Origin of the sequence: Halomonas korlensis (assembly GCF_900116705.1) — a bacterium.
GTDB lineage: Bacteria > Pseudomonadota > Gammaproteobacteria > Pseudomonadales > Halomonadaceae > Halomonas > Halomonas korlensis.
Window position 1 is genome coordinate 1 of sequence record NZ_FPBP01000007.1, and the last position, 114,762, is coordinate 114,762.

Genomic DNA, 114,762 nt, shown 5'->3' on the forward strand with positions numbered 1-114,762 from the left:
AGAATCGAGTAGGAGGGGGAATTGCTTCCCCCGTCCTCTCACACCACCGTACGTACGGTTCCGTATACGGCGGTTCATGAAGAACGAGTAAGCCCTCTCACCGTTTCGAGTACCGAGATCAGGCCCCACTGGTCAAACCACTTCCGCGGCAAGGCCTGATTCATGTGCGAGGCACCCGCATTCCACCAAGGGCCTCGCCCGTTTCCCGCTGACTTCCACGCACGGTGTGCCTCCAGACCTAGCGCCTGTAGTTTGCGGCGTCGGGTCCCCGGACGTTTCCACTGCCGCCAGAGCAGGCAGCGCAGCCGGCGGCGTATCCATCGATCCAGCACTTCCAGTGGGCGTTTCACATCGACGAGGGAGAAGTAGCTGGCCCAGCCCCTCAGGACCGGGGTCAGCGCTTCGATGACCCGTCGGAGGTGACGCCCCCTGCCGCGCCTCAGGATCTCGCGGACACGCTGCATCAGGCGCCGCAGACTGGTCTTGGCCAGGCTCAGCCGTGGCTGTTTGTGCCGGGTCAGCGTGTAGCCCAGATACCCTCGGTGCCAGGGGCGAGCCACTGCACTCTTGGCACGATTGACCGTGAGCCGAAGTGAGTTCTCGAGAAAAGCACTCAGGCTGGCCATGACGCGCTCGCCCGCCCGCCGACTCCTGACATACACCTGCACGTCATCGGCGTAGCGGCAGAAGCGGTGGCCCCGACGTTCCAGTTCCTTGTCCACGTCGTCCAGCAGGATATTCGCCAGTAGCGGACTCAGCGGTCCGCCCTGGGGCGTTCCCTGCCGGCGTGGCGCGGCCAGACCCTCCTGGAACATCCCGGCTTCCAGATAGCGGCGGATCAAGCGCAGCACCCGCTTGTCACGGACGCGGCACGCGACCCGCGCCATCAGCAGGTCATGGTTCACCCGGTCGAAGAAGGCTTTCAGGTCGAGGTCGACCACCCAGCGGTGGCCGGCGCCAACATGGGCCTTCATGGCCGAGACGGCCTGCTGGGCGCTGCGCTTCGGGCGGTAGCCATAGCTCGATTCGGAAAAGTCCGGATCGAAGATCGGCGTCAGCACCTGCAGCAGCGCCTGCTGGATCAGCCGGTCGGTGACCGTGGGAATGCCGAGCTGCCGCGTCCCGCCTTTTGGCTTGGGGATCGCGACGGCTCGGACCGGGCTGGGGTGGTACTCACCGGCCAACAGCCGCTCGCGCAGCGTCGGCCATTGCTGTTTCAGGTGGTCAGCCAACTGGTGCACCGTCATGCCGTCGGCACCCGGTGCACCTTTATTGGCGACCACCCGATGGTAAGCCCGCGCCATGTTGGCCTTCTCTACCACGGTCTCCATGAGCGGGGCGGGCTCCGCTTTCGTCCACGATGCCGACGCCGGGACCGTCTCGACGCCCACCGGCCGGGACTCGGGGTTCCGCCCCTGCCCCTCTGGGTGGGTGACGGTATCAGCGTCACTTGCTGTCTTCACGATCGATCCTCGAGACGTCATCGCCTACTCGCGGTTCTTCATGTTCGGCCCTTGGTGCCGCGGTGAACCGGCACTTACTATGGCCTCTGCTGACGTCTGGTGGCCCATCCCGTCGCCTCTCGACGTCGGTAGCACCATGGCAGACCACCAGACCTCCCAGGGTAAGACGCGCGACCTTCCCGCTTATGCCTGTCGGATTTACGTCACGACGTTCCGTGCAAGTATCGGGCTTTGGTGATCAATGCCACCTCGCCCCGCCATGCCGCCTCGTATCCGCTTCCTGTTCGTCAGGCCAGCGTTTTGCCTCGGGCTGCCTTCAGATTCCCCCTCGCGGGAGACACCCTTGCCGTCGGCTAGCACTTCCCCTTGCCGGGCGTGCAGGGGACTTTCACCCCCAAGTCATCCCGAGGCACCACCCTCGGGAACAGCGCCGTCAGGCGCCACGCGCCATGCCTGGCGCACACCGAAAAAAAACCCGCATCACTGCGGGTTTTCTCTGCGCTTGAAGCGGTTGCCGATATCAGGCGTCCTTGCTCGCGCTTTCCTCGTTGACCTGTGACCGAGCGGCGGCTTGCTTGACCAAGGTCTCGAGCTCGCCGTTCTCGTACATCTCGACCACGATATCGCAACCACCGACCAGCTCGCCTTCGACCCACAACTGCGGGAAGGTCGGCCAGTTACCGACCTTGGGCAGCTCGGCACGAATGTCGGGGTTGTCGAGGATGTTGACGAAGGCAAAACGCTCGCCACAGGACATCAAGGCCTGGACGGTCTGGGCCGAGAAGCCGCACTGGGGCAGCTGGGGCGTTCCCTTCATGTAGATCAGGATAGGATTCTCGCCGATCTGGCGCTGAATGTTCTCGACGGTAGTACTCATGACATCTCCCTTTGGTTTCGCTTGTGGCCTTTGATGCGATGTCAGGCCATTCGTTTCGCTGAGGCGTTGCACTCGTATCATTTCTCTCCACCCGGCGCGTACATGCTCGTATATGGATGCTGGCGGGTGACGCATCAGTCCCGAGAAATAACCAAGCGCGGTAGTCAACCTTGCCGATAACGCCATTCTACTGATGCCGGGCGCGTTGCGCATCCCCCGGCGGCTGGCTACGATGGTCGTTTTTCGTGGAGCACACCATGGCCACTCGCCATTTCCTGACCCTGCTTGATCTCAGTCCGGAAGAGCTGCGCTATCTGATCCAGCGCGCGATCTCGATCAAGAATGGCCTGAAGACCCACGGCCCGTCCTATACGCCCTTCAGCAATCGTACGCTGGCGATGATCTTCGAGAAGTCCTCGACGCGCACCCGCGTCTCCTTCGAGACCGCCATGGCGCAGTTCGGCGGCCATGCATTGTTCCTCTCGCCGCGCGATACCCAGCTGGGTCGGGGCGAGCCTATTGGTGACACCGCACGCGTGCTTTCGGAAATGGTCGATGCGGTCATGGTGCGCACCTTCTCGCATGCCGGTCTCGAAACCTTCGCCGCTGCCAGCTCGGTACCGGTGATCAATGCCCTGACCGACGATTACCATCCCTGTCAGCTACTCGCCGATGTCATGACCTGGACCGAGAAGCGCGGCAACATCCGGGGGCGGACCGCGGTCTGGATCGGCGATGGCAACAACATGTGTCACTCCTGGATCAACGCCGCTCGGCAGTTCGATTTCCAGCTGCGCGTGTGCTGCCCAAGGGGCTACGAGCCGCGTCAGGACATTTTCGACGCCGCAGGCGACCGGGTGAGCGTTCTTCATGACCCGATGGCCGCAGTGGAGGGCGTCGACCTGGTGACTACCGATGTCTGGGCCTCCATGGGACAGGAAGAGGAACAGGCGAAGCGCGAAGCGGACTTCGCCGGCTTCCAGGTCACCGAGGCCATGCTCGACCGGGCCAGGTCGGACGTGATCTTCCTGCACTGCCTGCCGGCGCACCGCGGCGAGGAGATCAGCACGACCCTGCTCGACGACCCGCGTGCCGTAGTCTGGCAGGAGGCGGGGAACCGTCTTCACGCCCAGAAGGCGCTTCTGGAATTCCTGTTGCTGGGGCGTGTGGAGAGCTGGCCGACCCAGCAGTAGACCTTGGTCTAACGCCACCTTCGTAGTATAATGCGTCGCAGCATATGTTATGCATGAGGAGCGGCGGCACATGACGATCACTAGCACCACCCGGACCGGTATGCAGCGCAGTCTCCGCCAATGTCTTTCCCGCATGGCGGCCCTGCTCTATCAGCACGGCCACGTGCTTGAAACGGTGACGATTTCCCATCGCGGTCTCGACCGCGCCACGATCGACGAGCTCGAAACGGCCTCTGCCGACTGGCACATCTGCCAGCGGATCCTCGAGCAGAGCGAATCCGCTTTCTTCAACGAGCATGATCGTTTCGTACTCACCGAGTTGGGCCGCGAGTTGCTCTTCGACATGTTCGGCGAAGGGGCTGCGGACTGCGCCTGAGCGGTACCCAACCAGTCCATTCGCCACATCGTACTGGTGACCGCGCAGTCTCGCGGATTGCCGGCAAGCCATCACGGCTCGGCACGCACCTCCCGCTCGCTTTCGATGTCCTGCCCGAGAAAGCCACCCGATTGGCGTCGCCAGAGAGCCGCGTAAAGTCCATTTCGCGACAGCAATTCGCGATGCGTGCCGCTTTCGACGATACGCCCCGCATCGATCACTACCAGACGGTCGAGCATGGCGATGGTCGAGAGGCGATGGGCGATGGCAATCACCGTCTTGCCTTCCATCAACGTGTAGAGCTGCTCCTGGATCGCCGCCTCCACCTCGGAATCCAGCGCCGAGGTCGCCTCGTCCAGTACCAGGATCGGCGCGTTCTTGAGCAGCACGCGGGCGATGGCGATACGTTGCCGCTGACCGCCGGAGAGCTTGACGCCACGCTCGCCGACATGGGCATCCAGTCCACGCCGCCCCTCGAGATCGACGAGCGACTCGATGAAGGTATCGGCATGGGCACGGCGCACCGCCTCGCGAATCGCCTCCTCGCTTGCATCGGGACTGCCGTAGCGAATGTTGTCGCGTACCGAGCGATGCAGCAGTGATGTATCCTGGGTCACCATGCCGATGTGGCGGCGCAGCGACTCCTGGGTGACCCCGGCGATGTCCTGGCCGTCGATCAGAATGCGCCCGCCCTGAAGATCGAAGAACCGCAGCAACAGATTGGCCAGGGTCGACTTGCCCGCCCCCGAGCGTCCGATCAACCCCACCTTCTCGCCGGGCGCGATGGTCAGGCTCAAGCCATCGAAGACATGCTCTACTTCGCCATCATGGTCTGCCTCGTCATCATGACCTCCCCTGTTATCATGATCCGCATAATGGAAACGCAGCGCCTCGAAGCGAATCTCACCCCGCGTCACGCGCAGCTTGCCGGCATCGGGGCTGTCCTGAACCGCCGGCGTCCGGGCAATAGTATTGATGCCATCCTGCACGGTGCCGATATTCTCGAACAGGCTCGCCACTTCCCAGAGGATCCAGTTGGACATGAAGCGGATGCGCATCACCAGCGCAATCGCCACCGCGATGATCCCGAGTGAGACCGCCTCCAGGTACCAGGCCCCGATGGCCATGCCCGCCACCGCGGCCAGCAACAAGGCGTTGAGTAGGGTCAAACTCACCGTCAGTTTCGTGGCCAGGCGCATCTGGCGGTGCACGGTGGTCATGAAGATTTCCATGGCATCGCGGGCATAGGCCTGCTCGCGCCGGGTGTCAGCAAACAGCTTGATGGTCTGGATATTGCTGTAGCTGTCGACGATCCGCCCGGTCATCATCGCCCGGGCGTCGGCCTGGGCCATGGACACCGCTCGCAGTCGCGGTACGAAATACCCCATGATGGCCGCGTAACCCGCCAGCCAAACCACCAGCGGCAGCATCAGCCAGGGCTCGGCCTGCCCCATCAGCAACATGGCGCCGGCGAAGTAGACGATCACATAGACCATCAGGTCCATGAGTTTCATCACCGTCTCGCGGATCGCCAGCGCCGTCTGCATCACCTTCTGGGAGACCCGGCCGGCGAATTCGTCCTGATAAAACGCCAGGCTCTGCCCGAGCATATGGCGATGCGCCAACCAGCGCCCGATCATTGGGTAATTGCCGAAGATGCTCTGATGCGTCACCAGCGACTGCAGTAACGTCAGAAGTGGCAGGCCGATTACCACCAGCGCCGCCATGCCTGCCAACCGCCAGCCGTATTCATCAACGAAGCCTTCGCGCTCGGCCCTCGATAGCCAGTCCACGAGCTCGCCCATGTAATGAAAGAACAGCACTTCGGCCGCCGATACCATGGCAGTGAACAGCGACATGGCGATCAACAGCGGCAACACGGGACGCGAGAAATGCAGAATGAAGGGCAAAAGCCCCCGCGGCGGCGTACCGGGCTCGCCCAGGGGATAGGGGTCCACCAGGGTCTCGAAGGCACGGAACAGCCGATCGGCCATGTTGTCCGCTTTCATCCCGACGACTCCACTTGAAAAGTCAGCTCGATGCTCGGAACGATAGCCGGTTTCTCCCTCATCCGTGTCCTGGCCTCGGCCCTGGCGGGCCGGGTTACGGAGCCTCGTAGGGCCGGGCCCGTATCCCGTCCGGCTCGTGTCGATTGAGGATCTCTTCCGCCTCCGGTTGCGATGTCTCGGGGACGATCACCTTGACCTCGTTGGTGTTCTTGTCGAGAAACAGCTTCTCCCGGGGAAAGCCCTCGGAGATCAGCTCATCGTAAGCGTTGGCGGCCTTGTCGATGCTGCCATAGGCAGCCGTAACGGTCTGTGTCATGACACTCTCCACAACAGGTTATGGACTCACCGATACCGGATGGTATCGGGACGAGACGAGAAGGACACCCCCTTCCCCTGCCTCCAGTGTAGTTATAACTGCTCCCCTGCCACCGTTTACCCGAGCAGCGGCGCGCGGACCCGATCAAGCCTTCACCATGCAAGACAGGCGCAAGCAGACCCGATGACTATGCTGGGGAGACATGCATTCATGAGGCTATGGCGTATGAAGCGACGCCGCAAGAGCCGCTCAAGATGACTGTGATAGCCTAACCACGCTAATCAACTCCCCTTTTTATCCTCTCCCCTACGCTCTTCCAGCTTTTCAAGGACAGTGTCATGACCAAGCGCATCGTCGCGTTCAGCCGTCTCAAGCAACCCCAGCTCGACCAGTTACGCCAGGAGTTTCATGTCGACTACTTCGAACATCTCGATTCGACCGAGGACGCCACCTTCCGCGAGGCTCTTGGGAAGGCTCATGGGCTGATCGGCTCGAGCCTGAAGATTCCCGCCTCGCTCCTCGATGCGGCCCCCCATCTGGAAGCCATCGCCACCATCTCGGTGGGTTATGACAATTATCCGGTCGAAGAAATGACACGCCGGGGCATCCTGCTGTGCAATACCCCCGACGTGCTCACCGAGACCACCGCCGATACCGGCTTTTTATTGATCATGGCCACGGCGCGGCGGGCGATCGAACTCGCCGAGTTCGTCAAGCGGGGTGACTGGCAGGCAGGCATCGGCGAGCCGCAATTCGGCAGCGATGTCCACGGCAAGACGCTTGGCATGGTCGGCATGGGGCGCATCGGGGCGGCCATCGCCAGGCGCGGCGCGCTGGGCTTCGACATGAAGGTACTGTATTCCAACGCCTCGCCCAAGCCGGCCCTGGAAAGTGCTCTCGGCGCCGAGCGACGCGAGCTCGATGCCCTGCTCGCCGAATCTGACTTCGTCTGCGTCACCGTACCGCTCACACCCGAGACCGAGCACCTGTTCGGCGCCCGGGAATTCGCCTTGATGAAACCCTCGGCGATCTTCGTCAACATCTCACGCGGCAAGGTCGTCGATGAGCCATCGCTGATCGCGGCGTTGGAAAAAGGCGAGATCCACGCCGCCGGCCTCGATGTCTTCGAGCAGGAGCCCCTGTCGCCGGAATCGCCGCTGCCACACATGGCCAACGTCGTGGCGCTGCCGCATATCGGCTCGGCGACCCACGAAACCCGACTGGCCATGGCCCAGCGAGCGGTTGACAACATTCGCCTGGTCCTGAAGGGCAAACGCCCGATCAGCCTGGTCAACGAGGCTGCCTGGAGCCGGAAATAACCCAGCGGCGGTGCCTGCTCTTGAAGCCGAGGCATCCGGCTGGATGCCCCTGACGACACAAGCCGTTCCGAGTGACCGTCTCGTAGGTCCGCCGCGTATGAGCAAAGGAGACCAACCATGAATCGCTTTTCGCTGGAGGGCCAGGTGGCCATGGTCACTGGCTGCAACAAGGGACTCGGCCAGGCGATGGCCGTGGCCCTGGCGGGCGCAGGGGCCGATATCGTCGGCGTGAACCGTCGCCCGGCGCCCGAGACACGCGCCGCCGTGGAGGCGCAGGGGCGACGCTTTTTCGATGTCGAGGCCGCGCTCGGCAAGGACTCGCCCGCCGCTATCGTCGCACGCGCCCTCGACCAGGCCGGACAGCTGGATATCCTGGTCAACAACGCCGGCACCATCCGACGGGCGCCGGCGCTGGAATTTTCCGAAGCCGACTGGGATGAGGTCGTCGACGTCAACCTCAAGGCGGCGTTCTTCCTCGCCCAGCAGGTCGGGCGCCACCTGGTCGAGCGGCAGGCAGCGGGGCGAATCGTCAATATCGCATCAATACTTTCCTTCCAGGGCGGTATCCGCGTGCCCTCGTATACCGCCAGCAAGAGCGGCCTGCTCGGCCTGACACGACTGTTGGCCAACGAGTGGGCGGCGTACGGGATCACCGTCAACGCCATCGCCCCTGGCTACATGGCCACGGACAACACCCAGGCCCTTCGCGACGATGAAACCCGCAGCGCGGAAATACTCGGGCGCATTCCCGCCGGGCGCTGGGGCACGCCGGACGACCTGGCCGGGGCCGTGGTCTTTCTCTGTTCCCCGGCGGCCGCCTACGTCAACGGCCACGCCCTGGCCGTGGACGGTGGCTGGCTGGCCCGCTGAGGGCTCAGTAGTTGATCCGCTGAGGGCTCAGTGGTTATCCCGCGGCGGGCTGCGGCGCGCCACGTCGCGGTACTTGGTGGCCAGCTCCAGCGTCATGCCGCGGTCCAGCGGCTCGACCAGGGTGCGCTGGATCTCCTGCCAGGGCGTCTGGTGCGCCGGGTAGCGATAGCCGCCGTTGGTGTCGAGCCGCTCGCGCCGCGCCTTGAGTTCGTCGTCGTCGATCTTAAGGCGAACCTCCCCGCGGCCGAGGTCGACGCGCAACCAGTCGCCGCTTTCCAGCAGCGCAAGCCCGCCACCGATGGCCGCCTCGGGTGAGGCGTTAAGGATCGAGGGCGAACCCGAGGTACCGGACTGCCGCCCATCGCCCAGGCACGGCAGCGATTCGACGCCCTGCTTGATGAGGGCTTCCGGCGGCTGCATGTTGACCACCTCGGCGCCGCCCGGGTGGCCCACCGGTCCGGCGCCGCGCATAACCAGAATGGTGCGCTCGTCGATGCCAAGCGCGGGATCGTCGATCCGCGCGTGGTAGTCCTCGGAGCCGTCGAAGACCACCACCTTGCCGTCGAAGGCATTGGGGTCGTCGGGGTCGGAGAGAAAGCGCCGGCGAAAGTCGGGCGAGATGACGCTGGTCTTCATCAATGCCGAATCGAAGAGATTGCCCTTGAGGTTGAGGAAGCCGGCGTGCTCGACCAGCGGATTGGCGTAGCGACGAATCACGTCCTCGTCACGCGTCTCGCGCCCTTTGACGTTATCGGCAAGCGTCTGGCCGTTGATGGTCATGACCTCCCCGTGCAGATGACCCGCGCCCATCAGCTCGGTCATCACCGCCGGTACCCCACCGGCACAATAGAACTCCTCGGAGAGATACACGCCGGCCGGCATGACATTAGCCAATAGCGGGATCTCGTGCCCCAGCCGCTGCCAGTCGTCGTTGTCGAGTTCGATCCCGGCGTGCCTTGCGATGGCATTGATGTGGACCGGCGCGTTGGATGACCCCCCCAGCGCCGAGCAGACCATGATGGCATTTTCGAAGGCCTCGCGGGTCAGGATGTCGCTGGGTCGCAGGTCATCCCAGACCATCTCGACGCTGCGCTCGCCGGTCTGGTAGGCGACCATCGCCCGCTCCTTGTACGGCGCCGGAATCATCGCCGAGCCAGGCAGGCTCATGCCCAGTGCCTCGGCCATGGAATTCATCGACGAGGCGGTACCCATGGTGTTGCAGTGGCCGATCGACGGCGCCGAGTCGGCACCGCGCGCCAGGAACTCGTCATAGTCGATATCGCCGGCTGCCAGGCGCTTGCGTAATTCCCAGATGATGGTACCCGAGCCGACACGCTCGCCTTCGCGCCAGCCGTTGAGCATCGGCCCCCCGGAAAGCACGATGGCCGGAATGTTCACCGTGGCGGCGGCCATCAGGCAGGCCGGCGTGGTCTTGTCGCAGCCGGTGGTGAGCACCACCCCGTCGAGCGGATAGCCATGCAGCACCTCGACCAGCCCCAGATAAGCGAGATTGCGATCCAGCGCCGCCGTAGGACGACGCACGTTCTCGTGGATCGGATGCATCGGAAACTCGAACGGCACGCCGCCTGCCGCGCGGATGCCGTCCTTGACCCGCTTGACCAGCTCGATGTGGTGACGATTGCACGGGGTCAGGTCCGACCCGGACTGGGCGATGCCGATGATCGGCTTGCCGCTGGTCAGCTCGCCCATGGTCATGCCGTAGTTCAAATAGCGCTCGATGCACAGCGCCGTGGTCCCGGGATGTTCGGGATTATCGAACCACCAGCGGGAGCGAAGCTGGTCGGGGGTTATCTTGCGCGCATTATCGGTCATGACGACTCCTGTCCAATCGAGGATTCAACAACGACGTTTCGACAAGCATAGTCGTCCTGAAACCGGCCCAATCTATCATCAGTGCGAGTGCCTGGGCACCTTGGTTTCACCGCAGCCAACGCTTGGCTCGCGCCCATTATTGGCAATGTTCATCAACTAGGCCATACTCGAGATTAGATGTCAGGCTGTTATCCTGTCATACCAGCAAACGAGGCCTGGCCACCGCGACGACATACGATAATAGCCGTTAAAAAACAGCAACAATCACGGAAACCTGCCATGCGATTGAAGAACAAGACGGCGCTCATTACCGGCGCCGGCCAAGGAATCGGCCGTGCCACGGCACTGCGCTTCGCCGAGGAAGGTGCCCGGGTCATCGCCACCGACATCAACGAGGCCGCCCTGGCCGAGCTGTCCGACACACCTAACATCGAGACCCGCCGACTGGACGTGCTGGATGCCGACGCCATCGCCGCCCTGTCCGGCGAACTGCCTCCACTCGATGTGCTGTTCAACTGTGCCGGCCATGTGGCGAGCGGCACTCTGCTCGATTGTCAGGAGGCCGACTGGGAACTCTCCATGGCGCTCAACGTCACCTCCATGGTGCGCCTGATTCGCGCCCTGCTGCCCGGCATGATTGAAGGCGGGGGCGGCAGCATCATCAACATGGCATCGGTGGCCTCGAGCCTCAAGGGCGTGCCCAACCGGTTCGCTTATGGCACGACCAAGGCGGCGGTCATCGGCCTGACCAAATCGGTGGCGGCCGACTATATCGGCCAGGGCATCCGCTGCAACGCTATCTGTCCCGGCACCGTGGACTCCCCATCGCTTCGCCAGCGTATTTGCGAGCAGGCCAGGCAGCAAGGGCGTGAGGAGGCCGATGTCTACGCCGACTTCATCGCTCGCCAGCCGCTGGGGCGGCTCGGCACACCGGAAGAAATCGCGGCCCTGGCGACCTACCTTGCTGCAGACGAATCCGCTTACACCACCGGCACTGCCCAGATCATCGATGGCGGCTGGCTGACCTGACAGGGCTTACCTGACAGGGCTTATCTGACACTATCTTCTGACAAGAACAGCGCCCACCCGACAGAGGAAAGAATCCCCATGAAATTATTGCGCTTCGGCCCCCCGGGCCGTGAAAAGCCCGGCCTGCTGGATGCCCAGGGCGTGATCCGCGACCTCTCGGCCCACCTGCCCGACCTCGACGGTCGCCACCTCGGCCACGACCGCCTGGCGACGCTGGCCGACCTGGACCCTGCCACCCTGCCGGAAGTCCCCGAGGGCATCCGCCTCGGCCCCTGCGTCAAAGGTGTCGGCAAGTTCCTGTGTATCGGGCTCAACTACTCGGATCACGCCGCCGAAACCGGTGCTCAGGTGCCCCCCGAGCCGGTGGTGTTCAACAAGTGGACGAGCGCCATCTGCGGCCCGAATGACAACGTCATGATCCCGCGCGACTCGCAGAAGACCGATTGGGAAGTCGAACTGGGCGTGGTGATCGGCGAAGGGGGCAAGTACATCGAGGAAGCCAATGCCATGAGGCATGTGGCGGGCTATTGCGTGGTCAACGATGTCTCGGAGCGCGAGTTTCAGCTCGAACGCAGCGGTACCTGGGACAAGGGCAAGGGCTGCGACACCTTCGGCCCATTAGGGCCCTGGCTGGTCACGTCCGATGAGGTCGCCGACCCGCACGAGCTCGCCATGTGGCTCGAGGTCGACGGCAAGCGCTACCAGGACGGCAGCACCCGCACCATGGTGTATCGGATTCCTTTCTTGATCAGTTATCTGAGCCGTTTCATGAGCCTACAGCCGGGCGACGTGATCTCGACCGGCACCCCGCCCGGCGTCGGCATGGGCCAGAAGCCGCCGGTATACCTCCGTCCCGGTCAGCGGATGCGTCTGGGCATCGAGGGGCTGGGCGAACAGAGCCAGCACGTGGTCGCCGACGAGCCCAACTGAGCCAAACGCGTCTGGACCAGGTCGTCAGCGCCGAACCAGACTGCATCGAGAGGAGCGCCGAGCCATGCGCAGCATCGTCTGTACCCGCCCCGGGCTGATGGAACCTAATGATCGGGAAGCGCCTGTTTGCGGTGCCGGCGAGGCCCTGCTGCGCGTCCGGCGCGTCGGCATCTGTGGCACCGATATCCACGCCTTCGGCGGCAACCAGCCCTACTTTGCCTATCCGCGCGTGCTGGGCCATGAACTGGCCGGCGAGATCGTGCAGGTGGGCGACAGTCAGCACCAGGCACTGGTGGGACAGAACGCCTCCGTCATTCCCTATCTGCACTGCGGTGAATGCCGCGCCTGCCAAAGAGGGCTTACCAACTGCTGCCAGCGGATCAAGGTCATCGGCGTGCATCGCGACGGCGGCATGTGCGACACGCTGGTCGTGCCCATCGATCACTTGATCCCCTCGACCACGCTGTCACTTGACCAGCTCGCGCTGATGGAATGCCTGGCCATCGGTGCCCACGCCGTGCGTCGCAGCGCGCTGGCGCCGGGGGAGCTAGCGGTCGTGGTAGGCGCCGGCCCGATCGGCATGGGTGTGGCGCAGTTCGCTCGTGAATGCGATGCCCGCGTCGTAGTGATCGACACCAACGAACAACGACTGGCCTTCTGCCGCGAGACGTTGAACATCGAGCACACTTTCAGTCCCTTGCAACACGATTCGCTAGCACAGCTGGATGCCCTGAGCGCCGGCGCGCTGGCGGACGTGGTGTTCGACGCCACCGGCAATGCCGAGGCCATGCAGCGGGGGTTCGACCTGGTCGGACAGGCGGGACGCTACGTGCTGGTCAGCATCGTCAAGGCGGACATCAGCTTTCACGACCCGGACTTTCACCGCAAGGAAATGACCCTGCTCAGCAGCCGCAATGCCACCCGGAAGGATTTCGATTGGGTCGCAACGCTGATGGAGGCCGGCAGGCTGCACGAGACGGCGATGATCACCCACCGCGACGAACTCGATGCGGTTCCCGAACGCATGGCGGCGTGGTGCGACCCGTCCAACGCCGTGATCAAGGCCATGATCCATCTCGACCGCTGAGCTATTGCCATCGCCATCGAACAGGAGCCTGCGATGAACCAGACCATTGCCAGTGACAGCGGACAGCTCGAGAGCCTGCGCGTGCATGCCGCCGATAACGTCCGCGTCGCTCTCAAGGACCTTCCCACCGGCAGCGAGATCGACGACGACGGGCGGCGCATCACGCTGGTCGAACCGATCCGCCACAAGCACAAGTTTGCGCTGGCGCCGCTGGCCCTCGGCGACACGGTGATCATGTATGGCGTCACCGTCGGCCGTGCCACCCAGTCCATCGCCGAGGGCGCCGCGATCACTACCGGCAATCTCGAACACAGCACCGATTCGGCCACAGCCCAGGCGCGTCGCGGCAGCTGGCAGGCACCGGACGTCTCCCGATTCGAGGGTGCGACCTTCGATGGCTACCATCGCCCCGACGGACGCGTCGGCACGGCCAATGTGTGGCTGGTCGTACCGCTGGTATTCTGCGAGAACCGCAATATCGAGGTGCTGCGCCAGTGCGTCGCCGACGCCTTGGGCGAGGACCCGTACCGCGACTACAAGCGGCTCGCCAGGGAACTGCTGCATGGCGCAGCCGGTGCCGAACCCGCCGCACCGCCCGCCGAGCGCCTGTTTCCCAACGTGGACGGGGTGCGCTTTCTCACCCATACCCTGGGCTGCGGGGGAACCGACGACGATGCCCAGGCGCTCTGCCGGCTGCTCGCCGGCTATATCTGTCACCCGAACGTGGCCGGTGCCACGGTGCTCAGCCTGGGCTGCCAGAAGGCCCAGATCGAGATGATCAAGCGCGCCGTCGCCGCACGCGACCCCCAGGGCCTGCGTCCCGTGCACTATCTCGAGCAGCAGGCCAGCATCAGCGAGGAAGCGCTGATTCGTGAGGCGCTGACCACCATCTTCGATGGGCTTGCCGAGGCCAACCGCGTCGAGCGTGCCCCGGCCTCGCTCACGGAACTCAGCGTCGGCGTGGAGTGTGGCGGCTCCGACGGTTTCTCGGGGCTCTCGGCCAATCCAGTGGTCGGCGCCCTGGTCGATCGCCTGGTGGCGATTGGCGGCAGTGGCATCCTGAGCGAATTCCCTGAACTCTGCGGCGTCGAGCACGAACTGATTGCTCGCTGCCGCGACGACGCCACTGCCGAGCGTTTCCGCTCGCTGATGGACGCCTATCAGCGCCATGCCGCCAGCGTAGGGGCCGACTTCTCGATGAACCCCTCGCCCGGCAACGTTCGCGACGGTTTGATCACCGACGCCATGAAATCCGCCGGCGCCGCCAAGAAAGGCGGCGACAGCCCGGTGGTCGATGTCCTCGACTACACCGAGCCGCAGACCCGCAAGGGGCTCAACCTGCTGTGCTCTCCTGGCAACGACGTGGAATCCACCACGGCCCTGGCCGGGTCCGGCGCCAACCTGATCCTCTTCACCACCGGGCTCGGCACCCCCACCGGCAACCCCGTCACGCCGGTGCTAAAGATCGCCAGCAACAGCGAATTGGCCAGGCGCATGTCCGATATCATCGACTTCGATGCCGGGCCGGTGATTCGCGGCGAGGCGACGATCGACGAGCTCGCCGACCAACTGCTGCAACTCTGCGTGGACGCGGCCTCCGGGCGCTATCGCTCCCGGGCCGTCAACCTGGCCCAGTACGATTTCATTCCCTGGAAACGCGGCGTCTCGCTATGAATGCCGTGCCGCGCACGCCCGACAGGAGCCGAGGATGACCCAGAACGCCGAGATCCTGCAGTTCGGAACCAGCCGTTTCTTGCTGGCCCACGTGGATTATTTCGTCAGCCAGTCGCTGGCCGCGAGCCACAGCGACAAGCGCATCGTCATCGTCCAGGGCTCCTCGCGGCCGGCCGGCCGGCAGAAGGCTCGCGACCTCGCCGCCCGGCTGCGCTATCCGGTGCGTTTTCGCGGCCAGCGCGACGGTCAGAGCGTCGATCACGAAGAGATAGTCGACAGTCTCGCGGCCTGCCTGATCGCCGACGAGGACTGGGCGGAGATCGAGCGGCGTTTCTGCGAGGACGTCACCCACGTCGTGTCCAACACCGGGGAGGACGGTTACGCCGTGCCGGTGGATGATTCGCCCCTGCATCCCCTGCCCGCTAGTTTCCCCACGCGATTGACGCGTTTATTGAATGCACGCTTTCACCACGGCGGCGCCGGGGTCACGCTGATGCCCTGCGAACTGGTGCATGCCAACGGCCAGCGCCTCAAGGCCATCGTGCAGGAGCAGGCACAGCGCGCCTACGGCGACGCTGATTTCTCCGCCTGGCTGGATCGCGAGTGCCTTTGGGTCGATACGCTGGTCGATCGCATCGTCTCCGCGACCATCGAACCGGTCGGCGCCGTCGCCGAACCCTACGGCCTCTGGGCCGTTCGCGATGCCCCGGGGCTTGAGCTGCCCTGCCGGCATCCCGACGTTCAGGTCGTCGACGATCTCGCTCCGTTCGAGCAGCGCAAGCTGCATATTCTCAACCTGTCGCATACCTGGCTGGTCCACCATTGGCGCGCCTCGGGGCTGACCACGACGCTTCGCTTCGTCCGCGAGGCCATGAACGCGCCGGCGCTGCGCCAGCCGCTGGAAACCATGCTCAGAGAGGAAGCCTTACCGGTGCTGGAGCGTCAGATGCCCGGCATGGCACTCGACATGGACCTCGAACAGTACCTTGCCACGACGCTCGAACGGTTCGACAATCCCTTCCTCGACCACCGTCTCGAGGATATCGCCCAGCACCACGCCGAAAAGCTCCGACGACGTCTGCTGCCGGTTCACGAGATGGGCAGGATTCAAGGCAGCCAGACTCCCCGGCTAGACGAGGTGCTGAAAGCCGAAAGTATGACCTGACGACCGAACAATGAAGCAAGCAGGCCTGAAGGGGATGGCGCGAGTGTTGCTTGCAGGCGGTCAAGGATTAGACGACAAGCGCTTCTTGAGCTGCATGTAGGTACCGTAGTGGCGGTCCAGGTGACGGCGCATGGCCGCCTCGGCGGCATCGGGATCGCGCGACTCGATGGCCTTGACGAGTTCGGTATGCGCTGCCGTCGCGGCCTTGTCCTCGTCCTGCTGCTGAAGCACCTGGGCGCGACGGTCGTCGAGCCACTCGGAGAGCGCGACATGAATGGCATCGAAGATCGGGTTGCGACCGATGCTGGCCAGGACGCCATGGAAAACGTTGTCGGAGCGCTTGAAGCGCGCCTCGTCACCGATCGCGTCGCGATTGTCCTGCAGGGCGTCGCGCAGTCGTTGAAGGTCCTCCTCACTGGCATTGACGGCGGCATAACGCGCCAGTGAGATTTCGAACATGGCGCGGGCTTCCTGAAAGTACTGCTGTCCAGCAGGCTTGGAGAGCAACTGACGGGTCACGCCGGACAGGCGAGCCATCACCGCCTCCGCCGTCGGCCGGATGACCCGCGCGCGCGTGCCACTGTTGATGGCGATCAGGCCCAGACGCTGCAGGTAGAACAAGGCCTCGCGCACTGCCGGACGACCGACACCGAACTGCTCCATCAGCTCCCTCTCCGAGGGTAGTTGAGCGTTCTCGCTCAGACGACCCTCGAGGATCTCGGCTTCCAGCTGTTCGGCAACCTGTTCGGACAGCGTCTTGCGCTCCACCTGGTATCGACTCATGCACGCCCTCTCCTGAGTGTCCGTAGTGAAGAAAGGCTGGCCTTCTCCACATCTCGCCATATTTTACCCCATCTTGGCGCCATTTCGGGGCAAATGCGGCACCTGTTTCAGGACAAGGGTGCCAGCGGCTCGACATCGAACTCCGTCGCCAGCGAGGCATAGGCTGCCTGGTTGGCACTGTCCAGCGGGATGCCTTCGGCATCTCGCCGGGAACGGCAACGCCATTCGCGATCGCCAGGTGCCAGCACCTCGGCGCCGTCGTTGGCGGGCTGGGCACGCAGGTCCGCCAAGTACTCGCGCAGGCAGGCATCGAAGGACGCGCGCTCGCTGAAGGCGCCGGGGTTCATGGCCAGGAAGAAATGCCCCACCCCGCGCGGGGTCTGCATGTCGGGCCCGCCCATCGGCAACAGGCGAAAGCCATTGAGCATGCCCGAGAGCGTCGAGCTCAATACCTCGACCATGCCGCCGAGTCCCGCACCCTTGAAGCCGAAATCGCTGCCGCCCAGCGGCAACAACGCGGCGACCTCGGCCGGGGTCCGGGTCACACGACCCGAGACATCGGCGGCCACCTGATCGGGCAGTTCACGGCCGATGGCGCCGTACTGCTGAACGCGGTTCCAGGGCACCGAGCTCGTCGCCATGTCGAGCAGGTAGGGGGTTTCCCCGCCCAGCGGCGCCGCGAAGGCGATCGGATTGGTCCCATGAAACGGCGTCTTGCCCTCATGAAGCAGCACGAAGGGGTCGGAATTGCAGAAGGCCATGCCGATCAACCCGCGCTCCGCCGCGGCCAGGGCGTAGCAGCCCGCGGCGCCGAAATGCGAGGAGTTGCCCACCGCGACGGCACCGAGCCCCATCGTTTCGGCCATCTCGGCGGCGTGCGCCATAGCCGTATAGCCCGCCAGATGGCCCAGGCCGTCGTCGGCATCCAGATATCCGGTGGCCGGCAGCCGCCGCGTAAAACGCATGTCGGGCCGGCCATTGAGGCGTCCTCCCTGCAGTGCCTTGATGTAATGCGGCAACAGCCTCAGCCCATGGCTATCCGTGCCCATGCGCGAGGCGGTGACCAGTGCACGCGTCGTGGCCTGCGCAGAGGCCGTACCGGCCCCCGCCCGGTGCAGGACCCGCTCCATGAAACGCTCCAGGTCGTTAACGGCAACGCGAAATTCCGGCGAATCGGGTGTCATTGGCAATCAGCTCCTTCGGACAGGCTCAGCGGTAGATCAGGGTCGGCAGCCACAGCGAGATCGCCGGAATGAAGGTCACCAGCAGCAGCGAAATCACTAGCGGAATCAGGAACGGAATGGTGCCACGCATGCAGTTCTCGAAGGATATGTTCGACACCCGCGACAGTACGTAAAGCACCATGCCCACGGGTGGCGTCAGCAGGCCGATCATCAGGTTGAGCACCATAATCACGCCGAAATGTACCGGGTCGACGCCCGCGCTTACGGCGACCGGCAGCAGTACCGGCACCAGAATGGTGATGGCGGCGATAGTTTCCATGAAGCAGCCGACCACGATCAGCACTAGGTTGATGATGATCAGCAGCGCGATGGGATTGTCGGCAAAAGGCCCCAGCAGCCCCATGACGTGCTGGGTCACCTGGTTGCTGGTCATGATCCAGGCAAATATCGAGGCGCCCGCGACGATCAGCAGGATCACGGCAGTGGTCTCGATGGTCTCCATGCTGACCTTCAACAGGCGCCGCCAGGTCAGAATGCGATACACCACGCCGCCTAAAAAGAGGGCATACACCACCGCCGCGATGGCCGCCTCGGTCGGTGTGAACATGCCCGAGATGATCCCGCCGACGATGATCACCGGCGCCAATAGCGACAGGAAGGCGCGACGAAACGTCAACCAGAGGACCGGGATCGAGAACTGGGCGTCGCGAGGATAGCCGCGGCGCTTGGCCATAATGGTGATCATCACCATTAGCGACACGCCCATCAGCAGGCCCGGGACCAGGCCGGCGACGAACAGTTGCCCCACCGACACCGAGGCCATTACGCCGTAGATAACCATCGGCAGGCTGGGTGGAATGATCGGGCCGATGGTCGATGACGCTGCCGTGATGCCCACCGAGAATTGCTGATCGTAGCCGGCATCGCGCATAGCCTTGATCTCGATGGTGCCCAGGCCGCCGGCATCGGCCACCGCCGCTCCTGACATGCCGGAAAAGACGATGCTGGCGCCAACGTTGACATGGCCCAGGCCACCGCGCATCCAGCCCATCAGCGCCTTGGCGAAATCGAAGATGCGATTGGTAATGCCGCCATTGTTCATCAGATTGCCGGCAAGAATGAAGAACGGGATCGCCAGCAGCGGAAAGCTGTCGACGCCATTGATCATGCGATGCACGACCACCACGTCTGGCACCCGCCCGGTGAGATAGACATAGAGCAGGCAAGAACCGGCCAGGCTGATGGCGATCGGCACGCCCAGCAATAGCAGGGTAAACAGGGCAGCAAACAGGAAAAGCAGATACTGGCCGTTGAAGACCAGCACGAGACAGCCAATGACCGCCAGCAGGGCAATCAGCGGAGAGATCAACGCACCCCGTCGGCTCACCGCCTGGATATGGGACATGGGAGGGACTCCGGCCTATGTTGTCGTTATGGGAGATGTGGTCGTTAGGGAACGTGAGGATGCTCGACGGTACGGTCGCGCCAGCGCAGAAACGCAATCTGGATCGAACGCGCCAACATCAAGAGGAAACCCACCAGCACTACGTAATAGAGAAAACTCTTGGGGATATCGACGGAGGCCATCAACGCGGTGGTCCGATCGGCGAGTTTCCAGGTAACCCAGGCACCAATGGCGAAGAAGGCGATGCTGACGAGGTCGACAAGGGTCACGAGCAGCCGACTCATCCATCCCGGCATGTAGCGATAGAAGAATTCGACGGAAATGTGCGTGCCCGTGCGTACGGCCATGGAGCCACCCATGAACCCCACGGCCACCAACAGGTAGCGCGCCATTTCCTCCGTCCAGGCGATCGAGTCTCCCAGTACGTATCGGCTGAAAAACTGCAGGAACACAACCAGCGCCAGCAACCAGAACACCGCCAGGGTGGCGCAATCCTCGATACCGTAGTCCCGCCACTCGAAGGTATCGTCTTCCTCGATCTGAAAACCGGACTCCCCGTCAGGCCATTTTTCGGTCGTCATAAGCTCACTCCGCAGATAACGCCACCCCGTTAATGGGGTGGCGTGTCGGCAACGAGAAGGAAGTTACTGACCGATCGCCTGCAGGCGGTCGTAGGTTTCCTGATCCCAGGTAGCATCTTCACCGGTATGGTACGGCACAGTCGCTTCGCGGAATGGCGTGATGTCGACTTCGTTGACGGTCACTCCTTGATCCTCGAACCAGGCGACGAGATCCTCCTCGGACTGGAGAATGTCTTCGGTGATCTTCTCGCCGGCTTCCATATAGACCTCACGGAAGATCTCGCGGTCCTCTTCGGACAGGCGATTCCACAGCGGCCCACCGGCAATGGTAATCAGCGAGTCGGTGATGTGGCCGGTCAGGTTGATGTAGTCCTGCACCTCGTAGAAGGCCTTGGCGCGGATGGTCGGTAGTGGGTTCTCCTGAGCATCCACGACTCCCTGCTGCAGGGCCAGATAGACCTCGGCGAAGGCGATGGGCGTCGGGTTGGCGCCCACGGCTTCGGGGAACATCATGTACATTGGCGCGTTGGGCGTGCGGATCTTGAGGCCTTCCATGTCCGCCGGCTCGTTGATCGCCTCGTTGGACGTCACGTGACGACGCCCGTAGTAGTTCATCGCTAACGGCACGTTGCCGGTCTCGTCCTGGTAGCCCTGGGCGATCTCGTCGAAAAGGTCGCTGTCGGCATAGGCGCGCCAGTGATCGAAGTCGCGGAACATGTAGGGCGCGCCGGCAATGCCGATGGGACCGTAGAAGCGCCCGGCGAACTGGTTACCGGTATAGATGAGATCCACGGTACCCAGTTGCAGGCCCTCGTTGATATCGGCTTCCTTGCCCAGCGACGAGGCGGCATGCACCTCGATCTCGTAGCGGCCGTCGGTGCGCTCCTCGATCTCCTCGGCCGCCCACAGCGCCCACTCGTGGTAGGGCTCGGAGGTTTCATAGACGTGGGCGAAATTAAGAGTTTCGGCGAAGGCGTGCCCACCGGCCGTCATGCCGGCCAGCAGGACGGTGCTGGTGGCGAGGCGATGGATGGTCTTGAGTCGAAAACTGGCGTTACCCATTTATTGTGCTCCTTGACGTTAAGGTTCGGGAGTTAGGATTGTCGGGTTAAGGGTGGAAATGAAAACGATGGCTTGGCTGTATACGTGTCATACCATCAAGCTCGAATCTAGTCGCCTATTCTGGGCAATGCAACCTCGCGTGGCGCCAGCGACCGATACAAGCGAACCAGCAGCGCCTCGTCGCCGAAGCCACCGGCCTTGGTCAGCAGCGACCGGTCGCGATTGCCCTGCGGGTATCCCAGCACGACGCCCGCCTTCCATTCACCCGCGACGTCCAGGTAGTGCGCGCCCAGTCTCGCCATCACCGCGCTGGCACAATCCCCGCCGGTGACCAGGCACAGGCGTTGAGCGGCCGCGGTCATGCCGGCGACCAAAGCATCTGCCAGCTCAGCGGCCACCTCGTCCGCCTCGCGGGGGCTCGCGTCGGCGTCGGGGCGCAGCAACAGGAAAGGCGCCTCGACCGGCACGTCGGTGGCACCCGTTACGACCGGCAGTTCCGGCACAGCGCGGCGCAGCGCGGCTACCTGTTGGGCGGCGCGCTCACTGCGCGAGCCCACGGCCAGCCAAAGACTCGAAAAGCGATGGCTTGAGGTACGAGCGTGGGGCTCGCCGAACAGGCTTCGGGCCAGGGCGCGGCTCAAACCAGCGGCGCCAACGGCCAACCACTTGCCCGGGTCATTGACGATCCCATCCGCCAGGACCTCGAGATCGGCATCCGTCTCGGCATCGGCCACGCTGTCAGCGCTCGGCAAGGGCTGGCCCGGCGCATGTCGCGCCAGGGGTAGCCCTTCGGCGTCGAACAGGACATCCAGACCACCACTGGGCGGGCGTGACCGTGCGTCATGGGCAAAGTCGGTCGACGCCAGGGGTTGGCCGTGGACGAGAATGCGCGCCTCGCGTGTCGTGCGGCCCTGGGCGGGTACGGCCGGGGCGAGCAGCAGCGTCCGTGCGCAGGCCCGGCGCATCGACAGGCTCTCGGCCACCACCTGACCGCGCAGTGTCGAGTCGATCTTCTTGAACCACACGTCTGGCGCCAGGCGGGCGAGCAACTGTGTAGCTCGAGCCACGCGCTCGGCGGCCACCGGCGCGCTCAAGTGACGCGATTCGGTCGTCACTGCGATCACCTCCGGCAGCGCCCCTTGCCACGCGTCCAGCAAGCCTTCCAGATGCTCCAGCGCTACCACCACACGCGTGGTCGCGCCCCGCTGGGCGAAGGGCGCGGCGGCATCCAGCGCGCCGGTCAGATCGTCGGCGACGATCGCCACCCGGCGCTGCTTATGCGCCCCGGCCCCGGCGCTGCTCATGCCCCCCGACCCCGACGTGGCTCATGCGTCCCGGCAACCAGGCGATGCGCGTAAGCGATGGCCGCGCCCATGTTGGTGGCATCCGCCCTGCCCTGCCAGGCAATGTCGAAGGCGGTGCCATGATCCACCGAGGTACGCCGGATCGGCAGCCCGAGACTGACGTTGACCGTGGTGTCGAAGGCAATCAGCTTGACCGGGATATGGCCCTGGTCGTGATACTGGGCCACCACCAGATCGAACTCGCCCTGCGAGGCGCGATAGAAGACGGTGTCGGCGGAAATCGGACCGCTGACATCGAACCCACGCGCCTTGAGGGCCTCGACGGCCGGCACGATACAGCGCGTGTCCTCGTCGCCGAAGATGCCGCCCTCACCGCAGTGCGGGTTGAGGCCGGCCACGGCGATGCGCGGATTGGCCATCCCCAGGGACACCAGATGCTCATGCCCGGCCTCGACGGTGGCGATGATCCGCTCGGGTGTTACCCGGTCGATGGCCTCGCGCAACGACACATGGGTCGACACGTGCAGAGTCGAGAGATGCTCGGAGGCCAGCAGCATGAACGACGACGGTGCGCCGGTCAGCGCGGCCAGCATGCCGGTATGGCCATCGTAATAATGACCGGCGGCATGCAACGCGGCCTTGTTCAACGGCGCCGTGACGATCACCCCGGCCCGGCCGCTCTGTACCAGTTCCACGGCCGTGGCGATGCAGCGAAAGGCCATGTCGCCGGCACCGGCACTGATCTCGCCGTCGGGGATCATGACATTACCGGCCGCCTCGACCACCGCCACGGCCACGCTACCGGCGGGGGCGTTGGGGGCATCCAGAGGGGCGAAATTCAGCTTGGCGTCAATCGTCTGCACAGCGCGGCGAAAGATCGCCGGGTCGCCGACCAGCAGCGTACCGGCTCGCGCCGACGGTGACATAGCGGCAACGGCCCGGCAGATGATCTCGGGGCCGATGCCCGCCGGGTCGCCCATGGTAATGGCGATGTCGTATTGTCTTGAAACACTGTGGCTGGACTCACTCATGGCATTAACTGCCCGCCGTTGACCTCGATGATCTGACCGGTGACGTAGCCGCTCAATGCATCGGTCGCCAGAAATAGATAGGCGCCCACGCAATCTTCCGCGCTGCCAAGCCGGCTTTGGGGAATCGTCGCGCATGCCGCGTCCATCTGGGCATCGTTGGAGTGGCGTACATGGAAATCGGTGGTGATCACGCCGGGCGCCACGGCGTTGACGCGGATATTGTCACCGGCAAGCTCCTTGGCCATGTTGCGGGTTAGGGTGGTGACGAAGCCCTTGGCCGAGGCGTAGAGACCGGCACCCGGCCCTCCGCCGTTGCGCGCGGCAATCGAACCGGTATGGATGATATTGCCGGCGCCGGCCTGGCGTAGGTAGGGCAGCGCCGCACGGCTGGCCATCACCACCGAGCGGGCGTTAAGGTCCATCACTCGGTCGTAATGCGCATCGTCCATCTCGTCCAGGCTGACACGGCCCAGCATGTCGCCGGCATTGTTGATCAGCAGGTCGAGCCCGCCCAGTTGCTCCGCCGCCTGGTCGACGATGGCGGTGGCCTCCCGGGAGCGGCTGACATCGCCCTGAACTAGAAAGGCCTGGCCTCCCGCCTGGCGGATGTCGTCGCATACCGCCTGGGCCGGCCCTTCGCTGCGGTGATAATGTACCGCCACATGAGCACCGAGCCCCCCGAGCCGCCTGGCCACCGCCGCGCCAATACCGCGGCTCGAACCGGTGACCAGTACCCGCTTGCCCTTCATCTCGTCGAACATGCTGCTCTCCTGCTTGGCGATCGTCTGGAAGTCATCCTGGGGTTGCTATACTGTTCTTGGCATACCTGTCATACATCACGACATCCTTTGCATCATAGGCCAAAGTCAGCCGGATGCCAGCCCGCTGGCCCAGTCATTCATATTAGCCATTCGCATAAACCACTCGGAGGTGTTATGTCCCCCCTTTCTCCGGCAGATTTCCTGCCTACCGATCTCTCCACGGCGCTATTGGTCGGACGCGCCTGGCGGGACACGCCGCACGCCGGGCCGGCGCTGGTCACGGTGCGCGATGGCGAGGTCATCGACATTACTCATGCCGGGCTGACGATGGCCGACCTGCTGGAGCGCGATGACCTCCTCGAGGTGGTTCGCCACGCTGAGGGCGACTCGCTGGGATCCGTAGAAGCGCTGTTCACCAACTCGCTCGAGGCGACGCCGAGGCCCCCCTACCTGCTCGCCCCCTGCGACGTCCAGGCCATCAAGGCCTGCGGCGTGACCTTCGCGGTCAGCCTGATGGAGCGGGTGATCGAGGAACAGGCCGTCGGCGATCCGGCACGCGCCGCCGAGCTGCGCAACGAGCTGCAGACGCTGATCGGCAAGGATCTATCGCGAATCGTACCCGGCTCCGAGGAAGCCATGGCCCTCAAGGAGGCCCTGCTATCGCGCGGCGCCTGGTCGCAGTACATGGAGGTGGGTATCGGGCCAGATGCCGAGGTGTTCACCAAGGCACAGCCACTCTCCTCGGTGGGCTTCGGCAGCCCCGTGGGCTTGCATCCCTCATCGCAGTGGAACAATCCCGAGCCGGAAATCGTGCTGGCCGTGGACGCCCAGGGGCGCGTCAAGGGCGCGAGTCTTGGCAATGACGTCAATCTGCGCGACGTGGAAGGCCGCAGCGCCCTGCTGCTCGGCAAGGCCAAGGACAACAATGCCTCCTGCGCCATCGGTCCCTTTATTCGCCTGTTCGACACGCATTTCGATATCGATACCGTCCGTCAGGCGCGAGTCTCGCTGCGCATCGAAGGCGAGGACGACGGCTTTCTGCTCGAAGGCGAGAGCGACATGCGCGAGATAAGCCGCGACCCGCTCGACCTGGTACGCCAGACCATCGGCGACCATCACCAGTACCCCGACGGATTCATGCTGTTTCTGGGCACCATGTTTTCGCCCATCGAGGATCGCGACGGGCAGGGCCAGGGCTTCACCCATCACCCGCGAGACCGCGTGACCATCGCAACACCCGCTCTGGGGGCACTGGTCAACGCGGTCGGGCGCAGCGACCAACTGCCGCCCTGGACCTTCGGCATCCGCCAGCTGATGCGCCACCTCGCCCAGCGCTGACGCTGCCCTTCACCACGCGCATCGCCACGACTCCAAGAGGACACCGCCATGACTACCATTACGCGTATCGACGTCCAGGACATCCGCTTCCCGACGTCGCGCTCGCTTGACGGCTCGGATGCCATGAACGCCGCGCCGGACTACTCCGCCACCTACGTGATCCTGCACACCGACGATGACAACGGCCCCCAGGGCCACGGCCTGACCTTCACCATCGGCCGTGGCAACGAGATCGTCGTCACCGCCGTGCGCTCGCTTATCCCGCTCCTCAAGGGCCGCTCGCTGGAGGCGATCACCGCCAACATGGGCGCCTTCTGGCGCGAAATTACCGGTGATAGCCAGCTGCGCTGGATCGGCCCCGACAAGGGCGCGATCCATCTGGCCACCGCCGCCCTGGTCAACGCCGTCTGGGACCTGTGGGCCAAGCGTGAAGGCAAGCCGGTATGGAAGCTGCTCGCCGACATGAGCCCCGAAGAGCTGGTGCGCTGCCTCGACTTCCGCTTCGTCACCGATGCGCTGACGCCGGAAGAGGCCATCGCGCTGCTTCGCCGGCAGCAGTCCGGCAAGGCCGAGCGCGAGGCCGAGATGCGCCGCGACGGCTTTCCGGGCTACACCACCTCGGCGGGCTGGCTCGGCTATTCCGACGACAAGGTCCGCCAGTTGGCCCGCGAGGCGCTTGCCGAGGGCTGGACCCACTTCAAGCAGAAGATCGGCGCCGATACCGAAGAGGACGCCCGCCGTGCCGCCCTGCTGCGCGAGGAGATCGGTTGGGACAACGTGCTGATGATGGATGCCAACCAGGTGTGGGAGGTCGACGAGACCGTCGCCAAGATGCGCCGGCTGGCTGAATTCGATCCGCTGTGGATCGAGGAGCCCACCAGCCCCGACGATATTCTCGGTCACGCCGAGATCCGCCATCGTGTCGCGCCGATCGGCGTGGCCACCGGCGAGCACTGCCACAACAAGGTGATGTTCAAGCAGTTCCTTCAGGCCGACGCTATCGACTACTGCCAGATCGACGCCGCGCGCCTTGGCGGGCTCAACGAGGTCATCCTGGTGGTGCTGATGGCTGCCAAGTTCGGCGTGCCGGTCTGCCCGCATGCCGGCGGCGTCGGGCTCTGCGAGTACGTCCAGCATATCTCGCTGTTCGACTACATTGCCGTCTCGGGCAGCCTCGACGGCCGGGTGCTGGAATACGTCGATCACCTGCACGAGCACTTCGTCGATCCGGTGGTAGTCAAGGGTGGCCGCTATCAGGTTCCGACTGCCGCCGGCTACAGCATCACCATGCACGACGACTCGCTGATACGGCACCGTTTCCCGGACGGCGCCGCCTGGCAGGAGGATAGCTGAATGGCCGATACCCCCGCGATTCTGGATCTTATCGAACATCAATTAGGCGAGCGCGCGGTACTGCGCCACCCTGCTGACCAGGCCCGCTATATCAGCGACTGGGCCGGCGACCGCCTGGGCATGCCGCTGGGGGTGGTGCGCCCATCCACTACCGCCGAGGTCGCCGAGATCGTGACGCTATGTCGTGAGCACGGCGTGCGCATGACGCCCCAGGGCGGCCACAGTGGCCTGGTCGCCGGCGCCCTGCCCGACCGTGACGGCGGCGAGCTGGTGATCAGCCTGGAGCGCCTGAACCGCATCCGCGACCTCGACCCGATCAACTTCACCATGACCGTCGATGCCGGCTGCATCCTCGAAACCCTCAAGCAGGCCGCCGCCGAGCATGACTGCGACTTCCCGCTCTCGCTGGGCGCCCAAGGTAGCTGCCAGATCGGCGGTAACGTCGCCACCAACGCCGGCGGTCTCAATGTGCTGCGCTACGGCATGATGCGCCAGCTGGTGCTGGGCCTCGAGGTCGTGATGCCCGATGGGCGGATCTGGAATGGCCTGCACGCCCTGCACAAGGACAATCGCGGCGTCGACCTGAAGCAGCTGTTCCTGGGCAGTGAAGGCACGCTGGGCATTGTCACCGGCGCCGTGCTCAAGCTGGTGCCGCGTCCCGAGCAGAGCCGCACGGCCCTGCTCGGCCTGCCCTCGGTCGAAGCGGTGGTTGCACTTTACGGCCTGGCGCGGCGCGACTGCAGCGACCTGCTCACCGCCTTCGAGCTGATTCCTCGGCGCTGCATCGAGCTCGCCATGGAGGCGACCCCGGCACTGCGCGATCCGCTGGACGAAGCGTATCCCTGGTACGTGCTGATGGAAGTCGCCGCCACCGGCCCGGTGGATCTCTCCGCCATGCTTGAGCACCTGCTGGAGCGGGGCATGGTGCGCGAGCTGATCGTCGACGGCGCGCTGGCCGGCAGCGAAGCCCAGGCGCAGCAGTTATGGCAGTTCCGCGAGAGCATGCTCGAGGGCCAGCGCCTGCGCGGCGAGCACCTGCGCACGGACATTTCGGTGCCGATCTCGGCCATTCCCGCCTTCGTTGAGCAAGCCACGCGAGAAGTGATGGACGCCTCGCCCGACTGCGAGATCATCGCCTACGGGCATATCGGCGATGGCAACCTGCATTTCAATATCCTGCCGCCGACCGCGCTCGACGATGCGGCCAAACGCCAGCACCTGCGTGAACTCGAGGATAAACTGTTCGCGGTACTCGATGGCTTCGGCGGCAGCATCAGCGCCGAGCACGGGATCGGCCGCACCAAGCAGGCGCCCTACCTGGCGCGGCTTTCGCCCCTGGAACACGAGATGGCCCGGGGCATCAAGGCGCTGTTCGATCCCGAGGGCCTGATGAACCCGGGACGCATCCTGCCCGTCGAGCGCTAACGTTCGCCCCGGAAGCGCCCGGCCAGACCGCGCATGGCGTTCATGAGCAGCAGGGTGTCGATGCCGACACCCACGAACGCGCAACCGGCGACCAGATAGCCATGGGCCTCGTCCTCGTCGACGGTGACGATGCCGGTGGGCTTGCCCGCCGAGCGGACACGGGAGATGGCGTCACCGATCGCCTGACGCACTTCGGGATGGCCCGGATTGCCCAGGTGACCCAGGGCCGCGGAGAGATCGGCCGGGCCGATGAAAACGCCATCCACCCCCGGCGTCGCGGCGATGGCGTCCAGGTTCTCGAGGCCGGCCATGGTTTCCACCTGCACCAGCAAGCACATCTGCTCATCGGCGCTGGCCAGGTAGTCGTCTACCTGGCCCCAGCGCGCGGCGCGGGCCAGCACATGGCCGACGCCGCGGATGCCATGCGGTGGGTAGCGCATGGCGGCCACCAGACCGGCGGCCTGCTCGGCGGTTTCCACCATCGGCACCAGCAGCGTCTGCACGCCAATGTCCAGATACTGCTTGATCAGCACCGGATCGCCGACGGGAGGGCGCACGATGGGATGAGACGCATAGGGCGCGATGGCCTGCAGCTGACCCAGCAGGCTCTTCAGGTCGTTGGGCGAATGCTCGCCGTCGAGCAGTAGCCAGTCGTAGCCCGCCGTCGCGGCCATCTCCGCGGAATAGGGGCTCGCCAGTCCCAGCCACAGACCAATCTGGCGCTCATCGGCGCGCAGGCGCTGCTTGAAGGTATTGATGAGAAGTTGCATCACGGCCTCGTCGAAGTTCTATGCGTTCCAGGCGCCGCTCGTAGAGCCCCTTGACGATCATGGTGGCAAGCACCAGGCCGCCGCCGGTGAAAGCGAGGGGTGTGGGCTGCTCACCGAGGATCCACCAGACCCACAGCGTCCCTACGACGACCTCGAGTAGTAACAGCAGCCCCACCTCGGCAGCCGGCAGGTACAGCGGTCCACGTTGCAGCAGGGTGACCCCCAGCGGCACGATGACCAGGCACAGCAGCATCACCAGCCACAACCTGTCCCACGGCGGCATGCTGAACTGCCCGCCGCTGGTCACCGCAAGCCCCGCACCGACACCGACGATCAAGCCGGCAAAGGTCAGCATCGGGCTCATGTCGACCCCGGGGCGCGTGCGGCACAGCGTGAAGTTGATCGCAAGCGTAGTCGCCGCCAGCAACGCAAAGCTGTTGCCTATCCATGAACCGACCCCCGCATCGTCGACCACGATGAGACCGATACCGACCATGCACAGCCCGATCGCCAGCCAGGTACGACGCGGCAGGCGTTCCTTCAGGAATATTCGCGAGAGTGCCGCGGCGATCAACGGCGCCCCCGCCAGGATCATCAGCACGTTGCCGCCGCGGGTGTATTGGTTACCCAGCACGAAGCCGCAGGTGGTCATGCTGAACAGCAGCGCCACCCCAATGCCGGTCCAACCGCAGCGCCGGTAGGCATGCAGCGTGCCGCGACCATGGCGGGCGACGACGATCAGCAGAAATCCCAGCGCCGACAGCAGGCCGCGCCACATCAGGATCTCGGCGTCGGGCAGCCCGGCCAGCTTGATCAGCAGCGCATCGGGCGACATGACCAGCGCCCCGCCGCCGGTGAGCAGCAGCCCCTGCTGGCGATAGGAAAGCGGCGGCGATGTCATCGTGACCGCTCTCCCTCGCCGATAGGGTTGCGCCGGATCAGGAGCCCTTCTCCTGAAGCACACGAATCACCTCGGGGACCGACACGCCCTGATCCTCGATCCCGGCGTAGAGGTCATGCACCGCGGCGGCGACCCCATCGGACACCCCGAGCTGCTCGGTCATGGCGTGGTAATAGCCGAGGTCCTTGCTGGCGTTGGCCACGCTGAAGCGAAAACCGGACGGGTCAGCGGAGGCAATGAACGGCCGCAGGCGCTCGAGTACCACGCCGCCACCGCCGCCCTTGCCCAGCACCTCGAGCAAGGCGGCGTCGTCGATGCCGGCCGCGCGCGACGCCACCGTCGCCTCCGCCAGCACCGCCGAAAACCCCAGCGACACGAAGTTGTGCAGCAGCTTCAGCGTATGGCCGGCGCTGACCGGGCCGGCATGCGCGATGTTTTCGGCGAAGCTCTCGAGCAGCGGGCGTACCTCGTCGAACAACGCCTCGGGCGCCCCGACGATCAGGTTGAGACGCCCCTCCTCGGCTTCCTTGGGCGTGCGGGTCATCGCCGCATCCATGAAGCGGCCGCCCGCCGCCTGCACGCGCGCAGCCACCTGTTGCGTCGAGCTGGGCAGCGCCGTGGAACAATCGATCACCACGCTGCCCGGGGCAAGGCCTTCCAGCACGCCGCCGGCCTCGAACAGCACGGCCTCGACCTGGGGCGAGCCGGTCACGCAGAGGATCACCACTTCGGCGGCCTCGGCCACTTCGCGCCCCGAGTGCTTGGCTATCGCCCCCTCAGCCAGCAGGTCGTCCACAGGCTGGTTGCCGGCATGGTCCAGAAAACACAGGCGATGGCCGGCGCCTAGAATATTGCGCGCGATGCCATGGCCCATCAGGCCCACCCCGATCAGCCCGACATTGATTGCCTGACGCATATTGCTCCCTCTCCTTGTAGTTTATGAGGATCGTTGTGTACGAGGCTTGTCGTGTTCGGGCTTGTCATGTCAACGAGTGGCAGTGTAGCCCCGAAAACGCCCTCAACCGTGACGAATGGCGACGGTCTTGAGCCGCGTATAACTCTTCAGGCCCTCGAAGCCTTTCTCGCGGCCGTGCCCGGAACGCCCCACGCCGCCGAAGGGCAACTCGATACCGCCGGCGGCGCCGTAGTTGTTAACGAATACCTGGCCGCTGCGAATGCCCTTGGCCAGGCGCAGCTGGCGCCCGCCATCGCACGTCCAGATCCCTGCGCACAACCCGAAATCGGTGGCGTTGGCCAGTTGCAGGGCCTCGGCCTCGTCGCCGAAGACCTGCACGGCCAGCACCGGGCCGAACAATTCCTCGCGAAGCACCTCATGACCGGCGGGAATATCGACCAGCAACTGCGGCACCACGAAGTGGCCGCTGGCCGGCGCCTGATCGGCCAGCCGACCCTGCGCCATCACCCTGACGCCATCGGCCTGGGCGGCGGCCAGCCTGGCCTCGAGCTTGGCCTTCTGGCGCGCATTGATCAACGGGCCGCAGTCGGCATCGGCTTCACCGGCATCGCAGCGCAAGGCGGAAAAGCGCTCGGCCAGTCGTCCCAGAACGACCTCGGCGACCTCCCGCTGCAGCAGCAGGCGGCTGCCCGCCGAGCAGGTCTGGCCGGCATTCTGGATGATACCGCGCACGACCGCCGCGAGCGCGGCGTCCACGTCGGCATCGGCGAAGACGAGTTGCGGCGACTTGCCCCCGAGCTCCATGGTGAGGGGCACATGCCGAACGGCAGCGGCCTTCGCCACCTCGGTTCCGGTCTCGGGCGAGCCGGTGAAGGAAAGATGATCGATGTCGGCATGCGCCGCCAGGGCAGCACCCGCCTCACGGCCCTGCCCCGGCACCACGTTCAGCGCGCCGGGCGGCAGCGCATGCTGTACCGCGAGCTCAGCCAGGCGCAGCACGCTCAGGCAGGCATCCTCGGCGGGCTTCAGGACCACGGTGTTGCCGGCGGCCAGCGCCGCGGCGACACAACGCCCGAAGATCTGCGCCGGGTAGTTCCAGGGAATGATCTGCGCACAGACCCCGTACGGCTCGCGCAGCGTCATCACCGCGAAGTCGCTCTCGAACGGGATGGTCTCGCCATGCAGCTTGTCGGCCGCCCCGCCGTAGAAGCGAAAGTAACGCGCACAGGCGGCGATGTCGCCACGCGCCTGGGTCATCGGCTTGCCGGTGTCGAGGCATTCCAGGGCCGCCAGGTGGTCGAGGTCGGCCTCGATGATCGCCGCGAAGGCCAGCAGCCATTCGCTGCGTCGGCGCGCCGTCCAGCTCGGCCAATCGCCGGTGCGTCCTTCGAACGCCTGCCGAGCGGCGCCAACGGCGGCGTCGACGTCCTCCGGCTGGCTGCGGGCGATGCGCGCGATCGACTCGGCATACGCCGGCGTCTCGACCATCAGCGTCTCGTGGGTGTCGGCCCACTCACCGCCTATGAGCGCCTGGCTTGGTGGCATCTCGGCGATCCCGGCCTTCTCGGCAATTGCAGCGAACGGCTGCATGGCAGCACTCCTTGTCTTGGTATCAATAGCCTTGGCATCGATAGTCTTGGAATCCATAGCGTTGGCATCCCTAGGGTCGGCGTTAATAGAGCAGATCGACCAGTCCCATGGAGATCCAAGGCATGTAGGTGATCGCCATCAGGCACACCAGCACCACCAGCACGAACCGCACCAGCCAGGGCAGCATCTGATCGATGGAGATCTTAGCCACCGCGCAGGCGGCGAAGAGGTTGACGCCCAGCGGAGGCGTGATCATCCCCAGCGCCAGATTGACCACCATGATCAACCCGAAATGCACCGGCTGGATGCCGAACTGGATCGCGATCGGCGTGAGGATAGGGGCCAGCACCAGAATCGCCGCCGTCGTCTCGATGAACATCCCCACCACCAGCAGCAGGCCATTCACGGCCAGCAGGAAGGCCCAGGGACTCTCGAATACCCGGTTGACCCAGTCGGCGATCTCGGCCGGCAGCCCCGAGCGGCTGATCAGGAAGCTGAACAGCGCCGCCGCAGCGATGATCAGCATCACCGCGGCCGTTGAGATCACGCTCTGCTTGAAGATTGCCCACATGTCTTGCAAGCGCAGCTCGCGATAGAGCAGCCCGCCCACCGCCAAGGCATAGAACACCGCCACCGCCGAGGCCTCGGTGGGCGTGAAGATGCCGCCATAGATGCCGCCGATCACCACCACCGGCATCAGGATCGCCGCCCAGGCGCGCTTAAAGGCGACGCTAAAGACGCTGCGATCCTCGCGATCCTGGAGGCCATAGCCGCGCAGCTTGCAGAAGACATACAGGAACAGCAGCAAGGCACCACCGATCAGCACCCCGGGGCCGATGCCGGCGATGAACAGCTGGCCGATCGAGGTATCGGTGCTGACACCGTAAAGAATCAGCGGTATCGACGGTGGAATCAGCACGCCAAGCTCCGCCGAGGAGGCCTGGATCGAGGCGGCCAGTGGCCGGGGATAACCGTGCCTGACCATCGCCGGGATCAGGATGGCGCCGATGGCGAAGGTGGTCGCCACGCTTGAGCCCGACACCGCGGCGAACATCATGCAGGTCAGCACGCAGCTCATCGCCAGGCCGCCCTGGACCCCGCCGACGATCGACTTGGCGAGATCGACGAGGCGGCTGGAAATGCCACCGGCCGCCATCAGGTTGCCGGCCAGGATGAAGAAGGGAATCGCCATTAGCGGGAAATGGTCGATGCCCACGAACATCTGCTGCGGCACCATCAACAGCGGCAAGCGCGAGAAGAATTCGATGCCGATGATCGAGGCCAGCAGGATCGACATGGCGATCGGCACGCCGACCGCAAACAGGATGACCAGCGACAGGCCGATGACCAGGTTCATGAGCGATCCCCTCCCTCGGCGGGTGGGGTCGGCTCGCTGGGCGCAAGGCTCGACCGGGCCTCCCTGACCGCGTCGTTTTCCGCTTCGGGCGCCACTTCGCTGTTTTCCGGGCCGAGTTTCTCCAGCCCCATCGATTGCGCCAACAGCCTGGCGATCACCGCGACCATGGCGAAGGCACTCCCGGTGGGAATCGCCGCATAGGCCCAGGCGATCGACATGCCCAGGCCGGAGAGCATCTGGCTGCGCACCCGCAGCGTCATCTGGACGCCATACACCATCAACACGCCCAGCACCAGCAGGCAGCAGGCGCCGATGGCCAGTTCCAGGGCCAGCAGGGTGCGGCGCGGCATCAGCTTGTAGATCAGCTCCACGGCCATCATGTAGCCACCGCGAAAGGTCGCGGCCGCGCCCATGAACACGCACCAGATCATGGCGGCACGCGCAATCACTTCCGACCAGGTGGAAGGCGCGTTGAAGATGAAGCGCGTCAGGACCTGAAAGAAACCCAGCGACACGGAGATGATCAGCATCACCACCGCGATCACCAGTGCCAGCCGGGTCAGCAGGCTTTCCAGGCGAAGAAACCAGGAGAGCATCGAGATCACCTTGTCAGCAAAAGGAAACCTCCGGCGACAGCGCCGGAGGTTGGGTGGGATCAGCAGTCGCTTTCGCGGATACGGTCCAGCATCTCGCTGCCGTACTCATCGGTATAGATCTCGTAGGCGGGTTCGACGGCCTCCTGGAACGGCGCCGGGTCGACATCGGTATTGACGGTCATGCCCTTCTCGCGCAGCAGCGCCACGCCTTCTTCCTCGAGGCGGCTGACTTCCTCGCGAGTGGCCTCAGCAGCCGCCTGCGCCGCCTGGTCGAACCACTCGCGCTCCTCGTCGCTCAGGCCGTCGAGCAGGATCGGCGAGCCTAGAATGGCGGCGGGCGAATAGACGTGTCCGGTGAGCGATAGATGATCCTGCACTTCCCAGAAATTGGTCGCCACGATGACGGTGATGGGGTTCTCCTGGCCATCCACGGTGCCCTGCTGCAGTGCCGTGAAGAGCTCGGGGAAGGCCATCGGGGTCGGGCTGGCACCCAACTGGCGGAAAGCCTCCTGATGCACCCGGTTCTCCATGGTGCGTACCTTCAGCCCTTCCGCGTCTTCTGGCGTATTGATCTCGCGCAGGCTGTTGGTCATGTGGCGAAAGCCGTTCTCCGACCAGGCCAGGCCGACCAGGTCGTGATCGCTCATCTTGGTCAACAGCTCATTGCCGATCTCGCCGTCCAGCACACAGCGCGCCTGGTCGTAGTCCTCGAACAGGAACGGCAGATCAAGCACATAGGTCTCGGGCACGAAGTTGCCCAGCGGGCCGGTGGAGGTGATGACCACGTCCACGGTACCGATCTGCAGGCCTTCGATCATCGCCCGCTCGCCGCCCAGCGAACCGGAAGTATGCTCGGTGACGGTGAATTCGCCGTCGGACAGCCGCTCCAGGGTCTCCTTGAAGGCATCGGCGCCCACCGAGTAGTGAGAGCTGTCCGATAGGGTATGCCCCAGATTCACCTCGGTGGCGGCCTGGGCGTGAAAGGCCATTGCCGTGGCGGCCAGGCTACCGATGGCGACGGTCAGCGTGCGGCGTGCAAGATGTCTGGTCATGATACTGCCCTCTTGTTCTTGATAACGCTTGGATTGTCGGGTCGCCTGCGTCAAGACAGACGCTCACCCTGGGTTGTCGCCTGCCCGATCAGCAGGCGACTTGCTCACGGACGTTCGTCAACGAACGCCTCGATGATCTCGCGAAAATTGCCGTCGCCTTCGAAACCCAGCCGTCGGGCCTTGGCGGTATCGAAACGCGCAGGCCAGCTCGAGACGATGGCGGTGACGCGCGCATCCGGCTCGTGGCGCACCCTGGCTACGGCGGCATCGCCCGCTACCTCACGCAGAGTCTCGAGCATTTCAGCCACGCTGACCGTGATGCCGGGCAGCATGAAGGCTCGGAAAGGCGCCCAGCGTTCGCCCGGCACCTCGGCGCCGTGGATCAGCGCCTCGACGACCTTGCCCGGCGACATCACGAACATCTCGAGGTCGGTCGGCACCGGGCAGACGGCGTCCTCGCCGTTCAGCGGCTCGCGCAGGATGCTGGAAGCGAAGCTCGAGGCCGCCGCGTTGGGACGCCCGGGGCGGATGACGATGGTCGGCAGCCGCAGCACGCGACCATCGACCAGCCCACGACGGCTGTAGTCGTTGATCAACAGCTCGCACATCGCCTTCTGCGCACCATAGGAATTCTGCGGCTGCAGGGCGGTCATGTCGTCGAGCACCTCGGGCAGCTCGCCGCCGTAGGCCGCCACCGAGCTGGCCATCAGCAGCCGCGTCGCGGCCAGCTCATGCTGCCGACAGCCCTCGATCAGCGCCCGGGTGGCGTCGAAATTGACCCGCATGCCGAGGTCCAGATCGGCTTCCGCCGCCGAGCTGACCACCGCCGCCAGGTGATAGATCACGTCCGGGCCCGAGGCGAGCACCTCATCGAGCGCGCCCGGCACCGTGACATCGAGTGCCTGCGCGACGATCTCGACGCCGTCGGCGTCGGGGACCGGCGCCTCGATCTGATCGAGCAGTGTCAGGCGACGGATCGTCTGGTCGTCAAGCCGGCCGCGTTCGAGCAGGCGTGTAACGAGTCGTTGGCCCAGGAAACCGGCAGCGCCGGTGATGACGATATGCATGGAAGTTCTCGCTTACGGTAAATGGTGGTGTCCGTCGTGAAGCCACATGACACGATCAGGGCTTGAGGCCGTAGACCTGCCCCCAGCCCAGCCCCTCGCGCGTCCCGGCGGCGGGACGATATTCGCAGCCGATCCAGCCTCGATAGCCGAGTCCCTCGAGACGCTCGAACAGCGCGGGATAATGAATCTCGCCGACATCCGGCTCATGGCGCTCGGGCACCCCGGCGATCTGCACGTGGGCGACACGCGCGAACTGGCGCTCCAGATGGCGAATCAGGTCACCCTCCATGATCTGGCAATGGTAGAGGTCGAACTGCAGCCGGAGGTTGTCGGCGCCGACCGCCTCCAGCACCGCCAAGGCGTGTGCCTGGCGCGAGAGAAAGAAGCGCGGCATGTCGCGGGTGTTGATCGGCTCGATCAACACCTCGCGGCCGACCTTGGCCGCCTCGCTTGCGGCAAAGCGCAGATTCTCCACGTAGGTCGTATGATGGGCGACGCGAGTGTCGGCATCGGCGTCCGGCGGTAACAGGCCCGCCATGGCATGGACCCGCGGACAGCCGAGTACCTCGGCGTAGCGCAGCGCCTCGACCACCGAGTCACGAAATTCCGCCTCGCGCCCGGGCAGGCTCGCGATACCGCGCTCGCCCGCTTCCCAGTCACCCGGAGGCAGATTAAACAGCACCTGTTCGAGGCCGGCGTCATCCAGTGCCGCTCGCAGCGGCTCGGGGGCGTAGGCGTAGGGAAACAGGTACTCCACGCCCCGAAAGCCGGCCTCGGCGGCGGCGGCAAAGCGATCGAGGAATCCATGTTCCGGGAACAGCATGCTGAGATTGGCGGCCAGTCGAATCATCGGGGCGTCCTTGGGGTCGGGGGCTGGCGGTCAGTCGCGTGGAAAGCGTGCCTCGAGCTCGGCGATCTGCTCAGGCGTCAAGGCGCGTGGGTTCCGGCCATGCAGCAGCAGGAACAGCTTGGCCGTCTCTTCCAACTCCTCGGTCGCATAAACGGCCGCCTCCAGCGACTTGCCGGCCACCACCGGGCCGTGGTTGGCCAGCAGTACGGCACTGTGCGCCCCGGCCAGGCCGCGCACGGCATCGCCTAGACTCGGGTCGCCGGGAAGGTGGTACGGGACCAGCGGCAGCTTGCCGACCCGCATCACGTAGTACGCCGTCAGCGGCGGAATGCAGTCGTCGGGGTCGATCTCGGGCAGGCAGGAGACGGCGACCGAGTGGGTCGAGTGCAGGTGCACGATGGCGCCGGATTGCGGGCGCTCGGCGTACATCGCCATGTGCAGGAAGCTTTCCTTGGTCGGCTTGTCGCCATCGAGCAGCCAGCCGTCCCGGTCCATCCGCGAGATGCGCGCCGGGTCCAGCCGGCCGAGGCAGGCGTTGGTGGGCGTCATCAACCAGCCGCCGTCATCCAGGCGCACGCTGATGTTGCCGCTGGAGCCCATGGTCAGCCCGCGGTCGAACAGCGACCGGCCCAGGGTGCTGATCTGTTCACGCAAGCGGGTTTCGTCGTGGGCGCTCATGGCTGTCTCTCCCCGCCGGACAACTCGTCCAGTACCGCGAAGGCGCGCGAGAAGAAATTCTCGCCACCGAAGTTGCCGGATTTCAGCGCCAGCGATAGCGGAGCGTCATTGTCCGACCTGCCCGGCAGCGGCGCCTGGGTCCAGGGCACGCCGGGGTCGATCTGCTCGCCGATGCGCATCATGGTCACCCCCAGCGCCGAGACCACGGCGCCCGAACTCTCGCCGCCGGCGACGACCAGCCGCCCCACGCCTTCGGCGACCAAGGTGCTGGCCAGCTGGCCGAGCGCCGCTTCGACCAGCTGGCCGGCGCGTTCGACACCCAGCGCCGCTTGAGCCGCCTTGACCTGATCGGGGTCGGCGGAGGCGTAGATCAACACCGGGCCGCCATCGGCCAGCTGCTCGCGCGCAAACGTCAGGGCCTCTTGGAGATGCGCGTCGCTTTCGGCCAGCCGCTCGGGGTCCAAGGCGAAGCCCGGCTGACGTTCAAGGAAATGATCGACCTGGCCGAGGGTGGCCCGCGAGCAGCTGCCCGAGAGTACCAGCGCACTGCCCGAGGCCGGGGCCAGCCGGCCGGGTGCTGGCCGCTCCGCCAGCCAACCCAGCCGGCGGTACTGCGCCGGCAGCGCCTGGCCGAGACCGGAGCCGCCAGTGACCAGCGGCATGTCGACCACCGCCTCGGCCAGCACCGCGAGATCGTCCTCGTCGAGGGTGTCGCAGATCACGTGGCGAATACCGCGCTCGGCGAGCTCGCCGAGATGGCGACGGGTCGCCTCGCCGCCCTGTGCCAGCGTCGGGCGTGCCGCCAGGCCCACCGGATGCGGCGTCTGTCGCGACAGCACCCGCACCAGATCGGCGTCACGCATGGGATTGAGCGGATGGTGTTGCATACCGCTGTCATTGAGCAGCCGGTCGCCGACGAACAGATGCCCCTGATAGACGGTACGGCCGTTGACCGGAAAGGCCGGCACCATCACCGTCTGGGCGTTCCCCAAGCGCTTTGTCTGTGTCGCCCGAAGCCGCTCCGTTTCTGTCGCCCGCAGCCGCTCCAATAAGGCATCGGCCACCGGACCGATATTGCCGGCATCGGTAGAGTCGAAGGTGGAGCAGTACTTGAAAAACAGCTGCCGTGCGCCCTGGACCTGCAACCACTCGAGCGCCGCCAACGAATCGGCGACCGCCTCGTCTGCCGGGCAGGTGCGTGACTTCAGCGCCACCACCACGGCATCGACGTCCTCGATGACCGTTGCGGGGTCGGGCACGCCGATCACCTGCACGCAGCGCATCCCCGCGCGCACCAGGTTGTTGGCGAGGTCAGTGGCGCCGGTGAAATCGTCGGCGATGGCGCCCAGCACGATGGCCATGTTCAGCCCTCCCCGGGATCGTTGGCGGCCTCGGGCAGCGTGATGCCCGACAGTCGCTGATAGACCTTGATCACCGCGGCGTCGTCCTCGCGGCCGAAACCGGCGCCCTTGGCCGCCGTGAACTGCTGCAGCGCACTCGACGCGACAGGCATCGACATGGCGAGCTCGCGCCCCGTCTCGTGCACGATGTTGAGGTCCTTGACGAAGATGTCCACGGCCGACAACGGCGTGTAGTCGCCCTTGAGGATATGCGGCACGCGGTTCTCGAACATCCACGAATTGCCGGCGGAATGGGTGATCACCTCGTAGACCGTGTCCGGGTCCAGCCCCATGCGAATGCCCAGCGCCATGGCCTCGGCGGCGGAGGCGATGTGCACGCCGGCCAGTAGCTGGTTGACCAGCTTCATGCTCGACCCGGTACCCGGCTCGCTGCCCAACCGATAGACCGTGGCGGCCATGGCGTCGAGGGCCGGCGCCGCCTTGTCGAAGGCCAGCGACGACCCGGACGCCATCACCGACAGCTGCCCGGTCCGCGCCTTGGTGGCGCCACCGCTGATCGGCGCATCGAGCATCTCGAGACCGGCATCCGCCAAGCGCTCGCCCAAACGCCGCGCGACGCTCGGCGCCACCGTCGCGCACTGCATCACCAGCCCGCCGCGCTCGAGCGAACCCACCACGCCCTGGTCGCCGAACAGTACCTGTTCGACCTGATCGGCGTTGACCACTACCAGCAACACGATATCGGACTGGGCAGCAAGCGCCGCCGGCGAACTGGCACTCTGGCCGCCGTGGGCTTCGAAGCTCGCGCAGGCCTGGGGAGAAATGTCGAAGCCGGTGACCGTCAAGCCCCGCTCCAGCAGCGCCGTCGCGGTGCCCATGCCCATGGCGCCCAGACCGATGACGCCCACCCTGGGAGTCATGGGAGTCCTTGTGGTTTCGTTGCTCACCTGGCGCTCTCCTGCGGTTCGAATGCCGAGACTGGCAGCGTTGCGATGTTAGCGCTAACATCGTTTTAGTCGATTGGAATCTCGGCAGCAAGCCCAACGGCCAAGGGTGCGACCAATGTCTAGCCGGAAAGAGCCTACGCGACAGCGTCGTGGCTCGGAACAGATCACGTTGAAGCAGGTCGCCGAGGCTGCCGGCGTCTCCGCCATCACGGCCTCGCGGGCACTCAACACGCCCGAGCGGGTCAACGACACCACACGCGAGCGAATTCTGGAGGCCGTCGAACGGCTGGGTTACGTGCCCAACCTGGTGGCCGGGAGCCTGGCGTCGTCGCGTTCGCGCTTTATCGCGGTGATCGTGCCTTCGCTCGCCAACGCGGTGTTCATCGAGGTGATCCATGGCCTGCAAGAGACCTTCGAAGCGCAGGGCTACCAGATATTGCTGGGCAATACCGACTACGACCTACAGCGGGAATACCAGCTGGTGCGCACCTTTCTCGGCTGGTCGTGCTCGGCCCTCGTCACCGCGGGACTGCGCCACAACGAGGCCTGCCTGGGCCTGCTGCGCCAGTGGGACAAGCCGGTCATGGAGGTCATGGAGCTTGGCGAAGGGCTCGACCTGAACGTGGGGCTGGACCATTACGGCGCCGGCCGCTGCATGGCCCATCATCTACTGGAACGGGGCTATCGTTCGATCGTTTATGTCGGCGCCTGCATGGACCGCGACTATCGCGCCGCCATGCGCTTCTCGGGCCATCGCGAGGTGCTGGAGGCCGCCGGCCTGCCGGCTCCGCTCGTCGAACTGCAGCGCCTGGGCAGCCTGGAGGCCGGTGCTGAAGGGCTCGACCGAGCGCTCGCCGAGCGGCCCGAGGTCGACGCCGTGCATTTCGACAACGATGACCTCGCGGTCGGCGCCTTGCTGCATGCGCAGCGCCGTGGGCTGCGAGTCCCCGAGGATATCGCCATCGCGGGCTTCAATGGCCTGCCGCTGGGCCAGCACGTCACGCCGCGCCTGACCACTGTCCTCTCGCCCCGGGAAACCATGGGCCGACTGGCCGCCGAGCAGGTGCTGAAGCGTCTCGAGAACGACCTTGATCGCGCCCTAGCACCTCAGCGCCAGCATGATGTCGGTTTCACGCTCCTCGTGGGCGAGAGCACCTGACACTCAGCGGGAGCATTTGAAACCAAGCAGAGGCCCCGGTCAGGGAAAGAAAATGGCTTGCGCCAAGCCGCGTGCTGAGGTTACCTGGAGACCCTGAGCCCGTAGCGCTTGAGCTTGCGCACCACGCTGGGCTGGCTGATGGCCAGGCGCTCGGCCATGGCGTAGGTCGTCGGCAGGTTCTCGCACAGATCGGCCAGTACCTGCCGTTCGGCGCGAGCCAGATAGCCCTTCAAGGTCTCGCCGTCCGACATGCCGAGCACCGCTCGCTCCTCCCCCGCCGCGTCCGTCGGGGTCGGCTCGCTGGGGGCATGGGACGCGCCCAATGAGGGCGCGTCGATCTGGTCCCCTGGCGTGGACAGCCAGGCCCGCTCCAGCCAGTTTTCCAACTCGCGCACGTTACCCGGCCAGTCGCTGCCCATCAGCTCGGGCCAGACGCGGGCATGCAGCAGTTTCTGGCGCCCATAGCGCCGGTTGAGCTGCGCCAGGCATGCCTCGACCAATGCCGGAATATCATCACGACGCTCACGCAGCGGCGGCAGGGTGATCGGTATCACGTTCAGTCGGTAATACAGGTCGAGTCTGAAACCGCCCTCCTCGACCCGGCGGGCCAGATCCTGATTGCTGGCCACCACCAGGCGAAAATCGACCCGACGCGGGCGCGTGTCGCCCAAGCGGGTGAGGCTCCCATCCTGGATGACCTTGAGCAGCTTGGTCTGCATCAGCAGCGGCAGCTCGCCGATTTCGTCGAGAAAGACGGTGCCACCTTCGGCCTGCTCGAGCAGCCCCGCCTTGCCCTGGCGCGCCGCGCCACTAAAGGCACCGGCCTGGTAACCGAACATCTCCGACTCGAAGAGGTTGTCGGGAATCGCCCCGCAGTTGACCTCGATGAAAGGCCCGTCGCCACGCCGGCTCCAGCGATGCAGCTGTCGGGCAAACGCCGTCTTACCAACGCCGGACTCGCCGAGCATCAGTACGGTGGCATCCGAGGGCGCCACCCGCTTGAGCAGCAAGGCAATCTCGCGCATGACGTCACTGCGTACGCGAAGCTCGCCCAGGGCATCGTTCAACGCCTGGTCGTCGGCATCGGGCAGCGCGTGGTGACGCTTGAGATGTTCACTGAAACGCTTCTGCAGCAGCGCGTATTCGTCCTGAAGCAGTTGTAGATCCGTGAGATCCCGCGAACGGCTGACGATCCGCTCGAGGCGCCCGTCGACAAACACCGGATGCGCCTCGGCGATCACTCGCCGTCCGGTGCCGGTCACCTGCATCAGCTGCGCCATCTTGCCGGTTCGCATGACCTCCAGGGTGATCGAAGGCTTCAATACTCCTCGCGCTTCCAACTCCTGCACCGTTGCGCTCTTGAGCTCCTGACGTGAGAGACCATAGACCGCGGCGGCGCCCGGGCTGACATCCAGCACCCGACCGTCGCCGGCAACGATGAAGAAGTGATCGCTGGCCGTCTCGACGATGGTTTGCAGCACGAACCGGTCGATATCGCTCACTGGGGCTCTCCGGTCTTTCAATATGATTCATTATCGTATCGATGATTCGATAATGAATCAATCTGACGCGCTTTCGATTCATTCGTACATCGCTCTCAGCAACTATGCCCCGCATGGCGCGGTTAGAGACTTGGCACGAAAACTGCTTATTGCTTGGTAGAGATTTATCGCGACGCATCGCGACATCCGGCCGGGCAGCTAGCCGACTCGATAACAATGCCTCGACAGGGCTTCGACAGGAGAGAGCATGAGCAATTTCAACCAGCCTATGGGCGGCAACGAGATGCCGCGTTTCGGTGGCCCCGCCACCATGATGCGTTTGCCCACGCAGGATACCGCCGAGGGCCTCGACGCCGCCTTCGTCGGCATACCCATGGACATTGGGACCTCAAACCGCCCCGGGACGCGTCTGGGCCCGCGACAAATTCGTGATGAATCGCGCATGCTGCGCCCCTACAACATGGCGACCCAGGCCGCGCCCTTCGATAGCCTGCAGGTGGCCGACCTCGGTGACGTGCCGATCAATACCTTTCACCTGCCCAAGAGCGTGGAAATCATCACCGCGTTCTACGACCGGCTGCTCAAGCACGACTGCATTCCCTTGACCCTGGGCGGCGAGCACACCATTACGCTGCCCATCCTGCGCGCTATTGCCAAGCGTCACGGCCCGGTGGGGCTGATTCATATTGACGCCCATGCCGATATCAACGATCACATGTTCGGCGAGCCGATCGCCCATGGCACGCCCTTCCGTCGCGCGCAGGAAGAAGGACTGCTCGATGCTCAACGTGTCGTCCAGATCGGCCTGCGCGGCACCGGCTATTCTGCCGATGACTTCGACTGGTGCCGTCAGCAGGGCTTTCGTGTCGTCCAGGCCGAGGCTTGCTGGTATCGCTCTCTCGCGCCGCTGATGGCCGAGGTACGCGAGCAGATGGGCGACGGCCCGGTCTATATCAGCTTCGACATCGATGGCCTCGACCCCTCGGTCGCCCCCGGCACTGGCACGGTGGAAATGGGCGGCCTGACCGCCTCCCAAGGGCTCGAGATCGTACGCGGTGCCGCGGGGCTGAACATCGTCGGCGGCGACCTGGTCGAGGTCTCACCACCCTACGACACCAGTGGCAATACCGCGCTGATGGGCGCCACCCTGCTCTACGAAATGCTCTGCATACTGCCCGGCGTTATGCGCCGCGATTAAGATTCTCGGCAAGACCGATACGACAACGACAATTCAACCTGAGGTGCCTTATGCCATCCTCCCTCGATACATCCGACGACATAGCGCTTGAGGGCGCCCCGCTTTCTCGGCACGGGCTGATCAAGTTCATCGTGCCATCGCTGATCGGCGTGCTGCTGTTCCTGGTGCCCTTCTCGATGGGCGATACGATCAACATCGGCATGGGGTTCGCCGCCGATGGGCTCAAGGCCCTGCTGGGGGATGCCCTGCCGGCCATTGCCATGGTAGTCCTATGCCTGTCCTTGCTTCTGACCTTGGTGGTCAAGTTCACCCATCCAGGCTGGGCGAGCGAGGGCATGCTGAAGGAGTTGTTCGACGTGGCGCCGCTGTGGGTTGTCATGCGAGCCCTTGGTGCGCTCTTCGCCGTGATGATCTACTTTCAGGCCGGCCCCGCGTTCGTCATCGCCTCCTTCACCGGCGGCGTAATGCTCAATGACCTGGCACCGGTGCTGCTGACCTTCTTCTTCTTCGCCGCTATCCTGCTGCCGTTTCTGGTCGACTTCGGCTTCATGGAATTTATCGGCAGTCTGCTCCGCACCCCCTTCCGCTGGATCTTCGGGCTGCCGGGCCGGAGCGCCATCGATGCCACAGCCTCCTGGATGGGCTCGGGGACCGTAGGGGTACTGATCACGACCCAGCAGTACGAGAAGGGCTTCTATAACTGCCGCGAGGCGGCGGCTATCGCCACCAACTTCTCCATCGTCTCGATTGCCTTCGCGATTCTGGTCACCACCTTCATCGGCATCAACCATCTCTTCGTGCCCTTCTACCTGACGGTGGTGGTCGCCGGCCTGGTGGCGGCGGTGATCGTGCCGCGGTTGCCACCGCTGTCGCTCAAGCCGAACACCTACTACGAGCCGGTCGGCTGTCAGCTTCAGGAGGAGCGCACCGGCAACCAGAGCCTGCTGCGCTACAGCCTGGGCATGGCCGTGGCCCGCGCAGAGAAGGCCCCCGGCCCGCAGCAGCTGGTGCGCATCGCCTTGTTCAACGTCGCCGATATCTTCTTTGGCCTGCTGCCGCTGGTCATCGCCATCGGCACCGTGGCGCTGATCCTGGCCGAGTTCACGCCGCTGTTCACCTGGCTGTCGATGCCCATGGTGCCAGTGCTGGAATGGATGGGCCTGCCCGAGGCCGAGGCCGCGGCCCCCGCTACCTTGGTGGGCTTCGCCGACATGTTCCTGCCGGCGGTCCTGGGCAGCAACATCGAGAGCGAGCTGACGCGCTTCGTGATCGCCTGCCTGTCGCTGACCCAACTGGTCTACATGTCGGAGATCGGCGCCCTGCTGTTGAAGTCCAAGATCCCGCTGAAGCTATGGGAACTGGTGGCGATCTTCCTGCTGCGTACCGCCATCACGTTGCCGATCATCGTCGTCATGGCCCATTGGCTGGTCGGTTGAGGAACCCTGAGATGACTTGTGCAGAACTGCTGATCCGATTGCTGCGCGACACCTACGGGGCGGATACCGTCTTCGGCATTCCCGGCGTGCACACCATCGAGCTCTACCGTGGCCTGGAAAACAGCGGCATGCGCCACGTCACCCCGCGCCACGAACAGGGCGCGGGCTTCATGGCCGATGGTTACGCACGCGCCACAGGACGCCCGGGGGTCTGCTTCATCATCACCGGGCCCGGAATGACTAATATCGCCACGGCGATGGGTCAGGCACTCGCCGATTCCATTCCCATGCTGGTGATCTCCAGCGTCAACCGTCGCGACACGCTGGGGCTGGGCCAGGGGCGCCTGCATGAGCTGCCCAGCCAGCAGCAAACGATCGCCGGCGTCGCGCGCTTCAGCCACACCCTGCTCGACCCCGGTCAGCTGCCCGAAGTGCTGGCCCGGGCCTTCACGGTGTTTCGCAGCGAGCGGCCCGGGCCCGTGCATATCGAAATTCCCATCGACCTGTTCGATGCACCGGTTGCGGCGCCGAGCCAGTGGCAACCGCCGATGCTGTATCGCCCGGCGCCGGACCCTCGTGGTCTCGATCTGGCCGTCGACTGGCTGACGGCGGCCGAACGCCCCCTGGTACTGCTGGGCGGCGGCTGCGTGGAAGCTCCCGAGGCGGCGCGCCGGCTGGTCGAACGATTCGACGCGCCGACGGTGACCACGATCAATGCCAAGGGGCTGCTGGGCCGACACCACCCGCTCGACCTCGGCGCCAACGCCGCCTTGCCCGCCGTGCGCGAACTGGCGGCGAAGGCTGACGTGATCCTGGCGGTGGGCACCGAGCTCGGCGAGACCGACTATGACGTGGTATTCGATGACGGCTTCACCCTGACCGGCCGGCTGATCCGCATCGATCTGGATGCCCGGCAACTGGTGCGCAACCAGCCGCTGGCGCTTGGCCTGGTGGGCGATGCCGGCCGCAGTCTCGAGCTGCTGGTCGAGCGTCTGCCGCACCCGATGCACAAAGGCGGGCAGGAACGCACGGCGCAGGCCCTTGCCACGCTGGACCTCACCAACGATCCCGCGTTCGCGCCCTTCGTCCCGCTTTATGCGGCCCTTGAAACCGCGCTCCCGGAAGCCATTCTGGTCGGCGACTCGACGGCCCCGGTCTATGCCGGCAACCACTTGGTCGCACAGCCGGCGCCACGGCGTTACTTCAACGCCTCCACCGGCTACGGCACCCTCGGCTACGGCCTGCCGGCCGCCCTCGGCGCCCAGCTCGGCCAGCCGGCACTGCCGGTGGTCGCCCTGGTGGGTGACGGCGGCGTGATGTTCACCCTATCGGAGCTCGCCACTGCAGTGGAAGAGCGCCTGCCGGTGGTCATCCTGCTGTGGCACAACGCCGGGTACGAGGAGATTCGCCGCTTCATGGACGCCCACGGTGTCGAACGCCTCGGCGTCGACCTCAAGGCGCCCGACTTCCTGACGCTCGCCCGCGGCTTCGGCTGTCTAGCGACCCGCGTCGATAGTCCTGACAGCCTCAGCGACGCCCTGGCCAGTCGACCGCTGGACGGGCCGATGCTGGTCGAGGTGGACGCGGCCCGCTGGCAGCGATCGCTGACAACCCCGCTATGAAGGATACCCCCATGACACGACTCGACACGCCCTGCCTCGACAAGCAGTTCATCGATGGCCAGTGGGTCGTCTCGCGGGGCGAGCGACGCCTGCCGGTCGTTAATCCCTTTCGCGAGACGCTGATCGCCGAGGTCACCGCGGGCGACCCGGCCGACGTCGATGCCGCCGTGACAGCCGCCCGGCGCACCCTGCCCGCCTGGCGGCGCTTGGGCGGCACCCGGCGGGCCGTCTACCTCGACGGCTTCGCCGACGCGCTGGCGAACCGCCGCGACGCGCTGATCGAGCTCTCCTCGACCAACAACGGCAAGGCCATGGCGGAAGCGGCGATCGACCTGGACGATGCCATCGCCTGCTATCGCTACTATGCGGGACAGGCACGGGCGCTGGATGCCCGCCAGGGAGAGTCCGTTGCGGTGGCGATGGAGGGTGTGGTGGCCCGCTGCTATCACGACCCGGTCGGGGTCGTGGGGCTGATCACCCCCTGGAACTTTCCGCTGGTGACCAGCGCCTGGAAGCTTGCGCCGGCGCTCGCGGCCGGCTGTACGGTGGTACTCAAGCCCTCCGAGGTGACGCCGCTGCCCGAGCAGGTGCTGGCCGACATTGCCCAGGACATCGACTTGCCCGCCGGTGTCCTCAACCTGTTGCACGGCGATGGCGAGGGCATCGGCGCGCCCATCAGCCGCCATCCCGGGATCGACAAGGTCTCGTTCACCGGCAGCAACCGGGTTGGCGAGGCCGTCATGCGGGCGGCAAGCGCCACGACCAAGGGCCTGTCGCTGGAACTCGGCGGCAAGTCGCCGATTCTGGTCATGGACGACGCCGACCCGCAGCAGGCCGCCGACTGGGTGATGGCCGGCATCTATTTCAACTCGGGTCAGATCTGTTCGGCCACCTCGCGGCTGATCGTACACGAGGCCATCGCCGAGGCGCTTTATGCCGCACTCGCCGAGCGAATCGATGCCATCGAGCTCGGTGACCCACTTTCCCCGACGACCGACATGGGGCCGCTGACCAGCGCCCGGCAGCGCGACGGCGTACAGCGCTACCTCGACATCGCCGCCGCCGAGCAGCTCGTCGCGGTTCGTGATGCCCGCCACCGCCAGCTCCCCGAGCAGGGCATCTTTCTGGCCCCGACGCTCTATCGCGACGTGCCGGTGACGAGCCGCCTCTGGCAGGAGGAGATCTTCGGACCGGTACTCTGCGGCCGCAGCGTGTCCAGCGAAGAGGAGGCTATCGAGCTGGCCAATGACAGTGACTTCGGCCTGGCCGCCACCGTGATCAGCGGCGACAGCGAACGTGCCCAGCGAATCGGTCGCGAACTGCAAGCCGGCAGCATCTGGTTCAACAGCGAACAGCTGGTGCTGCCAGAGACCGGCTGGGGCGGCTTCAAGCGCAGCGGTATCGGCCGAGAACTCGGCCCCTGGGGGCTTGCCGCCTTCCTGGAGGTCAAGCACGTTATCGGCCCGGCGGCCTGAGCATCGCTGTCGAGCCAAATCCAGGCCAAGAAAAAGCCGCCTGGGTTTATCCCAGGCGGCTTTCAAATGTCTGGTGGAGCCTAGCGGGATCGAACCGCTGACCTCCTGCGTGCAAGGCAGGCGCTCTCCCAGCTGAGCTAAGGCCCCACACGCTCTCGCATCGGCGAGAACGAGGCACATTCTATGCACGTGGCGCATGCACGTCAACCGTCGAAAGGAAGGAATCGTCTGGGGCTAAAAGCGAATTCCACTTAGGAGAATCTTGTGTCACTCTTGCCGGACTAGAGACGCCACGATTGGCAACATGCCGATTAATCCCTCCACTCTCTGTTGAGGAGCCGCGCCTTGATTCGGGTTCTCATTGCCGATGATCATCACCTGGTCAGGACCAGCATCGCTCACTTGCTGAATGCCGAAGAGGACATCAGCGTGATCGGTGAAGCGGTGGATGGAGAAGACGCCATCGCTCAGACACGCGACCTACGTCCCGATATCGTCCTGATGGACATCCGCATGCCGGGTATCGGCGGCCTGGAAGCTACCCGCAAGATCAATCGTGGAGCCAACGGTAGTCGTGTGCTGGTGCTGACAGCCTTTCTCGAGGAAACTTTCGCTCAGCGCCTGCTCGATGCGGGCGCCTTTGGCTTGATCAGCAAGGGCTCGCAGCATAACGAGATGGTCACCGCCATTCGGCGCATCTTCGCCGGCCAGCGCTATATCAGTCCCGAAATCGCCCAGCGCCTGGTGCTGTCACGCATCGACGCCCTGGCGAACCCCTTCGACGAGCTCTCCCAGCGTGAACTGCAGGTCGCGATGATGATCGTCAATTGTCAGAAGGTGGCCGAGATCTCCGATCGCCTGTTTCTCAGCCCCAAGACGGTCAACACCTACCGCTACCGTATATTTGAAAAGCTCAGCGTCAATTCCGATGTGGAGCTCACCCACCTGGGGCTGCGGCATGGCCTGGTGGATGGCTTTGCCAGCGCCGACTGACGGGGCACGACAAGGTCGCGATCTGCTAGTATATGGCTTCTGTTGACTGGGAGCTTTCTAGCCGCATGAGCTTCGATTCCCGACAATTTCTTGCCAATGTCAGCGAGGCGCCCGGCGTCTATCGCATGCTCGACGAGCAGGGCGACACGCTCTATGTCGGCAAGGCGCGGCGCCTCAGGGCCCGCCTGGCCAGCTATTTCCGTGGCGCCCTGAACACCAAGACCCAGGCGCTGGTGGGAAGAATTCATGATGTCCAGGTCACGGTCACCAACAGCGAGACCGAGGCGCTGCTGCTCGAGCAGACCCTGATCAAGGAGCTACGTCCGCCTTACAATATCCTGCTGCGCGACGATAAATCCTATCCCTTCATTTTCGTGACCGACCGCCATCCGTATCCGGCGCTGGAATACAAGCGCGCTCGCGCCCGTCGCGACGATGGCCGCTACCTCGGCCCCTATCCGAGCAGCGGCGCGGTGCGCGAGAGCCTGTCGTTAATGCAGCGGATCTTTCGCATCCGCAATTGCGAGGATAGTATCTTCGCTCACCGCACCAGACCCTGTCTCCAGTACCAGATCCACCGTTGCAGCGCGCCCTGTGTTGGCTACATCAACCAGGAGGACTATCGCCGCGATCTGGAACACGCCGTGCAGTGCCTGGAAGGCAAGAGCGAACAGGTCACAAGCGAGCTGACCCGCGAGATGGAAGCGGCCAGCGAAGCGCTGGCCTTCGAGGACGCGGCACGCTTGCGCGACCAGATCCAACAACTGCGTCAGCTTCAGCAGCGCCAGTTCGTCGATACGGCCGGCGGCGATGCCGATGTGTTCGCCCTGGCGAGTCGCCCCGGCGCGCTGTGTATCTCGGTACTCACCATGCGCCAGGGCCGCCTGCTGGGCGCAAGACATCATGCCCCTGCCAATGGCCTGGACCTTCCGGAGGACGCCCTGCTCGGCGATTTCGTCAGCCAGTTCTATCTGGGCCAGGCCCGCGAGATTCCCGGCGAAGTGATCGTCAGCCATCCGGTGCCCGATGCGGGCCTGATCGCCAGCGCCTTGAGCGAGCGTGCGGGAAAGCGTATCCGCCTTACCGACCAGGTACGCGGCCATCGCGCCCAATGGCGTGAGCTGGCCCGCACCAATGCCGAGCAGCAGCTCGCCGGCCAGCTTGCCAATCAGAGCCAACTCGCGAAGCGCTTCGAGGCGTTGCGCGAAACCCTCTCACTGCAAGACGTGCCACGCCGCCTGGAATGCTACGACATCAGCCACAGCCACGGGGAAGCCACCGTGGCCTCCTGCGTGGTATTCGATATCAATGGCCCGCGTAAATCCGACTACCGGCGCTTCAACATCGAGGGCGTGGCCGCCGGCGACGATTATGCCGCCATGCGCCAGGTACTGATCCGTCGCTTCAAGCGGCTGGCAGATGGCGAAGGGGAGCGCCCCGACATCCTGATCGTCGACGGCGGCAAGGGGCAGCTCAATATGGCCCGCGAGGCCTTCGCCGAACTCGGCGTCACGGGGGTAGTGCTGCTGGGCGTGGCCAAGGGCACCACGCGCAAGGCAGGCCTCGAGACGCTGTACGTCGAGACGGTCGATAACAGCCTGGACCTGGAAGGCGCCTCGCCGGCGCTGCATCTGATCCAGCATATCCGCGACGAGTCGCATCGCTTCGCCATCGCCGGTCATCGAGCACGGCGCGACAAGACCCGTCGCACCTCCACCCTGCAGGAGATTCCCGGTGTCGGGCCGCGGCGGCGGCGCGAGCTGCTGCGCTTCTTTGGCGGGCTGCACGGCGTCAAGCAGGCCAGCCGCGAGGAACTCGCCAAGGTGCCCGGCATCAGCGCCACCATGGCCGAGACGATTCATCGCGCCTTGCATGGATGATAACGCCCGAGGCGGATAGAATGACCTCGCCGCTTCAGGCGCCATCCTCACGGCAAGGACAGCATCACGTAATGAACATACCCAACCTTCTGACGCTCGCTCGCATTATCTTCATACCGTTACTGGTGGTCCTCTTCTATCTGCCCTTTGCCTGGAGCATGCCGCTGGCGGCGTGCCTGTTCGGATTGGCCGCCGTGACCGACTGGCTCGACGGTTATCTGGCCAGACGCTGGGATCAGGCGACTCCGTTCGGGGCCTTTCTCGACCCGGTCGCCGACAAGCTGATGGTCGCCGTCGCGCTGGCGCTGTTGATAGAGCGCTTCGATACGGTATGGCTGACGCTGCCGGCGCTGGTGATCATCGGCCGCGAAATCGTGATTTCGGCGCTGCGCGAATGGATGGCGGAAATGGGCAAGCGCGGCATGGTCGCCGTGTCGTGGATCGGCAAGGTCAAGACCGCCCTGCAGATGATCGCACTGCTGGTGCTGCTGGCGTTCCCTCCCGGCCACCTGCTGGCCCTCATGGGCGTGGTAACGCTGTACGTCGCGGCCATGCTGACGCTCTGGTCAATGTATTCCTATCTACGTGCCGCCTGGCCGCACTTGAGTCGCTCGATGTAGCCAAAAGCGTTTGACAGTCACCGACTTATCCTTATAATTCGCTCTCGAGTCGAGCGGGAATAGCTCAGTGGTAGAGCATCGCCTTGCCAAGGCGAGGGTCGGGAGTTCGAATCTCCTTTCCCGCTCCATTTCCTGTCACGCTTGCCGACAGGACACGACTCGATGAGGCTGGATGGCAGAGTGGTTATGCAGCGGACTGCAACTCCGTGTACGCCGGTTCGATTCCGACTCCAGCCTCCACTTTTCCCCGATTTCCCGCTTGATCCCGTACCGCCCGGATGGCGAAATTGGTAGACGCAAGGGACTTAAAATCCCTCGGTGGCAACACCGTGCCGGTTCAAGTCCGGCTCCGGGCACCATTCCTTCCTGACTTGCCACCCGCTTTCGCCGTCACTCAAGTTTACCCCAGCGACACCCGCGAGGTGCCGGCGAGGATAGCCATGGCGTCACATCTCCAGTCAGATAGCGAACATGATGTCCTGATTATCGGCGGCGGGGTTGCCGGGCTAGTGCTGGCTCTGGAAATTGCCGAGCAGCGCGCGGTGACGCTCCTGCGGCCGTCAAGCGATGATCAAGGAGCCAGCCGTTGGGCTCAGGGCGGGATCGCCGCCGTCCTTTCGCCTCAGGACGATGTCGAGGCCCATGTCGCCGATACTCTGGTCGCCGGGGACGGTCTCTGCGATGAACGCGCGGTGCGCTTCACGGTGGAACAGGGGCCTGCCGCCATCGAGTGGCTGCTCGCCCTCGGCGTACCCTTCACCCCCGACGTCAGCCCCGGCGCCAGCTACCCCTATCACCTGACCCGCGAGGGTGGCCATGGGGCGCGGCGCATCATTCATGCCAACGACGCCACCGGTCGTGCCGTGGTCGACACCCTGCTCGCCCATGTACGCTCGCATCCTGCCATCTCGCTTCGCGACGATCTCACCGCCATCGCCCTGATCGGCGACCAGGCCGGACACTGTCGCGGAGCGTACTGCCTGGATCGGCAGGGGCACCCGAGAGAGCAACGCGCACACGACATCGTGCTTGCCACGGGCGGGGCCAGTGGGCTCTACCGCCACACCACCAGCCCCAACCCAGCCAGCGGCGAGGGCATGATGATGGCCGCCGACCTCGGCGCCGAGCTGATGAACCTGGAGTTCCAGCAGTTTCATCCTACCTGCCTCTACGACCCCGAAGGGCCGCCCTTCCTGATCAGCGAGGCCGTTCGCGGCGAAGGCGGCCTGCTGCTGAATGTCCATGGCGAGCGCTTCATGCCGAGCGTGGATCCCCGGGCCGAACTGGCCCCTCGGGATATCGTTGCCAGAGCCATCGATGCCGAGATGCAACGCACCGGCAGCGACCATGTCACCCTGGACATTCGTCACTTAGGCGACGAGGCCATCCGCCATCATTTTCCCACCATTTATGCCCACTGCGCCGAGCGCGGCCTGGATATCACCCGCACCCCGATCCCGGTTGTCCCCGCGGCCCACTATAGCTGCGGCGGTATCACGACCGACCTGGAAGGCGCGAGCAACGTGCCTCACCTCTTCGCCATTGGCGAAGTCGCCTGCACCGGTTTGCATGGTGCCAATCGGATGGCCAGTAACTCACTGCTGGAATGCCTGGTATTTGCTCGAAGCTGCGCACGCCGCCTGGCACGCCCAACACCATTCTCAACGGCAAAACTTCAGCATACAGATTGGGGCAACGACCCGGCGCCACTCGCGTTAATCGAGCAACACCTTGAACAACTACGCACCCTCATGAGCGCCAACGTCGCAATCGTACGCAGTGACAAAGGGCTCAGCGACGCTGCCGAGCGCCTCGCAGACCAGCAGGCCGAACTGGCACCGCTATACGAGAGTGCCGCGCCCACGGCAGGATTGGCCAGCCTGTGGCATGCCGTGCGCCTGGCCAGGCTCACCGTTCGGAGCGCACAGTCGCGACGCGAGTCGCGTGGGTTGCATTTCAATCCAGACCACCCGACCCATGGTGAGCCCTCGCCACTGCCATCTCGCATCCGGCTGGACGCTGACGAGAGGTGATCTCTCGGTGCAGGTATTGCAGGTATTAAGGAAGGGTTACCAGTTCGCGGCGAAGCGAACGACGCGATGGCGCATCGCAGCTATCCGGCCAAAGCCAGAGTCGCTGACCATCCAGTTCGAGGCCAATCAGCCAGGGACCTAGATAGTCGCAATGCAGTGTGACCTCCTGCCAGGCTGCTGCCGGGTCGTCGCGCCAGCTCCACCTCACCCCGCCAATGGCCTGGGGCGTGACGCGCAACTCGCCCCGCGAGCGGGAGGCGCACCACTGCCAGAACACAACGCTCAGTACCACGAAAGTGAGCAGCACAAGCCACGGCGGCGACCACCATCCCATCAGGCCGACCATCCCCGCACAAAGCCCGAGATGCACGGCCAGCGCCATCCTAGACGGGACGATGCACAACGTTATCGGCGTCTTCGGCATATTCGACGATCATCTTCACGATACGGCGGATGTCCGGCGCTTCGGGCCACTCACGGCGCATCAACCAGGCAAAAAGATCCTGATCCTCTTCATCGATCAGGGTGCGGAAAGCCGCCTGGTCGTCCTCATCGAGCCCATCGTAGCGATGCTCGAGAAAGGGGATCAACAACAGGTCCAGCTCCCACATGCCGCGGCGGGAATGCCAGTATAGGCGTTTGCGCTGGGCCGTCTCCGGGGATGAGTGTTCGCTCAACGTCGACCTCGAATGCCAGAAAAAATGTAGACCCAGTATACCCGAGCCCTCGCTGCCGGGGCAGCACGTCGCTACGATCTCAGGCGCATTTACCCGATCACGACCGTAGTTCGTTGTTTTCTCGAGAGTTGCACAGTATGCTTTGAAAAATAACAATGCCGGGATCGATAAGCCCCAGGCGAGGCTGCATGGAGAGAGGCGATGACCAAGTCCGAGTTGATCGAGCAGATCGCAATGCGACAGCCAGAGCTGTCGATCAAGGAAGTCGAGTCGGCGGTTCGGCTGATTCTCGATGATATTACCGACACCCTGGCGGATGGGGGTCGCGTCGAGATACGTGGCTTCGGAAGTTTTTCGCTTCACTACCGGGACCCCCGCGTGGGCCGCAACCCCAAGACCGGAGAACCGGTCGCGCTGGATGGCAAGTTCGTGCCACACTTCAAACCCGGTAAGGAATTGCGCGAACAGGTGGATGCCAGTCGCGCCCTCGGTTACTGATCGCTTTTCTGGACCTTCGATGTTCCGGTTTTCATCGTCATTTCGACATCCACTAGAGGGAACACGCTCATGCGTTGGCTCAAAGGCCTGATCCTGGCCATCATCCTGCTGGCGGTACTGCTGGTCGGTATCCTGTTCGCCGTCAATAACCAGCAGGCCCTGCCGCTTAACCTGATCTGGCTCGAGTTGCCCGAAGCGTCACTGTCCGTGTGGTTACTGGCATCGCTGACCGTCGGCGTCCTGCTCGGCATGGTCGCCATGAGTGGCGTCTATCTGCGCCTGCGGACCCTGCTGACACGCGCTCAGCGTCATAACCATCAACAGCGCAAGGAGCTCGACCGCCTGCGTGTCCAGGAGATGAAGGAACTCCCCTGAATGGCCGACCTCCTGCTGCTGACCCTGTTGTTGGCAGCGGTCGCCATCGGTTGGTGGCTCGGCCGCCGCGAACGCAGCGGCCCCGCCACGCCACCCGCCTCCCCTACCCTGGCCAAGGACTATTTCACGGGCCTGAACTACCTGCTCAATGATCAGCAGGACCGCGCCATCGAAACTTTCGTGGCCGCACTCGAGGTGAACAGCGAAACCATCGAGACCCACATTACGCTGGGCAATCTATTCCGCACCCGTGGCGAGGCGGACAGGGCCGTCAAGATCCATCAGAACCTGCTCGCCCGCCCTGCCCTGACCGGTCCGCAAAGCGACCGGGTGCAGCTCGAACTTTCACGCGACTTTCTCAAGCTGGGACTGCTCGACCGCGCCGAGCGGCTTCTCAAGCATCTTGTCCGCGATACGTCGGATGAGGAGATCCGCCTGTCGGCCAGGCAATTGCTCGCCGACCTGTTCGAGCGTGAGGGAGAATGGAAAGAAGCGCTCGACGCTGCACAGCCACTTCTGCATCGCGACGAAAACTTGCGCCGGGCCGCGGCTCACTGGCTGTGCGAGCTGGCCGACCGGGAACGCCATACCGCCAGCCCCGGCCCGGCCCGCAAGCACCTGCGCCAGGCCCTCGCGACGGATGAGCGCTGCGTGCGGGCCAACCTACTGATGGCCGGTCTGGAACACGATACCGCTCACTACAAGAAAGAGATTCGCCTGCTCAAACGAATCCCCGAACAGGACCCTGCCTTCACACCGACGATCCTTCCGCCTCTGGCGCAAGCCTACCGACTAACCGACGACGAAGACGGACTGATCGCCTACTTGCAGCAGTTGCTGGAGCAGACGCCCTACACCAGCGTGATCATCATGCTCGCCGAGGCGCTACGCCAGCGCGACGGTCTGCCGGCGGCAATCGAGCTGGTGAGCGCTCAGCTCAATCGGGAACCCAACCTGGCTGGGGTTGACTACCTGATGGACCTCTACGGGCATCAGGGACAGGGTGAACCCGACGAGCGGCTCGTGCTGCTCAAGCAGCACACACATACGCTACTGCAGGCACTACCGCGGCATCGCTGCCGGCGCTGCGGTTTCACCGGGGAACAACTGCACTGGCAGTGTCCGCGCTGCCGAAGCTGGGGTACCACCAAGCCGATCACCGGTATCGAAGGCGAGTAGGCACGCTATACCTTGGCCGCCAGCTCACTTTCGATGGCCTCCAGCGCCGCCATGGGATCTTGCGCCTGTGTCACCGGGCGCCCCACGACCAGGTAGGTACTGCCGGCCGCGATGGCCGCGGCGGGAGACATCACGCGCTGCTGGTCATCGGCCTCAGCGAAAGCGGGACGGATGCCCGGCGTCACCTTCAAGAACGAATCCCCACACAGGCCTTGCAACCGGGCGGCCTCCTGAGCGGAACAGACAACGCCATCCATCCCGCTATCCCGCGCGAGCATCGCCAGACGCTCGACCTGTTCGGCCGGTGAGGCCGCGATGCCTACCTCTGCCAGATCAGTGGCCTCCATACTGGTCAAGACCGTAACAGCGATCAGCCGTGTGGACAGGCCGTGTCGCTCGAGCCGCTGCCTGGCCGCTTCCATCATTCGCCTGCCGCCCCCGGCATGGACGTTGACCATCCACACACCCTGTTCGGCCGCGGCCTGAACCGCGCCAGCAACGGTGTTGGGAATGTCATGAAACTTCAGGTCCAGGAAAACCTCGAAACCGCGGCCATGCAGGGCATCGAGCACCTCGGGGCCGCTACGGGTAAATAGCTCCTTGCCCACCTTGACGCGACAACGCAACGGGTCGAGGCGATCCGCCATGCATAGAGCGGCATTGAGGGATGAATAATCAAGCGCAATGATCAGCGGCGAAGCGGTTGGCACAAGACATACTCCCGACATGAATGAAGACACACGAAGTATATCAGCCGTGAGCTGCCGTCTCGTCCGCAAAGGCTTACAAAATATATTCGTTAAGTATTATATTCACATAAGCGATATTAGGTAGAAAGCTACTCCCAGACCCTTATCGTGGTAGGGGACACCAGTTGGTGTCCTTTAATCGCACATGGGCAGGAGATTGAACATGCAGTCACGCATCAAGGGAACTCTCGCGGCTTCGCTCTTGGCTTTATTGCTGGCCTTCATCCCACTGACCGTTCTCGCTCAGGACGTCGCACCGATAGACATCAACACTGCCAATGCCGAACTGCTGACCGAGCTTCCCGGCATCGGCGAGGTCAAGGCCTCGTCCATTGTCGAGAACCGTGAAGCCAATGGCCCTTATGGAGGCCCAGACGACCTGCTGCGAGTGGATGGCATTGGCGAGGCTACCGTGGATGGGCTGCGTGAACAGATCGAATTCTGAAAACGTCCAAAAGCAACTGCAAGAAGCTTAACGAAGCACGCCGGCCCCTACGCGGCCGGCGTGTTGCATCAAATCATGGTCGTCACTCTGTCGAGCCTAGCAAGTGAAAACCCAGCATGCGGGTCAGAGGCGAAGCCCACCATCACACTCGATGACCCGGCCAGTGAAATAGTCATTGTCGAAGATAAACGCCACGCTCTGGGCGATATCGTCGGGCTGTCCTAACCGCCGCTGCGGTATGCTGCCGGCCAGCTTGTCGAGCACATCGTCACGCATCGAGGCTGTCATCTCCGTTTCGATAAAGCCCGGTGCCACCGCTCCCACCCGAATCTCCTGACGGGCAAGTTCCTTTGCCCAGGTAACGGTCAAGGCTGCGACGCCGGCCTTGGCCGCTGCGTAGTTGCTCTGGCCCATGTTGCCGGCCCGCGAGATACTCGAGATATTGACGATGACCCCGCCATGACCGGCTTCTACCATCTGCGCTGCCGCCTCGCGACCGCAGAGGAACACCCCGGTCAGATTGACATCGATAACCTGCTGCCACTGCTCGAGGCCCAGTGTCTTCTCGACCCGGCCGTCCCGCGCCTTGACCAACAGGCCATCGCGAACGATGCCGGCATTGTTGACCAGGCCCTTGACCGGCCCGAGTGACGTGGCAATGTCGGCGAAGGCCTGTTTCACCGACCCCTCGTCGGCGACGTTAACGATAAAACCGCGCGAGGTAATGCCCGCCTCATGCAGGCTGCCCACCGCATTGTCCAGGCTGTCACCATCCCTATCGAGCAGGGCCAGGGTAGCGCCGCGACTGCCCAGCATATGGGCCATCGCCAGACCGAGGCCTCGGCCACCACCGGTGATGGCAATCACGCTGTTGTCGAGCTTCATAGTCGCTTCTCCAGTACATGAGCACTCGTCGCTCCGCACAGCATTGACCGGAGCATTCCGAGTGATGGCGTTACACAAGGTCGCGCCAGTGAATGAGTTGTCGCGCATTGTTGCACTGCACCATTCCTGATTGCAACAAGTTGGAAGTAGGCATCCAATCGCCTCCGCTCGACATGTCGGTTGATTTTCAGGCAAACGCCCCCATTCACAACACAACTGTCACCTCAGGAGCTAACATGCCTTTCCTGCTAGCGTTCACGATTTTTGCCCTGCTCGATTTTGTAATTCTCTTCTCTGTGGGCAGCGAGATCGGGCTGCTTACTACCCTCGCGCTGGTGCTTGCCACCGGCTTCATCGGCCTACACCTGATCCGCCGCGAAGGCGTTGCCACCTTCGCTCGCGCCCAGGAGCGTCTGTCCCGTGGGGAAGTCCCGTCATCCGAGCTGCTGACCGGCGCCGCACTGATCTTCGGTGGCGCCCTGCTGATGGCGCCGGGCTTTCTGTCCGATACGCTGGGCTTCGTTTGTCTGATACCCAACGCCCGCCGGTTACTGGGCAAAGGACTCGCACGGCTGGGCCTGCGTATGAAAGGGCTTCACATCCAGACGGGAAGCTTTGGCGCCGCGCCGGGAAGCGATACCCACACCCGTAGCGGGCCGACCGGCGGCACGGAAAGCCCGTCGGGCTGGGATTCCGGCCCCGACGCAGGCAAGTCTCATACCGACAGCCGCAATGGCCAGACCCTGGAAGGCGATTTCATCGAACACGATGAACCACGCCGCTGACGCCTGCACGCTTGAGTGAAAATTTTTCGGCTACGCCCTTGAAAGGAATTCTCCAGCCCCCACTTCTCGGACAGCATCAGGTTTCGGCGCGGGGCCAGTTCTCGCGCCTTCGACAAGAAGGCGGCCAACGCCTTCACCTCGGGGTTCGCCACGAGGCTAGTGATGAACCGTCGTGGCGGTAGCGCCACGACAACGCAAACCATCAGGAGAATGTGAGCAATGAACATCCGTCCCTTGCACGATCGCGTCGTCATCCGTCGCGTTGAAGAAGAACAGAAGACCTCAGGCGGCATCGTGCTCCCGGGTAATGCCCAGGAAAAACCGACACGTGGCGAAGTGCTCGCCGTCGGTAATGGCCGGATTCTCGAAAACGGCGATGTCCGCCCGCTGGACGTGAAAGTCGGCGATACCGTGATCTTCAAGGAAGGCTTCGGCGTCGAGAAGCAGAAAATCGACGGGGAAGAAGTCCTGATCATGAGCGAGTCAGACGTCCTGGCCGTGGTTGAAGGCTGAACGGCCGTCGACTCTTAATCGCCTACCGCTAATATTTTGACGTTCACGAACTCACAGGAAGCATAAGACAATGGCAGCGAAACAGATCAAGTTTTCCGATGATGCCCGCAAGCGCATGGCCCGTGGTGTCGATACCCTGGCCAACGCCGTCAAGGCAACCCTGGGCCCGAAGGGCCGCAACGTCGTCATCGAGAAATCCTTCGGCGCCCCGACCGTCACCAAGGACGGCGTCTCCGTCGCCAAGGAGATCGAACTCAAGGATCGCTTCGAGAACATGGGCGCGCAGATGGTCAAGGAAGTTGCTTCCAAGACCTCGGACGTCGCCGGTGACGGTACCACCACCGCCACGGTGCTGGCCCAGTCCATCGTCACCGAGGGCATGAAGGGCGTCACGTCCGGCATGAACCCGATGGATCTCAAGCGCGGTATCGACAAGGCGATCTCTGCCGCCGTCGAGGAAGTGCGTGCGCTGGCCGTGCCGTGTACCGATTCCAAGGCGATTGCCCAGGTCGGCACCATCTCCGCCAACGGCGACGCCCGCATCGGCGAGATCATCGCTGACGCCATGCAAAAGGTCGGCAAGGAAGGCGTCATCACCGTCGATGAAGGTCGCGGCTTCGAGGACGAGCTGGACGTTGTCGAAGGCATGCAGTTCGATCGCGGCTACCTGTCGCCCTACTTCGTCACCAACCAGGACACCATGGCGGTCGAGCTCGAAGACCCCTATATCCTGCTGGTCGACAAGAAGATCTCCAATATTCGCGAACTGCTGCCGACCTTGGAAGCCGTCGCCAAGGCGGGCAAGCCGCTGGTGATCGTGTCCGAGGACATCGAGGGCGAAGCCCTGGCTACTCTGGTGGTCAACACCATGCGCGGCATCGTCAAGGTCGCCGCCGCCAAGGCGCCCGGCTTCGGTGATCGTCGCAAGGCCATGCTGCAGGACATCGCTATCCTCACCGGTGGTACGGTGATTTCCGAAGAAGTCGGCCTGACCCTCGAGCAGGCGACCCTGGATCACCTGGGCACCGCCAAGCGCGTGACCATGTCCAAGGAAAACACCACCATCATCGATGGCGCCGGCAAGGACGGTGATATCGAGGCACGTGTCGGCCAGATCCGCGCCCAGATCGAGGAGTCTTCCTCCGATTACGACCGCGAGAAGCTGCAGGAGCGTGTCGCCAAGCTGGCGGGTGGCGTGGCCGTGATCCGCGTCGGTGCTGCCACCGAAATCGAGATGAAGGAGAAGAAGGCCCGCGTCGAGGATGCCCTTCACTCCACACGTGCCGCCGTCGAGGAAGGCGTCGTACCTGGGGGTGGTACTGCCCTGGTGCGCGTGCTGACCAAACTGGCCGGCCTCAAGGGTGACAACGAGGACCAGAACCACGGCATCGCCCTGGCACTTCGTGCCATGGAGACGCCGCTGCGTCAGATCGTCACCAATGCCGGCCAGGAAGCCTCCGTCATCCTCAACCAGGTGAAGGCGGGTGAAGGCAACTACGGCTACAATGCCCAGACCGGCGAGTTCGGCGACCTGTTCGAGATGGGTGTGCTCGACCCGGCCAAGGTCACGCGCTCGGCCCTGCAGTCTGCCGGCTCCGTGGCGGGTCTGATGATCACCACCGAAGCCATGATCGCCGACGACCCGGACGAGAAAGAGTCCGGCGGTGGCGACATGGGTGGCATGGGCGGAATGGGAGGTATGGGCGGCATGATGTAAGCCAGCCCTACCCTCCCAGGCCTGCCTGAGATCGACCCCGCCGGGAAACCGGCGGGGTTTTTGCTTTGCTGAATCAGGACAGTTCCAGGCCTGCGAATCCGGCGTTGGCCACCGTCTCACAGTGCTTGCGGTACTCGCGGGCTCCCGCCGCGTAGATGGTGGCAACGCGTGGCTTGCCCGGCGTATTGGCACCGAAGAACCAGGAGTCCTTCATTGTTGCCAGCACGGATGCTTCGGCAACGTCGTAGACGTGTCCGGTCCACTCGTCCTCGGCAGCCGGCGTCGGCACGATGCGCGCGGCCCCCTGACGACGCATGTGCTCGATACAGCGCACTATCCAATCGACGTTTTGCTCAATACAGCGCCCCGCGTTACAGAGTGCCGCGGCATTGTGCGGGCCGTTGACGATGAACAGGTTAGGAAAGCCGCTGACGAGCAGTCCGAGGAACGTCTTCGGCCCTTCCTTCCACTTCTGGGCCAGCGATAGACCGTGGGTACCGCGAATGTCAATCCGACTCAACGAACCGGTACCGGCATCGAAGCCGGTAGCATAGACGATTACATCAAGCGGATACTCTTTCCGCGAGGTTCGAATCCCCCCCGACGTGACCCTCTCGATGGGCGTTTCCCGCAGATCCTCAAGCACGACGTTGCCGCGATTGAACATTTCGTAATAGCCGTTTTCCAACGGCACGCGCTTCGTGCCAAAAGGATGACTGGGCATAAGCCGTCGAGCCGTCTCGGGGTCGTGGACACGTGCCTGGATCTTCCGGCGCAGGAAATCACAGGCGTGATCATTCACTTCGAAGCTCATCATCAGATCGGCAAAATTGCCGAACCAGAACGCGAAGCCTGCCTTTTGCCAGAGGTGCTCGAACTTGGCTTCTCGTTCGGCAGCGGAAACGGCCAGCCCGGACCGGGGATCGAAAGTGTGAATAAACCCGCCGTAGGACTCGTGACAGGTCGCCAGTATCTGAGCCCAGTCCCGGCGAATCTCGCGGCGGTCGGCATCCGTCAGCGGCCGGTTGCGCTGGGGGATACAGTAGGTGGGGGTGCGCTGAAATACCGTGAGGTGTGCGACCTCCGGCGCGATGGTCTGAATCATCTGCACCCCCGAGGCGCCGGTGCCGATGATCCCGACACGTTTGCCGTCCAAGGCCACGCCGGCCGGCCATCTCGCGGTATAAAAGCTCTCTCCCGAAAAGTCACGCATCCCCGGGTAGTCGGGCAGCTGTGGCACCGACAAGGTTCCTGTCGCCGCGATCAGGTAGCGCGCGGCCACGCGCTCCCCGGTGCTGGTTTCGACATCCCAGAGCGCGTCACCCTCGTCAAACGTTGCGGCAAGCATCGACGTGCCGAGCCGTATGTGTCGGCGCAGGCCGAATCGGTCGACCACGTGGCAAAGGTAGCGAGAAATTTCGGGCTGGGCCGGGAAGAGCTCTTGCCACTCCCATTCCCGGAGCAAGGCATCGGAGAACGAGAAACCGTAGGTATGGATTTCCGAATCCACCCTCGCGCCAGGATAGCGGTTCCAATGCCAGACGCCTCCCACATCGGTACCGCTCTCATACACGCGGGCGCGCAGCCCCATCCGGCTGAGTCGTTCCAACGCACAGATGCCCGAGAGGCCTGCTCCGATGATGACGGCATCCAGGGCAGCGGTTTTCGGGTGTGGAGCGGGACGACGGACAACCTGCGTCTTCCTGCCGAGATCGGGTGGCCTCGGAGCAGACTGTGATTCGAAGAGCCTGGGCGGTTGGGGATCGAGCTCGGTGCACCGCCAGACGCTTGTCGGAACGAGGCCGGCGGTTCCCAGGCATAGGGTCACGGCGTGAATGTCACGTCCCTTCACCAGGCAGATCAGCCGGCCACGAGGACGGGACAGGAAGGCTCGGGTCACCACCGCCCCGGCCGTTACCAGGGCGTCAAGGAGCGCACTGGCCGTCGCTGTGGGGTCGCTCGGGTCGCACCCATCGAGAGGCAGCTCCACCAGCACACGGTCGCTCGTCCCTTCGAGCACTTCTCGTGCCATGCCCCCCATCAGCATCACCGGCCACACTGCAGCTGCCGCCGCCCCCTGCTGGCGCAGCACCAGTCGAACGGACTCCGCGTCCCGGGCCTGGTACCAGCAGAGCAGGCGCTGCCCGTCGGCCGCCAGATAACCCCGCCGCCAGCGTACGCGATGGAGTTCCAGACAGGCATGAATCGCCAACCGCCGTAGACCGTCACGATCGAGCGGCGCCGTGAGGGGAAGAATCGAAGCGAAGTCGTCCATCCGAGCATGAAGGCAGGCCGATTTATCACAATCATCTTGGTCGGTCCCGGCACAGCGGGCAAGCACGAAGGATCGGAGAGCCTGAGTGGGATATCGAGTAGAATATCTACTGCAGGCGCGAGGCGCCGATCTTCACTCCTCCACTTTCCGTTTGGCCCATGCTCTCCAATATCCGTATCGTCCTCGTCCAGACCTTCCATCCCGGCAATATCGGCGCCTCGGCCCGTGCCATGAAGACCATGGGCCTCTCCGATCTGGTACTGGTCAATCCGCGGCGTTTTCCCGACCCCGAGGCCTCGCGGCTGGCTGCCGGCGCCGAGGACCTCGTCGACAACGCCCGCGTGGTCGAGTCGCTTGCCAATGCGACCAACGACTGTGTGCAGGTGGTGGGGGCCAGCGCTCGGCTGCGCAGCCTGCCGCTGCCGCATTTCGACGAACCGGACGTCATGGCCCGCGACCTGGTCTCCCATGCCACGAGCGACCCGGTGGCGCTGGTGTTCGGTCGCGAACGTTTCGGGCTGACCAACGACGAGATCCGCTGCTGTAGCCATCAGGTCAGCATTCCCGCCAATCCCGACTACAGCATTCTCAATCTCGCACAAGCCGTGCAGGTACTGGCTCACGAGGTCTTCACGGCCTGGCGACGCCGCCCGCACAACGACTATCGGCCAGCAATACCCGCCGAGGACCGCCCGCCGACCCGTGAACAACTCGGCCACTTCCAGGTGCACCTCTCGCAGGTGATGCAACGCAGTGGCTTTATCAACCAGCCCCATGCCCGCACCGAGGCCCAGCTCGAGGCCCTGTTTGCCCGCGCCCGACCGAGTCGCAAGGAGCTCTCGCTGTTGCGCGGCCTGCTCGGCTCGCTGGAGCAGCACCTGCCCGGTGAGTGAGCTCGCCGTAAGACGGAACGGCGGCCAGCCTGGCCGCCGTTCTCGTTGGCACAACAGCCAGACATTTCCAGCGGATCACAGCGTCATCGCCGCCAGCCAGCCGAAGCCGATCAGCGGGATATTGTAGTGCAGGAAGGTCGGCACCACGCTGTCCCAGATATGGTCGTGCTGACGGTCGACGTTGAGACCCGAGGTCGGCCCCAGAGTAGAGTCCGAGGCCGGCGAGCCGGCGTCCCCCAGCGCCGCGGCGGTGCCCACCAATGCCACGGTGGCCAGCGGCGAGAAGCCGAACTGCACCGCCAGCGGCACGAAGATGGCGGCAATGATCGGAATGGTAGAGAACGACGAACCGATACCCAGGGTGATGAACAGGCCCACCAGCAGCATCAGCAGTGCGGCCAGGCCGCGGTTGTCGCCGATCACCTCGACGCTTGACTCCACCAGGGTCTCGATCTGCCCGGTGGCGGTCATCACCGCGGCGAAGCCCGAGGCGGAGATCATGATGAAGCCGATCAGCGCCATCATGCGCATGCCGCTGGTAAAGAGGTCATCGGCCTCGCGCCACTTGAAGATGCCACCCACCGAGAGCAGCGCAAAGCCCACCAGACCGCCGAGTATCATCGAACCGGTATAGAGCTGAATACCCAGGGCGGCGACGATAGCCGCCAGCGACATCGAAAGCCCCAGCGCGTGGGGCTCATGCACCTCAGGAGGGTGGTGCGGCACGTTGCTCGTGGTCACATCCAGTGCCGCGTAGTCGCGCGGCTTGCGGTAGCTGGCGAACAGCGCCACTACCAGGCCCAGTGCCATGCCGGCCACCGGCACGCCCATCGCCAGGGGCACCATGCCGCGGCTGATCTCGAGCCCCAGCGAATCGCCTGCCTGGTTGATGTTGGCCAGCAGGATATCGTTGAGGAAGATCGCCCCGAACCCCACCGGCAGCAGCATGTAGGGGGCGGTCAGGCCGAAGGTAAGGACACAGGCCACGGCCCGGCGATCCAGGCGCAGCTGATTCATCACCTTGAGCAGCGGCGGGATGAGAATCGGGATGAAGGCGATGTGCACCGGAATCAGGTTCTGAGAGGAGATCGCCACCAGCAGCACCGTGCCGAGCAGTAGATACTTTACGGTGGCCTGGCGATTCGCCGTAGCTTCCTGCCCGAGCCCCCTGATCAGCCGGTGTGCCAGCAGGTCCGGCAGCCCCGAACGCGAGATGGCCACGGCAAAGGCCCCGAGGGTCGCATAGGCCAGTGCCACCTTGGCGCCCCCACCCACGCCGTCATTAAAGGCCGCCAGGGTCGCCTCGATGGAGAGCCCGCCGACCAGCCCCCCGACCAGCGCACCGACCACCAGCGCAAAGACCACCGAGACCCGTGCCAGCGACAGGCCCACCATCACCAGCACCGCAATGATTACTGCATTCATGACCGCTTTCCCGAAAAAGGAGTTGATTGAGACGAAACGGCGCAGGAGTCTACCAGAAGGCGGCCTGGCCTGCCGGCGTGCCTCGACCCGGATGTCATGCAATCGTCACCCGGCCATCACGTCCCTGTCATGGGGATCGGCGATAACATTAGAGACAGGCAAGGGAGACTGCCGACACCACGCCATGGACGCGACGGGGCAGGAAGCCCCACAGGGACAATCGGCATCAGGACGATGCCCAGGGAGGAACCGGATATCGCCACGGCGCGCTGCGCCGTGGCGTTTTGTGGTCTACACGCGACGCCCCCCTATCACTCCGCTGGTGTCAGCCACTCCGCGAAGGGTGTCAGATCATCCCGCAGGTCGCCGCGCGTCACCCGGCGATAGAGATGCTGTAGCCGTGCCGTGACCGAGTCGTTCTCGATCGGCCGGCCGGGAGCCGGTGCGCCGGCTCGGGCCCCGATATGGCGGCCATCGAGCTCGCGCAGCGGCAACAGCTCCGCCGCGGTCCCAGTCACGAAGGCTTCGTCAGCCGTATAGAGCTCGTCGCGGGTGATGCGCCGCTCGCGCACCTCCAGCCCCAGCACTTCCCGCGCCAGGCATATCACGCTGTCGCGAGTGATGCCTTGCAGGCAGGAGGTCACCTCCGGTGTATGCAACACGCCGTCGCGCAGCAGGAAGACGTTCGCCGCCGAGGCCTCGGCCACGTAGCCTTCGGGGTCGAGCATGATCGTCTCGTCGAAGCCCGCCTTGACTGCCGTGTTGAGCGCCAACATGGCGTTGACATAGTGGCCGTTGGTCTTGGCACGGCATAGGCTGATATTGACGTGATGGCGTGCCCACGATGAAGTCAGCGCCCGCAGGCCGACCGCTGAGGCCTCGGGCGAAATGTAATCGCCCAGATCCCAGGCCGCGACCATGACATGGGTGGTCAGTCCCTTGGCTCGCAGGCCCAGGCCCTCGGCGCCGAAGTACACCGTTGGCTTGAGATAGGCATTGGTCAAGCCATTGCGGGGCAGGCACTGACGCTGGGCCTCGATCAGCGTCTCGGCATCGAAGGCCAGCGACATATCCAGGGCATGGGCACTGTCGAGCAGGCGTCGGGTATGCTCGGCGACACGAAACAGCCGCGTGCCACCGGCTCCGGCGTAGGCGCGCACGCCCTCGAAGCAACCCATGCCATAGTGAAGGGTATGGGTGAGCATGTGGGTACGCGCGTCTCGCCAGGGCAACCAGTCGCCGTCGTGCCACAGCCAGCCGTCGCGGTCGTATAGCGGGGTCATCTTGCGTTCCTTGTAAAATCGTTGCGCCAGCCGTCGATCAACGCGCGCTGGTGGGGCTGCAATGCCTGATAGGCCCAGGCGGCGATCTCGTCATTCTGCGGGTCCGCCACCCGGGTCCGGCTGTCGGCCAATGCCTCGATCACCGCGTGGCCGCAAAGCGGCGCATAGCCTTCCGAATAGCCGCCTTCATGCACCAGCACCAGTCGGCCATCGCAGGCTCGTCCGGCGAGCGACCTTATTTCGGTGGTCATGCGGGCAAAGGCCTGGCTGTTGAGCAGCATCTTGCCCAGCGGGTCCTTGGCGCCGGCATCATAGCCGCAGGCCACCACGATCATCTGCGGCGCGAAGGCCTCGATAGTGGGCACCACTAACTCGGACATGGCGTAGTCATAAGCGCCGATGCCGCAGCCCGGCGGCAGGGGCAGGTTGAGATTGGCGCCTCGTCCCGCACCCTCGCCCTGCTCCTCGAAGAAGCCGGTATCGAGCGGATAGTTGCCGGCCTGGTGGAGCGACACCGTGAGCACGTCGGGCTCAGCGTAGAAGGCCGCCTGCTGACCGTTGCCGTGATGAACATCCCAGTCGAGGATCGCCACGCGCCCCACCTGGCCAAGCGCACGAGCGCGCATCACCGCCACCGGTATGTTACCCAGCAGACAGAAACCGCGCCCCCGATCGGCTTCGGCGTGATGGCCCGGCGGCCGACATAGTGCATAGGCGTTATCCAGCTCGCCGATGGCGACGGCTTCCACGGCAGCGATCGCCAGGCCCGCCGATTGACGCGCCGCGGCAAGGCTCCCCGGGGTGTAGGGAGCACAGTCGCCTCCATTACCGCCCCTGGCGCGATCCCCGGCCTCGAGCCGGTCGAGATAGCGAGGGGTATGGAAGCGTTCAAGGTCCTCGCGAGAGGCTGGCGGCGGCTTGCGCACTTCGAGCTCGTCGATTAGCCCCGACACCTCGAGCAGGTTCTTCAGCCGCCGCTTGCTTTCGGCGCTTTCCGAGGCGGGTTGCGGCTGGAGGAACTCGCCGGGCGCCGAGAACACTCCGATGGCGCCCGGGTCATGCCAGAAGCAGCGCTCGTGCCAGAAAAAGCCGCTGCCTTTCGCCGTGCTCATCCCCGCGCCTCCCGCTGCTCCCAGACCTCGATGGCCGCGGCCAGGTCCTCGAGCGAGGCCCCCACCGACTTGAACAGCGTGATCGCCTCGGGCGACGAGCGCCCCGGCTTCTCGCCTCGCAGCAGCTCGGCCAGTTCGGCGCGGATCGCCTCGAAGGCGAAGCCGCCCTCGTCGATCGCCTGGAGGATATCGCCGGCCTCACCCTGGGCGCCGGCATAGGTATCGACGAACACCTCGCTGCGGGCCAGGCACTCAGCGTCGGTTTCACGCATGGTCGGTCGAAAGGCGCCGATCAGGTCCAGATGCGTCCCCGGCGACAGCCAGTCGCCATGGATCAACGGCTCGGCTGCGAGCGTCACGCAGCTGATGAGGTCCGCCTCACGAGTGGCTGCCTCCAGATCGGTGAACGCCGCCGTATCGAAGCGATCGGCATAGTCGGCCGCCAGCGCCTCGGCTTTTTCCGGGTGGCGCCCCCAGATCCGCACCCGTTTGATGGGCCGCACGGCGGCGTGGGCCTCGATGACCATCGGCGCGAGCTTGCCGGTGCCTACCACCAGCAGGGTCGCGGCATCGTCGCGGGCCAGTTCGCGGGCCGCCAGCGCCGAGGCCGCGGCGGTGCGCCGCCGCGTCAGCTCGCTGCCGTCGATACAGGCCAGCGGCCGCCCGTGAACACCCTCACTGAGCAGATAGACGCCGGCAATCGCCGGTACGCCCTGCGCTGCGTTCTGGGGAAAGACGTTGATCATCTTGACGCCAATATAGCCGGCCTGCTCCCAGGCCGGCATCAGCAGCATGGTGGCCTCGCCATCGGGCCGATGCATGGCATGGTGATGCCGCGGTGGCGATTCGACGCCCTCCCGAAAGGTGGTGGCCAACCGCTCGATCAACGCCGACCAGGGCAGCGATGCCGCCACGTCCTCGGCGGAAATAATCTGCATCTCAGGCCTCCGGCAGCGCCGCAATGACCATGATCTCGACCTTCCATTCCGGCTTGGCCAGCTTGGCTTCCACGGCGGCACGCACCGGCGGGCGACCCGGGGTCACCCAGCCGTCCCAGGCCGCATTCATCTGGTCAAACTCGGCCATGCTGGTCACCCAGATCTGTGCTGAGATCAGATGCTCCCTGGAGGTGCCCGCCTTGGCGAGCAGTCCATCGATCTTGCCCAGCACTTGCTCGGTCTGTCCGCGCATGTCGGCCGAGGGATCGCTCGGGACCTGGCCAGCCAGGTAGGCGGTGCCGTTATGCACGGTGATCTGGCTCATGCGGGCATTGCTGTCGTGATACGTAACGGTCATGGCGTGTTCTCGCTTTTCAGTGGCTGTCTTTAAGTGACTCGGTTTTCAGTATCGTGATTTTCGGGGTATGGATTTCAGTGGATGGAATTGCGTAACAGTTTCTCCTCTCAATGGCCCATAAAGCCGCTCATGAAGGCGGCCAGGTTTTCGCCTAGATGCCGGGTCGGGTACCCCCCTTCCTGCACCAGCACCATAGGCAGATCGATGTCGGCGAGACGACGCCCCACGGTGATGAAGTCGTCGGTCTCCAGGCTCAGGCCGGCCAGCGGGTCGGCCTTGTGGGCGTCCACCCCCAGTGCGACCACCACCGCCTCCGGCTGAAAGTCACGCAGCTGCGCGATCAAGCGGTCCAGCGCCTCGAGAAAGACAACGCCATCGCTGCCAACCGGCAACGGCAGGTTAACGTTGCAGCCTCTACCCTCGCCCTCGCCTGTCTCGTCGGCGCCACCCCAGAAGAAGGGATAGAAATCCGCCGGGTCGGCGTGCAGCGAGCCGGTCCAGACATCATCGCGCGCATAGAAGATGTCTTGGGTGCCGTTACCGTGATGCAGATCGACGTCGATGATCGCGACCCGCGCATGCTGTTCGCGCAGCACCGTTGCCGCCAGCGCCGAGTTGTTGAGAAAGCAGAAGCCGCCGGCCCGCTCGGGGCCGGCGTGATGCCCCGGGGGTCGACACAGCGCATAGGCGTTGCGCTCACCGTTGAGCACCGCATCGGCGGCGGCCTCGGCGGTCGCCGCGCTGGCCAGGAAACCGGCGAAACTGTCAGCGGTCATCGGACAGGCCATGTCGTGCATGTGCCAGCCGACCTGCCCCACCGGATGGCGCGGATAATGATGCCCACCGCCGCAGGGGTGGATATTGGGCGCGACGATTTCGGCGGCATCGGGCAGCGCCCGCCAGCGCGCGTGAATGGTCTCGAGGAATGTTAGATAGCGCGGCGTGTGTACCCTGGCCAGGCGGGTGCGTAGCGAAGACCCATCGACTTCGGTGGGTGCGGTCAGCGACAGCCCCGCCTGGGCGAGGCCCTCCGAGAGCATTTCCGCTCGCACGGGCCCCTCGGGGGAAGCCACCGGCTTGCCCCGCAGCAGGAAACTCGGTGGGGCATGGCGCTCCTGGTCGGGATGGTAGAACAGCTTCATCGAGGCTTCCTTTTTATCGAGGCCTGCTTTTCATTAAGGCCTCCTTGGCATCAGTTCAGCAGTGAGGGAATCCAGGTGGAAAGCGACGGGAAGACGACCAACAGCAGGATCACCACCAGGAAGGCCACATAGAACGGCAGCGAGGCAATGATGGCTCGTTCGAAGGGCACGTTGGCGATCCTCGCTGCCGTCATCAACGTCATCCCCACCGGGGGTGTGACGTTGGAGATATTGAGCACGACGATCATCAGGATGGCGAAATGTAGCGGGTCGACGCCCAGCTGAATCATCGCCGGCACCAGCACCGGCGCCACCACCACCAGCGCCGGCAACACGTCCATGACCGTGCCGACCAGAATCAGCAGCAGACAGACCAGCATCAGCTGCAGGAATGTCGAGTCACTGAAGGTGGTGATCAACCCCGCGGCGTCTCTGGCAATGCCGGAGCGCGTAACGAACCAGCCGAGCACCGCCGACGTCGCCAGCAGGAAGAACACCACCCCGGAAAAGCGCACCGTTATCACCAGTGAATGCCAGATCTTGCGCCAGGTGAGCGTGCGATAGAACACCACCCCGATCACGATCGCATACACCGCCGCGAACCCCGAGGCCTCGGTAATGGTCGTCAACCCCGAAAGAATACCGCCAAGGATGATCAGCGGCACGATCATCGCCGGCAGTGCCATCAGGAAGGCCATCAGTGCCGCTTTCAGTGGCGTCGGCGCCTGCTTGGGATAGCCGCGTTTCCAGGCCAGGAAGAAGCTCACCGCAAGCAGCGCGAGGGCCATCAGCAGGCCGGGAATGATGCCGCCGGCGAACAGGTCGATCACCGAGATGTCACGCAGCAGGGTGGCGTAGACCACCATCACCACGCTAGGCGGGATGATCGGCCCGATGATCGATGAACAGGCGGTGATCGCCGCCGCGTACTCGGCGTCATAGCCCTGCTTCTTCATTTCGGGGATCATGATCTTGCCGATCGCCACGGTATCGGTAATCGCCGCCCCGGTCAGGCCGGCGAAGAACACCGAGACCGAGATGTTGACGTGCGACAGCGCCCCGCGGACGCGTCCGAACAGCGCATTGTTGAAGGCGATCAGCTTGTGGGTCAGGCCGCCCTGGTTCATCAGCTCGGCGGTGAAGATGAAATAGGGCACGGCGATCAGCAGAAATCCCGACACCCCGGAAAACATGCGATCGGCGATGATGCCGAGCATGCGCTCGCCACCTATGGCGAAGCCGCCGGCAAGACCCGACATGGCCATGACCACGGCGACCGGCGCCCCGATCAGCAGCAACAGCACAAACGCGATGATCGCGGGCGTCATGAGCGCGCCTCCGTGTCGTTGGACTCGATGAGTTCTTCGATCAGCGTCTCGTCGTCGATGAAGTGCTCCAGCAGGTCGAAGCCCTGCACGAGATGAAGCAGGATGATCACGCCGCTCAAGGGCACCACGATGGCAGTAAACTTGCCGTGGATCTGGATCTGGTCGGAGACCATGTAGACCTGGGAAGTCCCCAGGAAGAAGTCCCAGCCGTACCAGACCAGCAGCAGGGCGAAGAGCGCGATGACCCCCAGGCAGAGGCCAGCCGCCACCTTGAGCAATACCCGCGGCAGACTGCGCACCAGCAGTGTCATGGCGACGTGTTCGCCATAGCGCAGCGAAATGGTCATCGACAGAAAACCGATCCACGGCAGGAAAAGCCGGGCCAGCGAGTAGGTCCAGCTCAAGGTACTGCCGGTCATGAGCTTGTACACGAAGGCGGTGAAGGAAATACCCAGCATCAACAGGATGCAGGCCACGCAGGCCACGATAGCAACGTGATTGACGCCGTCACTGACCCGGCGCAATGAGGCAAGAAGGCGCATGGAGCGGTTCCTCGAGGCATGTCGACCGAAGCCAAATCGGGTTGCGCCGAGCGCCGGGCCGTCGCGGCCCGACGCCCGATAACAGCGAATCGCCGGCGGACTTACTGGCCGTAGCGACTGACGTCCTCGTCGGAGACTTCCTCCCCGACCCGCGCCACCTCCTCGAGGAAAGCGTCGACCTTGTCGGCCTCGATGCCGAAGTCGTTGATGATCCAGTCACGCCAGGCGGGACGCGCGATCTCGGCCATGTTGGTCCGCTCCTCGGGCGGCATGATGTAGCACTCCTCGAAGCGCTCGCAGGACTCTTCCCAGCTGGCGGTGGCCAGCGCCCCCGACATGCCATGGCCGATCTCGACGGCCTCGCGGGCCGAGGTGACGATCGCTTCCTGCTGCGACTCGGTGAGGCTCTGAAACCATTCTTCGCTGACCAGCCAGGCAGCACTGTTATAGACATGACCGGTCAGGGTGGTGTAATCGGTTACCTCGTCGAAGTTGAAGGTGGTGTTGAGCACCGGGGCGTTGAACTGGCCGTCGGCCAGGCCGGTTTCCAGGGCCGTGATCACCTCGCCCCAGGGCAGCGGGGTCGCCGAGGCGCCCAGGGCCTTCATGATCGCCACATGGCCCGGATTCTCCTCGGTGCGGATATTGAGGCCTTCGAGGTCTTCCACCGTCTCGATCAGCCGCTCGTTGTTGGTAAACGCGACGAACCCGCCGCCATCGTCGAAGGTGCCCAGGTAGCGCATATCGGCTTCCTCGATGGTGCCGGACATGAAGTCGGCAAACCACTCCCCGTCGAAGAAGGTCCAGGCCTGTCGCCAGTTATCGAACAAGAAGGGTGCCGTCATCAGCTGGTAGTCGTCGTAGAAAGACGACATGGCACCGGTGGTGATGATGGTGGACTGCAGGGTACGTCCGCCTTGCACCTCGGAGGCCGTTTCCACCTCGGAACCCAGCTGGCTGCCTCCGAAGATGGACACCACAACTTCGCCATCTGTACGGGTCTCGACCAGGTTCTTGAAGTGCACCAACGCCGGGTAGACCTCATTGTTGCTCATGTCCTCGGGCAGGATGGTGGCGATGGCCATCTCGGTGGACTGGGCGTGCACATGGGTGGCGCCAATGGCCAGAGGAAGCGCGGCAAGTGTGGCGATACGGGGCAGGGACTTGAGGGGCATCGTGTCGTCTCCGAGTATTGTCGTTATGATCGAACGGCAGACCGCTTAGTTGCGGTCGCTATCCCTAGAGTAAGTCGACACGTCCCACTGCGCTTGCCCGACGCTGCGCAAGGCTTGCCCGAGACTCATGAACCCTCAATCGATGCGGCGATCTCCTGAGGGACTCACCTCGAACTGACGGCGATAGGCGCGCGAAAAGCTGCCCTGGTCGCGAAAACCAATCAACGACGCGATGTGGCCCAGACTCAGGGTACTGTGACAGACCAGGCTGCGGGCATGCTCGAGCCGGCGAAGCTGAACATAGGCCTGGGGCGTATAGCCCGTCAGGTGACGGAAGCAGTGATGGAAATGCCCGGTGCTCAGGGCGCAGAGTGCGGCAAGTTGCTCGACGCGGATGTCGTCGGCGAGATGACGGTCGATCCAGATATCCAGGCGTTGCATGTCCAGGCGCTCGCCAGTCTGATGAGTCAACGACAGGCCATCGACGCCGCCATGCGGCTCGGCTTTCAGATGCAGATAGAGCGCCCGAAGCAGCAGGGCTGCAATCTCGCTATGCAGGGCCGGACACTGTTCCAACTGGCGCATCAGGCTCCCGGCCAACTCGTTGAGCCCGGTCGGCACGCTGAAGAAACGCGGCTTGTCAAAGAGTCGCTCGATGCCGCTGCTGTCGCGCACCGACGCCAGGCTGCTCAGGGGGATATCGAGCACCAGGGTGCGGTTGCGACCATCGCCTACAAATTCATGATGACTCGTGCAGGGAATAAGACAGCCACGATTACCGGTGACGCGCTCGGCACAGCCCCCCATTGCCAGTTCGGTCGCCCCGCAGGTAGCCAGGATCAACTGGTGATAGTCATGCGCATGCGCGACATGTTCAGGACCCAGGATGCGTGATTTCAGTTCGAGAAACGACATGGCCGCGACCGGTTGCCCGCTTCAGCAATAGAGTTTCACCATACCCCGGGCACGGTGAAAATCAACTGAGACAACCAGGCCACCCGCCCCGGCCTTCCTTGGGGCAAGCGAGTTCTTGTTCACCGAAGGCTGGCGATCAGCAGCGCCCCTGCTTGCGCAGGCCCGGCGGGCAGAAGCGTCCATGGCCGCGATTCTCTCGTTGACCCCGATAGTCTGGATAGCCGCGGCTTTCTCGATAACCGCGGTCTCGATAGCCGCGGTGCTGTCGATAACCCCGTTGATACTCTCGCTCGGCGCGGCGATGGTGGCGTTTCTGATAGCGGTCGTGGTGTCGGTACTGGCGATAATGGCGATCGCCGCCGCGATAATCGCGATGACCGGAGGCCCCCTCAATCTCGATCAGCGGCTTGGAATGGATTCGCGCCGGCTGGTAGCTGCAGCCGGCCAGGGTCAGGGTGGCGGCGATTAGCGTCAGCAGCAGCAGCAGGCGCATGGGCGTTTTCATGGCAATACCTCGCAAGGTAGTGAACGGAAGCGGGACTCCCTGCGTTCCCGGCCTGGCATCCCTTGCCGCTCATCTCATGCGGTTGCCTCTCTGGGCGGGGCGTCTCGAACACCGTTCGCTAACGCTACCCTTCCACTGCATGCCCTGTCCTCCCCAGGCTGTGTAAAGAGCAAGGAAAGACCATGCACGCTCAGCAGCGGCCCTTCTTGGCCTGGCCTGGCGGGCAGAAGTTGCCGTCTCGCGAGTGTCCGCCGCGGTCGTCGTCGATGACGATCAGCGGCTCGGACTTGATACGCGCGGGTTGATAGCTGCATCCGGCGACAAGCAGGACACCACACAGCATGATGAACAGGGACAACGGTCTGAATGACATGGAAAGCTCCTTAATATGAACAAGCGCTTGTATTCTAACGAAGCCGCGGCCTCCTGCCTGCCGTATCCATCAAGAGACAGTGGCCAGGCGCGACGAAACGCGCGACATTAACAGACCGTTCGTCTGCTTACAGGCTTGTCGCCATCATGGACACCCTTCGCCGCCACGCCCTGCTGATCATCATTCTCGGCAGCCTGGTCATTTCGCTCGCCATGGGCCTGCGTCACGGCTTCGGCCTCTTCCTCGAGCCCATGAGCAGCGACCTCGGCTGGGGGCGCGAGGTGTTTGCCTTTGCGCTGGCGCTGCAGAACCTGATCTGGGGCCTGGCACAGCCGTTCACCGGGGCCTTGGCCGATCGTTTCGGCGCCGCGCGAGTCATCGTGGTCGGCGGGCTGCTGTATGCGCTGGGGCTGGTCATGATGGGCATGTCGGACTCTGCATTGGGCATGTCGCTGAGCGCCGGGCTATTGATCGGCCTGGGACTTTCCGGCACCACCTTCTCGGTGATCCTGGGTGCCGTGGGCCGCACGGTGGCGCCGGAAAAGCGCAGCCTGGCCATGGGCATCGTCAGCGCCGCCGGCTCCTTCGGCCAGTTCGCGATGCTGCCCGGCACCCTGGGCCTGCTGCAATGGCTCGGCTGGTCCGCCGCTCTGCTGGTGATGGGCGGGCTGGCCGCCCTGATGGTGCCGCTGGGCGGCATGCTGCGCGACCGGCCTTCGCAGCGTCAGGCAAGCGACTTGTCACTCGGCGCCGCACTGGACGAGGCCGCCAACCATCGCGGCTTCTGGCTGCTCTGTCTGGGCTTCTTCGTCTGCGGCTTCCAGGTGGTGTTCATCGGCGTGCACCTGCCGGGCTATCTGTTCGACAACGGCATCGCCGTGCAGGTGGGCAGCACCGTGCTGGCGCTGGTGGGGCTGTTCAACATCGTCGGCACCTATACCGCCGGCTGGCTGGGCGGCCACCACTCCAAGCCACGCCTGTTGACCTGGCTGTACCTGGCCCGCGGCGTGGTGATCACGCTCTTCCTCGTGGCACCGCTGAGCACCACCAGCGCGTATCTGTTCGGTATCGCCATGGGCTTGCTGTGGCTCTCCACGGTGCCGCTGACCAACGGCATCGTCGCCTCGGTCTTCGGGGTGCGCCATCTTTCGATGCTCGGCGGCATCGTCTTCCTGTTCCACCAACTGGGCTCGTTCATGGGCGTCTGGCTGGGCGGTTTCTTCTACGACCTCAACGGCGATTACGACGTGGTCTGGAAGCTTGCCATCGTGCTGTCGATCGTGGCGGCCGCCCTGCACTGGTTCATCAACGAAGCCCCCGTGGACCGTTCCGCCCCCGCGCAGGTCGAGGCATGACGCGCCGTCATTTCATCCCGATCGCCGCCTTGCTCGGCACCGCGGCAGCCACGGCGCTTGCCTGGTGGGGCTGGCAGGTGGCGGATGCCAGCCTATTGCTGCTTGGTAGCCGGCTCTGTTGAGTGCGTCTCCACTGCCCCGGCGGCGATGGGCCGCCCCACCGTCAAGGCATCGCGCAATCGCGGCGGCATCTCCCGATAGGCGGCGTCCGCCTCGACACCGAGACCGTCCAACACCTTGGTGAAGAAGGCACGCGCCGCCGCCATGGCGACGATGTCGAAGATCTCGTCATCGGCAAACCCGACGGCGCGCAAGCGCTCGGTATCCGACTCGGTCACTTCTGCGGCATACCCCGCCACCTTGCGGGCGAAGGCCACCATCTCGCGCTCCGCGTCGGTCAGGGTGCGCGGCTCGCGGCCCTCGGCGATGGCTTGGACGTCCTGGGTGCCGATCAGCGCCGTCAATGCCTGACCGTGGGCCAGCGCGCAGTACGAGTTGCCCAGCGTTTGGGCGGCCGCCAGCGTGACGAGTTCGAAGCGCCGGGGCGCGATATGGCGGCGGATTGTTGCCAATAGCGCCGCCCAACTCGCCATGATATCGGGGCGGTAGCAAAAGACCCGGGCGTAGTTGGGCAAGTAGCCGAAATGTGCCTGCTGGCGCTCGTACATGGCCCGTACCTCGCCCGTGGCCTGTTCGGGGGGCGTCGTATGGATAAAGCTCATGTCGTGATCTCCTGGTGTTGCCAAACAGTTTTAAGACTCCGTTTTTGAGACCCAGTACCGAGACACCGCTCACGCCACCGGCGTGCGCGGATGCAGCCAGGCAGGCAGCAGGCTATAGGGGTCGAGCTCCACGCTGCGGTCGTAATCGACGCCCAGGGCCTCGAGCCGCCGGGGCAGCGACCCATCGCGCCAGGCGTCGAACAGTTCGGTACACCCGCCGATATGCTCGCCGCCAACGAAGATCCGCGGGATGGTCGTGGCGCCGGTACGCTCGGCAAGTACCGCGCGAATGCGCCCCCCCAGGTCGCCCTCCTGATAGGCCACCGCGTCGAGATCTACACTGCGGTACTCGATGCCCAGCCGCGCGAACAACTTGCGCGCCGACCAGCAGAACTCGCACCATTCCAGGGCGAACATCACCACCGGCTCGGTCGCCAGCACCTCGTCGACGAAGCGTACCGCCTCGGGGTCGAGCGCCACCGGTTGGGTCGCGGCCTTGCCGTCCCGGGGCGATGGTGCGGCAGGTGGCGGCGAATCGAAACGGTAGCCCGGCGTGGAGCGCGACAGGGCAATCTCCTCGTCGGTCATCGCCTCGGTGATGCCCTCGAACAGCGGCGTGGAGAGATAACGCTCGCCGGTATCCGGCAGCATGCAGACGATATGGCTGCCCGGGGGCGAGCGTCGTGCCACCTCCAGCGCCGCGGCCAAGGTGGCGCCACTCGAGGTGCCGACAAAGATGCCCTCCTGACAGGCGAGATCGCGCGACAGGCGCATGGCCTCGTCGCCGGCGACCGGTATCACCTCGTCGACATGGCCTGCAGTTACCGCGTCTTCGGTGAGCCGTGAGATGAAATCCGGTGTCCAGCCCTGCATCAGGTGGGGGCGAAAGCGCGGGTGGCTCGCCGCGGGCGCGCCGCTGGCATCGCGCGGCTGGGCGATGCCGCTGCCGAGCAAGGGCGAGTTGTCGGGTTCGGCGACCACGATGCGGGTCGCCGGGCTATGCTGTCGCAACACCCGGGCCACACCCTTGAGCGTGCCGCCAGTGCCGAACCCCGTGACCCAGGCGTGAAGAGGCACGTCGCCCATATCGTCGAGAATCTCACGCGCCGTGGTCCGCGAGTGTATGTCGGCGTTGGCCTCGTTCTCGAACTGGCGACACAGGAAGTAACCATGGGTCTCGGCGAGCTCTATCGCCTTGTTGAGCATGCCGGTGCCCTTCTCCGCCGCCGGCGTCAGCACCACCTTGGCGCCGAGATAGCGCAGCAGCTTGCGCCGCTCGACGCTGAAGTTCTCCGCCATGGTGACCACCAGCGGATAGCCCTTGCAGGCGCAGACCATGGCCAGCCCGATGCCGGTGTTGCCGCTGGTCGCCTCGATCACCGTCTGGCCAGGACGCAGCTCGCCGCTGCGCTCGGCCTGCTCGATGACCGCGAGCGACATGCGATCCTTGACCGAGCCCATGGGATTGAAGGCCTCGACCTTCACGTAGAGGGTGATATCGGCGGGAGCGAGCCGATTGAGCCTGACCAGCGGCGTGCCGCCGATCGAGTCGAGAATATTGTCGTAACGCGCCATGATCTACCTCCTCGAGCCATCGTGTCGGTTGTCCTGATGGTCAGTCTCGACAGCGGCCGAGTGAGCGGGCGTGGAAGCCAGCGTGGTTTTTCATGGCCGAGCCAATCGGCATCGCGGGCTATACTCAAGGGTGGGTGTCTCATCGGGGGTGGTCATATGGTTGCATTGACCCTCAACGTGCTTGGCGATCTCGAGGTCATTCGAGACGGCCAGGCACTGGTGCTGCCGCCCTCGAAGAAGACCCGCGCCCTGCTGGCGTACCTGGCGGTACACGCTCGTCCGTTCAGTCGCGAACACCTCTGTGACCTGCTCTGGGAGCTGCCCGATGACCCCCGCGGCTCGCTGCGCTGGAGCCTGTCGAAGCTTCGCCGGCTGGTGGATGATCCCGACCGCCCCAGGATCATCGCCGACCGCCTCGTGGCGGCACTCGATACCCGCGATATCGTTATCGACATCACCGTGCTGCATCGGCTGGTCAGGCAGAACCCGGCTGCGGTCACCATCGAGGCGCTCGAGGCCACCGTCGCTCGCTATCGCGGGCCGTTTCTCGAGGGGCTCGACCTGCCGAATTTCCATGATTTTCACAGCTGGTGTCTTGCCGAGCGGGAAGGCGCCCTGCGCGCCCAGACCTCACTGCTGCAGGCGCTGGTCGACCGCCTGGCAGATATCCCCGAGCGGGCGCTGCCCCATGCCCATTCGCTGGTTCGCCTCTCGCCCTTCGACGAGGATGCTCGTGCCTGCCTGATTCGCCTGCTGCTGGCCCTCAACCGCCCGCGGGACGCCGAGCAGCATTTCCAACTGGGCATGCGCCTGCTCAAGCAGGCCGGCATCACGCCCCAGGGTGCGCTGCTGCGGGCTCGCCGCACGGCCCCCGGCCATCCTCTCGGCAGTCAGCAGGCCGACCGCGACCGACCGCTGAACGACGATGCCGGCCCCGACGAATCAGCGGATGCCTTGCTGGCGCGGCTCGACACCCCCACGCGGGAGGTGCTGCGCTGGGCCGCGATTCTCACCCCCTGCCTCGATATTCCCTGGCTGGCCCGCGTCAGTGGCTTGCCTGCCAACCACATCGGCGAGGCGATGGAGGCCGCTGAACGTCTGAACCTCCTCAAGGCCACCGACCGAGGCTTGTGCTTTTCCCATGAACGCGTGGCCCAAAGTCTCTACGAGGGGATATCGCCGGCGCGCCGCCAGTTCATGCATCACCATGTGGCCGAGCTATTGGCCCAGGACAACGTCCTCGACCTCGAGCATGCCGCCGACCTCGCACACCATGCGCAGCTGAGCGGCGATCCGGGCCTGGCCGCCGATGCCCTGGTCACCGCCGGGCGGCTGTGTCTGCGGTTCTTCGCCAACGAGGAAGCCCAACGTCTGGCGCAGAAAGGCCTCGCCATGGCCGAGCGGCTTGCCGGCGAGCGGCGTATCTGCCTGTTTCTGGAGCTGCGCGAGATCATGCTCAGCGCGGCGCCGCTGGCCGACTGGCAAGCCACCGCCAACGAGCTGGTCATGCTGGCCGAGCAGGCGCTGGAACATGGCGCCCTCGCCCACGCCCGCCTCGGCTATCAACTGGCGAGCCAGGTCCTCTGGGCGCACGGTCAATGGTCCGGCGCCCACGAAGAGGCCCTGCAGGCCGAGCGGATGACCCGCAGCGCGGGCGACCACGAACAGATCATCGCCATGGCAGAGACGGCCAAGTGTCTGGCGATGCTCGAGCGTGACCTCGACCAGGCGACCGCCATGCTGACCGAGGCCCGCGAACTCGCCAGGCAACAGCGGGTGAGCCACCCCGCCATCCCCATGGCTCTCGGCTTATTGCGCTACCACGACAACCACCTAGAAGACGCCGAGGCGCACTTCAAGGAGGCACGCACCCTGTGCAAGGCCAGCGGCGACCGTCTCTGCGAATTCCAGGCCAACGAATACCTGATGATGCTGGATATCGAGCGGGCCCACTACGCCTCGGCACAACGACGCTGCGACGGCCTGGTGGAGATCGGTGAAAAGCTTCGCGATGGCAGCGAAGCCCCCTTCGCGCATGCCGCGCAAGCGCTGTGTCGTTATGCCCTGGACGACGACACGCGGCCTCTGGACAAGGCGCTGTCGGCTCTGCGCGACGCCGACGCCAAGCATCGCCTGTCCTACCTCTTGACCCATGCAGCGCTGCTCGATGTCGAGCGCGACCGGCCGACCGAGGCCGTCGCTCACGCCGCCGAGGCGCTCGACAATGCCAGGGTCCTGGAGCGCGCCACGGAGCAGATGCTGGCGCACTGCGTGCTCGCCGCAGCACACCGCACCCGCGGCGAAACGGCCGCTCACCGACAGCATGCCAAGGCGGTAGCCACCCTCGAACAGGCGCCGGTTGCCCGCTGGGCCTGGTGCCGGGTCGCCGGGTTACTAACCGACTGACCGGTGGAGGGCAGGACATGATCGATGTCTGTCTCGAACGGCGCTTCGTCTCGCACATCACCCCGGAGTTCGTACTCGCCGTGTCGCAGGGTGCCCTGGACTGCTTTCGCCTGCATCGCGTGGTCTGGCAGTACAGCCTGTTGGCGAAAGACGGCCAGCGCATGTTCTGCCATTTCCAGGCGCCCGACGCCGAATCCGTGCGGAACGCCCTGCGCCAAGCAGGCGCCGACACGCGTATTCTTTGGCCCGCCACGGTTCATGACGCGCCGGCAATATCCCGTCAACGACTGCGCAGGCAGCGGGACGCCAGAGAGCCTTGCGACATAGCCCCTTGCGATACGCCGCCGCTACTCGCCAACGTGCTGGTGGAGCGCGCCTTCGACGAGCCGGTCGTGCTTGCGCACCTCCAGGCCCGCGAAGACGCCGAGGCGGCCTGCCTGCAACACCATCGGGTGCGTTTCGTGCGCACCTTCTTCGCGCACAGCCGCCGGCGCATGATCTGCCTCTACCAGGCCCCCGACGCCGAGTCGGTCCGGCTGGCCCAACACCAGGCCGGAATGCCGTTCGAGCGCGTCTGGGCCTTCCACGCGGTGCTGCCGGACGACCACGCCGATACCCACGCCGCCTCCTGAAAAACCACGATCTCTCCCCCGCTCGGTCTCACGAACCGGGCCCAGGCTGGTAGCTGACCGGTCGATACCCGGCCGGCCATATCCGAGATAGAGCCATCATAAAGGAGAGATTCCCATGCAAACCGCCACTTCAATTCAGGTCGATAACGGCGTCAATGTCGCTGCCCTGCTGGGCGCCCGCGAGGCCCTCGCCCAGGCGCCGGAAGCGGCACGCTTCACCTGGCGTGCCCGCTGCGACTGGGTCAATGGCACCCACAGCCACGCGACCATCGATGGCTATCACGGCCTCGGCGAGGAGCAACACCACAAGACCCGCTTCACCTTCGATGCCGACCACCCGGAAGTCTTCGCCTCCGAGGACCATGGCCCCACCCCGGTCGAATACGTGCTGGTTGGGCTTGCCAGTTGCCTGACCGCAGGTATCGCCGCCGTCGCCCAGCACCGCGACATTCAGCTGCGCTCGATCACGGCCACCCTCGAGGGCAGCATGGATATCCAGGGGATCCTGGGCATGGACAGCGACGTGCGCAACGGCTTCGAGGACGTCAGGGTACGCTTCGAGATCGATGCCGACGCCACACGCGAAGAAATCGAGGCGCTGGTCGCTCAGTCCCAGAAACGCTCGGCGGTCTATGACCTGCTGACCAATCCCACCAACGTAACGGTAAGCGTGGCATGAACGGCGATCTTCGTCGGCAGTCCAGCTCGCCCCGCGTCCTGCCCTACCGCGTGACAGCGGTAGTGGTCATCGGCGCGGGGCAGGCCGGGCTCGCCATGAGTCATCATCTCGACAGGCGTGGCATCGACCATGTCGTCCTGGAGCGTGGCGAGGTGGCCAACGCCTGGCGCCATGAGCGGTGGGACTCGCTACGCCTGCTGACACCCAACTGGCAATGCCGGCTTCCCGGGTTTCGCTATGCCGGACCCGACCCCGAGGGCTTCATGACCATGCCGGAGGTCGTGGACTTTCTTCACGGCTATGCGCAGAAACTCTCAGCACCGATTCACACCGCCACCCGGGTGCTATCGGTGCGGCCGGCACCCGGCGGCTACCGTGTGGTCACCGACGCCGGCGACTGGCGGTGTCGCACGGTAGTCATCGCCAGCGGCGCCTGCAACCTGCCGGTCGTGCCGGCGCTGGCCACCTCGCTGCCGACGTCCCTCCACAGCCTCACGACGCGCGACTATCGCCACCCCGGCCAACTGGCCGAGGGTGGCGTGCTGGTGGTCGGCGCCTCGGCCACCGGCGTGCAACTGGCCGACGAGATCCAGCGCAGCGGGCGGCCAGTGACGCTGACGGTAGGCGAGCACGTGCGAATGCCGCGGCGTTATCGCGGCCGGGACATCCAGTGGTGGATGGAGGCGAGCGGCCTGCTCGACCAGCGCTTCGATGAGATCGACGACATCGAGCGTGCCCGACGTCTGCCATCGCCGCAGCTGATGGGTAGCGAGACGCCGGCGACCCTGGACCTTAATGCCCTCGCGGCGCTAGGCGTGCAACGGGTCGGGCGGCTGGTCGGTCTGCGCGACCATACGCTGCAGTTCTCTGGCTCACTGGCGGCCCATTGCGCGGCGGCGGACCTCAAGCTGGGGCGGCTGCTCGAAACCTTCGATGCCTGGGCAAGCCATCGCGGACTGGACAGCGAACTGGCACCGCCCGAACGCTTCCCGCCGACCCGGCTGCCTGCCTCGCCGCGCCTGAGCCTCGATCTGGCCCGCGGCGAGATACGCACGATCCTCTGGGCGACGGGCTTCCGCCCGGATTATAGCTGGCTGCATGTGCCGGTACTCGACCGCAAGGGACGGTTGAAACATCACGGCGGCGTCGCCGAGGCGCCGGGCCTCTATGCGCTGGGTCTGCCGTTCATGCGCCGCCGCAAGTCGAGCTTCATCCACGGCGTCGATGACGACGCCCGCGAGCTCAGCGATCATCTCGTCGGCTATCTCGCTGGTTATTCCCATGACTGTCCTGCCAACGACCCCGGGGATTCTTCAGAGGACGGCAAGGGAGAAAACCGCCTCGCCCAAGGCGGATTCCCGTGCAGGAATCGGATGGACGCCTCTGCGCGGGTAGTATTGACTGAAGGCGATTAGACAAGACTGCGAGGAACCCCCATGAGCCTGCCCTCCGAAGCCCAGATGCGCGCGGCGATCAGCGCCCGAGATCCCTCGCTGGATGGCGTGTTCGTCTATGCGGTACTCACCACGGGCGTGTTCTGCCGGCCCTCGTGTGCGAGTCGCCACGCCAGACCCGAAAACCTGCGCTTCTTTCCCGGCATCGATGCCGCCATGGCGGCGGGCTATCGGCCCTGCAAGCGTTGCCGACCCACCGAGACGGGCATGCTGGATACCCGCCTGGTCGACATCGCGCGTTACATCGACGCCCATGCCGAAACACCGCTCACCCTTGCCGAGCTGTCCGCGGTGTCGGGCCTGTCGGCCGGCGCACTGCAACGCGGCTTCACGCGGGCCTTCAGCATTTCGCCGAAGACCTACCGAAACGCGGTACGCATGCGACGCTACAAGCAGCAGCTGAAAGATACTGACACCGTGACCGAGGCGATCTTTGCCGCCGGGTTCGGGTCCACCAGTCGGGTTTACGGTGAGGCGACGCGCAACCTCGGCATGACGCCAAGCACGTATCGGGCCGGTGGAGCCGGCGAGACCATCGCTTACGCCTGCCGGCAGAGCGCGCTGGGACTGTTGATGATGGCGGCCACCGACAAGGGCGTGTGCTGCGTACAATTTGGCGATACCGAACACGCCCTACTCGACGCGCTTCGCGATGAATTCCCTCGGGCCGAGCTTATCGCCTCGAGCGCGCAGCACGCGCCCGAACTAAACTTCTGGATGCAAGCGCTAAAGCAGTATCTAGATGTGGGCGGTCCACGGCCCGACCTGCCACTGGATATGCGCGGTACCGTCTTCCAGATGCAGGTATGGCGATGCCTGCTCAGCGTTCGCGAAGGCGAGGTGCTCAGCTATCGTGAGCTCGCCGAACGGCTCGGCATGCCCAGCGCCGTTCGTGCCGTCGCCTCCGCCTGCGGCAGGAATCGTATCGGGGTACTGATTCCCTGCCATCGCGTGCTGCGAAGCGACGGCGGCCTGGGGGGATATCGTTGGGGCCTGGAGCGCAAACGCCAACTGCTGGAGGCGGAACGCCAGCGCCAACACGGCGCCTCCTGACCGGAATGGACCGTTTCTGACCCGTCTGGCTCTGGCAAGCGCGGCTAGCCAAGAAGATTGTGGAACCTAGGAGGCTGGCTGACACGGCACCAGCGTCTGTCGAAATCCTGGAAACCCGCTACCGTTGGGAGGTCACCATGAAAGCCATCATGAGCACGTCCGCCTGCGCGCTGGCCATGGCCAGCGTGGTATGGATCGCCCCCGCCCACAGCGCCGATCCTCCGCGCTTCGACAACCTGGGGGATCACGGCCGCACCATTACCACGGACTCCGACGAGGCCCAGGCCTACTTCAACCAAGGGCTACGACTCGCCTACGGTTTCGCTCGACCGGAAGCGATCCGTTCCTTCCAGGCCGCGCAGCGACATGATCCGCACTGCGCCCTCTGTGCCTGGGGGGAAGCCTGGACGCTGGGCCCCTATCAAAACAATCCTGGCGGCGTCGGCGATCAGAAGGACGCCCACGCGGCGGCCCAGCGAGCCCTCGAACTGGTCGATGACGCCGCGCCCTGGGAGCAGGCGCTGATCGAGGCCATGGCCGTGCGCTACCCGTCCTCCGAGGACAACATCGACCCGCAGCAGGCAACCCGTCGCTACGCCGAGGCCATGGAAGCGGCCGTGGCGGCCCATCCCAACGACCTTGACATACGCACCCTCTATGCCGAGTCGCTGATGCTGTACCGCCCCTGGGATCTCTACCAGGCAGACGGCGAACCCTACCCGGAGACCCAGACGGTGATCGAGGAACTGGAAACCGTGTTGGACGCCGAACTTGGCCATGGCGGCGCCTGCCACCTCTATATCCACACCGTGGAGGCTTATAAGCCAACCCGTGCCGAGGCCTGCGCCGACCGGCTGGCCGAGGCCATCCCGGGGGTGAGCCACATTCAGCACATGCCGTCGCACATCTACATGAACATCGGCCGCTATGGCGACAGCGTCCGCGCGAACCAACGGGCGCGCCAGAGGGACCAGGCGGCCCGCCACGACGCGGCCGTGAGCACCTATGCGCCCCACAACACCCTGATGCTGGTGTATTCAGCCTGGATGGACGGGCAGAGCGGCGTCGCCCTCTCGGCCGCTCGGGACATCGGACGCGAACGTGCGGAAGATATCTTCCACCACAGCCTGCAGCTCGCCCGCTTCGGCCGCTGGGATGAACTGCTGAATCAGGACGGTGAGCCGGACGCGGCCTTCCAAGCTGCCATGTGGCACTTCGCGCAGGGGCTGGCGCAGTTGCGCACCGGTGATGCCGAAGCGGCCCGGGAAACCCTGGCGCGGATCCGCGCCACTCGGGAGGCGACCCCGGAAGATGCCACCTATCACTTCTTCGGGCATGCGCAGCGCGACCTACTGGGGATTGCAGCGGGTATCCTGGCCGGCGAAATCGCCGCCGACGCGGGGCGACTCGATGAGGCGCGCGAACAGCTGCAGGCGGCCATCGCCCTGGAGGACGGCCTCGGTTATTCCGAGCCCGAGCCCTGGCCGATACCGGTCCGCCACGTGCTCGGTGCGGTGCTGCTGGAAGCCGGGCACGCCGAGGAGGCAGAAACGATCTATCGCGATGCCCTGGCGGTACACCCCGATAACGGTTGGTCGCTCAAGGGGCTCGAGCAAAGCCTTGCTGCCCAGGGAAAAGACACCGAGGCAGCCGAGGCCGGTGAGGCGTTCGAACAGGCCTGGGCGAGAGCCGACGTCTGGTTGCCGGCCTCACGCTTCTGAGACTTTCGACAGGCACAACATCGCTCAGCCGCGGGCCCTCCCGAAGGGCCCGCGGCCCGCCCGTGCAATGCCCGTCATACCTTATGCGCTGGTCTTATACGGTGGACTTCTACACTTGAGGAGACGCTGCCCGCCCTGAAGCAAGACGTCACGGTGTCGTCACACTCCATCGGGCAGGCTGAACAGGTGTTATCCATTCCTTTCATCCAAGAAGAAAAAGCGAGGCTTACATGAAAACCCCTACCTTGATGCTCACGCTCGGCGGGCTGGCGGCGCTACTGCTCGCCCCCGCTACTTTGGCTAGCCAGGACGAGAATACCGCCCAAGACAAGATCGTCGCCGCCGCCAGCCACGTTACCCTCGGGCCTCGTCCGCTCTTCCTGGTCCAGGACATGGATGAGGAGACCCAGCGCTCACGCGAGCTCAAGGCCGAATTGCTGCGCTGCGCCGCCACCACCGACGACTGGCAGCGCAGCGACTTCAGCATCGGCCACCGCGGCGCTCCGCTACAGTTTCCCGAGCACACCCGCGAGTCCTACCTCGCTGGTGCCCAGCTGGGTGCCGGCATTCTCGAGTGCGACGTGACCTTCACCGCCGATCAGGAACTGGTCTGCCGCCACTCGCAATGTGATCTTCACACCACTACCAACATCGTCGAAACCGACCTGGCACAGAAGTGCAGCGTGCCTCCGGCTTTCAACGAGGCGGGCGAGCTGAGCAATGCCGTCGACGTCCAGTGCTGCACCAGCGATATCACCTTGGCGGAATTCCGCACGCTGCAGGGCAAGATGGAAGGGGCCAACACCGAGGCCGGCAGCATCGAGGAATATCTCGCCGGCACACCCGGCTGGCGCACCGATCTTTACAACTCACGTGGCACCTTGATGACCCACGCCGAAAGCATCGACCTGTTCAAGTCACTGGGCGTGAAGATGACCCCCGAGCTCAAGGCGCCCAGTGTCGAGATGCCCTTTAACGGCATGAGCCAGGAAGACTACGCCCAGAAGATGATCGACGAGTACCAGGCCGCCGATGTCCCGGCAAGTGACGTCTACGCCCAGTCGTTCAACCTGGACGATGTGCGCTACTGGATCGACAACGCGCCCGGGTTCGGCGAACAGGCCGTATACCTCGACGACCGCTACAGCCTCGACGAATTCGACCACAACTACCCGGCCACCTGGACACCGACCATGGAAGAGCTGGCCGAGATGGGCGTTCAGATCCTCGCGCCGCCAATGTGGATGTTGCTGGCGGCCAACCCCGAGGCGAGCGATGAAGAAAACCGCATCGTGCCCTCTGTCTACGCCGAGCACGCCAAGGCGGCGGGGCTCGACCTCATCGCCTGGACCTTCGAGCGCTCCGGCCCGCTGGCCAACGACGGCGAGTGGTACCACAGCACCACAGATGACGTAATCGACAACGACGGCGACAAGCTGCTCACCCTTGACGTGCTCGCCCGCGATGTCGGCATCATCGGCCTGTTCAGCGACTGGCCGGCCACCGTCACCTTTTACGATAATTGTGTGAACGCCAACGAAGGCAACCATTGATGATCGGTACCACGGCGATCGCCATTGCATTGCTGCTGTTGATGTATCTTGCCTACCGTGGGCTCAGCCTATTGCTTCTCGCTCCGACGCTGGCCGCGCTGGTAGCACTGGTCTCGGTCGGTACACCGCTGCTGGCCAGCTACACCCAGGTCTTCATGGGGGCCGCGGGCGATTTCATCGTCCGCTACTTCCCGTTGTTCCTGTTGGGGGCGGTATTCGGGAAACTGATGGAAGATTCGGGCAGCGCGGAGGTACTGGCCAGAGCTATCGTCGAGCGTCTGGGTGACACTCGCGCCATCCTGGCGGTAGTCCTCTCCTGCGCGGTGATGACCTATGGAGGCGTCTCACTGTTCGTGGTGGCCTTCGCGGTCTATCCCATTGCCGCCGCACTATTTCGCCAGGCCAGCCTGCCCAAGCGGCTGATTCCCGGCACCATTGCGCTGGGGGCTTTCACCTTCACCATGACGGCGCTGCCGGGCACGCCGGCGATCCAGAATGCCATTCCCATGCCCTATTTCGGTACTTCGCCGTTTGCTGCGCCGGGGCTCGGCATCCTCAGCGGCCTGGTCATGTTGGGGCTGGGACAAGCCTGGCTGAACCATCAGGCGCGCCAGGCGAGAGCGGCCGACGAAGGTTATGGCGATCACCAGGGCGAGGCGCCTCCCGCCGTGCACCTGCGAGAACACGCGGCAGGCGAAGGCTTCGATCTGGCCGAGGTCACGGCACAGCCGGTTCGCGACCTGCCTCCCTTGACGCTGGCGCTGCTGCCCATCGTGCTGGTCATCGCGCTGAACCTGTTGTTCACGGTGGTGGTGATCCCGGCCATGGACACCGGGTATCTCGCCGAGCCGGTCTATGGTGCGACCAACATCGAGTCGGTACGTGGGGTCTGGTCGGTGATCGCCGCGCTGGTGATTGCCATCGGGGTCATCATCCTCACCAACCGGCATCGTCTCGAAGCCCTCACTGCCACTCTCGACAGCGGTGCCAATGCCTCGCTGCTGCCGATCTTCAATACCGCCAGCCTGGTCGGCTTCGGTTCGGTGATCGCCTCCCTGGCGGCCTTCGAGACGATCAGCCTCTGGGTGACCTCGGTGGGAGGGGATAACCCGCTGATCTCGTTGGCCATCGCGGTCAACCTGCTGGCGGGCATGACCGGCTCGGCCTCCGGCGGCATGAGTATCGCCCTGGCGACGCTGGGGGACACTTACCTGGCCATGGGCCAGGCCGCGGGTATCGCCCCTGAGCTGATGCACCGCGTCACGGCAGTGGCCACCGGCGGGCTGGATGCCCTGCCACACAACGGTGCGGTAATCACGCTGCTCTCCATCTGTGGCTTGACGCACCGCCAGGCCTACCTCGACATTGCGGTGGTGGCCGTGGTGGTCCCTATCATCTCGTTGGCACTGCTGATTATCCTGGGTACCCTGGTGGGTTCTTTCTGAAGGCAGCATCTGGCAGCGTCGACCTTGTGACAGAGGCGATCCTTGCCACCAGCATCATTTCTGCACCGGTACGTCTCAGGCGTTGTAGACCACCCGCCCCAATTCGTTGACGTCGTAGCCGCCCAGCGCCTCGGCGCGTTCGGCGAAGCGTGGCTCCCGGGTAAAGGCCAACAGACACTGTATGGGTAGCTCGAAATAGCTGCGACGCCGCAGGGCCAGGTCGAAGCGCTCCTCATGAAGCGGCACGAAGTCCAGCCCTTGTCGGCGCGCCGCCGCCTCGACCCCGAGACCGGCATCCGCCTCGCCCTGCCGGATGGCCAGCGCCAGATCGTCCTCGCTGAGCGAAGGATGGACAGTGAAACGAAGCCTGTCGACCTCGACGCCCGCCCGTGCCAGCAGCCACTCCAGCAGTCGATGGGCGCCGGCATCGGGCTGGCGATGGGCGATCCTTGCCGGTAGGCGTGCCAGGTCCTCCAGGCAGTCGATACCCAGCGGGTTGCCCGGTGCCAGCAGTAGGCCCTGTTGGCGGATCGCCCAGCGAAACATCACCAGATCACGCATGCCGGAGAGCCCGATGGCCGTCGGGACGTTATACGTGCCGCTATCAGCATCGACCAGATGCAATCCGACCACCATGGCATCGCCCTGAATCAATCGCCGCACGCCGTCACCACTGCCATGGCAGAGCATCGCCAGGTCGGCGCCGCTTTCGCGAACGGCCCACTCGAGAAGCGGGTCCTGGCTGCCGGCCAGCACCGCCGGCACCGGCCTAGCGCTGCGACGGTCCCCCTCCAGATGGTTCATCAGCCACAGGTCGATGCTCTGCTTTGGAAACAGCAGCTTCCCGGTGATTCTCATACAGGGAATTTCGCCTTGGCGCACCAGGTCATAGACCTTGCGCTCCTTCAGGCGCAGATAGTCGGCCACCTCGACAGTCGTCAGGTAGGCATGCGGCAGGTGGCGTCGCTCGTTGCCCATCAATTGCTCCCTTGATGCATGGCTGATCCTGCATGAACACGTTTATATATGCATGATTTACTGCGTTGGATGCATAGAAGGACGTCAACGTACATCATGCAAGCTATCTGCAGGAGCCCTCGATGTTTGACGACACCAATGCTTTTCAGACCGCCCTCAGCTTGATCATGGGCTTCGATCCCGATCTGCTCGCGATCGTTGCGTTGTCACTGCGGGTCTCGCTGTCGGCGGTGCTGATCGCCACGCTCATCGGCCTGCCGCTGGGAGCGGCCCTGGCGCTCTGGAAGTTTCCCGGTCGCGGCACGCTCATCGTCGTCCTCAATGCGTTCATGGGCCTGCCACCGGTCGTTGCGGGGCTCACGGTCTACCTGCTGCTCTCGCGGGCGGGGCCGCTGGGCGAGCTCGGCCTGCTGTTCACCCCCACTGCCATGGTGATCGCCCAGGTGATCCTGGTGCTGCCGATCATCGCCGCCCTGACCCGCCAACAGATCGAGGAGCTGCATGGCGATTATCACGAGCAGCTGCGCTCCATGGGCCTGTCCAAGCGGCGCATGATGCCCACTCTGTTGTGGGACGCCCGCTTCGGCCTGATGACAGTGATCCTCGCCGGTTTCGGGCGTGCCAGTGCCGAAGTCGGCGCGGTGATGATCGTCGGCGGCAATATCGATGGCGTGACGCGGGTGATGACCACCGCCATCGTGCTGGAAACCAGCAAGGGTGACCTGCCGCTGGCCCTTGGGCTCGGCATCGTGCTGCTGGGACTGGTGGCGCTGGTCAACGCCGCCGCCTATCTGATCGGCGAGAGCGCACGGAGACGGCTGGGATGAACGAGATGACCCGACTCGCCGCGACGGCCATTCCGTCCCTGTCGTTGCAAGGCGTCGGCTTCGCACACCGTGGCCAGACGCTGCTGCATCCCGTCGACCTGCGTCTCGAAGGGTGTCGTCGTATCCTGCTGATGGGCCCCAACGGCGCCGGCAAGAGCCTGTTGATGCGTCTCGCCCACGGCCTGCTGATGCCCACTCAGGGGCAGATTCGATGGGACGGTCGACGGCCCCGTCAGTCGATGGTCTTCCAGCGTCCCGTGCTGCTCAAGCGCACGGCCCTGGCCAACCTCACCTATGCCCTGGCGGTGAACGGCGTCCCCCGCATGCGACGCAAGCCACTGGCCCGCGAGGCCCTGGAGCGCTTCGGCCTGGCCGCGCTGGAAAAACGCCCGGCCCGCGTGCTCTCCGGCGGCGAACAGCAGCGCCTGGCGCTGGCCCGGGCCTGGCTGACCGAACCCGAGATGCTGTTTCTCGACGAACCCACCTCCGCGCTGGACCCCGCGGCCATCAAGGCGGTGGAAGATGCGGTGCTCGACTTTCACGCACGCGGCACTCGCATTCTGATGAGCACTCACGACCTTTATCAGGCACGACGGCTAGCCGACGACGTGGTGTTCCTGTGCGGTGGGCGTGTGCTTGAACACAGCTCGGCCACCGATTTCTTCACGGCCCCCGCCACTCCCCAGGCGCAAGCATTCATCCGGGGCGAACTGGTCTGGTGATCGGGCGCGCTCCCCCGAAGACAAAGCTAGATAATAAAGACAGGAAGATAGAATGACAGAGAGAAGGAAGGGCAAGATGCACAAGACAGGATTGATCCTCGCAGCCTCAGGCCTGGCGGGACTCTCCATGACGACGCAGGCCACGGAGGGAGAAGACTTCATCATCCTGGCCTCGACCACGTCCACCGAGAACTCAGGACTCTTCGACGCGATTCTCCCGCGGTTCACCGCGGCCACCGGCATCGAGGTACGGGTCGTGGCCGTGGGTACCGGCCAGGCCTTCGAGATCGCCCGCCGTGGCGACGCCGACAGCCTGCTGGTCCACGACACCGAAGGTGAAAAGCGTTTCGTCGCCGAGGGCTACGCCACTGAGCGCGCCGACGTGATGGTCAACGACTTCGTGGTCATCGGTCCGGGCGACGACCCCGCCGACATCGCTGACGCCGATACGGTCGCGGACGCGTTCGCACGCATCGCCGAGGCCGAGGCCCCCTTCGCCTCACGCGGCGACGACAGCGGCACCAATCGCGCCGAACTACGTCTCTGGGAGGCCGCCGGCGTGGCGCCAGAGGGTGGATGGTATCGCGAGCTGGGCAGCGGGATGGGCCCGACGCTGAACACCGCCGCCGGCATGGATGCCTATGTGCTGGCCGACCGGGCAAGCTGGGTCGCCTTCGCTAATCCTCAAGGACTTGAGCTACTGTTCGAAGGCGACGAGGCGCTGTTCAACCAGTACGGCAGCCTGCTGCTCTCTGCCGAGCGTCATTCGCACCTCAAGCACGATCTCGCCGAGCGGTGGCATCAGTGGCTGCTCTCCGAGGAGGGGCAGCAGGCTATCGGCGACTTCCAGATAAAGGGACAGCAGCTGTTCTTTCCCAACGCCACGAAGTGAGACTCGGGGTCGGGCCGATCAAGTGACAGTCGCATCTAGTCCCAGCCCTTCCAACAGCCCTGCCAGTTCATTGCAAAGAAAACGTGCCTCTATGCACTCGCCCAAGTGGCCCTCGGCGAACCGCAGCAACCCCATCGCCGCATGCGACAACCGTCGGTCGCGGCGCACGATGAACTGCCAGTGACTCTCGATGGGCAGCCCCGCCACCGGCAGGATCACCAGGTCCGGATGCTCCGGCGGCAGCACATGCTCGGAGAGCACGGCGAGCCCCATCCCCGAGGCCACCCCGACCCGGATCGCCTCGTTGCTGGCTATCTGCAGGGTCGGCCCCTGTGACAGACCCTGCTCCTGCAGCCAGCTCTCGAAGAGCATCCGCGTGGCCGAGCCGGGTTCGCGCAGGAGAAACCGATCGCCCAGCAGCTCGCTCATCGCCACCTGTTCGCGTCCCGCCAGCAAATGGCCCCGCGGCGCCACGGCCACTAGCGGGTTGCGCAGGAAGCGACCGGCCCGGGCATGAGCCAGGGAGGGGGGATGGCTGAACACGTAAAGGTCGTCGTCCTGGCGCTCGAAGCGGGTCAGCACCTGGCGCCGGTTGCCGATATGCAGAGTGACGTCCACCTCGGGAAAGGCCCGACTATAGGGGCCGAGCAGACGCGGCAGCACGTATTGGGCCGTATTGACCAGGGCGATCGAACAGCGTCCCCGCGCCCCGCTGCGCAGCGAGGCCAGGTAGTCCTCGAGGTCGTCGAAGCGCCCCAACACCTCGCGGCTCGCCCGGTAGAGTTCGCCGCCCGCCTCGGTGGTCACCAGGCGCCCCTGATGGCTCTCGAGCAGTGGCTCGCCCACCGTCTCGGCCAGGCGCTTGAGCTGCTGGGAGACCGTGGGCTGGGTCAGGTGGAGCCGACGCGCCGCCTCGCTGATCGATCCGGCACGCACCACTGCGGCATAGACCTGCAGCAGGCGGAAGGTCAGGTGTCGGATGTTCATCGCCGCGGTACCTCCCGCCGTGCATAGATGATCATCCATGATGCCTTGCATGAGAATTTATTGGAATCAATGAACAAGACTTCGCAGAATGCGTGGCGCTTCCTCCTACGCCACCCGAGACCTCCCGATGCCCGATATCGTGGTGATGTTCTTCCTACTTGGCCTGGTGGCCGGGTTGGTGAAGTCCGACCTGACCATTCCCAAGGCCGCCTACGACACCCTGAGCCTGCTACTGATGCTGACCATCGGCCTCAAGGGTGGCATGGCGCTGTACGGTAACCTGGGCTGGTCGATCGTGCCCGAACTGGCCGCGGTGGCGGCGCTCGGCGCGCTGATCCCGCTGGCCCTGATGCCGATACTACGCCGCCTGGTGCGTCTCTCCGCCGCCGACAGTGCCAGCCTGGCGGCTCACTACGGGTCGGTGAGCGCCGGCACCTTCGCTGTGGCCCTGGCCTTCGCCGAGGGGCGCGGCCTGCCGATTGGTGCCGAAGTCACCCTCTATCTGGTGATGATGGAACTGCCGGCGATCATGGTGGCCATCGCCCTCTATCGCCGCTACCGGGGCTCGGCGCCCGGCGAGGCGATCAGTGGTCTTTGGCACGAGACGCTGACCAACCGCGGGGTGATCCTGCTGGCCGGCGGCGTGGTGATCGGAACTCTCTACGGCCCGGCCCAAGGCGCCAATGTCACCGATCTGCTGACCGGGGCCTTCCATGCCGTGCTGGCGATCTTCCTGCTCGAGATGGGCCTGACCGCCGCCGAAACCCTTCGCCCGCTGCCCTGGCGCCACTGGCGACTGCTCACCTTCGCCCTGGCTGCTCCGCCGCTGTTGGCGCTAACCGGGCTGGGCGTCGGCCTGGCGCTGGGGCTGCCTTCCGGCTCACTGCTGATCCTCACCGCGCTCGCCGCCAGCGCATCCTACATCGCTGCACCGGCCGCCATGCGCACCGCCATCCCCGAGGCCAACATCGGCCTGGCAATGCTCGCCTCGCTGGGGCTGACCTTCCCGCTCAACGTGATCGTCGGCATACCTGTCTACTACCATCTCGCCCTGTGGCTGAGCTGATAATCCCTAAGCCCGCCGGTAGCCACTGGCTTATCGAATGTATCTCTTCAGCTCGCTTGCAAACTCACTCCTTAATCTTGCCCACTCCATCTTTAACCAGGGCGTATAGCGTTCTGGGTGATTCGCCAACTCGGCATCGAGCCGTGTTGGCGTTATCCAACACCAGTCTGCAATTTCCTGTCGATTGGGGTGCGGCACCTCACCGCTGCTCCCCAGATAAACCCAGCACATTTCATGCTCGGCTCCGTTCGGGTCGAACTGTGCCTGATAACGAAACTTGTAGAGGTAGTCGAACACTGCCTCGATGCCGACTTCTTGCCGCAAACGCCGCTTAGCCGCCTCTTCCATACGCTCGCCTCGGCGAGGATGACTGCAACAGCTGTTGGACCAGTAGAGCGGCCACAAGCGCTTGCCCTCCGAGCGCTGCTGGAGGAGAAGCTCTCCGTCCGCATTGAACACGAACAATGAAAAAGCCCGGTGCAGGACACCCTCACCGACATGACACTTTGCCTTGTTCAAATAACCCAGCTCTTGGTCTTCTGCGTCGACGAGAATCAGCTCCTCGCCATCGAACGACACGACCTCATCTCGCTCGCTTTCAACGGCATTCTCCAATGATCACCTCCATCACCTGATTCATTTTTCGACCCCCTCCGTCACGACGTTGGCCTTGGCCTTGGCCAAGACAGTCTGCCTACTTATCGCTATTGCGTAGCAGTAGGTTGACGCTGTCAGCTTGATAGCCACCGCTCAACGACGGCTCGGTCATCCAGTGACTCAGTCTGGGGCCAGGGCTCAAGAGTGGCGTGTACGGCAGTCCTGTTGTCACGCCAGAGAACAACAGCTTGAGCATCCAGTCGTGACGTGCCGTTAGATGGGTGCCAAGGATTGTGGCCTTGACAAAGCGACGGGAAACCTTGACCTGTTGCCCGCTGCTGTAAGCCGATCGGGCTTTTATCCGCCGTAATGTGAGAACAGCAAGACCAATGGCCCACAGGCAGAAGCGCCGGATCCCCGTTTCTTGAGGCGGAATCAACAGGGTGTAGCGAAAAGCGTTATGCAAATGACCATGTGCCACCCCTACCATATAGCGTAATGCTGCTACGAACGCCTTGTCGCCGCCCCCCGGGGTGATAGCGTCCACCTTGAGACCCAACTCCTCGAACTCTTTGCGGGGCAACCAGCAGACTCCTTGTCGCCTATCTTCCCAAAGGTCCTTGAGGATATTGGTGAGCTGCAAGCCTTCACCGAATGAAGGCGCGAGAGTCAGCATGTCGGCGCGCTTTTCGTCTATCTCATCGGAGTACTGGCAGAACAATTCTGTCAGCATTTCGCCAACGACACCTGCGACGTAATAGCAATACCGGTCTACTTCTCTCTGGTCTGCCAGACCCTCAAGGCTGGCATTGCCCTGATAGGAGCCCATGCCTTGACACATGATGCTTACACATTTCAACAACACCTGCCGTTGCGATGCTGAAAATCGATGTGTGTTGCAGACGATCAAGGGAGCATTGGCTATCAACTCGCGCTCACTCGACGAAGTGGCTCTCGAGAGTAGTGGCGTGAGCTGCTTGGCGAAATTCTGCGGCTTCTCCTCCCCTCTTAGCACTGCCAAAAATTGCTCATGAAAGATGACCTTCTGTAGTGCAGATAGCTCAGGCTCATCTTCTATCGTATCCGCAATTCGGCAAAGCAGGTAAGCATTGGTGACCACCTTGCGCAGATCGCCTGGCAGCTGCGGTATGGTGAGGGCGAAGCTTCGGGACACGCCGGGAAGAATCTTTTCCTGGTAGGCTTCTGCCTCCGTGCTCCCGGGACCCGTTGAAGTTAAATTAGCCATAGCGGAACACCGGTCTTGATAGCGGTTGGTAACATTAACCGGCTCTTTCCTCCTACTATAAACTTTGCTTAGGGAGAGAGGCCCGACTGATCATACCAAGGGATTGAATCATTCACTCGCTTTTATGGCTCCGTGCCGGATACGACATCCTGGGTCAGGTGGAGCCGTAACTAGATGATAATCCATGATGCAATGCCAAAGCGTTTATTGGAATTAATGCCCTGAGCTTCGCAGAAGGGGTGGCGTTTTTCCCTAGCCGCTTGAGACATCCCGATGCCCGTCATTTTGGTGATGTTCTTCCTGCTCAGCCCGCTGGGCCGGGCTGATTCAACATCGCCCCACCGGATCCCTTCTCATCGGGACGCTTTCTTCCTGCGCCCTTTTGACTTTCGTCGCACGCCTAGAAGCTGCACTTTACGTTAACGTCAACCTCGCATAGTCTTGTGCCATCTGCCATTTTGATGACATCTGTTCGCCTGTTACGTCACTGCCCCAAGCAGTGACGCTTTACCTGACAAGACGGGAGCCCGCCATGCATTCGCTCTACCAACCCCTCGACTTCGGCCTCGATGACGAACTCAACATGCTGCGCGATCAGGTCAATGCCTTCGCCCGTGATGAGATCGCGCCGCGCGCCGCCGAGATCGATGAGAAGAACGAATTCCCCAACGATCTGTGGCGCAAGTTCGGCGACATGGGCCTGCTCGGCATCACCGTGCCGGACGAGGACGGCGGCAGTGGCATGGGTTACCTGGCGCACTGCATCGCGCTGGAAGAGATTTCGCGGGCCAGCGCCTCGGTGGGTCTGTCCTATGGCGCCCACTCCAATCTCTGCGTCAACCAGCTCAAGATCAACGCCACCGCCGAGCAGAAGGCCAAGTACCTGCCCAAGCTGATCAGCGGCGAGCATGTCGGTGCGCTGGCGATGTCCGAGCCCGGCGCCGGCTCCGATGTGGTGTCGATGAAGCTCAAGGCCGAGAAGCGCGGCGACCGCTACGTGCTCAACGGCAACAAGATGTGGATCACCAACGGCCCCGATGCCCACGTGCTGGTGGTCTACGCCAAGACCGACCCCGCGGCCGGCTCCAAGGGCATTACCGCCTTCATCATCGAGAAGGACTTTCCAGGTTTCTCCACCGCCCAGAAGCTCGACAAGCTCGGCATGCGCGGCTCCAACACCTGCGAGCTGGTGTTCCAGGACTGCGAAGTGCCGGAAGAGAACGTGCTCGGCGACGTCGGCAAGGGCGTGCGGGTGCTGATGAGTGGCCTGGACTACGAGCGCACCGTGCTCGCCGCCGGCTCCATCGGCATCATGCAGGCCGCCATGGATGTCGTGGTGCCCTACCTGCACGAGCGCAAGCAGTTCGACCAGCCCATCGGCGAGTTCCAGTTGGTACAAGGCAAGGTCGCCGACATGGCGACCACCCTCAACGCCTGCCGCGCCTACCTCTACGCCGTGGCTGCCGCCTGCGACCGCGGCCAGGTCTCGCGCAAGGACGCCGCCGGGGTGATTCTCTATGCTTCCGAGAAGGCAACCCAGGTGGCGCTCGATGCCATCCAGCTGCTTGGCGGCAATGGCTACATCAACGAGTACCCGACCGGACGCCTGCTGCGCGACGCCAAGCTCTACGAGATCGGTGCCGGCACCAGCGAGATCCGCCGCATGCTGATCGGGCGTGAGATCTTCAACGAATCCAAGTAAGGGCGAGCGTACATGGCAACCTTGACGACCCAGATCAACCCCCGCAGCGAGGTCTTCCAGGCCAACGAGGCGTCGATGCGCACCGAGGTCGGCCGGCTACGCGAGCTGACCGCGGCCATCGCCCAGGGCGGCGGTCCGAAGGCGCGCGATCGCCACGAGTCGCGCGGCAAGCTGTTCGTGCGCGACCGCATCGATCATCTGATCGACGAGGGCTCGCCGTTTCTCGAATTCTCGGCGCTGGCCGCGCATGAGGTCTACGACAGCCCGGTGCCCGCCGCAAGCGTGATCACCGGCATCGGCCGCGTCAGCGGCGTGGAATGCGTGATCGTCGCCAATGACGCCACGGTCAAGGGCGGCACCTATTACCCGCTGACGGTCAAGAAGCACCTGCGCGCCCAGGAGATCGCCCGCAAGCACCGCCTGCCTTGCCTCTACCTGGTCGACTCCGGCGGTGCCTACCTGCCCTTACAGGACGAGGTCTTCCCCGACCGCGACCACTTCGGGCGCATCTTCTACAACCAGGCCACACTCTCCGCCGAAGGCATCCCGCAGATCGCCGTGGTGATGGGCTCCTGCACCGCCGGCGGCGCCTATGTGCCGGCCATGGCCGACGAGTCGATCATCGTCAAGGAGCAAGGCACGATCTTCCTCGGTGGCCCTCCGCTGGTGAAGGCGGCGACCGGCGAGAGCATCAGCGCCGAGGACCTGGGCGGTGCCGACGTGCACGCCAAGCTCAGCGGCGTGGTCGACCACTACGCCGAGAACGACGCCCACGCCCTGCAACTGGCGCGCGGCTGCGTGTCACGGCTCAACTGGCAGAAGCGTGGCCAACTCGCCATGCAACCCTCGAAACCGCCGCGCCTCGACCCCGGCGAGCTCTACGGCATCGTCGGCACCGACCTCAAGAAGCCCTACGACGTGCGCGAGGTGATCGGACGCGTCGTCGATGATTCTGACTTCGACGAGTTCAAGCGCTACTACGGCGACACCCTGGTCACCGGCTTCGCGCACATTCACGGCTACCCGGTGGGCATCGTCGCCAACAATGGAGTGCTGTTCTCCGAGTCCGCGGTCAAGGGCGCGCACTTCATCGAGTTGTGCGCGCAGCGCAAGATCCCGCTGGTGTTCCTGCAGAACATCACCGGCTTCATGGTCGGCTCGAAGTACGAGCACGAGGGCATCGCTAAGCACGGCGCCAAGCTGGTCACCGCGGTGGCCTGCGCCAAGGTACCCAAGTTCACCGTGCTGATCGGCGGCAGCTTCGGCGCCGGCAACTACGGCATGTGCGGCCGCGCCTATGACCCCAACCTGTTGTTCATGTGGCCCAATGCGCGCATCTCGGTGATGGGCGGCGAACAGGCCGCGGGCGTGCTCGCCCAGGTCAAGCGCGAGCAGTTCGAGCGCGAGGGCCGCGAGTGGACCCGTGAGGACGAAGAGGCCTTCAAGGCGCCGACCCGCGAGCAGTACGAGCACCAGGGCCATCCCTACTACGCCAGTGCGCGGCTGTGGGACGACGGCGTGATCGACCCGGCTCAGACTCGTGATGTGCTGGGCCTGTCGCTGGCCGCTGCCATGAATGCCGAAGTCGAAGAGACGCGCTTCGGCGTGTTCCGGATGTGAGGTCGACATGACACAGACTTTTTCGAACCTGAACATCGACAATCGCGGCGTCGCCCGGCTGATGCTGAATCGCCCCGAGGTGCACAACGCCTTCGACGATCACCTGATCGCCGAACTCAATGCCCATCTCGAGCGGCTACACGAGGCCGCCGAAAAGGGCGAGGTGCGCGCCATGGTGCTGGGTTCCGAGGGCAAGAGCTTCTCCGCCGGCGCCGACCTCAAGTGGATGCAGCGCATGGTCGAGTACGATATCGAGGACAACCTGGCGGATTCGCGCAAGCTCTCGGCGTTGATGCACGGCATCGACACCCTGCCCTGCCCCACGCTGTGCCGCGTGCAGGGCGCGGCCTTCGGCGGCGCCGTAGGCCTGGCCGCCTGCTGCGATATCGTCATCGCCTCCGACCAGGCCAGGTTCTGCCTCTCCGAGGTCAAGATCGGCCTGTCGCCTGCGGTGATCAGCCCCTACGTGCAGCGAGCCATTGGCGCCCGCCAGATGCGCCGCTACGCGCTGACCGCCGAGGTGATGGACGCCACCACCAGCCTCGCCCTGGGCCTGGTCCATCAGGTGTTCGGTCATGACGATCTCGACGAGGCCATCGACGCCATGCTCGGCCGGCTGCTGGCCGGCTCGCCCCAGGCCCAGCGCGCGACCAAGGCACTGCTCGCCACGGTGGCGCGTGAACCCGACAGCCAGACCACCCGCGACCACACCTGCCGCGTCATCAGCGAGCTGCGCGTGAGCCCCGAGGGCCAGGAGGGGTTGGCCAGTTTCTTCGACAAGCGCCGCCCCGCCTGGGCCGCCGAATCCCCTTCGACCACGGAGCGCCGCTCATGACCCCGACGCCAGACCCCCGCGCTCAGCGCTTCGACACCCTGCTGGTCGCCAACCGCGGCGAGATCGCCTGTCGCGTAATGCGCACCGCGCGCGCCATGGGCCTGCGTACCGTGGCCGTCTACTCGGATGCCGACGCCAGCGCCCGCCACGTGCGCGAGGCCGACGAGGCCGTGCGCCTCGGGCCGGCGGCCGCCCGCGAGAGCTACCTCAAGATCGACGCGGTGGTGGAAGCCGCCCAGCGCACCGGCGCCGGCGCCATCCATCCCGGCTACGGCTTTCTCTCCGAGAACGGCGCCTTCGTCGAGGCCCTGGACAAGGCCGGCATCGCCTTCGTCGGCCCGCCCGCCTCGGCGATTGCCGCCATGGGCGACAAGTCCGCCGCCAAGGCGCGCATGGCCAATGCCGGCGTGCCGCTGGTGCCGGGCTACCACGGCAACGACCAGGACGACACCCTGCTGCGCCGCGAGGCCGACAACATCGGCTATCCGGTATTGCTCAAGGCCAGCGCCGGCGGTGGCGGCAAGGGCATGCGCGTGGTGGAAAGCGGTGAGAACTTCCAGGCCGCCCTCGAGGGCTGTCGCCGTGAGTCCCAGGCCGCCTTCGGCGACCAGCGCATGCTGATCGAGAAGTACCTGACCCAGCCGCGCCACGTCGAGGTGCAGGTGTTCTGCGATGGCCACGGCAACGGCGTCTACCTGTTCGAACGCGATTGCTCGGTGCAGCGCCGCCATCAGAAGGTGCTGGAAGAAGCCCCCGCCCCGGGCATGACCGCCCCGCTTCGCCGCGAGATGGGCGAGGCCGCGGTACGCGCCGCCAAGGAGATCGGCTACGTGGGTGCCGGGACGGTGGAATTCCTACTGGACGCGGATGGTTCTTTCTACTTTATGGAGATGAACACCCGCCTGCAGGTCGAGCATCCGGTCACCGAGATGATCACCGGCCAGGACCTGGTCGAATGGCAGCTGCGCGTGGCCATGGGCGAGCCACTGCCCTGCGCCCAGGAAGAGTTGACCATCACCGGCCACAGCTTCGAGGCGCGCCTCTACGCCGAGGACCCGGAGCAGGACTTCCTACCCGCCACCGGCACGCTCACGCGCTTCGCCATGGACCTCGAGGGCGCCGGGCTCGACCCCGAACGGGTACGTCTGGACAGCGGCGTGGAAACCGGCGATGCGGTGTCGATGCACTACGACCCGATGCTCGCCAAGCTGATCGTCCATGGGGACGACCGTGCCCAGGCGCTGGCCACCCTCAACCGCGCGCTGGCGGCACTCGACGTGCAGGGCGTGGTCACCAACCGCGCCTTCCTGCAGCGGCTCGCCACCCACCCGGGCTTCCGCGACGCCGAACTCGACACGCGTTTTATCGAGCGCCACGACACCACACTGTTCGCCCCGCGCGTCTACCGCCTCGAGGACTATGCCAGCGCCGCGCTGGTCGGCCTCAACCAGCTGGCCAGCGAATGCGAAAGTGACTCGCCCTGGGACCGCCACGATGGCTTTCGCCTCAATGCCCCGCATACCATCCGCATCGCCCTGTGCGACCCCGCGCATGCCCAGGACGAGGACGATTCCGAGGCCGTGGTGGTGGTCGAAGGCGCCCGCGAACGCGACGACGCGCTATGGACGCTGACCATCGGCGGCGAAACCCTGACCGCCTCGCTCCAGCCACTGGCTGGCGACGCCGTGGCGGTCACGCTCAACGGCCACCGCCGCCGCCTGCAGGCACGACGCGACGGCAACGTCGTCGTCATGGTCGACCCGCGCGGCGAGACGCGCCTGTTCTGGCGGCGCATCGATGCCATCGACCACGGCCACCACGAGGCCGAATCGACCCTCACCGCGCCGATGCACGGCACGGTAGTGGCGCTGCTGGTCGAACCCGGCGTGCAGGTCGAGAAAGGCATTCCGCTGATGGTCATGGAAGCCATGAAGATGGAGCACACCATGAGCGCCCCGGCCGATGGCCACGTCGAGAGCTTTCACTTCCAGGCCGGCGATACGGTGGGCCAAGGCGATGTGCTGCTGGAATTCGCCATCAAGGAGTGAAATAAACTATAAGGAGCGCAGAACATCTGCGCTCCTATATTAACCATGCGGGTTTGCCCGACTCGTGAGGCGCGCGAAATATCCAACCTCAAAGGAGTGAGGCATGCCGCCACCCAGCAGCGATCCGCCCTATCATGTTTACGCTCGCAAGGTATGGATAGCCGTAGGTATTGTCGGCTCGGTCATGCTGTTGGCGTGGTTTGTATGGTCGGGGCTCGAGATCATCTTGATGAGCATGATTGGGCTATTGCTCGCGCTGTTCCTGTACCTGCCGGCGAATTTCATTCATCGCCACAGCTTTCTTGGCTATCGTTGGGCCCTGGTCGTTGTGCTGTTGCTCATCATTACCTTGATGACACTGTTTGGCCTCAACTTTTCGTCAAACATTGCCCAGCAATCCCAACAGTTCACCGAGATTATTCCTGGGTCGCTGGATGCGCTGGAAAACCGCATTCGTGACTGGCCCATGGGGGACCAGTTCCTCCGCGAGATGGAAGACGGCCAATCGATACGAGGGGCGCTCGGCGATTTCATCTTCAGGGTGACGTCAATATTTTCCACCACGTTCGGGGCGCTGACCAACCTGATCGTCATCCTCTTCGTCGGGCTATACGTAGCCTTCGAACCCTGGACATACCGCCGTGGATTGGTGCGGCTCGTGTTCCCAAAGCACCGCGATGCTGCCTCAAACCTGTTGGCCGCCATCTACGACAAGATGAGCTGGTGGTTGCTGGGAAGGCTCGTATCGATGCTGATCATCGGTGTGATAACGGGGGTCGGCCTCTGGATCATCGGCATACCCTTGGCCCTCTCCCTCGGGTTGCTGGCAGGCGCCCTGGCGTTCATTCCTTACCTTGGCCCGATACTCTCGGCCATTCCCGCCCTGCTGGTTGGCTTCACTGTCGGCTATGCGGCGCTTTTGTACGTCGCCATGCTGTTTGTCATGGTGCAATTTATTGAAAGCTACCTTGTGACGCCGTACATCCAGAAGAAGGCGGTCCAGATTCCCCCTGCCCTGCTGATCGTCGTGCAGTTCTGGCTAAGCTTGATCGGCGGCTTGTTGGGTCTACTCCTCGCAGGGCCGCTCACTGTCCTGGTGATGGTCATTGTCGACCGGGTATATATTAACGGCTGGCTGCAGAAGGAATGATATTTCGCTTGTCTCAGTACCCGGCAATGTCAGACAAGACGATGCAGGAGCCCAGTTGGCGGAGCGTCAGGCGGGTATCCGGTGACAACGGATAAGCAAGTCGTAGAAGCCAATTTCACCAGCCAATCACCACTTCGCAGGAGGCATCCATGGCATTCCCAACAACCGTTCGCCTGGTCGAGGTCGGCCCGCGCGACGGACTGCAGAACGAACCCAACCCGATCGATACGGCCACCAAGCTCGAGCTGATCGACCGCCTGGGCGCGGCCGGCATCCGTTATATCGAGGCCGCCAGCTTCGTCTCGCCCAAGTGGGTGCCGCAGATGGCCGACCATCGCGAGGTGATGACCTGCCTCAAGCGCCGCGACAGCGTGACCTACGCCGCCCTCACTCCCAACCTCAAGGGGCTGGAAGCGGCGCTGGAGTGCGGCGTCGAGGAAGTCGCGGTATTTGGCGCCGCCTCCGAGGCCTTCTCTCAGAAGAACATCAACTGTTCGGTGAGTGAGTCGCTCGAACGCTTCGCTCCGGTGCTGGAGCGTGCCAAGGAAGCCAACGTGCGGGTGCGTGGTTATGTTTCCTGCGTGCTGGGCTGCCCCTACGAAGGCGAGATCGCCCCCGCCAAGGTCGCCGAGGTCTCAAAGGCGCTGTATGAGATGGGCTGCTACGAGGTCTCGCTCGGCGACACCATCGGCACCGGCACCCCGCTAAAGGCCAAGCGGATGGTCGAAGCCGTGAACCGCGACATCCCAATGACCCAGCTCGCCGCCCACTTCCACGACACCTACGGCCAGGCGCTGGCCAACCTCTACGCGGTGCTGGAGGAAGGCATCGCGGTGGTGGACAGCTCCGTGGCCGGCCTCGGCGGCTGCCCCTATGCCAAGGGCGCCTCCGGTAACGTGGCAAGCGAAGACGTGGTCTACCTGCTTGACGGCCTCGGCATCGAGACCGGCATCGACCTGAACGCCCTGGCCGCCACCGGCACCTGGATCACCCAGACCATCGGCCGGCCCAACCGCTCCAAGGTAGGGGTAGCGTTGGCTGCGAAGTAAATGCAGCGCCAAAACAGAAAAGCCCCGAGCCAGATGACTGACTCGGGGGCTTTTGGGTTTCGTTTGTTATGTTCATTTAACGCCAGCCGTAACCGGCGCATTTGTAGTGAGCGCAGCGAACGAAAAATGCGTCCGCGTTTATGGCTTTGTTAGGCGAAATTTATCGCCTTATCTAAATTTTGCGCTTTTGACAAATCAACTTTATCTAAAACGGCACCTTTAAAATCTGCACCAGAAATATTCGCACCTGAGAAATCTGCCCCCGAAAGGTCAGCATCTTTAAACACCGCTCCCCGTAGATCAGCACCATTAAACTTACAGTTTCTAGCTTTAACTCTAGACAAATCAGCATCAACAAGATTTGCACCAAAAAGCTTTGCTCCTGAAAGAATTGAATCTACTAGGTTGGCATCTTGAAACTCTGCTTCATTTAACATTGTGTTAGTAAATTTAACATTTGAAAGGATGGCATTTCTAAATTTGGTTTTTTTACAAAACGAGTTATTGAAATGAGAACCGCTAAAGTCCCCTTGACTCAACACGGAATCATTTAGATCACAGGCATAAAAATTGACATTTTTACCTGTCGCTTTTCTTAGATGAGCTTTATGAAAAGATGTTTTGATGAATTTAGAGTTTGGTATATTTGCATCTAGCATATCAGAATGGTCAAAAACTCCATTTTCAATTGATGCATATCTCAATGTTGAATGACGCATTAGCGCATATAGTGCAATAAAACAAGTCGACTTAATTATTGGTAGTTTGGCTCGGTACATATTTGATTCAGAAAGATCTAAGGCTTCGGAAGTCAAAGACTCTAGAACACCGGCCCTTATCCAGCTACAAATAACTGAACTCGTGACATTTGCTAGGCGGATTTCACTCCGTATTAACTCAAGTTCCTGCTCAATTTGCAATCCCACTAGGCTTTCATCATCATTTTTTGAACGATATAACCTACCTAAAACAAGCCCGTGTTCATAGGTGTCATTGTATTGTTTTTTAACTTGTTTATAGCTATTTAAGTGGTTATCATTTTTACTAGGATCGTGCCCAAATCCTTTAAGCCTGCCCAGACTTTGCATTCGTTTTAATATACTTCGGGAATTAGCGTCAACCACCTCTTGCCGGTATTTATTGTCAATATTCCCGATCGCTTCTTCCAAACTTGTCCGCACTACAGCTTGACTCTCAGTAGATGCAGAGGACAGTAATTCATGTATTGCATAAGAAGAGTATTGTGACAACCCTCTGACTGCCCCAAGCCTCACATCAATATCAGATGATGACAGATTTCCCAAAAGCGATGATACGCGGTTAATTCTATTTTCTTCTGTTCTGCCCTTAAATGCTTGAACTCCTTGAAAAACAGACCAAACAAGCGTACCAACCCCTAATAAGCTACCTATTATCACCGACGTGAGCGATATAAATCGTCTAGTATTTTCTCTCTGAGCTGCATTTATCTCTAAAGATAATTTCTTTACTTCAAGCTCAAGCTTTTTAGTTTCCAGTGTTGAATTATTGGATGTTAAACTTGAGTCAGCTAACGATATAACTGATAGAAATGTCAAAACAAACGCAACTATATATTTGATCATTGTTAGTCTCAATATTTTCCTAACGCTTAGCGAAGCGGCGCGTCTTACGCGTCCGTCTTACGCGATTTGTTAGACATTTTCTTTAATAATCGATCGAACCAACCAGCTTCGCTCTCATTTGAGGAAATGGTCCTATGCCCTTGAAGCCAATTAGCATACCGTTCTTTGTCTGGCATTAAACCCTTCTCTTCGGCATCCGCAAAATCGACTTTATTTACTTCAGGGGGCTCCTCGCGGTACTGATCTTTGAGTCGCTTACGGATCTTTTGACCATGTTCGAAGAGATCCTCACATAGAAGATTGCTGTAGAATACAACGTCGTCTACGTAAGTTGAGATTCCCTCCAAGGCGTCCGCGTATTCAGTACTTAGAGATCCATCGGGTAAAGGAAACCCAAAATACAACTTTGCTTTGACAGCCTCGTCCATTTCTGGCGACCTTCTGATCATTTGAATGACAGAATCGCGAGTTTCGATGGCGGATTCCAAAGACGCGATCGTGTTATCAATTTGAGCAGTCGCCGATACCGGACGACCGTTTAGATTCATCTTCTGGTAGACCTGTTGGTTCAAAAGGTCTAGGGGAATTTTTGGCAGTATTACCCTTCTCATATCAGCCTCGTACTCAAAGTACTGACCTTTTAGCTCACCACTTATGACTCGCTGATACTCCTCCCGCTTTTCTCGGAAACTATTGTAAAGATCTCTTACTTGCTGATCTTTCAAAAGCAGATAAGAATTGCAGATGATGTATGATGCCATTAAACCGGAATTTGTGTTTCTGACTTCCTGCAAAAGGCTTTCTTTGTTCTTCGATCTTTCTGCGATACGGTGAGCAGCAGTTGCACCAGCCAGTGCCCCGAAAAGCGCACCTGAAAGTGAAGAAAAGAACTGAGAGTTCAGAACTTCAAATACGGCTTCTAGAGTAAGGTTCTCGATGACTAGATCCTCGTCCAGTGATAGTCAGTTTCAGGTCCGGGCCCGTATAACACCCGCCATAAACGGCCGAGTGAAACGAGGTCCGGCGGCCGAAGGGAGCGAATTTAATGGCTTTGTTAGTCATCTTCGCCTTCGAAGTACAAACGAGATATGGTAAGGATAAAGCCATTACCCATTCCCCAAGGTCGTTTCCTATCTTCTATTGAATTCCCGATTCGATTACCCGCACCCATATTGGTGACATTTCCATTTGACCGAAGTGAAACCCAACCGTTTTGCATATATGGTTGTAGCTCTGACACTGTTTCACCATTCAAAATCACAGGAATATGAGCTTCTTCTGAAACGGAAGAAATATCTAGGCCCGTTATCTCACCGATTAAAATGGCAAGGTGAGCTTTTGTCGGCTCCCTGAGTTGGTCTCCAAGCACTTCTAACAACTTTGCAATATCAGTATCAGCTTGGGATGCCCACTCAGTAATTGTCTCATTAAACTTTTGCTGCTCCTTCTCACCCCAAGTACTACCTACGCCTGCTATTGCTCCACCCACAAATGGTATTCCTCCCATTGCATTCAGAAGATACTTTACTGCCTGTTTGCCGCCCGGCTTTTCAATGATCTTGTTCAACTCGTCAATTAGAAGTTCTTCTTCCTGCATGGGAATCTTCCTCGTTATCTTGATTGACTAACGCCTCGCTAAACGGCGGCGCTTGCGACGTCCGATTTGAGCGATTTGTTAACTCTGTTGCTTATACTAGCAATCTCAGCAACGACCTGATCTCTAGACGGAAAATCAAATAAAATAAATCTACATTCATCTCGCTGAACTTCATCCAACAATCCAATTTTAAGCAATAAACTCAGGAAATTATGATCATAAATAGTGAGTGCGTAGAAATACAATAAAACAATATCGTATTTTGAGATCTGTGAAAGCAGGAATTTTTTATACTTTAGCTTTCTTTTGGATTCCACGACGTGACACAGGATAAAGTCGAACTTTCTCAGGTATACATTTACTTCTTCACTGTATTTATGTGCGGTATCCTGCCACGCGAGATCATAGTAATATTTCCTATGATCGAAATCGGTGCGATAGAAAGAAACACTGCCTGCATCCATCAAGGAATTTTCTACTTCAGGAGATTCATCACCTATTCCACCGAGAACGCACTTCAGGTATTCCCACTTGCTCTCAAACCCCTGCCTTTTATCTACCTCCTCCAAGAATTCATTTCTTTCAATCTGATTTTTAGTCATGTTAATTCTCGAGTTTACTGAGTGAATAATTTTCCCCATATTTGTTTCTGATATTAGGCTTGGATTATTGCACAAAACTTTCCTCGCCATGTGAGGTGACTGCCTTTTTAGCTCCTCTTGGATCGCGACAACAAAACCTATTGCGAAGGATTCACCTTCAAAATCGTCTTCAAATTCTCCTCTCCTGATAGGTGCTTTTGACTTTAAGCTTTCGACAGACCTGTAAAAAACATCATCTTCGCTCTGCGTCACAAACTGGCTTCGAGTTACATGTATAGAAAATGCAACAGCGAAAAACGCTAGGGCACCATATATACCACCAACATAAGAGCCAAATGCTGCCCAATCGGAAGCGTCATTGGACAACCGATACTGAAAATTAAAAAAATAAAGACCCAACGGTGCCATAGCTATAGCAACCAACGTTATTATCAGGATCGACTTCTTCACTTTATCGCAAGACCTTTATATTGTTGACACATTCGAATAATTCCATTGCCTGAAGAGCGTTAACAGTGATTGGACTGCGCGCTCTGATATTGGATGAACGCGCCTGCGCGTTCAACAATGTTATCGAGCACGCTTCTTCGTACCTAACTTATTGACTTGACGAAACCCGAAGCATAGCTCGGCCACCTATACAGAATTCGCGCGCTTGCACGTTTTGCCATCACCAATAATACTGTATACATATCCATGCATTGAGAGAGCAGCGGTATGGAGTCGCAAAGCAGACCGCCGAAGCTGATGGACAGAGTAAAGGCCACCATGCGGGTAAAGCGCTACAGCCCAAGCACCGAGAAGACCTACTGCTACTACTGGATTCGCGACTTCATTCGTTTCCATGGCGTGCGTCATCATGCCGGCATGGGAGGCCCCGAGATACGCGCCTTTCTGGAGCATTTAGCGGTGGAGCGCCGGGTGGCGGCGGCCACGCAACACCAGGCGCTGAATGCCCTCGTGTTTCTCTATCGTCGCATTCGTGATTCCCACCCTGGGGATATCGGAGGATTCTCGCGCGACAGGCAACCACAACGTCTTCTAGTCGTCTTGTCCCATGAAGCAGTAATAGGAAGGCTTCAGCCACGCTACCGCCCCTACCCTGCAAGCCACGATGGCTCCCTGCCACCCCTGCGGTAGTCCCTGCGCTGCTTCTTGTTGGTGGCATATCACCCAGTCGTCTAAGCGACCTTAAGCGCTCAGCGTATGCGAGAGTGCCGATGGATGCCACACCCCGATTGGTCGCAGGCATCGCTCAACGGGTGTCGGGATCCATGCCGGCTGCCAAAGGGGCACGACGCCCTAAACGCAAGGCCCCCGAGCCTCATGATTGGCTCGGGGGCCTTGCTTGGGCAGCTAACATTCAGCCTCAGCGGTGGCATGCAGCGCCGTCCGCCGCATGCGGTTGTTAGCCCGCCGGCTTCTTGCCACGAACCGCCGCTTCGATAACGGCGATGTCGATTTTCTTCATCGTCATCATGGCATCGAACGCCCGCTTGGCGGCGGCGCGGTCGTGGCTGGTGTAGGCCCTGGTTAGCGCAATGGGGGTAATCTGCCAGGAGACGCCCCACTTGTCCTTGCACCAACCGCACTCGCTCTCCTGGCCGCCGTTGCCGATGATCGCATTCCAGTATCGATCGGTCTCGACCTGATCCTCGGTGGCCACCTGGAACGAGAACGCCTCGTTGTGCTGGATTCCAGGCCCACCGTTAAGCCCGAGGCAGGGTATGCCCATCACGGTGAACTCGACCGTCAAGACGTCACCCTGCTTGCCCGACGGGAAGTCTCCCGGTGCGCGATGGACCGCGTCGACGGAGGAATCCGGAAAGGTCCTGGCGTAGAAGTTCGCCGCCTCTTCGACATCACGTTCGTACCAGAGGCAGATCGTGTTCTTGGCAATCTTTGTCATAGGCTCCTCCATCATGGTTCCAGGTCGAGTACCGCCCGGTAGCTTCCCGTCATGTACAAGGGCACGAACAAGTAGCCGACGCCGATTCACCCTTGTGCGCTACCGGAACATCTCACCTAGTAGTCGCGTGAAGGAGGCCCGGATCGACAACCGGCGAGGATGTTTTCACTGGAGGCTGATCCGACAGGTCCTGGCCGGCATGGGCTACGACGCCCGGGTCGCAAGTGCGGCCTCCACCGCCTGTTCGGCGTGGATGGCGGTGGTGTCGAATAGGGGTACGTCCGTATCGCCAGGCTGAATCAGGAGCCCGATCTCCGTGCAGCCGAGGATGACGCCCTGGGCGCCCTGCCCGGCCAGCGAGGCCACGATCTCCAGGTAGGCGGCCCTGGAGTCAGCCCGGATCTCGCCGCGGCACAGCTCATCGTAGATGACGGCATGCACCCGCCCGCGCTGGGCGGCATCGGGAATCAGCACCTGGATGCCCTGCGCCTCCAGGCGCTCGCGGTAGAAGGCCTGCTCCATGGTGAAGCGGGTGCCCAGCAGCCCCACCCGGGTCACGCCCTGCCGGTGCAACTCATTGGCGGTGGCATCGGCGATGTGCAGCAGGGGAATCTCCACGGCCTGCTCGAGCTGGGGGGCGACCTTGTGCATGGTGTTGGTGCCGAGCACCAGGAAGTCGGCGCCGGCCGCCGCCAGGGAGCGGGCCGCCTCGGCGAGGATCTGCGCCGTTGCCGCCCAGTCGCCGCGGCGCTGAAGCGCCTCGATCTCGGCGAAGTCCACGCTGTAAAGCACCAGCCGGGCGGAGTGCAGCCCGCCCAGTCGCGCCTTTACCCCCTGGTTGATGAGCCGGTAGTAGGTCTGGGTCGATTCCCAGCTCATGCCGCCGATCAGTCCTATCGTCTTCATCTTCCCTCCTCTTATCCCAGGATAAAGATCACGCAGGCGGCGGTGAGCGCCACCATCACGCCGTTGAAGACCCGCCAGGCGCGCGGCGTGTCGAGCCAGCGGCCGATGGCCATGCCGAAGCTCAAACAGAGCGTTATGCAGATGAGTGACACAACGCAAGGCCCCCGAACCGGATAAGTGACTCGAGGGCCGTTTGGCTCTAGGTTCAGTGGGAGTGCCCACCATAGGCCGCGGGGCAAGGCCGCCATCGCGCGCCCTGGCGTGATTCACATCAATTGACTACTACTACAGCCGTAATTGCTGCGAAGCTTCGGCATACTTCTGCCGTCTTTTATGATGGCACTGCCAGGCACGGTACTGGTGCTGTCGACGCCAGTCGGACCAATGCCACCAGTGCGAAGCAGTCTCCATGCCCCGCCACACCAGGCGAGTCAGTAATTTCCTGATCTCCGGCAGTGTCAGCCCGATTCGGGTATGGCATGTTTTTTTTGCTGGGCTGTTTGGCGCATCACAACGAGCAAGGCATGCGCTAGAAGAGCGAGCGTGATGTGCCGGTACCAGCCCGGCCAACGACGGACCTCATACTGATCCAGGCCACATTCTCCCTTGGCGGTCTGAAAGCCTTGCTCGATAGGCCAACGTTGGCCGGCGACCCGGATCAGGGCATCCAACGAGACCTGATCGCGGGGAGCAAACGCCACGTAGAACGCCCGGTCAGTAGGATCAGCGCACGAGTGGCGAATCAATAGATAATGGCCCCAGTGTCGTTCTTCTTTCGATAATTGAAGGCGCCATAAGGGTGTCATGGCCCAGTCATACCAGCGCTCGCCCTTGCTGCCGCTGCCGGCAGATAGCCGACGCCAGATGTCGGGCGACAACGCATCTGCAATCGTATCGGCTCGGGTATACTCCGGCCCCTGCCACCATAACGGCTCATTGCATGGCACAGCGAGGACGAAAGGCTGTTCCCGCTCCTCGAGCCAGAAGCGAAGGCTGCGGTTGCCCCCATAGACGGAATCCCCGGTGACCCAGCCGACAGGCATACCCTTATCGAGCGCCCGTTCCAGCATCCGCCGGGCAAGTTCCGGCTTGCTGGCAAAGCCGGCCTCATCGGGAATCCCGGCCTTGCGACAACGTTCACGATCCTGTGTCCAGGCCTTGGGCAGGTACAGCTCGCGATCGATGAAAGCGCTTCCCTGGGAGCTGGCATAGCAGAGAAACACGCCAATCTGACTGTTCTCGACACGCCCGGCTGTACCGCTGTACTGCCGCTGAACACCGGCGGAATGCTGCCCCTTCTTTATGAATCCCGTTTCATCCAGGATCAGTACGCCGTCTGGTGAGCCCAGGTATTCTGTTATCCACTGACGCA

The 114,762-nt window shown here is 63.5% G+C and carries 106 protein-coding genes and 4 tRNA genes (1 of these 110 only partly in view); 53 read left to right on the forward strand and 57 right to left on the reverse strand.

All coding sequences use genetic code 11. The features are described from left to right. Nucleotides 1–74: 74 nt before the first annotated feature. Together ltrA and grxD are read right to left on the reverse strand one after the other, a co-directional pair. Entirely contained in the window at nt 75–1,463 is a 1,389-nt protein-coding gene (gene ltrA / locus BM341_RS10380) for a group II intron reverse transcriptase/maturase (protein ID WP_245784247.1), read from the reverse strand. A 520-nt stretch (nt 1,464–1,983) separates the two neighbouring features. Further along, complete coding sequence (gene grxD / locus BM341_RS10385; protein WP_089795650.1) at nt 1,984–2,340, reverse strand: Grx4 family monothiol glutaredoxin; 357 nt, start codon at nt 2,338–2,340, stop codon at nt 1,984–1,986. A gap of 257 nt (nt 2,341–2,597) precedes the next feature. On the opposite strand from grxD, the gene argF reads away from it, so the two are divergent. Both argF and BM341_RS10395 read left to right on the forward strand, forming a co-directional pair. Then, on the forward strand, nt 2,598–3,533 hold the full coding sequence (gene argF / locus BM341_RS10390; RefSeq protein WP_089795652.1) for an ornithine carbamoyltransferase: 936 nt from the start codon (nt 2,598–2,600) through the stop codon (nt 3,531–3,533). 70 nt (nt 3,534–3,603) lie between these two features. After that, nucleotides 3,604–3,909, forward strand: a complete 306-nt coding sequence (locus tag BM341_RS10395; protein WP_089795654.1) for a hypothetical protein — start codon at nt 3,604–3,606, stop codon at nt 3,907–3,909. Nucleotides 3,910–3,980: 71 nt separating this feature from the next. On the opposite strand, the gene BM341_RS10400 is transcribed toward BM341_RS10395, so the two are convergent. Together BM341_RS10400 and BM341_RS10405 are read right to left on the reverse strand one after the other, a co-directional pair. Then, nucleotides 3,981–5,918 carry an ABC transporter ATP-binding protein gene (locus BM341_RS10400; RefSeq protein WP_281246495.1) on the reverse strand — a complete coding sequence of 646 codons (1,938 nt, stop codon included), beginning with the start codon at nt 5,916–5,918 and terminating at the stop codon, nt 3,981–3,983. 94 nt (nt 5,919–6,012) lie between these two features. Next, entirely contained in the window at nt 6,013–6,234 is a 222-nt protein-coding gene (locus tag BM341_RS10405; RefSeq protein WP_089795656.1) for a hypothetical protein, read from the reverse strand. Between the two features lie 338 nt (nt 6,235–6,572). Here BM341_RS10405 and BM341_RS10410 point away from each other — a divergent pair, with 338 nt between their 5' ends. Together BM341_RS10410 and kduD are read left to right on the forward strand one after the other, a co-directional pair. Further along, complete coding sequence (locus tag BM341_RS10410) at nt 6,573–7,553, forward strand: 2-hydroxyacid dehydrogenase (protein ID WP_089795657.1); 981 nt, start codon at nt 6,573–6,575, stop codon at nt 7,551–7,553. A 117-nt stretch (nt 7,554–7,670) separates the two neighbouring features. After that, nucleotides 7,671–8,423: a 2-dehydro-3-deoxy-D-gluconate 5-dehydrogenase KduD gene (kduD, locus tag BM341_RS10415; RefSeq protein ID WP_089795659.1), complete on the forward strand. Its 753-nt coding sequence runs from the start codon at nt 7,671–7,673 to the stop codon at nt 8,421–8,423. 27 nt (nt 8,424–8,450) lie between these two features. Here the strand turns inward: kduD and BM341_RS10420 are convergent, their stop codons facing one another. Continuing rightward, a complete protein-coding gene (locus tag BM341_RS10420; protein ID WP_089795661.1) occupies nt 8,451–10,256 on the reverse strand; it encodes an IlvD/Edd family dehydratase in 1,806 nt (601 codons plus the stop codon). Between the two features lie 279 nt (nt 10,257–10,535). Here BM341_RS10420 and BM341_RS10425 point away from each other — a divergent pair, with 279 nt between their 5' ends. From BM341_RS10425 to BM341_RS10445, 5 genes are all read left to right on the forward strand, one after another. Then, nucleotides 10,536–11,285: an SDR family oxidoreductase gene (locus BM341_RS10425; protein WP_089795662.1), complete on the forward strand. Its 750-nt coding sequence runs from the start codon at nt 10,536–10,538 to the stop codon at nt 11,283–11,285. 78 nt (nt 11,286–11,363) lie between these two features. Next, complete coding sequence (locus BM341_RS10430) at nt 11,364–12,215, forward strand: fumarylacetoacetate hydrolase family protein (RefSeq protein WP_089795664.1); 852 nt, start codon at nt 11,364–11,366, stop codon at nt 12,213–12,215. A 64-nt stretch (nt 12,216–12,279) separates the two neighbouring features. Then, entirely contained in the window at nt 12,280–13,302 is a 1,023-nt protein-coding gene (locus BM341_RS10435; protein WP_089795666.1) for a zinc-binding alcohol dehydrogenase family protein, read from the forward strand. Nucleotides 13,303–13,335: 33 nt separating this feature from the next. Continuing rightward, nucleotides 13,336–14,976 (forward strand): UxaA family hydrolase, encoded by a 1,641-nt coding sequence (locus tag BM341_RS10440; RefSeq protein ID WP_089795668.1) that lies wholly within the window; start codon nt 13,336–13,338, stop codon nt 14,974–14,976. A 34-nt stretch (nt 14,977–15,010) separates the two neighbouring features. Beyond that, nucleotides 15,011–16,141 carry a mannitol dehydrogenase family protein gene (locus tag BM341_RS10445; protein WP_089795670.1) on the forward strand — a complete coding sequence of 377 codons (1,131 nt, stop codon included), beginning with the start codon at nt 15,011–15,013 and terminating at the stop codon, nt 16,139–16,141. Nucleotides 16,142–16,201: 60 nt separating this feature from the next. Here BM341_RS10445 and nanR read toward each other — a convergent pair whose 3' ends face one another. From nanR to BM341_RS10485, 8 genes are all read right to left on the reverse strand, one after another. Beyond that, nucleotides 16,202–16,924 (reverse strand): transcriptional regulator NanR, encoded by a 723-nt coding sequence (gene nanR, locus BM341_RS10450; protein WP_089795671.1) that lies wholly within the window; start codon nt 16,922–16,924, stop codon nt 16,202–16,204. A gap of 107 nt (nt 16,925–17,031) precedes the next feature. Then, nucleotides 17,032–18,108: an Ldh family oxidoreductase gene (locus tag BM341_RS10455; RefSeq protein ID WP_089795673.1), complete on the reverse strand. Its 1,077-nt coding sequence runs from the start codon at nt 18,106–18,108 to the stop codon at nt 17,032–17,034. 25 nt (nt 18,109–18,133) lie between these two features. After that, nucleotides 18,134–19,513, reverse strand: coding sequence for a TRAP transporter large permease (locus tag BM341_RS10460; RefSeq protein ID WP_089795675.1), 1,380 nt, complete (start codon nt 19,511–19,513; stop codon nt 18,134–18,136). A gap of 44 nt (nt 19,514–19,557) precedes the next feature. Next, the gene (locus tag BM341_RS10465; protein WP_089795676.1) at nt 19,558–20,094 is read right to left on the reverse strand and encodes a TRAP transporter small permease; all 537 of its coding nucleotides are present in this window, start codon (nt 20,092–20,094) and stop codon (nt 19,558–19,560) included. Between the two features lie 63 nt (nt 20,095–20,157). Next, nucleotides 20,158–21,156, reverse strand: coding sequence for a sialic acid TRAP transporter substrate-binding protein SiaP (locus BM341_RS10470; RefSeq protein WP_089795678.1), 999 nt, complete (start codon nt 21,154–21,156; stop codon nt 20,158–20,160). Between the two features lie 107 nt (nt 21,157–21,263). After that, nucleotides 21,264–22,460 carry a four-carbon acid sugar kinase family protein gene (locus tag BM341_RS10475; protein WP_089795680.1) on the reverse strand — a complete coding sequence of 399 codons (1,197 nt, stop codon included), beginning with the start codon at nt 22,458–22,460 and terminating at the stop codon, nt 21,264–21,266. Continuing rightward, entirely contained in the window at nt 22,457–23,491 is a 1,035-nt protein-coding gene (gene pdxA, locus BM341_RS10480; protein ID WP_245784248.1) for a 4-hydroxythreonine-4-phosphate dehydrogenase PdxA, read from the reverse strand. Before pdxA ends, BM341_RS10475 begins: the two co-directional genes overlap by 4 nt. Then, nucleotides 23,488–24,252 (reverse strand): SDR family NAD(P)-dependent oxidoreductase, encoded by a 765-nt coding sequence (locus BM341_RS10485; RefSeq protein WP_089795684.1) that lies wholly within the window; start codon nt 24,250–24,252, stop codon nt 23,488–23,490. Before BM341_RS10485 ends, pdxA begins: the two co-directional genes overlap by 4 nt. A 174-nt stretch (nt 24,253–24,426) precedes the next feature. On the opposite strand from BM341_RS10485, the gene BM341_RS10490 reads away from it, so the two are divergent. Genes BM341_RS10490 through BM341_RS10500 form a run of 3 tightly spaced genes read left to right on the forward strand, consistent with a single transcriptional unit; the run spans nt 24,427 to nt 28,368 of the window. Continuing rightward, nucleotides 24,427–25,590, forward strand: a complete 1,164-nt coding sequence (locus tag BM341_RS10490) for a fumarylacetoacetate hydrolase family protein (protein ID WP_089795685.1) — start codon at nt 24,427–24,429, stop codon at nt 25,588–25,590. A gap of 48 nt (nt 25,591–25,638) precedes the next feature. Next, complete coding sequence (locus tag BM341_RS10495; RefSeq protein ID WP_089795687.1) at nt 25,639–26,943, forward strand: L-fuconate dehydratase; 1,305 nt, start codon at nt 25,639–25,641, stop codon at nt 26,941–26,943. After that, a complete protein-coding gene (locus BM341_RS10500; RefSeq protein ID WP_089795688.1) occupies nt 26,944–28,368 on the forward strand; it encodes an FAD-binding oxidoreductase in 1,425 nt (474 codons plus the stop codon). Here BM341_RS10500 and hpaI read toward each other — a convergent pair. The 12 genes from hpaI to ltnD all read right to left on the reverse strand — a co-directional run bounded on the left by hpaI (nt 28,365) and on the right by ltnD (nt 40,426). Continuing rightward, on the reverse strand, nt 28,365–29,138 hold the full coding sequence (hpaI, locus tag BM341_RS10505; RefSeq protein WP_089795690.1) for a 4-hydroxy-2-oxoheptanedioate aldolase: 774 nt from the start codon (nt 29,136–29,138) through the stop codon (nt 28,365–28,367). The genes BM341_RS10500 and hpaI overlap by 4 nt on opposite strands. After that, the gene (locus BM341_RS10510) at nt 29,092–30,039 is read right to left on the reverse strand and encodes a DMT family transporter (protein ID WP_089795692.1); all 948 of its coding nucleotides are present in this window, start codon (nt 30,037–30,039) and stop codon (nt 29,092–29,094) included. The genes hpaI and BM341_RS10510 overlap by 47 nt, the downstream gene beginning before the upstream one ends. A gap of 37 nt (nt 30,040–30,076) precedes the next feature. Beyond that, the gene (locus tag BM341_RS10515; RefSeq protein WP_089795694.1) at nt 30,077–30,955 is read right to left on the reverse strand and encodes an NAD(P)-dependent oxidoreductase; all 879 of its coding nucleotides are present in this window, start codon (nt 30,953–30,955) and stop codon (nt 30,077–30,079) included. Nucleotides 30,956–31,057: 102 nt separating this feature from the next. Then, the gene (locus BM341_RS10520; RefSeq protein ID WP_245784249.1) at nt 31,058–32,545 is read right to left on the reverse strand and encodes an aldehyde dehydrogenase family protein; all 1,488 of its coding nucleotides are present in this window, start codon (nt 32,543–32,545) and stop codon (nt 31,058–31,060) included. An 82-nt stretch (nt 32,546–32,627) separates the two neighbouring features. After that, a complete protein-coding gene (locus BM341_RS10525; protein ID WP_089795696.1) occupies nt 32,628–33,902 on the reverse strand; it encodes a TRAP transporter large permease in 1,275 nt (424 codons plus the stop codon). Then, nucleotides 33,899–34,498 (reverse strand): TRAP transporter small permease, encoded by a 600-nt coding sequence (locus tag BM341_RS10530; RefSeq protein ID WP_089795698.1) that lies wholly within the window; start codon nt 34,496–34,498, stop codon nt 33,899–33,901. Before BM341_RS10530 ends, BM341_RS10525 begins: the two co-directional genes overlap by 4 nt. 59 nt (nt 34,499–34,557) lie before the next feature. After that, nucleotides 34,558–35,550, reverse strand: a complete 993-nt coding sequence (locus tag BM341_RS10535; protein WP_089795700.1) for a TRAP transporter substrate-binding protein — start codon at nt 35,548–35,550, stop codon at nt 34,558–34,560. Between the two features lie 104 nt (nt 35,551–35,654). Then, nucleotides 35,655–36,617, reverse strand: a complete 963-nt coding sequence (denD, locus tag BM341_RS10540; protein WP_089795702.1) for a D-erythronate dehydrogenase — start codon at nt 36,615–36,617, stop codon at nt 35,655–35,657. A gap of 55 nt (nt 36,618–36,672) precedes the next feature. Then, the gene (otnI, locus tag BM341_RS10545) at nt 36,673–37,467 is read right to left on the reverse strand and encodes a 2-oxo-tetronate isomerase (protein ID WP_089795703.1); all 795 of its coding nucleotides are present in this window, start codon (nt 37,465–37,467) and stop codon (nt 36,673–36,675) included. A gap of 30 nt (nt 37,468–37,497) precedes the next feature. Then, nucleotides 37,498–38,145 (reverse strand): 3-oxo-tetronate 4-phosphate decarboxylase, encoded by a 648-nt coding sequence (gene otnC / locus BM341_RS10550; protein ID WP_089795706.1) that lies wholly within the window; start codon nt 38,143–38,145, stop codon nt 37,498–37,500. Then, complete coding sequence (gene otnK, locus BM341_RS10555; protein WP_089795708.1) at nt 38,142–39,506, reverse strand: 3-oxo-tetronate kinase; 1,365 nt, start codon at nt 39,504–39,506, stop codon at nt 38,142–38,144. Before otnK ends, otnC begins: the two co-directional genes overlap by 4 nt. A 2-nt stretch (nt 39,507–39,508) precedes the next feature. Further along, a complete protein-coding gene (ltnD, locus tag BM341_RS10560) occupies nt 39,509–40,426 on the reverse strand; it encodes an L-threonate dehydrogenase (protein WP_089795710.1) in 918 nt (305 codons plus the stop codon). A 142-nt stretch (nt 40,427–40,568) separates the two neighbouring features. Here ltnD and BM341_RS10565 point away from each other — a divergent pair, with 142 nt between their 5' ends. Beyond that, nucleotides 40,569–41,612 (forward strand): LacI family DNA-binding transcriptional regulator, encoded by a 1,044-nt coding sequence (locus BM341_RS10565; protein WP_089795712.1) that lies wholly within the window; start codon nt 40,569–40,571, stop codon nt 41,610–41,612. Nucleotides 41,613–41,692: 80 nt separating this feature from the next. Here BM341_RS10565 and BM341_RS10570 read toward each other — a convergent pair whose 3' ends face one another. After that, on the reverse strand, nt 41,693–43,114 hold the full coding sequence (locus BM341_RS10570) for a sigma-54 interaction domain-containing protein (RefSeq protein ID WP_089795714.1): 1,422 nt from the start codon (nt 43,112–43,114) through the stop codon (nt 41,693–41,695). A gap of 247 nt (nt 43,115–43,361) precedes the next feature. On the opposite strand from BM341_RS10570, the gene speB reads away from it, so the two are divergent. From speB to BM341_RS10590, 4 genes are read left to right on the forward strand one after another with little or no spacing between them, the layout of a single operon-like run. Beyond that, complete coding sequence (speB, locus tag BM341_RS10575; protein ID WP_089795716.1) at nt 43,362–44,312, forward strand: agmatinase; 951 nt, start codon at nt 43,362–43,364, stop codon at nt 44,310–44,312. 50 nt (nt 44,313–44,362) lie between these two features. After that, entirely contained in the window at nt 44,363–45,748 is a 1,386-nt protein-coding gene (locus tag BM341_RS10580; protein ID WP_089795718.1) for a YjiH family protein, read from the forward strand. Between the two features lie 11 nt (nt 45,749–45,759). Next, nucleotides 45,760–47,370, forward strand: coding sequence for a 5-guanidino-2-oxopentanoate decarboxylase (locus BM341_RS10585; protein ID WP_089795720.1), 1,611 nt, complete (start codon nt 45,760–45,762; stop codon nt 47,368–47,370). An 11-nt stretch (nt 47,371–47,381) separates the two neighbouring features. Continuing rightward, nucleotides 47,382–48,845, forward strand: coding sequence for an aldehyde dehydrogenase family protein (locus BM341_RS10590; RefSeq protein WP_089795722.1), 1,464 nt, complete (start codon nt 47,382–47,384; stop codon nt 48,843–48,845). Nucleotides 48,846–48,916: 71 nt separating this feature from the next. Here the strand turns inward: BM341_RS10590 and BM341_RS10595 are convergent. Further along, nucleotides 48,917–48,992, reverse strand: a tRNA-Ala gene (locus BM341_RS10595). A gap of 198 nt (nt 48,993–49,190) precedes the next feature. On the opposite strand from BM341_RS10595, the gene BM341_RS10600 reads away from it, so the two are divergent. The 7 genes from BM341_RS10600 to nadB all read left to right on the forward strand — a co-directional run bounded on the left by BM341_RS10600 (nt 49,191) and on the right by nadB (nt 54,371). Then, a complete protein-coding gene (locus tag BM341_RS10600) occupies nt 49,191–49,838 on the forward strand; it encodes a response regulator (protein ID WP_089795724.1) in 648 nt (215 codons plus the stop codon). 65 nt (nt 49,839–49,903) lie between these two features. Continuing rightward, nucleotides 49,904–51,718, forward strand: coding sequence for an excinuclease ABC subunit UvrC (gene uvrC / locus BM341_RS10605; protein WP_089795726.1), 1,815 nt, complete (start codon nt 49,904–49,906; stop codon nt 51,716–51,718). Nucleotides 51,719–51,789: 71 nt separating this feature from the next. After that, entirely contained in the window at nt 51,790–52,338 is a 549-nt protein-coding gene (gene pgsA / locus BM341_RS10610) for a CDP-diacylglycerol--glycerol-3-phosphate 3-phosphatidyltransferase (protein ID WP_089795728.1), read from the forward strand. 53 nt (nt 52,339–52,391) lie between these two features. Further along, a tRNA-Gly gene (locus tag BM341_RS10615) sits at nt 52,392–52,466 on the forward strand. Between the two features lie 38 nt (nt 52,467–52,504). Then, nucleotides 52,505–52,578 (forward strand) — tRNA-Cys (locus tag BM341_RS10620). 32 nt (nt 52,579–52,610) lie between these two features. After that, nucleotides 52,611–52,697, forward strand: a tRNA-Leu gene (locus BM341_RS10625). Nucleotides 52,698–52,778: 81 nt separating this feature from the next. Continuing rightward, the gene (gene nadB, locus BM341_RS10630) at nt 52,779–54,371 is read left to right on the forward strand and encodes an L-aspartate oxidase (protein ID WP_089795730.1); all 1,593 of its coding nucleotides are present in this window, start codon (nt 52,779–52,781) and stop codon (nt 54,369–54,371) included. 25 nt (nt 54,372–54,396) lie between these two features. Here the strand turns inward: nadB and BM341_RS10635 are convergent, their stop codons facing one another. Further along, nucleotides 54,397–54,795 carry a protein YgfX gene (locus BM341_RS10635; RefSeq protein WP_425431990.1) on the reverse strand — a complete coding sequence of 133 codons (399 nt, stop codon included), beginning with the start codon at nt 54,793–54,795 and terminating at the stop codon, nt 54,397–54,399. Beyond that, nucleotides 54,755–55,048, reverse strand: coding sequence for an FAD assembly factor SdhE (locus tag BM341_RS10640; protein ID WP_089795734.1), 294 nt, complete (start codon nt 55,046–55,048; stop codon nt 54,755–54,757). Before BM341_RS10640 ends, BM341_RS10635 begins: the two co-directional genes overlap by 41 nt. Before the next feature lie 201 nt (nt 55,049–55,249). Here BM341_RS10640 and BM341_RS10645 point away from each other — a divergent pair, with 201 nt between their 5' ends. The 3 genes from BM341_RS10645 (at nt 55,250) to lapB (ending at nt 57,100) form a co-directional block, all read left to right on the forward strand. Then, nucleotides 55,250–55,546, forward strand: coding sequence for an integration host factor subunit beta (locus BM341_RS10645; RefSeq protein WP_089795736.1), 297 nt, complete (start codon nt 55,250–55,252; stop codon nt 55,544–55,546). 69 nt (nt 55,547–55,615) lie between these two features. Beyond that, the gene (locus BM341_RS10650; protein WP_089795738.1) at nt 55,616–55,921 is read left to right on the forward strand and encodes a lipopolysaccharide assembly protein LapA domain-containing protein; all 306 of its coding nucleotides are present in this window, start codon (nt 55,616–55,618) and stop codon (nt 55,919–55,921) included. After that, nucleotides 55,922–57,100 (forward strand): lipopolysaccharide assembly protein LapB, encoded by a 1,179-nt coding sequence (gene lapB, locus BM341_RS10655; RefSeq protein ID WP_089795740.1) that lies wholly within the window; start codon nt 55,922–55,924, stop codon nt 57,098–57,100. 5 nt (nt 57,101–57,105) lie between these two features. On the opposite strand, the gene pyrF is transcribed toward lapB, so the two are convergent. Continuing rightward, nucleotides 57,106–57,810: an orotidine-5'-phosphate decarboxylase gene (gene pyrF, locus BM341_RS10660; RefSeq protein WP_089795742.1), complete on the reverse strand. Its 705-nt coding sequence runs from the start codon at nt 57,808–57,810 to the stop codon at nt 57,106–57,108. Between the two features lie 202 nt (nt 57,811–58,012). On the opposite strand from pyrF, the gene BM341_RS10665 reads away from it, so the two are divergent. Then, nucleotides 58,013–58,294 (forward strand): ComEA family DNA-binding protein, encoded by a 282-nt coding sequence (locus BM341_RS10665; RefSeq protein ID WP_089795744.1) that lies wholly within the window; start codon nt 58,013–58,015, stop codon nt 58,292–58,294. A 123-nt stretch (nt 58,295–58,417) separates the two neighbouring features. Here BM341_RS10665 and BM341_RS10670 read toward each other — a convergent pair whose 3' ends face one another. Next, complete coding sequence (locus BM341_RS10670) at nt 58,418–59,179, reverse strand: SDR family oxidoreductase (protein WP_089795746.1); 762 nt, start codon at nt 59,177–59,179, stop codon at nt 58,418–58,420. Nucleotides 59,180–59,415: 236 nt separating this feature from the next. Here BM341_RS10670 and BM341_RS10675 point away from each other — a divergent pair, with 236 nt between their 5' ends. The 3 genes from BM341_RS10675 to groL all read left to right on the forward strand — a co-directional run bounded on the left by BM341_RS10675 (nt 59,416) and on the right by groL (nt 62,194). After that, nucleotides 59,416–59,964: an FxsA family protein gene (locus tag BM341_RS10675; RefSeq protein WP_089795748.1), complete on the forward strand. Its 549-nt coding sequence runs from the start codon at nt 59,416–59,418 to the stop codon at nt 59,962–59,964. Nucleotides 59,965–60,183: 219 nt separating this feature from the next. Continuing rightward, nucleotides 60,184–60,477, forward strand: coding sequence for a co-chaperone GroES (locus BM341_RS10680; protein ID WP_089795750.1), 294 nt, complete (start codon nt 60,184–60,186; stop codon nt 60,475–60,477). 70 nt (nt 60,478–60,547) lie between these two features. Further along, complete coding sequence (gene groL, locus BM341_RS10685) at nt 60,548–62,194, forward strand: chaperonin GroEL (protein WP_089795752.1); 1,647 nt, start codon at nt 60,548–60,550, stop codon at nt 62,192–62,194. Between the two features lie 73 nt (nt 62,195–62,267). Here groL and BM341_RS10690 read toward each other — a convergent pair whose 3' ends face one another. Beyond that, a complete protein-coding gene (locus BM341_RS10690) occupies nt 62,268–64,469 on the reverse strand; it encodes a flavin-containing monooxygenase (RefSeq protein WP_089795754.1) in 2,202 nt (733 codons plus the stop codon). 158 nt (nt 64,470–64,627) lie between these two features. On the opposite strand from BM341_RS10690, the gene BM341_RS10695 reads away from it, so the two are divergent. Beyond that, a complete protein-coding gene (locus BM341_RS10695) occupies nt 64,628–65,362 on the forward strand; it encodes an RNA methyltransferase (RefSeq protein WP_089795756.1) in 735 nt (244 codons plus the stop codon). 75 nt (nt 65,363–65,437) lie between these two features. Here the strand turns inward: BM341_RS10695 and BM341_RS10700 are convergent, their stop codons facing one another. The 12 genes from BM341_RS10700 to BM341_RS10755 form a co-directional block, all read right to left on the reverse strand. Beyond that, the gene (locus tag BM341_RS10700) at nt 65,438–66,787 is read right to left on the reverse strand and encodes a Na+/H+ antiporter family protein (protein WP_089795757.1); all 1,350 of its coding nucleotides are present in this window, start codon (nt 66,785–66,787) and stop codon (nt 65,438–65,440) included. 311 nt (nt 66,788–67,098) lie between these two features. After that, a complete protein-coding gene (locus BM341_RS10705; protein ID WP_089795759.1) occupies nt 67,099–68,070 on the reverse strand; it encodes a branched-chain amino acid transaminase in 972 nt (323 codons plus the stop codon). Then, nucleotides 68,067–69,182: a class II histone deacetylase gene (locus BM341_RS10710; protein WP_089795761.1), complete on the reverse strand. Its 1,116-nt coding sequence runs from the start codon at nt 69,180–69,182 to the stop codon at nt 68,067–68,069. Before BM341_RS10710 ends, BM341_RS10705 begins: the two co-directional genes overlap by 4 nt. Continuing rightward, nucleotides 69,179–70,120 carry a bifunctional Delta(1)-pyrroline-2-carboxylate/Delta(1)-piperideine-2-carboxylate reductase gene (gene lhpI, locus BM341_RS10715; RefSeq protein ID WP_089795764.1) on the reverse strand — a complete coding sequence of 314 codons (942 nt, stop codon included), beginning with the start codon at nt 70,118–70,120 and terminating at the stop codon, nt 69,179–69,181. Before lhpI ends, BM341_RS10710 begins: the two co-directional genes overlap by 4 nt. A gap of 1 nt (nt 70,121) precedes the next feature. Further along, the gene (locus tag BM341_RS10720; RefSeq protein ID WP_089795766.1) at nt 70,122–70,478 is read right to left on the reverse strand and encodes a RidA family protein; all 357 of its coding nucleotides are present in this window, start codon (nt 70,476–70,478) and stop codon (nt 70,122–70,124) included. A 107-nt stretch (nt 70,479–70,585) separates the two neighbouring features. Further along, a complete protein-coding gene (locus BM341_RS10725) occupies nt 70,586–71,620 on the reverse strand; it encodes a histone deacetylase family protein (RefSeq protein ID WP_089795768.1) in 1,035 nt (344 codons plus the stop codon). Nucleotides 71,621–71,670: 50 nt separating this feature from the next. Then, nucleotides 71,671–72,948: a TRAP transporter large permease gene (locus tag BM341_RS10730; protein ID WP_089795770.1), complete on the reverse strand. Its 1,278-nt coding sequence runs from the start codon at nt 72,946–72,948 to the stop codon at nt 71,671–71,673. After that, nucleotides 72,945–73,490, reverse strand: a complete 546-nt coding sequence (locus BM341_RS10735) for a TRAP transporter small permease (protein WP_089795772.1) — start codon at nt 73,488–73,490, stop codon at nt 72,945–72,947. The genes BM341_RS10730 and BM341_RS10735 overlap by 4 nt, the downstream gene beginning before the upstream one ends. 101 nt (nt 73,491–73,591) lie before the next feature. Beyond that, nucleotides 73,592–74,665: a TRAP transporter substrate-binding protein DctP gene (dctP, locus tag BM341_RS10740; protein WP_089795774.1), complete on the reverse strand. Its 1,074-nt coding sequence runs from the start codon at nt 74,663–74,665 to the stop codon at nt 73,592–73,594. A 135-nt stretch (nt 74,666–74,800) separates the two neighbouring features. After that, nucleotides 74,801–75,580: a helix-turn-helix domain-containing protein gene (locus tag BM341_RS10745; protein WP_089795776.1), complete on the reverse strand. Its 780-nt coding sequence runs from the start codon at nt 75,578–75,580 to the stop codon at nt 74,801–74,803. 136 nt (nt 75,581–75,716) lie between these two features. After that, entirely contained in the window at nt 75,717–76,085 is a 369-nt protein-coding gene (locus tag BM341_RS10750) for a hypothetical protein (protein WP_139232997.1), read from the reverse strand. A gap of 190 nt (nt 76,086–76,275) precedes the next feature. Next, nucleotides 76,276–76,458, reverse strand: a complete 183-nt coding sequence (locus BM341_RS10755; RefSeq protein WP_089795780.1) for a hypothetical protein — start codon at nt 76,456–76,458, stop codon at nt 76,276–76,278. A 146-nt stretch (nt 76,459–76,604) separates the two neighbouring features. Here BM341_RS10755 and BM341_RS10760 point away from each other — a divergent pair, with 146 nt between their 5' ends. Further along, nucleotides 76,605–77,813 carry an MFS transporter gene (locus BM341_RS10760; RefSeq protein ID WP_089795782.1) on the forward strand — a complete coding sequence of 403 codons (1,209 nt, stop codon included), beginning with the start codon at nt 76,605–76,607 and terminating at the stop codon, nt 77,811–77,813. Continuing rightward, nucleotides 77,810–77,935, forward strand: coding sequence for a hypothetical protein (locus BM341_RS19655; protein ID WP_281246496.1), 126 nt, complete (start codon nt 77,810–77,812; stop codon nt 77,933–77,935). The genes BM341_RS10760 and BM341_RS19655 overlap by 4 nt, the downstream gene beginning before the upstream one ends. Here BM341_RS19655 and BM341_RS10765 read toward each other — a convergent pair. Next, complete coding sequence (locus BM341_RS10765; protein WP_089795784.1) at nt 77,906–78,535, reverse strand: carboxymuconolactone decarboxylase family protein; 630 nt, start codon at nt 78,533–78,535, stop codon at nt 77,906–77,908. The genes BM341_RS19655 and BM341_RS10765 overlap by 30 nt on opposite strands. A gap of 69 nt (nt 78,536–78,604) precedes the next feature. Further along, the gene (locus BM341_RS10770) at nt 78,605–80,110 is read right to left on the reverse strand and encodes a pyridoxal-phosphate dependent enzyme (protein ID WP_217646216.1); all 1,506 of its coding nucleotides are present in this window, start codon (nt 80,108–80,110) and stop codon (nt 78,605–78,607) included. Between the two features lie 156 nt (nt 80,111–80,266). Here BM341_RS10770 and BM341_RS10775 point away from each other — a divergent pair, with 156 nt between their 5' ends. From BM341_RS10775 to BM341_RS10810, 8 genes are all read left to right on the forward strand, one after another. After that, the gene (locus BM341_RS10775) at nt 80,267–82,516 is read left to right on the forward strand and encodes an ATP-binding protein (RefSeq protein WP_175507847.1); all 2,250 of its coding nucleotides are present in this window, start codon (nt 80,267–80,269) and stop codon (nt 82,514–82,516) included. Between the two features lie 17 nt (nt 82,517–82,533). Further along, a complete protein-coding gene (locus tag BM341_RS10780) occupies nt 82,534–83,148 on the forward strand; it encodes a nickel-binding protein (RefSeq protein ID WP_089795790.1) in 615 nt (204 codons plus the stop codon). Nucleotides 83,149–83,263: 115 nt separating this feature from the next. After that, the gene (locus BM341_RS10785) at nt 83,264–83,827 is read left to right on the forward strand and encodes an OsmC family protein (protein ID WP_089795792.1); all 564 of its coding nucleotides are present in this window, start codon (nt 83,264–83,266) and stop codon (nt 83,825–83,827) included. Beyond that, the gene (locus BM341_RS10790; protein ID WP_089795794.1) at nt 83,824–85,242 is read left to right on the forward strand and encodes an NAD(P)-binding domain-containing protein; all 1,419 of its coding nucleotides are present in this window, start codon (nt 83,824–83,826) and stop codon (nt 85,240–85,242) included. The genes BM341_RS10785 and BM341_RS10790 overlap by 4 nt, the downstream gene beginning before the upstream one ends. A gap of 21 nt (nt 85,243–85,263) precedes the next feature. Next, nucleotides 85,264–86,334, forward strand: a complete 1,071-nt coding sequence (locus BM341_RS10795; protein ID WP_089795796.1) for a bifunctional transcriptional activator/DNA repair enzyme AdaA — start codon at nt 85,264–85,266, stop codon at nt 86,332–86,334. A gap of 137 nt (nt 86,335–86,471) precedes the next feature. Then, on the forward strand, nt 86,472–88,055 hold the full coding sequence (locus BM341_RS10800; protein ID WP_089795798.1) for a tetratricopeptide repeat protein: 1,584 nt from the start codon (nt 86,472–86,474) through the stop codon (nt 88,053–88,055). 230 nt (nt 88,056–88,285) lie between these two features. Beyond that, nucleotides 88,286–89,608, forward strand: a complete 1,323-nt coding sequence (locus BM341_RS10805; RefSeq protein WP_245784250.1) for a glycerophosphodiester phosphodiesterase family protein — start codon at nt 88,286–88,288, stop codon at nt 89,606–89,608. Then, entirely contained in the window at nt 89,608–91,053 is a 1,446-nt protein-coding gene (locus BM341_RS10810) for a GntP family permease (RefSeq protein WP_089795800.1), read from the forward strand. The genes BM341_RS10805 and BM341_RS10810 overlap by 1 nt, the downstream gene beginning before the upstream one ends. 75 nt (nt 91,054–91,128) lie before the next feature. Here BM341_RS10810 and BM341_RS10815 read toward each other — a convergent pair whose 3' ends face one another. Beyond that, nucleotides 91,129–92,031: a helix-turn-helix transcriptional regulator gene (locus BM341_RS10815; protein WP_089795802.1), complete on the reverse strand. Its 903-nt coding sequence runs from the start codon at nt 92,029–92,031 to the stop codon at nt 91,129–91,131. A gap of 122 nt (nt 92,032–92,153) precedes the next feature. Here BM341_RS10815 and BM341_RS10820 point away from each other — a divergent pair, with 122 nt between their 5' ends. The 3 genes from BM341_RS10820 (at nt 92,154) to BM341_RS10830 (ending at nt 94,472) form a co-directional block, all read left to right on the forward strand. Next, nucleotides 92,154–92,858 carry an ABC transporter permease gene (locus tag BM341_RS10820; RefSeq protein WP_089795804.1) on the forward strand — a complete coding sequence of 235 codons (705 nt, stop codon included), beginning with the start codon at nt 92,154–92,156 and terminating at the stop codon, nt 92,856–92,858. After that, a complete protein-coding gene (locus BM341_RS10825) occupies nt 92,855–93,580 on the forward strand; it encodes an ATP-binding cassette domain-containing protein (protein WP_089795806.1) in 726 nt (241 codons plus the stop codon). Before BM341_RS10820 ends, BM341_RS10825 begins: the two co-directional genes overlap by 4 nt. A gap of 127 nt (nt 93,581–93,707) precedes the next feature. Next, nucleotides 93,708–94,472: an ABC transporter substrate-binding protein gene (locus tag BM341_RS10830; RefSeq protein ID WP_425431994.1), complete on the forward strand. Its 765-nt coding sequence runs from the start codon at nt 93,708–93,710 to the stop codon at nt 94,470–94,472. Nucleotides 94,473–94,490: 18 nt separating this feature from the next. On the opposite strand, the gene BM341_RS10835 is transcribed toward BM341_RS10830, so the two are convergent. Then, the gene (locus BM341_RS10835) at nt 94,491–95,459 is read right to left on the reverse strand and encodes a LysR family transcriptional regulator (protein ID WP_089795810.1); all 969 of its coding nucleotides are present in this window, start codon (nt 95,457–95,459) and stop codon (nt 94,491–94,493) included. A 127-nt stretch (nt 95,460–95,586) separates the two neighbouring features. Here BM341_RS10835 and BM341_RS10840 point away from each other — a divergent pair, with 127 nt between their 5' ends. Continuing rightward, nucleotides 95,587–96,525 carry a sodium-dependent bicarbonate transport family permease gene (locus tag BM341_RS10840; RefSeq protein ID WP_089795812.1) on the forward strand — a complete coding sequence of 313 codons (939 nt, stop codon included), beginning with the start codon at nt 95,587–95,589 and terminating at the stop codon, nt 96,523–96,525. A 30-nt stretch (nt 96,526–96,555) separates the two neighbouring features. On the opposite strand, the gene idi is transcribed toward BM341_RS10840, so the two are convergent. Beyond that, nucleotides 96,556–97,140 (reverse strand): isopentenyl-diphosphate Delta-isomerase, encoded by a 585-nt coding sequence (gene idi / locus BM341_RS10845; RefSeq protein WP_089795813.1) that lies wholly within the window; start codon nt 97,138–97,140, stop codon nt 96,556–96,558. Nucleotides 97,141–97,219: 79 nt separating this feature from the next. Continuing rightward, nucleotides 97,220–98,368, reverse strand: a complete 1,149-nt coding sequence (locus BM341_RS10850; RefSeq protein ID WP_089795815.1) for a phytoene/squalene synthase family protein — start codon at nt 98,366–98,368, stop codon at nt 97,220–97,222. Nucleotides 98,369–98,900: 532 nt separating this feature from the next. Between BM341_RS10850 and BM341_RS10855 the strand changes: the two genes are divergently transcribed. The 6 genes from BM341_RS10855 (at nt 98,901) to BM341_RS10880 (ending at nt 106,772) form a co-directional block, all read left to right on the forward strand. Further along, nucleotides 98,901–100,070 (forward strand): isovaleryl-CoA dehydrogenase, encoded by a 1,170-nt coding sequence (locus BM341_RS10855; RefSeq protein WP_089795817.1) that lies wholly within the window; start codon nt 98,901–98,903, stop codon nt 100,068–100,070. Nucleotides 100,071–100,082: 12 nt separating this feature from the next. Beyond that, entirely contained in the window at nt 100,083–101,690 is a 1,608-nt protein-coding gene (locus BM341_RS10860; protein WP_089795818.1) for a carboxyl transferase domain-containing protein, read from the forward strand. Nucleotides 101,691–101,697: 7 nt separating this feature from the next. Further along, nucleotides 101,698–102,525: an enoyl-CoA hydratase-related protein gene (locus tag BM341_RS10865; RefSeq protein ID WP_089795820.1), complete on the forward strand. Its 828-nt coding sequence runs from the start codon at nt 101,698–101,700 to the stop codon at nt 102,523–102,525. After that, complete coding sequence (locus tag BM341_RS10870) at nt 102,522–104,573, forward strand: acetyl/propionyl/methylcrotonyl-CoA carboxylase subunit alpha (RefSeq protein ID WP_089795822.1); 2,052 nt, start codon at nt 102,522–102,524, stop codon at nt 104,571–104,573. The genes BM341_RS10865 and BM341_RS10870 overlap by 4 nt, the downstream gene beginning before the upstream one ends. A gap of 103 nt (nt 104,574–104,676) precedes the next feature. Continuing rightward, nucleotides 104,677–105,723, forward strand: a complete 1,047-nt coding sequence (locus tag BM341_RS10875) for an AI-2E family transporter (RefSeq protein WP_089795824.1) — start codon at nt 104,677–104,679, stop codon at nt 105,721–105,723. Nucleotides 105,724–105,872: 149 nt separating this feature from the next. Then, complete coding sequence (locus BM341_RS10880; RefSeq protein WP_089795828.1) at nt 105,873–106,772, forward strand: hydroxymethylglutaryl-CoA lyase; 900 nt, start codon at nt 105,873–105,875, stop codon at nt 106,770–106,772. 149 nt (nt 106,773–106,921) lie between these two features. Here the strand turns inward: BM341_RS10880 and BM341_RS10885 are convergent, their stop codons facing one another. The 4 genes from BM341_RS10885 to BM341_RS18985 all read right to left on the reverse strand — a co-directional run bounded on the left by BM341_RS10885 (nt 106,922) and on the right by BM341_RS18985 (nt 111,025). Continuing rightward, nucleotides 106,922–108,376: a pentapeptide repeat-containing protein gene (locus tag BM341_RS10885; RefSeq protein ID WP_089795830.1), complete on the reverse strand. Its 1,455-nt coding sequence runs from the start codon at nt 108,374–108,376 to the stop codon at nt 106,922–106,924. Between the two features lie 44 nt (nt 108,377–108,420). Then, on the reverse strand, nt 108,421–109,170 hold the full coding sequence (locus BM341_RS10890; protein WP_139232999.1) for a hypothetical protein: 750 nt from the start codon (nt 109,168–109,170) through the stop codon (nt 108,421–108,423). A 260-nt stretch (nt 109,171–109,430) separates the two neighbouring features. Then, nucleotides 109,431–109,973, reverse strand: a complete 543-nt coding sequence (locus BM341_RS18980) for a hypothetical protein (protein WP_139233000.1) — start codon at nt 109,971–109,973, stop codon at nt 109,431–109,433. Between the two features lie 38 nt (nt 109,974–110,011). After that, nucleotides 110,012–111,025, reverse strand: coding sequence for a hypothetical protein (locus tag BM341_RS18985; protein ID WP_139233001.1), 1,014 nt, complete (start codon nt 111,023–111,025; stop codon nt 110,012–110,014). 267 nt (nt 111,026–111,292) lie between these two features. On the opposite strand from BM341_RS18985, the gene BM341_RS10900 reads away from it, so the two are divergent. After that, nucleotides 111,293–111,715 (forward strand): site-specific integrase, encoded by a 423-nt coding sequence (locus tag BM341_RS10900; RefSeq protein ID WP_089795835.1) that lies wholly within the window; start codon nt 111,293–111,295, stop codon nt 111,713–111,715. Between the two features lie 268 nt (nt 111,716–111,983). On the opposite strand, the gene BM341_RS10905 is transcribed toward BM341_RS10900, so the two are convergent. From BM341_RS10905 to BM341_RS10915, 3 genes are all read right to left on the reverse strand, one after another. Next, nucleotides 111,984–112,484 carry a VOC family protein gene (locus tag BM341_RS10905; RefSeq protein ID WP_089796002.1) on the reverse strand — a complete coding sequence of 167 codons (501 nt, stop codon included), beginning with the start codon at nt 112,482–112,484 and terminating at the stop codon, nt 111,984–111,986. A 204-nt stretch (nt 112,485–112,688) separates the two neighbouring features. After that, complete coding sequence (locus BM341_RS10910; RefSeq protein ID WP_089795837.1) at nt 112,689–113,390, reverse strand: aspartate/glutamate racemase family protein; 702 nt, start codon at nt 113,388–113,390, stop codon at nt 112,689–112,691. Between the two features lie 458 nt (nt 113,391–113,848). Then, a protein-coding gene (locus BM341_RS10915; RefSeq protein ID WP_089795839.1) for an IS701 family transposase crosses the window boundary here: on the reverse strand, nt 113,849–114,762 show its 3' portion. 241 nt of this gene lie beyond the right edge of the window; 914 of the gene's 1,155 nt are visible here — the last part of the coding sequence; its start codon lies off the right edge, out of view — the gene reads right to left on this strand; its stop codon occupies nt 113,849–113,851.

Coding starts and splice junctions, on each gene's coding strand:
- BM341_RS10805 (WP_245784250.1), top strand. CDS start 88,286: ATGAAAACCCCTACCTTGATGCTCACGCTCGGCGGGCTGGCGGCGCTA.
- BM341_RS10745 (WP_089795776.1), bottom strand. CDS start 75,580: ATGTCGTTTCTCGAACTGAAATCACGCATCCTGGGTCCTGAACATGTC.
- BM341_RS10700 (WP_089795757.1), bottom strand. CDS start 66,787: ATGAATGCAGTAATCATTGCGGTGCTGGTGATGGTGGGCCTGTCGCTG.
- otnC (WP_089795706.1), bottom strand. CDS start 38,145: ATGAGCGCCCACGACGAAACCCGCTTGCGTGAACAGATCAGCACCCTG.
- BM341_RS10730 (WP_089795770.1), bottom strand. CDS start 72,948: ATGACGCCCGCGATCATCGCGTTTGTGCTGTTGCTGCTGATCGGGGCG.
- BM341_RS10395 (WP_089795654.1), top strand. CDS start 3,604: ATGACGATCACTAGCACCACCCGGACCGGTATGCAGCGCAGTCTCCGC.
- BM341_RS10790 (WP_089795794.1), top strand. CDS start 83,824: ATGAACGGCGATCTTCGTCGGCAGTCCAGCTCGCCCCGCGTCCTGCCC.
- BM341_RS10865 (WP_089795820.1), top strand. CDS start 101,698: ATGACACAGACTTTTTCGAACCTGAACATCGACAATCGCGGCGTCGCC.
- BM341_RS10535 (WP_089795700.1), bottom strand. CDS start 35,550: ATGACCAGACATCTTGCACGCCGCACGCTGACCGTCGCCATCGGTAGC.
- denD (WP_089795702.1), bottom strand. CDS start 36,617: ATGCATATCGTCATCACCGGCGCTGCCGGTTTCCTGGGCCAACGACTC.
- BM341_RS10680 (WP_089795750.1), top strand. CDS start 60,184: ATGAACATCCGTCCCTTGCACGATCGCGTCGTCATCCGTCGCGTTGAA.
- otnI (WP_089795703.1), bottom strand. CDS start 37,467: ATGATTCGACTGGCCGCCAATCTCAGCATGCTGTTCCCGGAACATGGA.
- BM341_RS10695 (WP_089795756.1), top strand. CDS start 64,628: ATGCTCTCCAATATCCGTATCGTCCTCGTCCAGACCTTCCATCCCGGC.
- BM341_RS10460 (WP_089795675.1), bottom strand. CDS start 19,513: ATGTCCCATATCCAGGCGGTGAGCCGACGGGGTGCGTTGATCTCTCCG.
- BM341_RS10870 (WP_089795822.1), top strand. CDS start 102,522: ATGACCCCGACGCCAGACCCCCGCGCTCAGCGCTTCGACACCCTGCTG.
- BM341_RS10735 (WP_089795772.1), bottom strand. CDS start 73,490: ATGCGCCTTCTTGCCTCATTGCGCCGGGTCAGTGACGGCGTCAATCAC.
- BM341_RS10500 (WP_089795688.1), top strand. CDS start 26,944: ATGGCCGATACCCCCGCGATTCTGGATCTTATCGAACATCAATTAGGC.
- BM341_RS10515 (WP_089795694.1), bottom strand. CDS start 30,955: ATGCGTCAGGCAATCAATGTCGGGCTGATCGGGGTGGGCCTGATGGGC.
- kduD (WP_089795659.1), top strand. CDS start 7,671: ATGAATCGCTTTTCGCTGGAGGGCCAGGTGGCCATGGTCACTGGCTGC.
- BM341_RS10880 (WP_089795828.1), top strand. CDS start 105,873: ATGGCATTCCCAACAACCGTTCGCCTGGTCGAGGTCGGCCCGCGCGAC.
- hpaI (WP_089795690.1), bottom strand. CDS start 29,138: ATGCAACTTCTCATCAATACCTTCAAGCAGCGCCTGCGCGCCGATGAG.
- BM341_RS10800 (WP_089795798.1), top strand. CDS start 86,472: ATGAAAGCCATCATGAGCACGTCCGCCTGCGCGCTGGCCATGGCCAGC.
- BM341_RS19655 (WP_281246496.1), top strand. CDS start 77,810: ATGACGCGCCGTCATTTCATCCCGATCGCCGCCTTGCTCGGCACCGCG.
- BM341_RS10855 (WP_089795817.1), top strand. CDS start 98,901: ATGCATTCGCTCTACCAACCCCTCGACTTCGGCCTCGATGACGAACTC.
- BM341_RS10905 (WP_089796002.1), bottom strand. CDS start 112,484: ATGACAAAGATTGCCAAGAACACGATCTGCCTCTGGTACGAACGTGAT.
- BM341_RS10440 (WP_089795668.1), top strand. CDS start 13,336: ATGAACCAGACCATTGCCAGTGACAGCGGACAGCTCGAGAGCCTGCGC.
- lhpI (WP_089795764.1), bottom strand. CDS start 70,120: ATGCAGATTATTTCCGCCGAGGACGTGGCGGCATCGCTGCCCTGGTCG.
- BM341_RS10400 (WP_281246495.1), bottom strand. CDS start 5,918: ATGAAAGCGGACAACATGGCCGATCGGCTGTTCCGTGCCTTCGAGACC.
- BM341_RS10510 (WP_089795692.1), bottom strand. CDS start 30,039: ATGACATCGCCGCCGCTTTCCTATCGCCAGCAGGGGCTGCTGCTCACC.
- BM341_RS10470 (WP_089795678.1), bottom strand. CDS start 21,156: ATGGGTAACGCCAGTTTTCGACTCAAGACCATCCATCGCCTCGCCACC.
- BM341_RS10765 (WP_089795784.1), bottom strand. CDS start 78,535: ATGAGCTTTATCCATACGACGCCCCCCGAACAGGCCACGGGCGAGGTA.
- BM341_RS10710 (WP_089795761.1), bottom strand. CDS start 69,182: ATGAGCACGGCGAAAGGCAGCGGCTTTTTCTGGCACGAGCGCTGCTTC.
- BM341_RS10720 (WP_089795766.1), bottom strand. CDS start 70,478: ATGACCGTTACGTATCACGACAGCAATGCCCGCATGAGCCAGATCACC.
- grxD (WP_089795650.1), bottom strand. CDS start 2,340: ATGAGTACTACCGTCGAGAACATTCAGCGCCAGATCGGCGAGAATCCT.
- BM341_RS10530 (WP_089795698.1), bottom strand. CDS start 34,498: ATGCTCTCCTGGTTTCTTCGCCTGGAAAGCCTGCTGACCCGGCTGGCA.
- BM341_RS10780 (WP_089795790.1), top strand. CDS start 82,534: ATGATCGATGTCTGTCTCGAACGGCGCTTCGTCTCGCACATCACCCCG.
- BM341_RS10850 (WP_089795815.1), bottom strand. CDS start 98,368: ATGGCTAATTTAACTTCAACGGGTCCCGGGAGCACGGAGGCAGAAGCC.
- BM341_RS10750 (WP_139232997.1), bottom strand. CDS start 76,085: ATGAAAACGCCCATGCGCCTGCTGCTGCTGCTGACGCTAATCGCCGCC.
- BM341_RS10760 (WP_089795782.1), top strand. CDS start 76,605: ATGGACACCCTTCGCCGCCACGCCCTGCTGATCATCATTCTCGGCAGC.
- BM341_RS10635 (WP_425431990.1), bottom strand. CDS start 54,795: ATGCCGAAGACGCCGATAACGTTGTGCATCGTCCCGTCTAGGATGGCG.
- BM341_RS10425 (WP_089795662.1), top strand. CDS start 10,536: ATGCGATTGAAGAACAAGACGGCGCTCATTACCGGCGCCGGCCAAGGA.
- uvrC (WP_089795726.1), top strand. CDS start 49,904: ATGAGCTTCGATTCCCGACAATTTCTTGCCAATGTCAGCGAGGCGCCC.
- BM341_RS10465 (WP_089795676.1), bottom strand. CDS start 20,094: ATGACGACCGAAAAATGGCCTGACGGGGAGTCCGGTTTTCAGATCGAG.
- BM341_RS10775 (WP_175507847.1), top strand. CDS start 80,267: ATGGTTGCATTGACCCTCAACGTGCTTGGCGATCTCGAGGTCATTCGA.
- BM341_RS10885 (WP_089795830.1), bottom strand. CDS start 108,376: ATGATCAAATATATAGTTGCGTTTGTTTTGACATTTCTATCAGTTATA.
- BM341_RS10785 (WP_089795792.1), top strand. CDS start 83,264: ATGCAAACCGCCACTTCAATTCAGGTCGATAACGGCGTCAATGTCGCT.
- BM341_RS10645 (WP_089795736.1), top strand. CDS start 55,250: ATGACCAAGTCCGAGTTGATCGAGCAGATCGCAATGCGACAGCCAGAG.
- pdxA (WP_245784248.1), bottom strand. CDS start 23,491: ATGAGTGAGTCCAGCCACAGTGTTTCAAGACAATACGACATCGCCATT.
- lapB (WP_089795740.1), top strand. CDS start 55,922: ATGGCCGACCTCCTGCTGCTGACCCTGTTGTTGGCAGCGGTCGCCATC.
- BM341_RS10810 (WP_089795800.1), top strand. CDS start 89,608: ATGATCGGTACCACGGCGATCGCCATTGCATTGCTGCTGTTGATGTAT.
- BM341_RS10690 (WP_089795754.1), bottom strand. CDS start 64,469: ATGGACGACTTCGCTTCGATTCTTCCCCTCACGGCGCCGCTCGATCGT.
- BM341_RS10455 (WP_089795673.1), bottom strand. CDS start 18,108: ATGACACCCGATTCGCCGGAATTTCGCGTTGCCGTTAACGACCTGGAG.
- BM341_RS10420 (WP_089795661.1), bottom strand. CDS start 10,256: ATGACCGATAATGCGCGCAAGATAACCCCCGACCAGCTTCGCTCCCGC.
- BM341_RS10650 (WP_089795738.1), top strand. CDS start 55,616: ATGCGTTGGCTCAAAGGCCTGATCCTGGCCATCATCCTGCTGGCGGTA.
- BM341_RS10670 (WP_089795746.1), bottom strand. CDS start 59,179: ATGAAGCTCGACAACAGCGTGATTGCCATCACCGGTGGTGGCCGAGGC.
- BM341_RS10795 (WP_089795796.1), top strand. CDS start 85,264: ATGAGCCTGCCCTCCGAAGCCCAGATGCGCGCGGCGATCAGCGCCCGA.
- BM341_RS10445 (WP_089795670.1), top strand. CDS start 15,011: ATGACCCAGAACGCCGAGATCCTGCAGTTCGGAACCAGCCGTTTCTTG.
- nadB (WP_089795730.1), top strand. CDS start 52,779: ATGGCGTCACATCTCCAGTCAGATAGCGAACATGATGTCCTGATTATC.
- BM341_RS10825 (WP_089795806.1), top strand. CDS start 92,855: ATGAACGAGATGACCCGACTCGCCGCGACGGCCATTCCGTCCCTGTCG.
- BM341_RS10520 (WP_245784249.1), bottom strand. CDS start 32,545: ATGCAGCCGTTCGCTGCAATTGCCGAGAAGGCCGGGATCGCCGAGATG.
- BM341_RS10820 (WP_089795804.1), top strand. CDS start 92,154: ATGTTTGACGACACCAATGCTTTTCAGACCGCCCTCAGCTTGATCATG.
- groL (WP_089795752.1), top strand. CDS start 60,548: ATGGCAGCGAAACAGATCAAGTTTTCCGATGATGCCCGCAAGCGCATG.
- BM341_RS10590 (WP_089795722.1), top strand. CDS start 47,382: ATGACACGACTCGACACGCCCTGCCTCGACAAGCAGTTCATCGATGGC.
- BM341_RS18980 (WP_139233000.1), bottom strand. CDS start 109,973: ATGCAGGAAGAAGAACTTCTAATTGACGAGTTGAACAAGATCATTGAA.
- BM341_RS10485 (WP_089795684.1), bottom strand. CDS start 24,252: ATGTTCGACGAGATGAAGGGCAAGCGGGTACTGGTCACCGGTTCGAGC.
- otnK (WP_089795708.1), bottom strand. CDS start 39,506: ATGGCCATCGTGCTGGGCGCCATCGCCGACGATTTCACCGGCGCCACT.
- BM341_RS10410 (WP_089795657.1), top strand. CDS start 6,573: ATGACCAAGCGCATCGTCGCGTTCAGCCGTCTCAAGCAACCCCAGCTC.
- BM341_RS10910 (WP_089795837.1), bottom strand. CDS start 113,390: ATGAAGACGATAGGACTGATCGGCGGCATGAGCTGGGAATCGACCCAG.
- ltnD (WP_089795710.1), bottom strand. CDS start 40,426: ATGACTCCCAGGGTGGGCGTCATCGGTCTGGGCGCCATGGGCATGGGC.
- BM341_RS10900 (WP_089795835.1), top strand. CDS start 111,293: ATGGAGTCGCAAAGCAGACCGCCGAAGCTGATGGACAGAGTAAAGGCC.
- BM341_RS10565 (WP_089795712.1), top strand. CDS start 40,569: ATGTCTAGCCGGAAAGAGCCTACGCGACAGCGTCGTGGCTCGGAACAG.
- BM341_RS10675 (WP_089795748.1), top strand. CDS start 59,416: ATGCCTTTCCTGCTAGCGTTCACGATTTTTGCCCTGCTCGATTTTGTA.
- BM341_RS10725 (WP_089795768.1), bottom strand. CDS start 71,620: ATGAAGCTGTTCTACCATCCCGACCAGGAGCGCCATGCCCCACCGAGT.
- BM341_RS10430 (WP_089795664.1), top strand. CDS start 11,364: ATGAAATTATTGCGCTTCGGCCCCCCGGGCCGTGAAAAGCCCGGCCTG.
- BM341_RS10585 (WP_089795720.1), top strand. CDS start 45,760: ATGACTTGTGCAGAACTGCTGATCCGATTGCTGCGCGACACCTACGGG.
- pgsA (WP_089795728.1), top strand. CDS start 51,790: ATGAACATACCCAACCTTCTGACGCTCGCTCGCATTATCTTCATACCG.
- BM341_RS10705 (WP_089795759.1), bottom strand. CDS start 68,070: ATGACCCCGCTATACGACCGCGACGGCTGGCTGTGGCACGACGGCGAC.
- BM341_RS10495 (WP_089795687.1), top strand. CDS start 25,639: ATGACTACCATTACGCGTATCGACGTCCAGGACATCCGCTTCCCGACG.
- BM341_RS10830 (WP_425431994.1), top strand. CDS start 93,708: ATGACGACGCAGGCCACGGAGGGAGAAGACTTCATCATCCTGGCCTCG.
- BM341_RS10435 (WP_089795666.1), top strand. CDS start 12,280: ATGCGCAGCATCGTCTGTACCCGCCCCGGGCTGATGGAACCTAATGAT.
- BM341_RS10815 (WP_089795802.1), bottom strand. CDS start 92,031: ATGGGCAACGAGCGACGCCACCTGCCGCATGCCTACCTGACGACTGTC.
- BM341_RS10860 (WP_089795818.1), top strand. CDS start 100,083: ATGGCAACCTTGACGACCCAGATCAACCCCCGCAGCGAGGTCTTCCAG.
- speB (WP_089795716.1), top strand. CDS start 43,362: ATGAGCAATTTCAACCAGCCTATGGGCGGCAACGAGATGCCGCGTTTC.
- nanR (WP_089795671.1), bottom strand. CDS start 16,924: ATGAGTCGATACCAGGTGGAGCGCAAGACGCTGTCCGAACAGGTTGCC.
- BM341_RS10840 (WP_089795812.1), top strand. CDS start 95,587: ATGCCCGATATCGTGGTGATGTTCTTCCTACTTGGCCTGGTGGCCGGG.
- BM341_RS10835 (WP_089795810.1), bottom strand. CDS start 95,459: ATGAACATCCGACACCTGACCTTCCGCCTGCTGCAGGTCTATGCCGCA.
- BM341_RS10475 (WP_089795680.1), bottom strand. CDS start 22,460: ATGAGCAGCGCCGGGGCCGGGGCGCATAAGCAGCGCCGGGTGGCGATC.
- BM341_RS10405 (WP_089795656.1), bottom strand. CDS start 6,234: ATGACACAGACCGTTACGGCTGCCTATGGCAGCATCGACAAGGCCGCC.
- BM341_RS10770 (WP_217646216.1), bottom strand. CDS start 80,110: ATGGCGCGTTACGACAATATTCTCGACTCGATCGGCGGCACGCCGCTG.
- BM341_RS10875 (WP_089795824.1), top strand. CDS start 104,677: ATGCCGCCACCCAGCAGCGATCCGCCCTATCATGTTTACGCTCGCAAG.
- BM341_RS10490 (WP_089795685.1), top strand. CDS start 24,427: ATGTCCCCCCTTTCTCCGGCAGATTTCCTGCCTACCGATCTCTCCACG.
- dctP (WP_089795774.1), bottom strand. CDS start 74,665: ATGCCCCTCAAGTCCCTGCCCCGTATCGCCACACTTGCCGCGCTTCCT.
- BM341_RS10525 (WP_089795696.1), bottom strand. CDS start 33,902: ATGAACCTGGTCATCGGCCTGTCGCTGGTCATCCTGTTTGCGGTCGGC.
- argF (WP_089795652.1), top strand. CDS start 2,598: ATGGCCACTCGCCATTTCCTGACCCTGCTTGATCTCAGTCCGGAAGAG.
- BM341_RS10665 (WP_089795744.1), top strand. CDS start 58,013: ATGCAGTCACGCATCAAGGGAACTCTCGCGGCTTCGCTCTTGGCTTTA.
- BM341_RS10580 (WP_089795718.1), top strand. CDS start 44,363: ATGCCATCCTCCCTCGATACATCCGACGACATAGCGCTTGAGGGCGCC.
- BM341_RS10755 (WP_089795780.1), bottom strand. CDS start 76,458: ATGTCATTCAGACCGTTGTCCCTGTTCATCATGCTGTGTGGTGTCCTG.